This is a genomic window from Chitinophaga sp. YIM B06452 (genome assembly GCF_039655965.1).
GTDB lineage: Bacteria > Bacteroidota > Bacteroidia > Chitinophagales > Chitinophagaceae > Chitinophaga.
Genome location: NZ_JAWLKY010000006.1, coordinates 57,672 through 173,014, shown reverse-complemented (window position 1 = coordinate 173,014; position 115,343 = coordinate 57,672). Strand labels below are relative to the sequence as shown.

Genomic DNA, 115,343 nt, shown 5'->3' with positions numbered 1-115,343 from the left:
AGCTGCAAGGGCGGCGGGAAGAACAATGACAATCCGGGACCGGGAGAACCGAAACCCGTTAAATCCGACGTGGCGTTCTGGCTCACGAACGGCGACGGGTCGGTGCTGTTCAAACAGCAGCAAACACCGCTCGTGTTCTCCGGCGCGCTCAACCAATACCCGGTGATCACGGTAGACGACAGTAAAACCTACCAGGAAATAGACGGCTTCGGCTACACGCTCACCGGCGGCAGCGCCACGCTCATCAACGGTTTGGCGACGGACAAAAAAGAAGCATTGCTCAACGAGCTGTTCCGCTGGGACAGTACTTTCATCGGCGTGAGTTACCTCCGCATCAGCATCGGCGCATCGGACCTGAGCGCGGCGCCTTTCAGCTACAACGATCTGCCGGCGGGGCAAACGGACCCCACGCTCCAGCATTTCAGCATAGACATGGAAAAGACGGACCTGGTACCCATCCTCAAAAAGATCATCGCCATCAACCCGTCCATCAAGATACTGGGTTCTCCCTGGAGCCCGCCTACCTGGATGAAAACGAACAACAATTCCAAGGGCGGCAAGCTCAAGCCCGAGTATTACAGCGTATATGCGCAATACTTCGTGAAATACGTGCAGGCCATGAAGGCGGAAGGCATTACGATAGACGCCATCACGATCCAGAATGAGCCGCTGCACCCGGGCAACAATCCCAGCATGGAAATGCAGGCCGCCGAACAGGCAGACTTCATTAAAAACCACCTGGGGCCCGCTTTTAAAGCTGCCAACATTACGACCAGGATCATCATCTACGATCATAATGCAGACCGTCCTGATTATCCTGTAACGATCCTCAACGATCCCGAAGCCAGTAAATACGTGGATGGCACTGCGTTCCACCTGTACGGCGGCAGCATCACCGCTTTGACGCCCCTGCATAACGCTTACCCGGACAAGCACCTGTATTTTACAGAGCAATGGGTAGGCGGCCCCGGGAACTTCCCGGCCGATCTGTCGTGGCATGTAAGCCAGCTAATAATTGGCGCAACGCGCAACTGGTGCCGCAATGTACTGGAATGGAACCTTGCCGCCACGGCTGATTACAAGCCGCATACTATAGGCGGCTGCACCTCCTGCCTGGGCGCGGTCACTATCGGCAGCGACTATACGCGGAACGTGGCGTATTACATCATCGCGCATGCCTCGAAGTTTGTAAGGCCCGGCTCTGTGCGCATCGATTCCAACATTGAGGCGCCGTTGCAGAACGTGGCGTTCAAAACGCCGGACGGGAAAAAGGTGCTGATCGTACTGAATAGCGGTACTACCGCGCAATCCTTCAACATCAAATACAACGGCAAAACCGTTACTCCCCAGCTCGCGGCGGGCGCGGTGGGCACCTTTGTATGGTGATGCTGATCAAACATGCGTGTTTAGTAGGTTCAATAAATGGTAACGAAAGCCGGGCAGCAATTTGCTCCCGGTTTTTCCTCTGAACTTTCCTTCGATTTGATAAAAAGGCCATGGCCGGGTTGGCTGCTACCCCCGGTGCTGCCTGCATTCATCGTTTTACCATGGTTTTGTTACGGGGCCGGTTGCTTCTGCAGCCGGCATTTTTATGCGTCAAAGGTTCAGCCAGTATACCAGTTTCAGCACCAGCGCCCGGTTCTTGACGTAATAAGGTTCGGGCAGGTAATTATCCGTATACACGATAAAAAGATCGGAGGCGGGGCGGTAACGCCACTGGAAGCGGGTATTGAGATTGATGTTCTTCAGTTGTTCATTGTATTGCATGAAGCCGGTAAAAAACAGTGTATTCGTCATCGTTACATCCAGGCGCGGCCCTACCAGCCAGAAGTCCTCGTTGCCCCAGGGCTTCGGCAGCTGCAGGTTGTTGTAAGTGGAGCTGAGCGCAATGCTCACATAAGGCTGGAAGCGGTACCCGAATTCGCCGCCCAGCGTAAGCCGCTGCCCGTCTGCATAATAGCCGCCGTAGCGGGCGGAAAGCGCGTAGGTGAAAAGGCTCTGCGGCTTGGATACATAATCCGCGCCGATGGTATTCCAGCTGTGTTTGGTGCCCGCTTCCAGGTAATGCAAGTTGTAGTTCAGCGGGTCGAAGGGTTGAAGCAGCCGGATGTAAGTGGTGCTGGCCCACACATTCAGCGTGTTGCGCGCGCGGAATACGAGGCCGTAGTTGAGCATCAGCTCATTGTCCGTCCGGTCCATTTTTTCCGTGTAGAAGTTGGAAGACGTAAGCTGCGGGCCATGGCTGAGCAACGGGCCTTTTTTCGGGAAGAAGAGGCGGGTAACCTGCGGCGCCAGCCTGATGAAACCGGTGCGGGGTACGTAGCCTACTTCGGCTTTGTAATTGCTGCCAACGTATTCGTGCTGCCAGCCTATGTTCCAGGTACGGCTGGTGTATTGCAGGTTGGCGGCATGCACGTAATCTTTGCCGCTGGCGCCGGGACTGAAAGACCGCAGCACCAGTGCCTTCCCGGTCCAGAAATTATTCGCTGAAGCCAGGTTGTATTCCAGCCCGAAGTTGCGGTTGAAGCGGGAATGGACGGGCTTGCCCGCTTCCACGTTATCAGGATCGTAATTGATGGATTCTTTGTTGATGAAAATAAAACCGACGTTGGACCGTGCAAACACCTTCCGCTGTAAAGCCGCCACGGTAAAGTTCTGCGCGGGCAGCGCTGTTTCGCCCTGGCTGCCGGTTTGCATGTTCATCAGCCCCATCCGCCAGTTCTTGTTCAGCTTGCCGCTCAGCCGCGCGCCGAAATGAATAGGCACGCCCAGGCCAATGCGGCGGGAGAAAAAAGGCCGGATGGTGGAATAGCCGAAGTTGGTGAACTGGTCGCCGTTTTCCAGGAAAAACTGCCGCCGCTCGGGGAAGAATAGTTCGAAACGGTCCAGGTTGGTCACTTGTTTGTCCACGTCTACCTGCGAGAAGTCCGGGTTTACGGTAAGGTCCAGGTTGAGCGAGGAAGTAACGGCGATCTTGGCGTCCAGCCCGGCGTCGCGGCGCCATTTTTCCGGTTTCCCGTTCGTATAGTCTTTATTGATGCCGCCCAGCACGTAGGGGATGAGGGAGATATTGGTACCCGGGTCCGGCGGCGGCACGTCCCACACCAGTACGCCGGTGTAGGCCAGCGATGCGGAAGGGAATTGCCGGGGCACGGGCGCCCAGCTGCTTTTTTCGGTGGTCTTCAGGTCGTTGCGCCCAAAATTGATGCCCCAGCGCGTGATCCCCTTTTTGTAACGGATGGTCTTGAAAGGGATAACGGCTTCAAACACCCACCTGTCCGGGTAATTTTTCACGGCGGAGCGCCATTTGTTGTCCCAGCTGAGGTCTACTTTCCCGCCTTCGTACATCAGCCCGTCCCACTGCGCCCCGGCAGCATTGGCGCCGAAGGAGAAACCGTTGGTCTGGTCGTCGAAAGGGTCCATGAAGAGGAGGAAGTTGTCGTTCTTGAGAAAAGCGAAATCCCGGCGCAGCGATTCCACCATGTAGGGCCCCGGAGCACCGTTGTAGTTGATCACGAGAAGGTAAATGTTCTGCTGGTCGTAGGTCATTTTCACATCCGTGCGCACTTTGGCAAAACTGGTATCCATGGGGAGGATCATGTAGAAGTCGGAAGCGGAGTCCGCATCCTGCCAGGCCTGTTCGTCCGCGATGCCGTCGATTTTCACGGCAGACGTGGCTTTACGCATATGTAACTGGTAGGCTTCGTTCTTTTTCTGTGCCGTTACAGAAAAAGTGATCAGGCAGAGCAGCAGGAAAATTGGTATTCTCAATTCAGATAAATTTCCGGGTTAGGCCGGTTAAAATACAAAAAAATGGGGCGGGTTGTAATACTTTGGGGAAAACAAAAAACCGGGCAACTAACCCGGAAGTTCTCTGCACGATTGCATCTTCACCTTCCTTCGTTAATTGACCGGCTTTACCGTTACTTCACATGTCTTTTTCAGACTCCTTACTGATAACACTCACACAACCATTCTGCCTCGTCTCATTTCAATCTGTCAACACTACTTTCCTTACTAAAATTCCTTTTTCTGCTGTATACTATTGTTTGTTTGCCCAGGTTCTTCTTCGGATCTACGGTTATATCTTGTATATCCTTGTTCCGCTTTGATAACACAAAAATAATGCGGCGCGGAATCGTGATCTATGATAATTATCATCCTTCTGTTTTGCAATTTATCATCATATGAGATGAAAAATAAAGCGAACAGATAATGAGTGTCAATTCAACACTCCAATAATTTATTATAAAAATATTTATCATGACTACGGTCTGGTTTTACATTGAAAATCAATGGTACGGGATAATAAATGTTGCAACATCTATCATGTTAGAATAATTACGATATTAAAGGTGAAAGTTGTTTTAACATTTTATTAGCGGATTTGCCGCTTAATTCGTGGCGGGCGAATTATGCAATTCGTTGAAAAAAAGCATCCCATACAAAACAGCGTAACTATGAAAATGATCAGCATGTCCGCAGCTATGTTTCTCACCATAGCGGCCGCGGCGCAGCAGCCGGTGTATACCCGCGCGGGCCTTGAGTCTGTAACGGTGTACCGCATCGGCGCGGAATTGAACCACAAGGCCAGGGTCACATTGCCGAAAGGAAGCAGCCAGGTCGTGATCCAGCAGGTGGCCAACGCGATAGATGAGAACAGCATCCAGGTGAGTGCAGGCAATAAGGTGACGGTGATGTCCGCGGGTTTTGCGCGTAATTTCCTGAAAGAGGAAGACCTGAAAAGCCCGGCGTACCTGAAGCTGGAAGACAGCCTGCAATCCGCCCGCCGCGAACTGGTGCGCACCCGCAATGCCCGCGCCGCAGAAGAGGGCACCATCGCGCTGCTGGAGAAGAACCAGAGCCTGAGCGGCGGCACAGCCGGCGGGCCCAGCGTGGCAGAACTGATGAAGCTGGCGGATTATTATAAAAAGCAGCAGGTGGAGTTGCGGAACAACATCGCGCTGCTGCAGGAAAAAGAGACCCGGCAATATGCTGCCGTCCAAAAGCTGGAAAAGCAGCTCCGGGAAATGAGCGAAGATCCAAATGCCAGCGGTGGCCAGTTGGTATTGCAGGTGATGTCTGAAAATGGCGGCCCCACGGACCTCTCGCTGAGCTACATCACCCCGGCCGCGCATTGGGGCGTGTATTATGACCTGAAAGCCGTAAGCACCAGCAGCCCGCTGCAATTGCTGTATAAAGCCAACGTGATGCAAAACACCGGCATAGACTGGAAAAAAGTGAAGCTCACGCTGAGCACGGGCAACCCCAGCCAAAGCGGCACCGCGCCGGTGCTGGATGCCTGGTTCCTGGCTTATGCGGAGCCGCTCATGATCCGGGGCCTTATGAATGATAAAAGGGCTTACCAGAACAGGATGCAGTCTATGAAACAATATGAAGTGCAACCGGCCGCTCCGCCAGCTCCACCGGCAGCCCTCGAAGCAGACGCCTCCGGCGTGGATCAATACACCAGCCAGAACGAACACCAGTTGAGCGCCACTTTCGAAATCGATATACCTTATGATGTGGCCAGCAACGGCAAGCAGCACAGCGTTACGCTCAAGGAATTCTCCCTGCCCGCATCTTACAAATATTACGCCGTGCCCAAAGCCGACGCGGATGCTTTCCTGGTGGCTGAAGTAACGGATTATGAAAAGCTGAGCCTGCTGCCCGGCGAAGCCAATATCATTTTCGAAGACATGTATGTCGGCAAATCCTTCATCGACCCCAACGCCACCACAGACACGCTGAACCTCAGCGTGGGCCGCGATAAGAAGGTGATCATCAAACGGGAGAAAATAACGGAGATGTCCGGCGTGAAATTCCTGGGCAACCAGAAGCGGCAGACCTTCACCTACGAGCTCAGGGTGCGCAACGCGAAGAAGGAACCGGTGAACCTGCTGCTGAAAGATCAATATCCCGTGTCTACAGACAAAAGCATGGAAATAGAACTGGTGGAAAGCGATGGCGCTGCCGTGAACACTGAAACTGGTGTGCTCACCTGGAAGCTGAACCTGGCGCCCGGCGAAACAAAAAAAGTGCGGCTGAGCTATACCGTGAAGTACCCGAAAGATAAGGTGATCGCGAATTTATAGTATGAAAAGGCCGGATGTACCCGGCCTTTTTCTATAGCTACCTGCTTAAATCCGATTTCAACCTGGTCAGTTCCCCCAGCAGCGCGGTTTCCCGCACAAGGTGCTCCTTGTTCAGTGTTTTCGCGATGCGTGCTATTTCGAAGTTGAGTGTTTCGATCTCCGTTCTCCGTTTGTTCCGGATATCCTGCAGGGTGGAGATCAGCTGCCCGTCGGATGATCTGCTGATGAGCAAAAGATTTTCCCTCACTTCGCCGGCTTCCAGCGAAATGCCTTTTTCCTGCGCAATGGCAATGCATTCCGCGATAACTCTCTCCGCTATCGCCAGCGCGCCCGTATCGCGGTGGAAGATGCCGTTATCAGTTTCCAGCAGCGGGCAGATTGAATTGAAGACGCTGTTGATAATGGCTTTTTTCCAGATGATGGGCTGGATGTTGTTTTCCGCCCTGAAACGGAAGCCTGTGCTATCCAATTGTTTTACCACTGCATCGGTTGTAGTGGCGCTGTTGCTGATGGCGCCTATAGGGGAGACGGACACCGGCTTAAAGCTGACCATGTTATCTTTCGTGAGTTGGCTGGTCACAAACAGTACGCAGCGGTAGATCTCGGGAAAACCGTTGTCGGCAAAAACCTGTTCAATGCCGAGGCCGTTTTGCAGGATAACGATGGGAGAACGGCCGGTCTTGCCTTTCAGCGTGGCGGCGAGCTGCACGTTGCCGTACGACTTGTTGGTCAGCACAACGATACCGTCCAGCTCCGCGAAGTTGCTGATGGTGCTCACTTCCACGTCTGCTTCCTGCACGGCCCCTTCCCGTACAACCTGTATCTTTTCCACGGCTGCCGGCTGGTTATCTACGCTGCCCCGCAGCAAGACCGCTTTTTTGTGATCGCCTGCCAGGGCCACCGCCAGCGCTTTGCCGACGGCTCCTGCGCCAATGATGTAGATCGTATCTTTCATTGTATTCGCTTATATGGTTTTGCAGCGGCGTTTTCCGGCACACGAAGCCGCACAGCCGGAACCCGTTTTGCTGGTAATGTTGAATGATAATGTGAATGAAGTAGAGGAGGTATCAGCAGGAAGCCCGGTTGGAGTGAATGACCCGGAAGGCTGTGTTTCAAATATACGCATTTGCCATACAAAACACATCCGATTTCGCAAATCCGGGATAAACGCGCATATTTGAAGACTTATGAAAATCATGATCACACCGGAAACGCCGGAAGACAAGTCGTCTATTTATTCCCTGAACGCCGCCGCATTTGGCCAGGAAAACGAAAGCAAACTGATAGACCTCCTGCGGGACAGTGAGCATTTTATACCCGCGCTAAGCCTCGTGGCCCGCTCGGAGAGCGGCGCGGTGGGTCATATTCTTTTTACCAAACTGAAGATCAAGGGGCTGGAAGGCGTAATGTACGATACGCTGGCGCTTGCGCCTATGGCGGTTCTACCGGCGCTGCAACATTTAGGGATCGGTTCGCAGCTGGTGCGCGAAGGACTGAAACGCGCGGCTGAACTGGGTTACGGCTCGGTGATCGTCTTGGGTCACCCGGGATATTATCCAAAGTTCGGATTCCTGCCTGCTTCCAAATGGGGCATCCGCACCAGCTACGAGGTGCCCGGTGAAGCGTTTATGGCGATAGAACTGAAGCCCGGCGGGCTGGAAGGAAGAGCCGGGCTGGTTGTTTATTCCAAAGAATTTGATGAAGTGTGACCCGTCCGGTCATTCCGGCTTTATCCCGAAAGACGCGGCCCGTTCAAACTTCGCGCCCCGCTTGAGGCCGGTGATCTCGCCCAGCGCATTCAGTGAATCGATTTTATAGAAATATTTGTATTGTACCCACACGCAGCTCCTGCGCACATACAGCGAGTCGTCGTCCGAAAAAACAATGTTTCCCGCCTGGTAATAACGCGCGTCGAATTGTATGTCCGTCGGGAATTTGCGGTCCATGAAAATATGCACCAGCCCGACATCCGCCGGGATCTTCACCCTGAAGCGGTCCAGCGAATCCGTCCACCGCAGGATATAACGGTAACGGCCCAACGTATCGGCCAGCGAATAAGTAAGCAGCTTCATCTCCGCCAGCGAATCCAGCAAAGGCTCCACGGCGCGGCTGCCGGCGGTAAGCAGGGAATCGGGGACGCTGATGACGGTATAGGGCAGGGGGCTGTCGTACCCGCGGATGGCGGCTTTGGCTTCTTCGCCGAGTAGCTGGTATTCTTTGCAGTCAGGAAGGTTGCAGGCGTTCAGGGTTGCGCCTATCAGCAAGGCACAGCAAACGATTCTCATCATTTCAGGGTATGGTTTGGTATCAAAAAGATACAACTATTTTATTGCCCCTGCTCAATGCAAACGAGTTTGCCGTCCATGGATGAGGCCAATACAAGCTTTTTGCCAACGGGCTGAACGGTATTGACGAGGCAGTTGGAGAATTTATGTTTCCATACCAGCTGCCCGTCTTTGCTGCTGAGCGCGTATATCACGCCGGATTGCCCGGCTGCGTAAAGTATGTTCCCTCTTTCATTCACGGGGCTGGGGCATATTTCATAACCCATTTCCACCGGCGACTTCCACAACAATTCCCTTTGCCCGCTCCGCGCATTCAGCGCAATGATATTGCCCTGCATGGTCTTGGCGTAAATGCGCAGGCTGTCTGCCGAAATGCCCATGGATTCCCGCACGGAATTGAGCGAATCCCTGTACCGCCATATTTCCCTGCCGGTTTCAGTATCCAGCACGGTCATGTATTTATCGGGAGACACCAGCCAGGCTCTGCCCTCGTATGCTACGGGCCACACGGCGGCGGGGGAAAACATGCGGTTGCTGGCGCCGTTGCTCCAGGTCCAGGCTTCACGGCCGGTAGATGCATCCAGTGCGTAGAATTGATTGCCCCAGGAGCCGAAGAGCACTTTGCCCTGGTATATGAAGGGTTTGGTTTCCACAAATCCTTTTATGCCGTCGTAGTCCCATTGCTGCCTGCCGGAGGGAATGTCCCATGCGCGGCAATGCCCGTCGGAACCCGCTACGATGGCCAGCCGGCCGTGCAGCGCGGCGGAAGAAACAATGGCTTTGCCGGTTTGTTGTTTCCAGGCCAGCTTGCCGTTTTTCAGATGCAGGCAATATACGAAGCCGTCTGTGCAAGGCACTACCACGTATTGACCGTATACGAGCGGCGTGGCGTATATTTTCCCGCCTGCGGCAAATTTCCAGCGGGGCTTGCCGGTCTGCAGGTCTGCCGCTTTAATATCCCCATTGGTATTGGTATAGATCACCATGCCACCGGCTGCGGCGAGGGCGCTGCCCATGTCGCCGGCTTCCTGTATGGTCCATTTTACTTTTATGGAAGGAAAGGAATCGTTCATCGCATAAGAGGGGCGGGGAGGGTTGGGTATCCAGGAATGCCCTTCCAGTGCCACTGTATGCCAGGCGGGAAGCGTTTCCCGGCCGGGTGTGCGCTCGTTGAAGGTAATGGCGCCGCCGGATACGCTGACGATGTTGTACCCGCCGGTGGCTGCTTTCGCACGGAGGTTGGAGCGGCACATCACGCCGGGGATGCCTTCCCAGCTGAAGGCTTTATTGGCATGACCGTGGCCGCAGATCATGGCTTTCACGTTGCGGCCGCGCAGGCGGTCCAGCACGTCGTACCAGTTATTGAGTCCTTCATCCTGTGGGTAATGATTAATATAGATCAGCGGCTGCTGCGGGTTCTTATATTTTTTTAATTGCCCGTCCAGCCAGACGATGTTTTCCCTGGGCACCTGGCCCGGGCCCATGCGCATGTTGGGGCCGCAGTTGGTGCCAATGAAAAGATAACCTTTGTGCTCAAAGCTGAAAGTTTCGTTGCCAAACACGGTGCGGAAGGAATTGCAGCCGCTCTCTGACCATTTGGTGTCATGGTTGCCGGGAATGATATACCAGGGCTTATTGAGCCGGCTGATGATGCTTTTCGCCAGCTGCAGCTCTTCATCGGAGCCGAATTCGGTCACATCCCCGGAGAAAACGACGAATTCGATCTGCGGCTGGAGGTTGATGTCGTTGACGGTCCTTTCCAGGTCTTCCTGCGCAGTTTGAACGCCTATATGCGTGTCCGTTACCAATGCAAAACGGAAGAGCGTATCCTGCGCGTGGCCACTCAGGGCCGGAAGAATGGCTATGAGGAAGAAAAGCAGCTTTTTCATTTGCCCAAGATACCGGTTAGATCCGGGAAATAAAAAGGCGGAAAGGGTAACGGTTATAGGAGGGGCGATTGTCTACCTGTACTCCTTGGGAGCAGTAATGTTCAGGCAAATGGCCCATATAAAATAGAACGTGTAGAATAAGTTTGTACCATCCCGCCAGATTGAGGTGGTGATAATGGCGGCTATGAGTAATATGGCGGCCATGCCGGCGGCAATGACGGCCTGTATGTTATCCTTTATTTTGCTCTTATTCAGCTTCGTATAGCTGGCGAGCGGCAGCAACAATGAGATGGACGTTATATAAATTTTAAGCATTGCCGGAATCAAGATTACCAGGTAGCATAGCAGTCCGGCGAGGCCGAAGATCAGGCAGCCGCCTGTTATCAGGGCAATAATGTTTTCTTTTTTGGTAAGCAGGTGTTTGCCGTCAGAATGGAACCGCATGGAAAGGAGCGCGATCGGAGGGTAAAGGACATCCAAAGAGAGTACAACGAGGTGTGTGAATAACAGTAATGTCTCGTATGGTATTATTCTGTCATTTTTCAGGCGGAAGAATATAATAGAAACAAGCGGCAGCAGGAAAAAAAGCGTACGGAGATTCCTGTTAAGCGCGGTAGGGCTTTGCAGCCAGTTTACATAGGCGCGTATAGCGCGGTAAGGCTGGGTTTGTTCACTGATCGCAATCTTTATGCCTGCCAGTGCGTAGTTATATGAAGGATGTATGCGAAGTGCTTCCCTGAAATGTGCCAGCGCTTCCCGGGGCTTTTTCTGTTCAAGCAGGCTCCAGCCTTTATTGGCATGTGAAAGTTCGTTTTCAGGATCAATACTTAAAGCATGCAGGATGGTGTTTTCTGCTTCGTCCCGGTAGTTCAGCCGCTCGTAGGCCATGTGCCGGGCATTTATGGCGATGGTATTTAAGGGATCGAGCTGGAGGGCTTTGTCGGCTATCTCAAGCGCTGTCTTGTAATTCCCTCTATAAATTGATATCAGCGCAAACAGTGCGAAGTGCGCAGCAAGGCGTGGGTTCAATGCCAATGCCGCTTTGATGTCGCTAGCAGCGGCATTGAAGTCATTTTTTTTATAATAAATGCGCGAACGTTGGTGGAACAAGCGGTCGTTTTCAGGGCGGAGCCCGATAGCTGTAGTGATTATGTTGAGGGCGGCTTCAGTTTCGCCAGCTTGCAGTTTTACCTCGGAAAACAGCTCCAATGCTTCGGCATTCAGCGGTTCCTGCTCCAGCAGTGCCTGGAGGGCAAGCCCGGCTTCGTTATATTTTTTGAGCTCTACCAGAACTGCAGCGCGCCGGTATAGGTTCTGTTCCATTATGTCATTCATTTATAATCTTCCCTCACCGGGCAGAATGAATCGATCAGCCGGCAATCTGTTACGGCATAACCGCCATGAGGCACGTTGGAAGGGATCAGCAGCACATCGTGCGCATGGAGGGTGTGTTTCACCCCGTCCAGCTCCATTTCGAATGTGCCGGAGAGCACGTACGACATCTGCTCGTGCGCGTGCTGGTGCACAGGCAGGGAAGAGCCGGCCCTGGCTTCCCAATAACCAAGGGTGTGTTTTTCGCCGTGCAGGAAACGGCCTGTAAAGCCCGGCACCACTTCGCGGGCGGGCAGGTCCTGGAATGATTGCGGGTTCATCGGTTGTTTTGTTTTATCGACATATAATTCACCACCCACTGGAAAACAATGATGCCCACCACGTAGGCGCCGGCAAAAATGTTGTAGGTCTGGTTCATAAAAGCGGTCGCGATACCCAGCACGCCGGCTATACCCAGCCCGATGGTGTAAATATTCATCATGCGCGGGTTGCGCGAAGGCAGCAGGCGCACGCTCAGCGGTATCATCATGGTAATGCCCACCACGGCTACCAATACCCAGGGATCCAGCCCGGTGAGCAGATAAGCAACTACTCCTGCAACTCCAACTAACAAACTGATAGCCACATGATTGGAGGCGGTTATTTCATTTTCATCAAGCAGGTGTTTGCCGTATGGATTGAAACGGAGGAACAGGTTGCTGAGCGGGGTGATGATCCAGGTGGAGAAGGCAAATGCCACCAGCAGGATGACCACCGGCATTACGTAGGGTTGCAGCGTGGGGTTGTGGTTGGCCAGGTAGTTCAATCCCCTGGTGGCTGCGTACAATCCCAATATCACGCCCCATTGGTATTTGGCGGTAAGGTTGCCCATGAAAAAAGCGAAGCGGAGGAAAATGCGGTATATCCAGTACCGTGCTTTCAACGCTTCCATCATGCCGGCCTGTGCGAGTTGGAGGTTAGGGTCTATGCGGAGCGCTTCGCGGAAATGTTTGAGCGCATCTTTGGGCGAGCCTTTTTCGAGCAGGCCCCAGCCGTAATTGGCGTGGGTGTAGGCATTATCCGGGTCGTGGCGGAAGGCGCCTTCGATGCCGGCAAAGGATTCTTCCTTGCGGTTCAGCTTCAGCAACGCAGTGCTTCGGGCATTGAGTGCGTAGATGTTCTCCGGGTCTATTTCAAGTGCTTGTTCAGATAACTGCAGCGCCTGCTCAAAACGTTTGCGGCTGTTCTGCATCATGGCGTACAGCGCGAAATAATCGGCGTCGTAAGGTTCCAGTTCTATGGCATGCGACAGGTCCTGCTCGGCAAGGTCATATTCTTCCTGCTGCAGGTAGATGCGCGCGCGCTGGTAAAACAGCCGGTCGTCTGCCGGGGCAATGCCGATGGCATGGTTGGCCAGCTGCATGGCAGACTGGAAATCGTCCAGCTGTATCTTCACTTCGCAGAACATGCTCAGGATGTCCGGGTTCTGCGGGTCCTGCGCCAGCAGGCCGCTGAGAATGGCCTGCGCCTCGCGGTATTTCTTCTGCTGCATTAAAAGGATCGCGCGTTGGAGCAACTGGTCGTGCATGCTATTTCTTGATTTTCAGGTAATGAAGGATATCGTCGTACAGGCCCGCATCGTTGGCATATAATGCGAAGTTCTTGGCAATGGAGAACCATTCACGGGTGCTCGCTTTATGTTTTTTCGCAGCGTTTTGCAGGTCTTTGGTCTTAAGAGGCAAAGGCATGCCTTCCAGGAAAGATGCTTCGAGTTTTTCTTCAATTGCCATGTCTATCACAGCCGCAATATCGGCCCCGGAGAACTCGGGAATGTTTTTGCTAATTCCCTCGTAATCAATTTCCTCAGTCGGCTTATCTTTTAATTTAATGCGGAGCATGGCCGCCCGTGCTTCCTGGTCCGGCGGCGGCACGAATATCATCCGGTCGAAGCGGCCGGGCCGCCTGAACGCGGGGTCCAGGTGCCAGGGAATATTGGTGGCGCCGAGTATCAGGATGCCGGTGTTGTCGTTCTCCACACCGTCCAGTTCCTGCAGGAACTGGTTGATGAGGTTCCGGCCGGCCGACTGTTTCATATCGGCGCGGCTTGCGCCGAGGGCGTCTATCTCGTCAAAGAAAAGCACACAGGGCGTGTGCTTGCGGGCGTATTCAAAAATGCGGTGCAGGTTCTTCTCGCTGTTGCCCAGCCACATGTCCAGGATGTCGTTTAGTCCCACGTTGATGAACTTTGCGTTCACCTGCCCGGCAGTTGCCTTGGCGATCATGGTCTTGCCGCAGCCGGGAGGACCGTACAGCAGGATGCTGCCGCCGATCTTTTTGCCGTAGGCCTTGTACAGTTCCGGGTGGCGCAGCGGTTGGATGATCTTGATCTCGATCTCCTTCTTCACCTGCTCCATGCCGCTCACATCAGAAAAATTCACGTCGGGCTTTTGCATGAACAGTGAAATCTCGTCTTCGCCGGCATCTTCGGAATATTCGGAAGCCTGCCCGCGCACGCGCAGCTGTGCGTCCAGCTCTTCGTCGGTGAAGTGCGGGTAATGGTCCAGGATACGCTGGTAGGTTTCGCGGGCATTGTCCCAGGCGTTCTCTTTGAGCGAAGAGCGGGTGTAGAGCACGAGCACGTCCAGGTTGTCCGGCTGCGATTTCAGCAGGTCTTCCAGGATCACGTTGCAGGTGGCGTATGCTTCTTTTCGGTAATACACTTTGGCAAGGCCGATCAGCGCTTTGTCGTTCTGCTCTATGCCCAGGGCTTCCAGGTATTCTTTTTCCGCTTCCTCCAACCGGTTCAGGTTAAACAGGGTTTCCGCCAGGTGAAGCCTCAACGGGATATTTTCGGGAGAGAACTTGAGGGCTTCTCTTAAGCTGTCTATCGTATTTTGTGTCATAGCAAAACTAAGATATCAAATTTATGAAGGATTGGATGGCTTAGATCAGCAGCACGTCTATCCGGTGCGCCATTACGATCTGCGAGGGCTCGGACCAGGAGAAGACGGTGAAATACCCGTCCTGCGAGGCTACCAGCGCCTGGGCATCCCGCTGGTCGTGCACGAACTGTGCCGCTGAAAGATGCCGCGTGCCGCCGATGCGCGAAGGGTGCATCAGCAGTGGTGTGCCGCCCACGATGGGCTCGGTCATCAGCACTTCTTCCACGGATGTGGAACTGACGGCCCGGGTGATCTTCGCGCCGAAAGCCAGCAGTTCCTGCTGGTTGTTGATCACGGTGGCGCCGTCTACTGCGGTAAGGCCCGTGATGTTTTCCACTTCGCGGCGCAGGGCGTTTTGCCAGTAGATCTCGCTGGTCACGTTGCTGTCCAGCTTCAGCAGGTCTGCCACGCCGGAAAACGCCGGGCTTACCGGGTATTGCAGCGGGTGGATCACGGATTCCTTCCAGCGGTCGTTGCCCGCGGGCGTTACGAGCAATATGCCGCCGCGTTTATGGGCGCGCATACTCACGGCGATCTGTATCAGCACATTGGTAGGGTCGTTCCACAGCGGCGAAGAACTGAGGCCGAGCAGCGACAGCAGCATGCCCGGGCAGTCTGCGTTCACGCCGCAATGTTCGTCCACCACTTTCACATTATCGCCCTGCAGCACGGCCACGTTGATGAACTTGCCCAGCCCTGCCACGCGGCGGTGCTTCACCACCAGCAGGCCCGGCTCGCTGACGTCCAGCACAAAACAGTAATTGGGCAGGTTGATGGTGGTGCCCCAGATATATAATTCTTCCCCTTCCTGCCATACGCCCACATGCACGCCGGCACGCTCCACGCCGGGCGCGAGCTTCGCCAGCACTTTCGGCGTGAGGGGAAGGCGCTGTTCGAACAACAAAGGTTTATTGGCCTGCGAAGGATGCAGGTAGGCGAGGGATATGCGGGTGGAAATGCCTTCTTCGCGGCGCAGGCTGGCCCAGAATGCCACGTCTATCATTTTTTCTATCACCGCTTTGCAGGGCACTGCTGCCAGTTCGTCTTCACTGTTGGCTTTGGCGGCAATAAGATGTTTCCGGAAATGCGCTTCTATCGTTCCCGCCACGTTATTGGCGGCATTATATGTAGTGCCGTTCTTCAAGTCCATATACTTCTCATTTCGTTGCTAATTTAGACTTTTTCGAACGCAAGTACGGGATTTGTTATATCTTGTCGTACAGCTGTGCCAGCTTTCATGACGAGATCACTTATCCTGTATATAATCTTATTGCACGCGTTTACAGGGGCTTATGCTCAAACCCAGCAGCCATACATCCTGAACGGCTCTGCTACCCAGCGGAATTGCAATTGCTATGTGCTCACGCCTGACCAGCAGAACCTGAGCGGCACCATCTGGAATAAAAATCTCATCGACCTTACGCAGTCATTCAATTATGTATTCGAGATCAACCTCGGTTGCAAAGACGGGCCGGGGGCGGACGGTATCGGTTTTATCCTGCAGACCAAAGGCACCAACCTGGGCGCCACCGGCCAGGGACTTGGTTTTAAAGGCATTTCCCCTTCGCTGGGGATATTGGTGGATACGTACCAGAACTCCGCGGAAAATGATCCTCCCTGGGACCATCTTTCTATACAAATGAACGGCGAAAGCAACCACCAGTTGCCCGGCGGAGACCTCGTAGCGCCGGTGATGTTGCGGGAGGGGAATGAAAACATCGAAGACTGCGCCTGGCACCTTTTCCGCGTGGAATGGAACGCCGTGACGCATACCATGAAAGTGAGCGTGGACAATGAGTTGAGGATCACCATGAACAAAGACCTGGTGGCAGACATCTTCGGCGGCAACCCGAAAGTGTACTGGGGGTTTGCCGGCTCCACCGGCGGCTCGTCCAACGTGCAGCAGTTCTGCGCCGCGCTGCATCCTTCCTTCAGTTTCGATGGCGGGCAGATCTTTTGCGACGGTACGCCGGTCACATTCAAAGACAATTCCAGCTCATTCGGTAACATTACCCGCTGGCGCTGGGATCTCGGGGACGGTACCATTCTCACCACGCCAACACCGCAGCCGCATTTATATGCGGAGGCCGGGAAGTACGAAGTAAAGCTGGTGATCGAAGATAACAGCGGCTGTATTTCAGATACCCTCAAAAATATCGTGACCATCGGCTCGTACCCTGAAGTGAAATTCGGGCCGCAGCCGCTTTGCCTCGGCGATCCGCTGCAGATGAGGGATTCCACTAAAGTGAAAGTGGGCACTGCCGCCAAATGGACCTGGGACTTCGGCGGCGGCCAGATTGCGCATACACAGCATCCCGTTGCGCCGTATACCGCTCCCGGCAATTATCCTGTACATCTTAAAGTGGAAACCGCTGAAGGCTGCGCCAGCGCGGCCACACAAGTGATGTCCGTTTTTTCTTCGCCGGAAGTGAGCGGCACAGGCAGGAATGCCTGCATCGGTGAGGATAACCTGTTCACCGCCACCAACCTTACGCCCGCGGTCGATATTGCGAAATGGTATTGGGTGATCAACGGGCAGGATACCCTGCGGCAGAAAGATGTGGCTTACCGTTTTCCCGCGGGCGGCAAATATTCCGCGAAGGTGCATGCCGTTTCGAAAGACGGATGCGTTGCCAAACCGGTGAGCATACAGGCAGGCGTTACCGACATCAACCTGCGCGCGGGCCGCGATACGCTCATAGCCCGCGGCCAGCCGCTGCAGCTCAATGCCCTGGCAGACGGGGAGGGGCTGCATTATCAATGGACGCCTTCCACCGGCCTCAACGATCCTTACATCAGCGATCCCGTAGCGGTGTTGCAGAAAGACCAATTGTATAACCTCATTGTCACTTCCTCCGAAGGCTGCCGCGAAGAAGACCAGCTGCTCGTGAAAGTATACGCCGGTCCTGAGTTCTACGTGCCCACCGGTTTCACCCCCAACCACGATGGCGTGAATGATTACTTCAGGGTGATTGCGCCGGGCGTGCCTAAAATGGACTTCCTCAGGGTCTGGGACCGCTGGGGCCGCCTTGTGTTCGAAACCTCCACGCTCTCCGCCACCTGGGACGGTACGCTCAAAGGCGATCCCGCGCCGGCCGGCACTTACGTATGGATGGTACAGGGCACGGATTACAGCGGCCGGCTTTTCAACCGTAAAGGTACTGTGACGCTGATCCGGTAAAATTGGCGCAGCTGCCTTAATTTTGCTGCATGCTTGCACTCAACAAAATCCATCACATCGCCATTATCTGCTCAGATTATGGGCGGTCCAAACAGTTTTACACAGAAGTGCTGGGTTTTACTATCAAAGCTGAAACCTATCGCGCCGCCCGCGATTCCTGGAAGCTGGACCTTGCGCTGAACGGGAATTACATCATCGAGTTGTTCTCATTTCCTTCGCCGCCGCCGCGCGTATCTTCGCCGGAAGCCCGCGGGTTGCGGCACCTGGCGTTTGAGGTGGATGATATGGAAAAGGCGGTAGCCGCCTTGCTGGAAAGCGGGGTAGTGCCGGAACCCGTGCGGGTCGATGAATTCACGGGGAAGAAATTCACTTTTTTCACAGACCCTGATGGCTTGCCGCTGGAGCTTTATGAAAAGTGAAGTCCTTAAGTTTAGCCGGACAATACTGTAAAAAAATAATAAAAAGAATAACGGAGGGCAGCAGCAACGATTCCGGCAGGAAGCCGCGGATCGTTTGCAACGCAGCGCTCAGCGTGTTGCGTACATACCCGTCCGAAAGGCCAAGCCGGGCGGCTATTTCTTTCGTGCTCATGCCTTTTTCCCGGCTCATTTCATAAATGGTCCTGCGCTGGGGCGGCATTGCCTGCAACGCGCGTTTCACTGCGTTCTGTATCTCCCTGACGGAAATGGTATAAAGTGCATGGTTGAAGCTGGCGCCATCCTGTTCGATGTTTTCCAGTTTGCTGTTGTACAGGAAAGTTTTGCGGAGATATTGCAGGCATTCGTGAATGGTGATCTTCCGGAGCCAGGCGCCGGGGTGTTGCACGTCTTTCAGCCGGTCCCTGTTCAGCCACAGCTTGATAAAGACCTCCTGCATGGCTTCCTGTTTGGCCACTTCGTCTTGCAGTATGCGCAGTGCGATCAGGGATAATGGGGTGGAATAGATGTTGAACAAGGTTGCAAAGGCGGCTTCGTCACCTTCCGCAATGTGCGAAAACAGTTCTCTGTCGTTGTATGTTTGGTTGAATGACAATGATCGTTTGTTCCCCGGAAATTCTCTCGCAAAGTATACTATTTTGCTGCAACTTTATAGTGCCTAACCAAAAGTTGCCAGGTAAAAAATGAATTATCCCGGCTGCATGCCTTGCCTGCAGTGCAACCGGGAGGAAACATATTACTTCAATAACACCTTCAGCTTGTCCTGTAACGCTTTCCCGCGAAGGTTCTTCCCGAGGATCTTCCCATCCGGGCCGATCAGGAAATTCTGCGGAATAGCGCGTACCATGTAAAGCCTTGAGGCTGCATTGTTCCAGCCTTGCAGGTCAGACACCTGTGTCCATGGCAGGCCGTCCTTTTCGATGGCTTCCAGCCATGCCGCTTTTTTACCCGGCTGGTCCAGCGAAACGCCCAGTATCGTGAAGTTCTTGTCTGCAAATGCGTGATAGGCCTCGACCAGGTTAGGATTTTCTGCCCTGCAGGGGCCGCACCACGAAGCCCAGAAATCCAGCAGCACATATTTGCCCCTGAAGTCAGACAGCTTCACCGGTTTGCCGTTCACATCGTTCTGGGTAAAATCGGGCGCCGGCGCGCCGTAGGACAGCAGGCCCTGGCCATACAGTTCTTCTGCAAATTTTTTCCCGGCCGGCGTACTGCGAAGGGCGGGAGACAGCGTTTTGAAAACAGGTTCAATGACTGGTACGTCCACATCTTTACCCGCTACTTCTATCAGGGTGGCCAGGCTGATGTACGAAGCGGGGTTTTGCCGGATGAAGACGTACTTCAGGGAATCGGTCACCGCGGATGCCATTTGAAATTGTTGTATCAATGAGTCCATGCGCTTTGGGTCCGGCGCGGCTCGGTATGCGGAATCGATCGTCCTGACCGTCCGCTCCATATGTGCCAGTACGGTCTGTTTATACCGCCTGTAGTCGCTGTTCACAGGGCCTCCCTTGACCGTTGCATCTTTTATGGTATTGGCGCCGGTGACGGTAATATTGCCTTTCTCCAGGTAGAGGTCGATAGCGTCAGCGGTCTTTTCCCAGGTTGTGGAACCTTGCCTGCCGTGATCAATGAGCACGTGCACCAGCGAAGGCTCATCCAGCTGTCCGCTGAACCGGAAGCTGCCATTGTGGAAAACCGCGGAGTCGAGCACCCGCTGGTTGGTCCAGCCCCATGACTTGATTATATATGCTTTGGCAGGCGTTTTTGCTTTGTTGAGTTTGATCGTCAATGAATAACCGCCGGATTGGGAAAATACCAGTCCCGGCGTGAGCATGGCTGCTATCAGGAAAATTCTTTTCATAAAAAGGTTTAATAACAGGATGGCGGGTTTAAGCCATCCTGCTGGGTGTATTCGGTTATTGAAGGTATCCCGGGTTGGGTTCCAGGTTTGGATTTTGCAGCAGGTCATTAGGCGGGATCGGCCAATAAGCCATATAGCTTTTCCAGGTGGTGGGCTTGGTGGGTGCTACTGTAGCCATCACCGCATCGATGGCGCCGATCCGCTTCAGGTCAAAGAAACGGTGGCCGCCTTCTGTGAACAGTTCGGTCTGCCTTTCTTTCATGATGGCGGCGAGCAAACTGGCCTGGCTGCCTGCCGGCAATTCCCCCAGGCCTGCGCGCAGCCGCACGGCATTCACATCGTCTGCCGCGTTACTTTTATTTTGCATGGCCCTGGCTTCCGCGCGGATGAGATATTGTTCTGCAAGCCGCAGCATGACCTGGTATTCCGCGTTGTTGGCCGGTGATTTGAATTTAGCGGGGAAGCGGTATACGGTTTCCGGGCTGGTGGCCACGGTAGGGGTGCGGACCCATTCGCTGAAACGCGCGTCTCCCGGCTCAAAGGCGTTGATGAGATGGTTGCTCAGGGCAGCGTATACAAAGGATGAATTGGGACCCTGCGGCGGTGTGATGGTCGCAGGCATACCGTTATTGTAGAATGCATATTCATATGCAGGCTTCGGGCTGCCGGGAGCCAGCGCCCAGATGGTTTCTTTGCTGTTGGCAAGGAACACGCTGCTGAGCGGTACCATGTCATAGTTGGTGTTGTTGATCAGCTCAGTAGCCTGCGCTTCCGCGTTGGCCCATTCTTTCGCATACAGGTAAGCTCTTGCCAGCAGGGCGGTCGCCGCTGCTTTGTTCGGGCGAAGCCGGTTGTTCGTGCTGACGCCGTAACCATTCCTGTACTCATTGCTTAAAAGGGACTGCGCTATTTTGAGATCGGCGATGATCTGTTTGTACACGTCCGCTTCCGGGGCGCGGAACAGGCGGTTGTTGACCGCATAATCGTTCGTCAGCGCCAGTGGCACGGGGCCGTAAATATTTACGAGGTAGCAATAAAAATAAGCCCGCAGGAAATAACACTCGCCCAGCCATTGGTCTTTGTAAGCAAGCTTGCCTTTGCTGGTGTTGATGCCCTCGATGGCGGTATTGATGGTGAAAAGCTTTTTGTATATATCTGACCAGTGGCCGCTTTGCCCGCTCTGGATGGCATTTTTATAGAACACGTCCGCAAAATTGCCGCTGACCAGCGCTCTCAGTTCGTCTGTGTACAGGCTCATCGTATAACCGATGTTGGCATTGGCTGATCCAGCGAAAGCCCCGCTGTTGTTCATGGTCAGGTAAACCCCCGTTACCACGGTAGATACCATGTTGTCGCTGGAATAAACGTCCGTCGCCGCAATGGTATTGGCCGGCAGCTGGGTGCCGTCCAGGTATTTTTCGCAACTGCTTAGTAAAGCAATGGCGAGAAGCAGGTATGTTGAAGAAGATCTTATTTTCATTTTGATACATTAAAGTGTCACATTAATTCCCGCGGTAAATACGCGCAAAGGCGGGATCACAGCAGCATTCATGTTTTCCGGGTCAAGCCCGTCGAACTTTGAAATGGTCAGCAGGTTCTGGCCCTGCAGGTAAACCGACATATTTTTGAGACGCAGCATTTTGTTGAATTCCGGGCTGAAAGCATAGCGGAGGCTCACATTCTGCAGGCGTGCGTAGGTGGCGTTGCTGTAAGCGCCTGTGCTTTTCTGGAACAGCCAGTGCCGGAATATGTTGGTCAGGTCGGTGCTCACCCTGGGAATGTCGGTTACATCGCCCGGTTTTTGCCAGCGGTCCAGCCACATGGTAGAACCGTTCAGGCCGTACATCCCGAAGGGAAAGCCCACCTGGCCAAGAAGATTTTTGCCGGTACGGTTAGTGAAATTGAAGGTGAAGTCCAGCGTCAGCTGTTTGTACGTGAAGGAATTCTGCAGCCCGCCAAAGTACTTCGGCGCCAGGTCTATGAATTCCGTTTTATCCGCCTGCTCCAGTCCTGACATGAAATCGTCTGTTTTACCTTTCGCATCGGTGAAGCTGTAGTACCCCGTCTCGGGATTGATGCCGTTGTATTTGTAAAGCAATACACCGGTAACAGGTTTGTGCAGTACCAGGTCCGGATTCTTTCCGGTATGTGACGGCAATCTCAGCAGCTTGCTTTTCGGTATTGAAATGTTGAAGCTGCTTGACCATGTGAAATTTTTGCTTTTGATAATGGTCGATCTCAGGCTGATCTCCATACCGCTGGTCTGGATCAGCGCATCGGAATTAAGCGTATAGCCGCCGTAGCCGGTAACGCTCGATAAGGGCTGATCCAGCAGTTGGTTGCCCGCGCGATTCAGGTAATAGCTGAAATCGGTGGTGAGCCTGTCGTTGAAGAATCCCAATTCCAGGCCGGCTTCCGAGTTGAAGTTACGTTCCCAGTTCAGCTGGGGATTGGGAAGCGAGTTGGGTGTTAGCCCCGCGCTGCCGTCGTAAGTGCCGCCGATCACGCCATAGGTGCCGAGATACCGGAAATCGCCGATGGCGTCACCGCCCACCACGCCGCTGCTTACCCTCAACTTGCCGAAGCTGAGCCAGGACAGGTTGTCTTTGACCAGTTTTTCTTCGCTGAAGATCCAGGCCAGCGCTGCAGAGCCAAAGTTCCCGATACGGCGGCCCGGCCCGAATTTGGTAGAGCCGTCGCGCCGCGTATTGATGTCAAGGATATATTTATCGTCCCACACAAATTTCAGGATGCCATACATGCCGATCGAGCGGTATTCAGTGAGGTTGTAATCGGTCGTCACCGATGACCCGACGGACGGGTTGTTCAGCAAGGCGTCTGAAGGAAAGCCTTTGCCGGTGATGTCGTTGAAATACGAAACCTGGTTGTTGAGCTCGCCGCCCAGTTTGATGCTGAGATCGCCCTTTTTGCCTACCAGCGTATTGAATTCTCCATAGGGAGAAATGGTGTAGGAGCGGTTGTTGTACTGATGGAGGATACCTACCGTTTGTGTGGCGGCCTGTGTATTCGAAGGGTTGAATACGGAAGTGGGGTAGCCGATCAGTTCTTTCCCGGTGAGAGTATTATACCCGAAAATGGTGCGCAGTGTTACTTTTTTAATGGGTCGGTACACCAGGGTAGCATTGGCCAGGAGGTTGTTCGTTACATTTTCGTACAGCCTGTTGGCGTTACTTGCCGTGCCGCTGCTGTTCGGGTCGTTGCCGATAGCTGCCCAGTTGATGCTGCCGTCCTCGTTATAGGGCTTGGGCGCATTGGGCGGCGTGAGTGCGCTGACGGAGAAATCATAAGGCACCATATCGTTTTTCGACGAGAGGTAGGTGCTGGTGATGGAGATGTTGAACTTGCCGTCATTCGTGCCCGTGTTCAGCGCGAACCGGAGCGAGCCGTCCCTGTTGGTGCCCCTGTGCCGCTGTATATTGCCCATATCGCGGAGGCTTCCGCTGATGAGGTAAGTGGTGTTCTGCGCGCCTCCGCTGTAAGAGAGATTGAGGTTGGTTGTAGCGGCGGCCTTCCCCATGAATTCCTTGCGCCAGTCGGTGTGCCGGTCAGCCGGCCAGGTGCCGTTCAGATCATTATCGCCGGCTGGTATAGCGAGATTGTCGTTTTTCAGCGCTTCGCGGCGCAGCATCAGGTATTGTTCGGTATTGAGCAGGGGAGGCGTGCGGCCGTTGACGGATACGCCGGTGTAGATATTGGCGTTGAAAGATTGCTGGGCAGACCGGGATCTCTTGGTAGTGATCAATATTACGCCATAAGCGCCGGAGGAGCCGTAGATGGCTGTGGCGTCCACATCTTTGAGCACATCGATGCTTTCAATATCGTTTGGATTGAGGTAGTTTAGGCCGCTGCCGCCTTGCAGGAAATCCTTCGTGCCATAGGCTGTATTGCTGGAAAGCGGCAGGGTGCCGCCGGGGTAACGTACGCCGTCCACGATGATCAGCGGCTGCGTGGCGCCGGTGATAAGATTGGCGGAGCCGCGCATTCTCACTTCGAAAGCGCCGCCGGGCTGACCGGTGACCTGTTGGATGAACAACCCGGGCACCTTGCCCTGCAGTGCTTCCAGCACGTTGTTTACCGGGTTTTTGGCGATCTCCTTTGATGTAATGGTGGTGATGTTGCCGGCGTTGAATCTTTTTGTCGTGGTGCCGTAGGCCGTTATCTGCACTTCATCCAGCGGCGAAGTGCTGGGGGCCAGCATAATAACGAGCGCGGAGGGGCTCGCAGAGACCAGTTTCGAAAGGCCGTCCCCAGGCTTGCCACCAGGCAGTACCTGGAAATTATCTTTTGTGAGGCGCAGGGAAAGCGGCGCAAAGCCGACGGCAGAAATTTTCAGCACATCGCCTTCATTGGCGTCGATGGAAAAAGTTCCGTTGGCGGCCGAAACGGCCCCTTTATTCGTTCCCGTGATCACCACGTTCACGCCCGCCAGGGGCTTGCCGTCAGCAGAGCGGATAAGACCCGTGACCGGGATAAATGCTTCAGTAGAATGGGCGGAAGGAGAAGCTGGGCGCTCAGTGGATACGGGAAGGTGTTTTCGTGAAACAAGAATGGTTTTACCCTGGATGACATATTCTACCGGCTGGTCTTTAAAAGTAACACCCAGCAGGTCCCGCAGGGGCAGGTCATGAACGGAAAGGCTTACGGGCTTTGTGCCGTCGAGCGCTCCTTTCTGGTTGAACAGCACATAGCCGGTCTGCTTTTTTATAGCGGTGAACACCTGCTTTAAGGTCAGGTCTTTCCCGGAAATAGTGACGGTTTGCGCCCGGCCGCTGGCATGGGCATGAATAAGAGCGGTGGTCAATAAAATGGCGGTTAATCGCATAACCCTGATGATTTTAGCCCGGCATCCCCGAAAGGAACGCCCGCATTCACCCGGGCGCACAGGTGGCCAATAGCAGTTTTTTTGCATAAATTGCAGCAGATTTGGTTGTTAATAAAATTGGTTGACAGACCGTTTTGGACCAGCTAAGTCTCTCCACCGTCACAGGCCTAAACTGTGGCGGTTTTTTTTAAGCCGGTCCCTTCGTATTAATTCATGACGATAAGTTTTCTGCCTTCGATGCGGAAATGTATGTCGGTTCTCTTCAGCATGACCAGCAGGCCGTTCAAAGGCACATCCCTGGTCATTTCCCCTTCAAATGCAATGTTTGGAACACCGTTTTCATACACCACCTCAATATCGTACCAGCGCTCCAGCTGGCGCATGATCTCTGCGAGCGGAACGCCTTCGAAATGGAACACGCCGTTCTTCCAGGCAACAGCCTGGTCGGTATCCGCATTTTTAATGACTTCTATCCCGGATGTTGACCGCGCTATCTGCGCCTGCTGGCCAGGTTGGAGGGTCACATCCCGGGAAACCGCCCCGGGAGCGGAAACGCGCACCGATCCTTCGAGCAGCGTGGTGGCGATAGCCTGTTCGTTTTCGTAAGCATTCAGGTTGAAGTGAGTGCCCAGCACTTCTATTTGCGCCCTGTTGGCAACACTTACCCTGAAGGGCATTTTCGCGTTCTTTGCCACTTCAAAATAGGCCTCACCGGCAACTTCCACTTTTCTTTCACTTCCCGAGAAAAAGGTGGGATACCGGATGGAGCTGGCTGCATTCAGCCATACCTGCGTGCCGTCAGGCAAGCTCACACGGAATTGCCTGCCTTTGGGCGTGGATATCGTATTGAAGGTAACTGCGTCGCCTAAGCTTTCAGCGGGATCATAAGCCAGTTGCCCGTTCGTCAATACTACGCGGGCGCCGTTCTGCTGAGCTACCAGGCCATTGCCCAGGCTGTCCAGCACCATTTCGGAGCCATCGGCCAAGGTAAGGATCGCGCCCTGGCTGCCTGGTTTTATCTCCACAGGCTTCACGGCCACCGCATCCTGGTTATCTTTTTTCTGGGCCGTCAGGAAGTAAATGCCCGCAGCAAGCAGCAGGACAACGGAAGCTGCGGCCCAGCTCCAGCGGCGCAGGTAACGGACGCGGGGAGCCGGCTTGTCGCTTTCCAGGGCTACCTGCAGCAAGGGCAGCAGTTCTTTATCCTGCGCGGCGTTTATGTCCAGCTCGCCTGCCAGCGCTTCAAACGCTGCCTGCAGGTCTTCCTGTTGCGCAGGGTCCTGCAACAGGCGCTGGAACTCAGCCTGTTCTGCTTCAGTCAGGCTTTTCCCCAGGTATTGCCTGACGAGGTGATATATACGTGTATGATCCATGGTCTATATAATAAGATGCGCGTGAAAATGACTTGTCACTATCAGTTTGTAAAAAAATCATTGTTGCCGGGGAAAAAGAATTATTCTGTGGAGCAGGGAAGGGAATGGTATGGTTTGAGTTCCCGGAAGAGATCAAAAATAACATCGAAGGAAATGATGTATGTGGATAATGGGGGTATTTATTGCAAGAAGCGGAGAAAAGCCCGTCATCCCGAGGTGCCGCAAGGGATTCTGTGTTGCGGAAAGCGCGACGAAGCAATCTCCCGCCAATATTAGGGTTACCTCCGTTCAATGAATGAGATTGCTTCGTCGCCCCTCCCGCTTTGGCTCGGCTGCTTCTCGCAATGAAGGGGTTTTAGCGTTTCGCCATCCCACCCACTTTGGCGCAGCTCCTCGCAATAAACATGCAATTAACTTGTGCCAGCCCCTGATACTGCTTATTTCAAAAAGATCATACCAGCCCCGCTCCCGGATGCTTCCACGGCTGACGGTAGGGCCTTTGCAACAAGCCCGTCGCTTCCCGGTCATTTAAAATAATGCGCTGCTTCGGGTCGTACACTACCGGCCTGCCGGTTTTCATGGAAATGTTCGCCAGTATGCAGCTTGCCGTGGAAATATGTCCGTCTTCAATGTCCGCTACCGGCCTGCCTTTGCTGGCAATAGCCTCCAGGAAATTGACCATATGCAGGCGCGTGGCGGGCGCTGCGTTCAGCTCAATGGCTTTCTCTGTTACGTCTTCAGGATACTTTTCTTTTTCATACACCACGTCTTTATGCACCGGCGTGCCGTTTTTGTCCTGCGGGATGAAATCGTAGCTCATGGTGCTGGCTTTCAGCGTGCCTTTTTCGCCATACAGCGTAAACGCCCAGGGATATTTGGGATCGGCGGGCGTGCCCCAGGTGCGGTGCTGCCATACGCAGTTGAGGCCGTCGTATTCGAATATGGCGGTTTGTGTATCGGGGATGTTCGATTTGCCTTCTTTCTGCACGTAGATGCCGCCGGTGGAACTGATGCGTTTGGGCCAGCCCAGTTGCAGCATCCAGCGCACGGTGTCCAGCATATGGATGCACATATCGCCGATGATGCCGTTGCCGTATTCGGAAAAGGTGCGCCACCAGCGGGTATGCGGCATACCGTCAAAGGGGCGGAGGGGAGCTGGGCCGGTCCACATTTCATAATCGAAATAATCGGGAACGGCTTGCAGCGGCGGGTTGCCGTTGGCGCGCATGTGATAGTAGCAGCACATTTCAACATGCGAGATCTTTCCCAGCAGTCCCGCATCTACGATATTTTTTTTCGCGTCTATCAGGTGCGGCGTGCTTTTGCGCTGGGTGCCCACCTGCACTACTTTGCCGTACTTCCGCGCAGCGGCCACCATGGCTTCGCCTTCCAGCACGTCTACGCTGATGGGTTTTTGCACGTACACGTTCGCGCCGGCTTTCAGCGCGTCTATGCATTGAAGGGCATGCCAGTGGTCGGGCGTGCCGATCAGCACGATGTCCAGTTCGTTCTCAGAAAGCAGCTTGCGGTAATCCCTGTACAGCTTCGGCACGGCGCCGCTTTTCTGCCTTTGCGACACCAGCGTTCCTGCTTCTGTAAGCAACTGGTTGTCTGCATCGCAGAGCGCCACTACATTCACCGGGGCCACCTGTATAAGGCGGAACAGGTCGCTTTTGCCATACCAGCCGGTGCCGATGAGCGCCACGCGTAAAGGTTTTGAAGGATGCAATACGTCCAGCGCGCTGGCGCCCAGCGCGGATAATACCAGGGATGCGGTAGCGCCTTTCAGGAAGTGGCGGCGGTTGATGGAGAACTGTGTCATGACCGTGGAATTGTGCAAGTTTTCAGATCAGCTAAAAATACAAAAAAAAGGCCGTCCCACAAGAGACGGCCCGCTTTGCTAACGTATATGCTAATCAACAATTTCGTCTGATGCGGGTATGTTCTTCTCAAACCCGACGTAACCCTTGTTCTGGTTGATCACGCCGTTGGGATTGGCCTGCAGCGACCTGGACGGCACCGGCCAGAACACATGGTACGGGCTGATGGTGAATTTATCGCCGTGATTGGTCACCACGCCGTCGCGGTAGAATGTATTTTTTTCTTTGATCCTGTCATAGAAAAAGTTGTTGTCTGAAAAGTTATCCATCTGGTAAGTCTTGCCGTTATAGGCAGCCTTGCCGGTCCTGGCAAAGATCAGCGCGATGCGGGTAAGCTCCGTTTTGCGGGGCTCTTCAAAGAACAGCTCGCGTGCCCGTTCGTCGAGAATGGTGCTGATATTTACTTCTGCGGCGGTAATGGGCGCCGCCTGGGCGCGCGTTCTCACTTCGTTGATATCGTTTGCCGCGAGGCCCAGTTGGTCTTTCCAGTAATAAGCCTCCGCGCGCAGCAGGTAGGTTTCGGCAAGACGGAATACGTACCAATCGGTATGCCCTCCCTGCATGGGAGAATTTTCCGTATCAGGAATGAAGATCTTGTAATGCGGCCAGCCGAACCAGCAGCGGATGGTATCGGTGCACAGCAGGCCGCCGGTGGCGTTGCGCAGCTGGAGGTTCTTCATATACCAGGCGTCGCTGGAATTTTTAAGCCCCATATCGTTGTACACGAGGTCTTCCATGTTCATCCAGTTACCTTTTTTATGGCGCAGGTCGTTGGTGTCTGACCAGATGTCGTACTGGCTGTAGTTGGTGGGCCTGCACCGGCCGATGCCCCTGCCGTAGAAGTTGCTCTGTATATATTCCGGGTTGGTGTTGTCGTTGGTTCCTTTTTTCCCGGAAGGCGTTGTGATGTTGGAGCCCCAGAACGGCACGGCCTGCCGCATGATGCGCATGCCGCCGTCGTAGCCGCCGTCGCCGAAGCGGTCGATGATCATGAACAGGCCTTCTTTATTTTCGCCGAGCGATTTGTTCTCAGGGCGGTGAAGGTCCCAGATCACATTCTTTTTGGTGGAGCCGAAAGGCTGGCGCATCAGGCTGTATTGCCCGCCGTTGATCAACGCGGTTGCGGACGCAATGGCATCGTCGAACCTGCCCAGCGCGAGATTCACTTTGGTGAGCAGGTGCAGGATGGCGCCTTTGGTCACCTCACCGCGGTTCACGTTGTCGCCCACCCAACCCTTGGCGGAATCCAGGTCTTTTTTGATGTATTCGAGGATCACGTCGCGTTTGGTGCTGAAGAAGTCGTTCTTAGGTTCGGTATGTTCCTTCATCACGGCCGGCACGTCGCCAAACTGCATACAGAGGCGGTAGTAGCGCATCGCGCGGTGGAAGTAGGCGGAGCCGAGTATGGCGTTCCTTTCGGCAGGACTGGAATACTTTGCGTTGTCTATCCTGGAGATCACGGTATTGGCGTATTTGATGCCTTTATAGCCTTCGCTCCAGTAATGGAAAATGCGCGCGCGGTCTGCGTTGTTCTCGTTCGCGAGGTCGGGCGTGATGAGCAGGTTGAGGTCCTGCGGCGGGCCGGATTTGTCGGTTACGCCATCCACCGTTACTTCGGAGAAAAGCATTTCGGTGAGGATGGGCGGATTGTCTCCGTAATATTCTATCCTGGCATTGCGCGCGCAGGCCACCAGCGCGGAGCGCATGGCTGCGGCGTCCACATAGGTGAGGTCCGGTTCGTAGAACGACAGCGGTTCGGGCTTCAGCCAGTCTTTGCCGCAGCTGCTGGTAACCATTACCGCGGCGCTTAGTATCGTGAAGAAAGTGATATGTTTTGTTCGGAATAGCATAACTCGGTTTTTTAAAGATCAGTTAAAGCGTTACGTTCAGGCCGAATGACCAGTTGCGCGCAGGCGGGTTGTTGTTGCCGTACACGTATTCGGCATCCCAGAAGTTCCAGTGCGGCTGGTAAATCCCGGCATTGCTCACGTTGGCAAACAGCTTGAAACTTTCGATGCCGTACCTGTTGATCAGCTTAGGGGGAATGGTGTACGCCAGTGCAATGGTGCTCAGGCGGATGAACGACGATTTGCGGTACACGTCGAAGCTGAGGCTGCCGTTGTTGGAGAAAAGCCTTGCTGCGTCGTTGATCGGGTTCTCCGGCGTCCAGTAAGGCATAATGTAGGAGTTCTGCCGGTCAATGAACCCGCTGTTGTTCTTCGCCATGTTGTAAGACGCCTGCTGGCCCCAGTTGGAGTAGAACATGAAGGAAAGGTCGAAGTTCCTGTAGGAGAAATCATTCCTGAATGTCCACTGGAAGCGGGGTGAGCGGTAACCGAGGAATTGGCGGTCGTCGTCGGTGAACTTGCCGTCGCCGTTCTTGTCCTCGAGTTTGAAGTCGCCGGGCTTTACGCCGAATTTGGCGGCTTCGGCGGCTTCGTTCGTTTGCCATACGCCAAGGATGCGCATGTCCCAGATCTCGTCCAGCTCGTGGCCGATGAACCAGCGGTTGGCGCGGTCGTCCAGCTCGCGGCGTTCTATCACTTTGCCGCTGGCGTCTTTGATGTCTACAGGACCGTAAAGGCTTAATATTTTATTCCTGTTCAGCGAGAAGTTGACGCTGCTTCTCCACTTGAAATTTTTCCGGTCAATGTTCACGCTGTTCAGGCTGAACTCAAAGCCTTTGTTCTGCACTTCGCCGAGGTTGTCCATTACGTTGAAGTACCCGGTAACGTCGGAGATGGTCTTGAGCACGAGCAGGTCTTTGGTGCGTTTGTCGTACACGTCCACGGAGCCGGTGAGCCTGTTCTTGAACACGCCGAAATCGAGGCCGAGGTTATAGGAAGTGCTTTTTTCCCATTTGAGGTCGGGGTTGGCCATGCGGTTGCCGTAGAGCTGCGATACCAGCACCAGCTGGCCGCTGGGCGTAATGTATTGATATTTGCCGGTGGCCAGGTCGCCCAGCGCCTGGTAGCGGCCTATTTCGCGGTTGCCGTTCACACCCCAGGATACACGCAGTTTACCGAAGTCGAGCCAGGGAAGGTTCACGAATTCCTCTTTCGAGAACACCCAGCCGAAACCCAACGCAGGGAAGTTCGCGCGCGGGTTGGAGGAACCGAAGGCGGAATAACCGTCCCTGCGGATGGATGCGGTGAGCAGGTACTTCTGTTTGAAGCCGTAGTTGAGGCGGGCCATCATCGCATCGCCGGTAGATACGGAGTCGAAGCTGGAGATCACGGGTTTGATGCCCGCGCCGATGTTGTGCCAGGTAAGGTTGTCGTTCGGGGCAAAGCCTTCATTTTCCATCTGGTTGCGCCAGTTCTGGTATTTCTCGGCGTTAAACAGCAGGGTGACGTCAAAGTCGTGGTCGCCGTAAGATTTCACCCAGCTCAGGATATTGTCCAACTGCCAGTTGTAGATGTTTTCCTGCCTCCTTACTGCGTAGCCGCCTCGGGCGGTGTAACGGAAATCTTTCGCGAGGTTGGCGTTGAAGTAACGCGCAAACTCGAAGTTGGGCGTGAAGTTCACCTGGTAGGAGAAACCATAGCCCAGGTTGCCTTTTAAATAAAGAGAGCCGAACAGGGTGTTGAATTTCTGCAGGCGGTTCTGGTATACGTTGTCCAGGAAAGGATTGGTGTTGTTGCCTACGTCGTCGTTGGGACTGTCGCGCAGGGTCACGCCATCGTCCTTGTATTTTTCGCCCCAGGGCGATGCGTTCACCATCTGCCCCCAGTTCACAGGCACCTGGCTTTCGTCGCGGTCTGCGAACTGCATGTTCAGGCCTACGGTGGCCCAGTCTGCGGCTTTCGCTTCGAGGTTGATGCGGGTGCGGAAGGTGGAGAATTTATCGCCTACAATAAAACCTTCGTTGTTGGTGTAGCCGGCGGAAATGTAATACGTCACCCGGTCGCCGCGGCCGCCCACGCTGATGGTATGGTCGTTGCGCAGGCCGTCCTGGAACATCTGGTTGTACCAGTTGGTCTGTTTGCCGGCTTTGTAGTTGCGCACTTCCACGGGCAGTATCTTCAGGCGGTTCAGCCAGATGTCCAGCGGGTCGCCCTGTGAGTTATCGTACGCTTTCCATTGTTCGATGGTGATATCGGAAGGCAAAGTGCGCGGATCGTCGAAGCGGTAGGGCTGCGCGTTGGCATTCACGCTTTTCATCACGTCTGTTCTCCATTTCACGAAACCCGGCCCGTCGTACAGCGGCTGGTCCATGGCCAGCGTGGAAAGCCCGATGTTGGAATTCAGCGTTACGGTGGGTTTGGCTTTGCTGCCGCGTTTGGTGGTGATGAGCACTACGCCCTTGGCGGATTTGGCGCCGTATACCGCCGCGGCGCTGGCGTCTTTTAATACGTCTATGGTCTGTATGTCGTTGGGATTGATGTCGCTGAGCGCGCCCGGGTAAATAACGCCATCGAGCACGAGCAGCGGGGAATAGCCTGCGCTAACGGACGAACGGCCGCGCACCACGAGGTCGCCGCCGCCTTTGGCGGAGTTGGAAGAGGTAACGGTAAGACCGGGAACATTGCCGCGGAGCGCATCCTGCACGCTGGAAGGGTTTTCATTCTCCAGTTGCGTTACTTTCACCTGGGCTACGGCGCCGGTTACATCGGCTTTTTTACGCGTGCCGTAACCTACCACCACCAGCTGGTCCAGCTCGGTAGCATTGTCTTTCAGGATGATATTCCACGAAGCCGTGGATGCCACGGGCACTTTGAGGGTCTGGTAACCGATGAAGGAAAATACCAGTACGCCGTTGTCCGGCACGTCTTTCAGTTCAAAATTCCCGTTCTCATCTGAGGAAGTTCCTTTGGTGGTGCCTTCCACTACCACGGTTACGCCCGGCAAAGCGCGGCCCGTCTGGTCTTTCACGGTTCCTTTCACCGTTTTTACGAACCTGGTGTGGAGAAGGCGGCTGGCATCATGATACCTGGCAAAGGCGGGATCACCGGCCATCAGCAGCATAAAGGTAAGCGCACAACAGCCCGAGGATAGCAATACAAGCTTGCTCCTGATACTAATTGTCATTTTGGATCAGTTTGTGGATTTAGAAATTGGAATCGATATGTGAGTGTGTGGAATCTTTGGAAATTTGATTGAACGCGGGTCGGATGCCAGTTTTTAACGTGAAATAATTGTGTTAGCTGTTACGAGGATTGTCGATTAGATTTCTTCTCTTCAAAGTGGAATTTTCACCAATTTAGTAATTGCAATCGATTTAATCCCGGCGATCATGGAAAAAATAGAGTTACAACGTTTGAAATAGATTTCGTATCATGCTATGCATAATGCAGGTTGCATGAAAAGAGGGGTCACCATAAAAGATATTGCCAAAAAGCTGAATATGTCAGTTTCCACCGTTTCGAAGGCGTTGAATAATGATGCATCCATCAGTATTTACACCAGCGAACGGGTAAAGGCGCTGGCCAAACAGCTGAACTATATTCCCAATGAAGCCGCGCGGCATTTTAAGCTCGCGAAATCATTCACGCTGGGGCTGATCATTCCCGATATACTGGACCAATATTATGCAGTGGCGGCAAACGGCGTGGAAGAAACCGCCGGGAAGCATGGTTACAACGTGATCCTCACGCAATCGCACGAAGATGAGCAGAAGGAAGAGAAGATCGTGGATGTGATGATCCGCAACCGGGTAGACGGGGTGATCGTTTCCATCACGAAGAACCGGGCAGACATGGCGCCGTTCCAGAAATTGCTGTCTATCGGCATTCCCGTGGTATGCGTGGGGCGGGAGCCTAAATCGGGCCAGTTCGATTATGTTTCTTCCAACAACCACGACGGCGGGATGATGGCCACGGAATTCCTCATAGGCAAAGGTCACCGTCATATTGCACACCTTATGGGCCCGGCGGGCATGCGCACCAGCCAGGCGCGCTTTGAAGGATATAAGCAGGCGCTGGCCAACCACGGCATCCCCTTCAGGGAAGAGCTGGTGGAAAGCGTGGATCTCACGCGCGCCGGCACTTTCAGCGCCATGAAACGCCTCATGCAGCTGCCGGAACCGCCAACGGCTATTGTCACTTTCAAAAACTACATTACGCTCGACGCGATAGATTACCTGAAAAAAAATCATCCCGCACTGGTAGACAAAGTACAGTTCACCGGCTTCGGCAACCTGCCCATCCTCCATCACCTCGATCACAAGCCACTGGCTTCCATCGAAGAAAGTTCCTTTGAAATGGGAGAAGAAGCGGCGCGTATTTTATTTGAGCGCATCGCGGAGGAAGATGACGGCGGGGAAATGGTGTACCGCAGCAGCCAGCTGCCTTGCAGGTTGGTGGTGCATGATGATGTAGAAGAGGATGCGAAGTGAAGGGATTTTTTCAGCGGTAGATCCAAAGCAGCACAGGCTTGCCGGACCGGTCCAGGTAAGGCTGGATAGTGGCAAAATACCGCGGGTTCAGCGTGGGGCAGCCGTCGCTGCGGCAAATGCCTTCGCGGGTTTCCACCATCGGTACGCAGGGGTGCCCGTGCAGCACCACAAACCTCTCAAAGGCGCGGGAATTGCTGGCGTCCAGCCCATGCAGCTTATACGCCGTTCCGAAACGGCCGCCGTATTTCCCGCCAATGCGGTATTTGCCGGGAGAGGAACATAAGCTGCCGGGCTCGTTGGAGAAAGGCACGGTTTCCATCCGGTAATCGGGCCCCTGGCCATGGCAAACGAGCGCTTCGCTCAGGGGCTTGTTCTTTTCAAGATCAAAAAATACGAAACGTTTATTGCCGGAAAACACCCCGAAGTCTATAAAACAGGCGTACCGCGTGCTGTAGCCGTTGCGGCGGGCGTATTCGCGCAGCTCTTTCACTTTGCGGCTGAGTTTTTGCATGCTCATGGAGGGCGGCTTTACCTCGGCAGGAATAGAAGGGAGCACCCGCGCCGGTTTTTTTTCTTTACAGGCGAAGAGGAAAAGGAGCAATACAGGGATGAAGTAATTCCGGAATGGCATAGCTTGATGATGCAAAATACTTTTCTTTCCACAAAAAAATACAGGCATGTTATACGAAGCGCAGGCAAGGGCTGAGATGGAAGTCTGGCAGATGAAGATGCAAAAGGCGCCGTCTTTTACAGACCGGCTCTCCAAAAATGTGCAAACCCGCATCAACCGCCTGATCCCGGAGAAAGTGCACGCCGCCATCACCGTAACCATCAAACAAATGGTAAGGGGCGTATTATACGGTTCCGCCTATACGGCGCCGAAAACGCCGGGTTTTGCTTCGTTCTTTGAACTGGAAGACGCCGTGCGCAGGCGGGTGGACGTATATAAAAAAACAGCCGCGGCAGAAGGCGGCGTTACCGGCGCGGGCGGCCTGCTGCTGGGCCTGGCCGATTTTCCCATCCTGCTAAGTATGAAGCTCAAGCTGCTTTTCGACATCGCCGCCTTTTACGGTTTCGATGTGAATGACTACAGGGAAAGGGTATACATCCTCAACATCTTCCAGCTGGCATTTAGCAGCCAGCAGCACCGGCGGAAAGTGTTTGAGCAGATCCGGGACTGGGACCGCAAAAGCAAAGAAATGCCGGAAGACATCAACGCTTTCGACTGGCTCAGCTTCCAGCAGGAATACCGTGACCATATAGACCTGGCCAAGCTCGGCCAGCTGCTGCCCGTGGTGGGCGCCGCCGTGGGCGTGGTGGTGAATTACCGGCTGGTGGAAAAGCTGGGCGTAACGGCGATGAATGCCTACCGCATGCGGCTACTTAAATAAACCTCACCGTTTTATTAATTCCCTGATATGCCCGAACTTTGGCGCAGGTATGAAAGTTTGTATTGCGGAAAAGCCCAGCGTAGCCAGGGATATTGCAGAAGTGCTGGGCGCCAAACAAAGGAAAGACGGTTATTATGAAGGCAACGGCTTCCAGGTGACGTGGACGTTCGGGCATTTCTGTACCCTCAAGGAGCCGCACGACTATTATGAATACTGGAAATACTGGCGGCTGGAAGACCTGCCCATGATCCCGCCTCACTTTGGCATCAAGCTGATCGAGAATGCGGGCGTGCAGAAGCAGTTCAAAGTGATCGAAGAACTGGTGAACCAGTCGGAAGAAGTGATCAACTGCGGCGACGCCGGGCAGGAAGGCGAGCTGATCCAGCGCTGGGTGCTGCTCAAAGCCAAATGTGCAGCCCCCGTTAAAAGGCTTTGGATATCGTCGCTCACCGAAGAAGCGATCCGCACCGGGTTCAGCCAGCTGCGCGAAAGCAGTCAATACGACAATCTCTATGCCGCCGGCAGCGCCCGTGCCATCGGCGACTGGCTGCTCGGCATGAATGCCACCCGGCTGTTCACCAAAAAATTCGCGCAGGGGAAAGCCGTGCTGTCCATCGGCCGGGTGCAAACGCCCACGCTGGCCATGATCGTGGCGCGGCAGAAAGAGATCAACGCGTTTGTATCCGCCGAATACTGGGAGCTGAAAACCATTTACAAAAAAGTGGAGTTCACTGCTACGATCGACCGCATCGTGCAACCGGAGCGTGCGGAGAAAGGATTGGCTTACCTGAAGGAACATCCTTTCGAGATCACTTCTTTCGAACGGAAAGAAGGCAAGGAAGGCAATCCCCGCCTGTTCGACCTCACCGCCCTGCAGGTGGAAGCCAATAAAAAATACGGCTACTCGGCAGACGATACGCTGAAACATATCCAGAACCTCTACGAGAAAAAACTCGTTACCTACCCGCGCGTAGATACCACGTACCTCTCTGAAGACCTGCATCCCAGGATAGAAGGCATCCTCAAAGACATGACGCCTTACGCCGGCCTCATTGCACCTATCCTGCAAAAGCCCATCCCCAAGCTCAAGTCTGTGTTCGACGACAAGAAGGTAACGGATCACCACGCCATCATTCCCACCGGCATGTACCCGGAAAACCTGCACCTGGACGAAAAACGCATTTACGACCTGGTGGCGCGCCGCTTCATTGCCGCGTTCTACCCGGAATGTAAGATATCCAACACGACCGTGCTGGGCAAGGTAGGCCAGGTGGAGTTCAAGGCAACGGGCAAGCAGGTGCTGGAGCCCGGCTGGAAAGAAGTGTATGCCAACGACGCGCCCGTGCAAAAGGAAGGAGAGGAACCGGAAGAAGGCGAAAAGATTTTACCGGTATTTGAGGTGGGGGAAAGCGGCCCGCATGAACCGCGTATTCACAAAGGAAAGACCACCCCGCCCAAACCCTATACGGAAGCCACTTTGCTGCGCGCCATGGAAACCGCCGGCAAGCAGGTGGAAGACGAGGAAATGCGCGAGCTGCTGAAAGACAATGGCATTGGCCGCCCCTCTACCCGGGCAAACATTATTGAAACCTTGTTCCGCAGAAAATATATCGAGAAGAAAAAGAAGAACATTTTCGCCACGCAAACCGGCATCGACCTGATAGACACCATCCAGAACGAACTGCTGAAAAGCCCTGAACTGACGGGTAACTGGGAACGCAAGCTGCGCCTGATCGAAAAAGGGGAGTATGCCATGGAAACCTTCAAGCAGGAGCTTATACAGATGGTGGTAGACCTCACGCAGGAAGTGAAGAGCAACACCGGCAAAGCCATTACCATCGCGCCGGAAGCGCCGCCGGTAAAAGAAGAGGAGCCGAAACCCAGGGCGCCGAAGAAACCGGTGGAGCTGGACAGCCTGCAATGCCCCAAATGCAAGGCCCACCCGGTAAAGAAAGGGAACACAGCTTACGGCTGCAGCAATTTCTCTGCCTGCGGGTTTAAAATTCCTTTCGAAATATTCGGCAAAAAACTCAGCGACAAACAGCTGGCAGACCTGCTTGTCAAAGGGAAAACCGGTAAGATCAAAGGCCTTAAGCTGGAAAACGGGGAAGTGGAAGGGAAGCTGGTGCTGGACGGAACTTTTGCGGTGACGGTGGAGAAAGGCTGAGAGGTCTTCAGATCCTTTTGTAATACAACACCGTGCCGGTAAGCCCGCCGTGCGGCTTCAGCGCAAAATCAGGGATAACGCCTGCTTTCCGGTAATTCATTTTTTCATACAATCCTGCCGCGCCTTCGTCTTCCGCGGTGTCCAGCGTCAGCAGCGTTTTGCCGCGTTCCGCGGCGATACTTTCCGCCGCGGTGAGCAGCGCGCGGGCAATGCCCTGGCCGCGGTATTTCACGCGCGTCATCATCTTCGCTATTTCCGCGCGGTGCGGTTGATTATCGGGGCAATCCAGCAAGAGTGTAACCGTTCCGGTTAGTTCGCCATCCTCGTATGCGCCGAGCACCACCCGTTCCCCGCGGTCTGCCGCGGCAAGGGAGGCTTCCCAGAATGCAAGGGCCTTTTCCCGCGGGAGCGGGTGCATAAAACTAACCGAGCCGCCACATGCGACGGTTTCGATGATAAGGTCTGCCAGGGCTGATACTACGGCGGGCTCGTTGCGGAGGGCTGTGATATGCATAAAATAAAATTCCGTCATTGCGAGGAGCAGTAGAGCCGAAGCGGGAGGGGCGACGAAGCAATCTCCTGCATTGGATTGATACACCCGGTATCTTGAGATTGCTTCGTCGCGCCTCCTGCCGCACAGAATTTCCCGTTGCTCCTCGCAATAACGGGCTGGTCTATAAATCATTTTCAAAACAACGCCGTCTGCACCACCACCGGTTTTTTCTTCGGCGGTGCGGGTTTCGGCGGTTCTATCAATTGCCCGGGAAATATCTGGTATACTTTCGATTCCGCGTAGCGCGACGCTACGGCCACTTCCACGTTGCCTGCGTGCGGGGAGAATGTTTCCAGCGCCAGCGCAGGATCGTTGTTGTCGCGGGAAAGGTGGGAAAGCAGCAGCACCTGCATGCCTTCGGGCCTGTGCTGCCTGAACAGCTCCAGCGCCTGTTGGTTGGAAAGATGCCCGTGGCCGCCACGGATGCGGTTTTTCAGGAAAATGGGGTAACGCCCTTTCTCCAGCATATCCGTATCATAATTCGCTTCCAGGAAAGCCGCATGGCATTGCCGGAAATGATGCACCAGTTGGTCGCAGCACCGGCCGATGTCTGTGAACACCCCGATGGTGACGCCGTTGCCGCTTACGAGGAAACTGTGCGGGTCGCTGGCATCGTGGTATTTGACGAACGCGGTTACCTGCAATTGCCCGATGGTAACGGGTTCCTGCGGTTTAAATACGATGCCTTCAAGCTGCATGCGGCTGTGGTGAAGGGTTTGCTCGGTAATATAAACGGGAAGGCGGTATTTTTTGGCCAGCATGGGCACACCGCTGATGTGATCTGTATGTTCGTGGGAGATGAAAATAGCTTTTACAGTGTCCATCTTCAGGCCAAGGCGCTTCATGCGGCGTTCGGTTTCGCGGCAGGAAATGCCCGCGTCTACCAGGATCGCTTCTTCGGCGTTCCCGATATAATAACAGTTCCCGTTACTGCCTGAATTTAAAGATGTGATGAACAACGACATGTACCTGCAAAGAAACAGATTTTAATTCACATCGTAGGGGATGGATACCAGCATTTCTATCCGGCCTTCCGGCAGGGCGGTAAGCTCGAATTTTCCTTCATGCAGCTCGGCCACGTAGGCGATCAGGCTGCAGATGCGCTGGTCCAGGAAAGCCTGGAGGCTCTCGTTGCTGATGCTGGAGATGGAGCTGGAAAGGGTGCGGTCGTTTGGGTTGGCTAGGTACACGCCTTTGAGGGTCACGGCGTCCTGCCCGAAAGTAATGTCCAGCCGGGGAGTTTCCTTCATGTCCGCATTGCGGTGCATGCGGAAAAGCAGGTTGAGGAGCAGTTGTTTCACCAGGAATTCATCCACATACGCCACTTCACGGTCGCTTTCCGTGCGGAAGTGGACCCAGCCGGCAAACAGCGGGGCATACCGCTCGTCTTCCACCTGGTTCTTCAGCAGCTTCACGATCTGTGTCGGCGCTCTTTTCGAAGTGAGGGACTTGTTGAGTATGTGCTGGATGATGCGCACATTCTGCAACAGGAATTCCAGTTCAATCACCTGCAGTTTGATCGCAGCGGCCTGCCGGTTGATCTTTTCCCCGCTTTTTTCCAGGCTGAACTGCCCTGATCCATATAGCTCAATCAATTCAACGCTGGATAAAATACCGGAAAGAATGGACCTGATTTCATGGAATACATCTTCGATAAGACCCTTATTTTCAGGAAATTTACTTGCTCCCGTAGAAGAAATCATTATGCAACCCTTGTTTTATGTATTCAGTTTTAAAAAGCCGCTAATATACGAACGGTTAACGTGTTTTTTAAAATTACAAATTTTTTAATTATAAGAGTTCATTTTTTATGACGCCGCCGCTCAATTTTGTAAGAACGGAAGCATCAGGCAATGGACGGCTCAGCACGTCCAGGTGCCGCTGGTGGTGGGCATCGGTACCGGTGAATTGCACCAGCCCCGCGTTCACCAGCTGCAGCGCCATTTTCTGCACTCGTGTGCCGTAATAGCCGTGAAGGGAAAGGATATTTACCTGCAGCAGCACGCCCGCTTCCTGCAGGTCGTAATAAAAATCGATGTCGCCATGCTGGTACATATATCGCTCCGGATGCGCCAGGATGGGCTCGTAGCCGGCCATTTTCAGGTTGAAGAAAACGGAGCGGTAATTGACGGGCAGCGCCACGAACGGGAACTCCACCAGCACATATTTCCCGTTGATGGTGAGCAGCGGCGTTTTATCTTCCAGCAGCGATTCAAAATAATCGTCCATGAGATATTCCGCCGCCGCATCCAGCTCCACGCTGATGCCGGCTTTTTCCACTTCGGCGCGCAGGGCGTCCAGCGCGGGGAGAATGGTGTCTGCATCGTTGTGCCAGATGCCGCTCATGATGTGCGGGGTGGTGATCAGTTTCGTATATCCCAGCCCGTTTAGCTGCCGTATCAGGGAAAGCGAATCGTCCATGGTCTTGGCGCCATCGTCTAACCCGGGCAACAGGTGGGAGTGCATGTCCTGCCGGTTCAAATCAAAATGCATTTTTTTCTCCTTTTATGGTGTTGGCCACCGTTAAGAAAATGATGCGCAGGTCCAGGTAAACAGACCAGTGCTCCATGTACCAGATATCGTGCTCCACGCGTTTGCGCAGCTGACTTTCTTCGGTGATCTCACCCCTGAAGCCGTTTACCTGCGCCCAGCCGCTGATGCCGGGTTTCAGATAGTGGCGGATCATGTACTGCTGTATGATGCGGGAATATTCTTCGGTATGTTTCAGCATGTGTGGGCGGGGGCCGATGATAGACATGTCGCCGGCCAGCACATTGAGGAACTGCGGGATCTCGTCCAGGTTGGTTTTGCGCAGGATCCGCCCGACGCGCGTAAAACGGCGGTCGTTGCGGGTGGCCTGCCTGTCGTTTGCCTCTTTGTTCACATACATGCTGCGCAGCTTCAGGCAGCGGAAGGTCTTATTGTTGCGGCCGGTGCGGTGCTGCACGAAAAATACCGGCCCCTTGGATTCAAGCCTGATCAGGATGGCCAGCAATGGAATGAGCCAGCTGAGCAGGAAAATGGTGACCAGTCCGCTGAAAAGCAGGTCGAACAAGCGTTTGCGGATCTGGTTGGCCAGGTCGTCCAGCGGTTCGGAGCGCAGGGAGATCACGGGAATGTTATTGAAATAATCCACGTAGATCTGCCGGTTCACAAACATCCTGAAGTCAGGCACGAACCTGAAGTGGATGAAATGCTGTTCTGCCTCGTACGCCAGCGTATAGAGGTAGGGGTTCTCTTCAGGCGACAGCGTGGAGTAGATCTCCCGGATGTTGTTGTCTTTCGCATACGGCACGCATTCCTTCAGCCCGCCAATCACGGGGTAGTAGGAGAGCTCGTTCACCTTGTTGTATTCTTCAAAGTATCCTTCAAACTTCAGGTTGCTTTTTTCGGTCACCAGGTTGTCCGCCAGTTTTTTGGACATTTCGTTGTACCCCAGTATCACCATTTTCCTTTCCACGTCCTTGCTTTTGAGGAGGGAATTGGTGACCCAGAAAAAAAGCAGCCGGTTCAGCACCACCATCACGGAAAAGAGGATGCAATACATGATGACGAAGAAACGGGAATACAGTTCGCCGTACAGGAAAAGGAACAGCAGCAGCATGAGCAGGTAGAACACGATGGCCTGCACGGTCTTCCGCGCCATCCTTTCGTAGCTCAGTTGCTGCGTGAGCGCGTAAATGCCGGTGGTGTACAGGCCGATGGCCCAGGCTACGTTGGATACGAGCAGGAAAGCGTCTGCCCCGGTATGTATCTGCAGGTCGTACTGGCGCAGGCCGAAGCCGGCCACGAAAAATATAGCGTTGAGCCAGATGAAATCCAGCACGATGATCTGTATGAGACTGATTTTAAGATAACGGCTTAACATAGTTGCTGATTACGGTTAACGACAATTTCTTCGAACCGGCCCATCACGCCGGAAATGGCCAGGTGCTCCGCGGCATAGGCGCGCGCGTTGCCGGTAATGCCGGCGCTTTCGCCGCTCACGGCCAGCGCCACGCCTTCGTTCAGCGCCTGCTGGTCTTCTGCGTTCACGAGGATGCCCATCTGGTATTTGTCTACCAGCGCATGCAGCCCGGAGCCCGGGTTGGCGGTAACGAGCGCAAGCCCGCCCACGGCCAGTATGGTGCTGAGTTTGGAAGGCATTACGAGGTCCGACGCGCCGGCTTTCTGGATCACTAAATGCACATCGGCCATATTGAGGAAACGGTTGAATTTTTCGAACGGCTGGATGGGATAGAAGATCACATTGGACAGTTCCAGCTGCGCAGCCATGGCTTCCAGCTTGGATTTGTAGGGCCCTGAGCCGCATACCACGAACTTCAGGTCCGGCCGGTTGCGCATGGCCTTAGCTGTATGCAAAATAGCTTCCAGCCCCTGCTTTTCGCCGATGGCGCCGGAATAGAGGATCACTTTATCTGTGGGCTGAAAACCGTATTCCTGCTTCAGTGCGGCCTTATCGTCTACGGGGAAGAACAGCGAAGTATCTACCCAGTTGGGGAAAAATTGCACACGCCCGGGTATTTTCTGGCCAATACGCTGCATCATGCCGTCGGAAATGCTGCTCACCACGTCCGCCCGCTTGAGGATGTACCGTTCCACGCCAAAAAGCATGTTGATGAGCTTATCCGAACGGATCATCTGCAGGTCGCGCGCGGCTTCTATCTGCAGGTCCTGGATGTGGTAGAGGAACTGCGCGCCGCGGAGCTTTTTGTATAGCACGGCCAGCAGCCCCAGCTGGAATGACGGCGCTACGGTGATCACCAGGTCATGTTTTTTGCCGGGGATGAGCTGCAATAATTTGAAGAACGCAGACATGGAAAACGACAGGTCGAGCAGCATGCGTTTTTTGCCGGTAGGCTGCGCGGGCACGTATTGCGGGCAGCGGTACACTTTCAGGTTGCCGCCGTGGCTCACTTCTTTTGTATACCAGCGTTTGTGGCGGTCGTACGGCTTTTGCACTTCCCACTGCGGGTAGTAAGGGTAGGAGGTGATCACGGTGCATTGATAGCCGTTCTCCACCAGCCAGTTGATCATTTCCCCGTTATATTTTCCGATCCCGGTGGGCTCAGGGGAGAAGTTCCCACCGATCAGCAATACTCTTTTAGGCATTTGTTTTCATCGTTCTTTTTCGCACAAAAGCGGCAGGATTGCCGGCGTAGATATGCCAGGGCTCCAGGTTTTTGGTGGCGACTGATTTTACGGTTAAAATGGAATGCGACCCGCAGGAAACACCCGGGCATACGATGGATTCAGCGCCGATCCACACGCCGTCGTCCAGTTTGATCTTGCCGAGGCGGTAAGGGAAATCGGCCTGGGTGTAGTCGTGGTTGCCGGTAAGCAGCAGCGCGCCCTGCGATACGCACACGTGGTTGCCGATGTGCACGTCTTCCAGGTTGTCTATCCACACGGATTCGCCGATCCAGCAATGGTCGCCGATGGTGAGGCGCCAGGGATTCTTGATCCGTACTTTGGTCTTGATCACGAGCCCTTTTCCCACCTTTGCGCCGAAAAGGCGCAGCAGGCGCGATTTGAAGCCGTAGGGCCAGGGAAAGGCGCTGTTCATGATATAATAATTCACGAAATACCAGCTGAGCACTTTCCATTTCGGGCCGGCCTTGTAAGCGCCGGTGTTGAATGCGGACAGATCGGTCGTCATTTCCATCAGATGGCAATGTTATAATCGGTTCTTAACAGTTCTATGAGCTTTTCCTTCCGGGTGTCGCCCTGGAGTTTCTCTTCAAATTCCTTCATGTTCACGTCTACCAGCAGGCGGTACCAGTAACCCTGCATGAAATGGAAGATGAAGCCTTTGTAACCGTCCAGGAAGCCGAAGCGGAGGAAGTAGCGGAAGAAGAAATACAGGCTGGCCCTGGCGCCGGGCGACAGGGAAGCGTATACTTTTTCTTTCAGGTAACGTTTGCGTTTGGCCTGCGAGCTTTCGTTCTGCAGCAGCCTGCCGTCGTTTTCCAGGAAGTGGTATTTGATGTTCAGCAGGTCCACCATTTCGCGGATGGCATAGTTGTTATGTTTGTTCACCCACCAGTGGATGGAGTTCAGGTTGTGGTCCACAATGTGCTCTTTCAGCATCATGGTGCCGTCGCCGGAGAGCACGATGTGCTCGTCCATCCAGCGCTGCTCTATGCTGCCCGCGCCGTTGCGCCAGATGCGCAGCAGGGTGTGCGGGTAGAAGCCGCCGTAGCGGATCCATTTGTCTTTGAACAGCACTTTCCGGCGGATGTAGATGCCGGTGATGTTACCCGGGATGTTGGCTTCGTTGATCTCCTTTACCAATGCGGGTTCCAGGTATTCGTCCGCATCCATGCGCATCACCCAGGGGTTCTGGATGCCGCAGTTGTCCAGCGCCCACTGGAACTGCACGGCGTAGTTCACCCATTTGTTGCGGAAGATGCGGGCGCCGAAAGATTCGGCGATGGCCACGGTATCGTCGGTAGATCCTGCGTCGATGATGCAGATGTCGTCGCTCACCTGCCGCATGCTTTCCAGGCAGCGGCCGATATGTTTTTGTTCGTTGAAGGTTAATATGATCACCGTGATCTTCATGACGCTTTCTTTTTGCCGGAGTGTTTGTACATGCTCACATAATCGGATGCCAGCCTGGATTCGTTGAAATCTTCCTGCACTTTCAGGATGGCCGCCGCGTTGATGCGCGCGCGGTCTTCATGGCTGTTGTAGGCGGTGATGAGCTTGTTCCGCACTTCTTCCACATCGCTGATGCCGGTTACCCAGCCCAGGTCGTTCCTTTTCACATAAGGCGCCAGGCCCACATGTTCACTCACCAGCACGGGCGTGCCCACTGCAAGACTTTCCAGCACCACCATCGCAAAATTTTCGTTGTGCGAGGTGAGCGCAAAAAGGTCGGAACCGGCCAGGAAGGCGAATTTCTCTTCTTTGTCCTTCCAGCCTGCCCATTCTACTTTATCCTCCAGGCCCAGTTGGGTAACGCGGGCGCGCAGTTCTTCAAGGTAAGCGGCATCGCCATCGCCGGCTATCTTCAGTACAAAGGGGAAATCTACCTTGGAAAGCGCCAGCAGCAATATGTCCAGCCCTTTTTTGGGATGGATGCGGGAGAAGAAGCTGATGGTGAAAACTTCGTTGGCTTTCCGCTCGTAGCTTCCCTCGGGCAGGCTCACGAGGTTGTAGATGATCTCGTTGTCCCATTTGCTGTTGATGCGCAGGCAGTCGTCGCGCTCCATGTCGGAGGTGGTATGCAGGTAAGTGCGGCGCAGCAGGTGCTTGCCGAGCATGTTGTGCAGTATTTTTTTGGAAAGTTTGTTTTTGTGGTTGAACACGAAGTCGCACAGCACGCCGCGCGGGCTCAGCACCGGGCGTATGCCCCTGATGGAGCAGATGAGCGAAGCGCCCATCACCAGGAAGTTCCACCAGCTGTGGATGTGCACGACGTCGTAATCGTTGGCGGTGGCCCAGGTGGTACTCCACAGGCTGGGTGATACATGCGTATGATCTTTGGTGATGCGGGGGAAATATTTTACTTCCACGCCGTTCACCACTTGTGTTTCTTTAACGGGTACATCCAGTTCTTGTTCGCCGTTGGCGGTGGTGGTGTACACCATCACGCGGTGCCCCAGGTTGGCCAGCCCTTCCGCCAGCTTCGATACGCTGATGATAGGGCCGCCGTAGATATAGGCTGGTTTGTATGAAGGGACGATAAACAGAATTTTCATGTCAGAATTTATTTCCTTTATAGGTTAACTTTTGATAGATGCCTTTGACGTTACGGGCTTTGGCGTATAGCTCGTAAATGTACCTGCGGAAGTTGGCGGCGGGCAGGTTCAGGTCCTGCAGCATCTGGTGATGTTCCGCCTGCATTTTGCCCGTAACGGATACGGAAAACGAACCGCCGTGCAAGCGGTATTCTCCCAGCGGCATGGGCACGTAACCTTTACGCACGGAAGGGTCCAGGCAAACGGTCAGCAGGAATTTGGAATCCGCCGAGTACTTGAGATTTTTATCGAACCCGCGGTGTTTGTCGTAAATGCGCCGCGTCCAGAAGGAGCTTTGCTGGGCGAACGGCACCCGGCGCAGCTGGCGGATGGCCTGGAAGCCAAGCGGCACGGCCTTGTAGGAAAAGATCACGGCGCCGTGTTCGTTGATGTAGTTCACATCGCCGTATACAAGGTCGCATTGCTGCTTTTCGAATTTGTCCACCACTTTTTCCAGGGTGTAAGGCAGCAGGCGGTCGTCCGCATTGATGTAACAGAGGTATTTGCCGGTAGCTTTGTCGAAACCCTTGCGCAGCGCGTCGTACATGCCTTCGTCCTTTTCGGAGATGACCACGTCTATCAGCCCGCGGTTGGCGGAAACGATCTCCATGGTCTTGTCTGTACTCGCCCCGTCTACCACGATGATCTCGAAATTGCGGTAGGTCTGGTTAAAGATGCTGTCCAGTGTTTCTTTGATGAATTCCTGCCCGTTGTATACCGGTATAACTATTGAGACCAGTGCTGACATATATTTTCTTTAATGGGTAATTGTCCTGAATTTTTTGATCGTCGCCGGGTTGCCCGCCACGATGGCGTACTCCGGCACGTCCTTCGTTACCACGGCGCCCGCCGCGATAATGGAATGCGAGCCGATGCGGACGCCGGGGAGGATGATCACCCGGGTGCCGATCCACACGTCGTTGCCGATCACCACCGGCCTGCGCGGCGTATTGCCCTGTTCGCGCATGGGAATGTCCGTCCGTTCAAAGTTGTGCCCCCCGGAAAGGATGGTCACTTCCGGGCCGAACATCACATCGTCGCCGATGATGGTATCGTTCCCGATCCAGCAATCTACGTTCAGCCCGCTGTAATTGCCGATCACCACGTTCTGCCCGCTGCCGAAGCGCACGTTGCGGCTCACTTTGATGTGTTTGCCGGCGCTGAGGAATATCCTGGAAGCCAGCCAGGTGCGGAAAGGCAGGGCCAGGCTGCCCAGCGGCCTCGGCGGGTCTGGCAGCCAGCTGGCGATGCTGTAGTAGAGGTACAGCAAAAAGCTTTTGTACAGCGATATGTTAGACCGTTTGAGGAAATACAGGGGATTGTCCCTGTACATTTTGACCTTTCCTGTTTTGGCGTCTATCTTCTCCTGGAATAACTGTTCTGTTGTCATGGATCAAAGGATTTAAGCATGGATAGGTATATTGTCGTAAGCCGGGTCTTCTTCTTCGACCTCGTTTACCAGCGCGTAATAATTATTCATAATGATCGCGGTCAGCCCCGGGATGTACAGGCGCAGGTGCTGGAAGGGGGAGAAGAGGAAGGTCCAGATCAGCCCGATGAATATCAGCACCAGCACGGGGTACAGCGCGAGGTTCTGCCCGTTGCGGATAATGTACAGACCCATTTTCACCACCTGCCAGAAGAGGTACAGCACCGCCAGGAAACCGCCAAGCCCCCAGTTCACCCAGGCGCCCATCAGCACGGAGTGGCTGGGCACCAGGATGGTACGGCTTTTCACACGCTCGGTATTCAGCTCCGCGTCGTGGTACATCAGCAGGATCATGTAGTATTTTAAGGATTTGTCTTCCGCCCAGCTGCCATGCCCGAACAAAGGCTTGTCTGCAATGGCGGCGCCCGCGGCAAAGGTTTCCGCGCGGCCGGTCATCAGCAGCTCCAGCGGGTTGTAGGGATTGGCCAGCCGTTCTATCTGCGTGCGCGAGTGGTCGCCGCCTATTTCGCCGCTCAATACGGAGCGCACGTAAAAAGTATAAGCTACCTGGAACAGTACGGCAAATAATACAAAGAAGAAAATGATCTTCTGCCGGGAGATCTGCACGTTGTTGTTCATAAAATAGGTGATCACCGCGCCGATGAAGAAGATCACGCCGGTAGACCGGCTGTCGAATGCGAAGCAGAGCAGGCTGCAGCCGATGAGCACGGTGAGCGCCATTTTTATCTCGCCGCGTTTGTACAGCTGGTATAGCACCAGGTACATGGCCATGGTGAGGATGGGGGCGATCTTGAACTTGAAATAGCTCATGTCCGAGTCCACGATATCGTCTGTATAGATGATGTTCTTGATCATGGTCATGAACAGGAAGAACAGGATGGTGGAAGTATCGTTCAGTGTTTTGAAAAGCACGATGAACGACAGCAGGGCGATGATGGTGGCGGCCCATCCGCGCAGGTAGTTCTGCGGGGTGTTGCCCACCACGAGCAGGTCTGTCACCATTTGGAAGAACAGCAGCACGAGCAGGGCCACCAGTATCTTTTTGAGATAAGGATAGGTCTTCAGATCGTCCGGCCGGTAGGTGAAAGGCGCGGCCAGCAATATCAGCAGTTCGCTGAGCCAGAGCTGCCCCACGAGGTTCACCTTGATGGTGCTGAGCATGGTATACAGGAACACGCCTGCTTTTTTTATCGTCATTCTGCTGCCATTTGGTGAGTAACTACCGGCGCTTTCTGCGCGGCAAACCGGAGGATGTGCTCCAGCCGTTCGCGGTTCACACCAGCGCTGTATTCTTTCATGAAATCTTCCCGCAGCAAGCCTCCCAGCGGACCTTTCCCTGAAAAGGAATGTACCGCGTGGCGGAAGGAAGCGGGTGTGTTGGCCACAATGAAATTGTCGCTCAGCACGCCTTCTACGCCTTTGGAAGTGCCTATCACCGGGGTGCTGAGCGCCATGGCCTCCAGGCATTTGAGGCGGGTGCCGCTGCCATGCAGCAGGGGAATGAGCACCCCGGCTGATTGCGCGATGTATGGTTTGATGTCGGGCACTTTGCCGATGGCCTTGATGTTCTTCCATTCGGTGGCGCCCTTCAGCTGCTGCAATGCTTCTTTGGAATGGCGGCCTACGAGCCATAATTCGAATTTGTTCGCCAGCTCGTCGTTCCACACCTGGTCCACCAGCCACTTCAGCCCTTCGAAGTTCATGAACATGGAAAAGTTGGCGGTCATGGCCAGCCGGCGCGGGTTCCTTTCTTCCCGGAGGGCGTAATCGTTTTCATCCAGGAAGTTGGGAACCACGAATATTTTTTTCGGATCGATGAAGGCGGCGTGGTATTGCCTGTCGGGCTCGCTGACGGTCATGACCGCCGCGGCCTGCGGGAAATAGCGTTGTTCGTGCGTTCTTTCCAGGTTCACCAGCTGGCTGCGGCGTAGCTTCTGTACAAGGCCATGGGCGGGCTTTTGCTGTGTGTGCGCGGCCTGCGCGTTGTGGGTGCCCAGTATCACGGGTATCCGTGCGGCGCTGAACCAGGAAATATATTGCCCCACGAAACCATAGTCCAGGATCGCCACATCGATATTTGTAATACTGCTGATGTGGGCGAAAAGCTTTATCAGGGCGGGGTCCTGGCGGAAATAGAATTTTCCCGTCAGCCGTTCTGCCAGCGTCAGCGCCGGTTGCGTATACGTGTGGAATGTTACGCCGGGAATCGTGTATTCATCAAAGTTAACCTGCTCTTTATTGCCTATAATGGCATGAACGCTGTGCCCGAGGGAGGCCAGCGCTTTGAGCAGGTAACAGCTCCGGATCTTTTCCCCGCCGTTTTGCGGAAAGGGTGATATGGTGGTGAAGAATAGTATGTTCATGGTCAGTTTGCGTTTAATACCGGGCTTTTACGGGTGATCTTCGCCAGGGCCTTGCCGACCATGTCTGTCAGTTTCTGCAATTCATAGGGCGAAAGGCCGAAGAAGCGGATCAGCACTGCCAGCGACGCCACTGCGAGGCAGCCGGTGGCCAGCAGCCTCATAAATCCTTCTTCCATGGTGTAAGTAGGAATAAGGGCGATGCCGGCCGCGATGGAAACGGGCAGCAGCGAATGCCATACCACGTTCACCATAAAGCTGCGCATGGGTATGCCGGTCAGGCGTTTGGCCGCCAGCATACGGTATGCCGCGATCGCGCATTCTATCAGCAGGCTGAGCGTGAGCACGGCAGCGGGAGGGAAGCCTGCCCGCAACAGCAGGTATGCGCCGGGAATGTTGAGCAGCAGGAGGCTGAACAGCACGAGCTGGAAGGTCTTGATCCTCCCCACGGCCTGTACGGCCATCTGCAGGCCGCCGGAAAGCTGGTATACGAGCGATCCCGCAATGATCAGGCGGCAGAAGGCCACCGTATGGTCCGGGTAATTTTTTAACCAGATATGAAGGATATAAGGCATTTCGATAATGGCCGGTATGGCAAAGAAGCTCAGCAGGTAGAACGCGAATTTGCAGGCCATGAGGCTCAGCATCACCATGCGTTCGCGGTTGCCGCTGCCTTCGCTTTTCACGAGCTGCGGGTTCAGCGCCTGGAGCATGGTAACAGCGAAATAACTGAGCTGTGCATTCACCTGGTTGGCAATGGCGAATGCTGCATTGATCACGGTGCCGAAGAAAACGTTCAGCACCATGGCAATACCCTGGGTTTTGGCGATCACGCCGGAAGCGCCTACCATGGCCCAGCCGGAGTAGGAGAACATTTCCCGGAGCAAACCGCGGTCAAAATACTTCGCGCTGATGCGGCTTTCGGGGTAACGCGCGGTGCAATAGCTCCATTTAAAAAGCAGCAAAGCCACCAGCAGCAAGGCCAGCCCGGCGGAATAGATCACGAGCTTGTCTCCGCCCAGGTAAGCCAGGCTCACCGCGAGCCCTAACTTGATCACGGATTCCACGATGCCCATCACCGCCAGCAGCAGCATGTTCTCGTGGGTATTGATCATCGCGTCGTAAGGCACGGATACGATAGTGAAAAAGGCGCTGGCCGTCATGAAATGAAAAATGACGCGCGCGGCTCCCAGCCTTTCCGCCGGGATGTTCAACACATGGTTGAATAGATAAATGCCTGATAACTCCAGCAATCCGACCACGATTACGCTTATGAAGAGGTGCAGCCAGATGCCGGAGTTAAATGCTTTTTTGAGTTGAAGCAGGTTGCCGGAGCCGAGGAAAAACGACATATACCGCTGGGTGCTGAGCGTCATGGAGCTGTTCAAAAAGCTCAGCATGGCCACAATTCCCGCCACCAGGTTGAATATCCCGTAATCCACGGCTCCGAGGCCGTTCAATACAAGGCGCGTGGCATACAACGCGATCAGCATGGTGACCAGCATCTTGCCGTATAAGAACCCTGTATTTAAAACTACTCTGTTTGCTGCCTGCATTATTAACCCATCAGATGTTCAAATTGTGCAATGTCTTTTTTGCGGAACAGCTCCACGTCGGAGGCGACCATTTCGCGCACCAGCTCCTGCAGGTCGTATTTCGGTTCCCAGCCCAGCTTGGTCTTGGACTTAGTCGGGTCGCCAATGAGCAGGTCCACTTCAGTGGGGCGGAAATATTTGGGGTCCACCGCTACCACTTCCTTGCCGATGGGCAGGATGTATTCTTTATTGCGGCAGGCGGTCACCACTGCGGTCTCGTTCACGCCTTCACCGGTAAATTCGAGTTCAATGCCCAGCTCGTCGAAGGTCATGCGCACGAAGTCGCGCACGGGCGTGGTGATGCCGGTGGCGATCACGTAATCATCCGGCTGGTCCTGCTGGAGGATGCGCCACATGGCTTCCACGTAATCTTTTGCATGGCCCCAGTCGCGGCGTGCGTCCAGGTTGCCGAGATATAATTTATCCTGCAGGCCCAGCACGATGGCGGCGGCGGCGCGGGTGATCTTGCGGGTAACGAAGGTTTCGCCGCGCAGCGGGCTTTCGTGGTTGAAGAGAATGCCGTTGCAGGCGTACATGCCGTAGGCTTCACGGTAGTTCACGGTGATCCAGTAGGCGTAAAGTTTTGCCACGGCGTAAGGGCTGCGGGGATAGAAAGGCGTGCTTTCTTTCTGGGGCACTTCCTGTACAAGGCCGTATAGCTCTGAGGTGCTGGCCTGGTACACGCGGCATTTCTGTTCCATTTTCAGGATGCGCAGGGCTTCCAGGATGCGCAGCGTACCGATGCCGTCTGCATTGGCGGTGTATTCCGGCGTATCGAAGCTCACGCGCACATGGCTCATGGCGGCGAGGTTGTAAATTTCGTCGGGCTGTGTTTCCTGGATGATGCGGATGAGGTTGGTGCTGTCTGTCATATCGCCGTAGTGAAGGCGGAAGCGCACGTCCTGGCTGTGAGGGTCCTGGTAAAGATGGTCGATCCTTTCAGTATTGATAAGGGATGCGCGGCGTTTGATGCCATGTACCATGTATCCTTTCTCAAGGAGGAGTTCCGCGAGGTAAGCCCCGTCCTGTCCGTTCACGCCGGTTATTAAAGCTACTTTCATGTGATGCTGTTTTAATTATTTATATCGCGTTGATGAGGGAAAATTGTTTTTTGACGAAATCGCTGTAAGCCAGGTGGAGCCCGGTTTGCAGGTCTACGCTGTGTTTCCAGCCGAGGTTGTGCAGGCGGCTCACGTCCAGCAGTTTGCGGGGCGTGCCGTCCGGCTTGCTGCTGTCGAAAAGGATGTCTCCTTCATAATTGGTCACGGCCTTCACGGTTTCCGCCAGCTCACGGATGCTGAGGTCTTCGCCGGTGCCTACATTGATGGTCTCGGCGCCGTCGTAATGATGCATGAGATACACGCAGGCGTCTGCCAGGTCGTCGGCAAACAGGAATTCGCGTTTAGGCGTCCCCGTTCCCCAAACGGTCACGGAAGGCTTGCCCGCAGTGCGCGCTTCATGGAAGCGGCGGATGAGCGCCGGCAGCACGTGCGAATTTTCGGGATGGTAATTGTCGCCGATGCCGTACAGGTTGGTGGGCATTACGCTGATGAAGTTGCAGCCGTATTGCTGGCGGTAAGCCTCGCAAAGTTTGATGCCGGTTATTTTCGCAATGGCGTAGGGCTCATTGGTGGCTTCCAGCGGGCCGGTCAGCAGGCTGTCTTCCGTGATAGGCTGCGCCGCCATGCGGGGATAAATGCAGGAACTGCCGAGGAACATCAGCTTGTTCACTTTATTTTCGTACGCGGCATGTATAATGTTGGCAGCGATCATGAGGTTGTCGTACAGGAATTCCGCGCGGTAGGTATTGTTCGCATGAATACCGCCTACTTTCGCGGCGGCCAGGAACACGTAGTCCGGTTTTTCGGTGCGGAAAAATTCGTTGACGGCCTGCTGGTTGCGCAGGTCCAGTTCGCCTGATGTGCGCAGCAGGAGGTTCTGGTACCCAAGGGATATGAGTTTCTTTTTGATGGCGCCGCCTACCATGCCACGGTGCCCTGCGATATAGATCTTATCTGTTAACTTCATCCGTTAATATTTGTCTTTTTAAAGGTCGGATGGAATCTCGCATGAAGATGCTCGGTTTCATCCGTTAATATTTGTCTTTTTAAAGGTCGGATGGAATCTCGCATGAAGATGCTCGGTTTCATCCATTTGTTTTTTTGCTTTACAATAGTTCGGGACGGTTTTCTTTCACCCATTGGTGCAGCTGTTTCACATCCTGGCCTTTCCCTTTCTGCATCACGAGTATAGCCTCCGGGGTATCTACCACTACCATATTGTCAACTCCCACCAGGGCTACCAGCTTATTTTTTCCGATCACCATGCTGGTTTCGGGGTTGCTGTTGATGTATACGGCCTGGTCGTTGCTGTACCGGTAATGCTGTGCGAGCGCCTGGGTGAGGGCTTCGTAGCTGCCTACGTCGCTCCAGTCCATGTTGCTGGGCACTACTTTCACGCGGCTGCTTTTTTCCATCACGGCATAGTCGATGCTGTCTGCCGGGATGGCCTGCATTTTTTCCAGGGAAAGTTTGCCGGTATCCAGCCATTCTTTCGCGGCCACGGCTGCGGCGGCGTAGATCGCGGGGGCGTATTGTTCCAGCTCTTCGAGCATCACGGCAGCCCGTGCACAGAAGATGCCGCTGTTCCAGAGGTAGTCACCGCTTTGCAGCATTTTTTCTGCGTTGGCGGCATCCGGTTTTTCAACAAAACGTACCACGTCGTTGCCTTTGTACTGGATGTAACCGTAGCCGGTTTCAGGATAGGCGGGCTGCAGGCCGATGGTCACGAGGTTATCCTGCGCGGCGAGCTTGTATGCTGCCCTGATGGTTTCTTCGTAACGTTCCGGCGTGCCGATGAGATGGTCTGCGGGAGTGATCAGCAGTATTTCATTGGGGTCTGCCACAAAAGCCGCGAGGGCAATGGCTGCGGCGGTGTTACGGCCAACAGGTTCCGCGAGTATGGCAGGGCCTTTTGCCCCGGCGTCGGTTAGTTGTGTTATAATGTCGGCGGACTGTTCTTCATTTACGATAGCCGTAACTTCCGTGCAGGCAAACGTGTTGCGGAGAAAAGTGATCTGCAGCAGGCTCCGGCCGTCGAAGAGCGGCAGCAGCTGCTTGGGCGTACGGCGGTTGGAAAGGGGCCACAGGCGCGTACCGGCGCCGCCGCATAACAGGATATGATGCATGCTGTTTTAAATTGGTTCGGGTTAATGTCAGATTGCGGGTACCATCATTACTTCGTCTGCGGCAATGCTGGCCACCATATTGTAGCCCAGGCTGTTCAGTACCGCTTTCACGCGGTTCTTGCCCAGTTCCACGATACGGCCGCGGTGGTGCATCAGCGGGCCGGCGGTCACTTCCACCAGGTCGTTGTGCCGCAGCGGGAATTTCTCAAGGGAAACGTCTTTGTAATGACGAAGGAAACGTTGAATAAGCTCAATTTCATGGTCAGGGATCATGGCCGGCTTGCCCAGCCAGTACACGAAATTGATAATACCTTCCGTTTCACGCACCAGCTGCTTTTTGCTGTCTGGCACGCGCACAAAAACATAAGAGGAAAAAAGCGGCTCTTCCACTACTTTACGCCGGTCGCTCCACTGGCGGGCCACCTGGTTCAAGGGACAATAGCTTTCGATCTGTCTTCTTTCGAGAGCGGCTGCTACTTTCTTTTCCCATCGCGGCCTGGTGTACACGGCATACCAGGAGTTTGTTTCGTGTTGCATACGGTTAATTTTTACTGGTTAACGAATCACAATCGGGTTTTCATAACGGGGAACGTTAAAGGCAGGCGGTGTAGTAGGTTTGCATGGCTTCGCCACCTCAGTCACATGGACTACCAGTATTCGGTTTTTCAATAATTTCTTTTATCATCTAATATGTTAAGGCACTCTTGTGCTAAATATCGTTCTCGTCAGGTTTTTAAGAACCGGGAAATGAGCGAATCATTCCCCGGTACAGATCATATGTTACACCTTAAATATGCTCCTGATGAATTTCTTCTTCTTCTGCTGTTTGTTCAGCTCTTCCACGTAACCATAACCGTAGCTCTGCGTGCTTACGCCGCGCGGTTTCACGCCGTTGAACACGATGTTCAGCTTGCCTGCTTCGCGGCTGCGGTACAGTTCGTCTATCATCTTCAGGTGGATCCTCGGCGTTACCTGCTGCCTGATCACGTACAGCGTGGCGTCCGTGAAAGGTGCCAGCAGCCTGGCATCCGTTACTATGCCCACAGGGGCGGTATCTATTATTACATAATCGAACATTGTTTTCAGCGTGGTCAGCATTTCCTGCAAACGGCCGTTCAGTATCAACTCCGTCGGGTTGGGCGGAATTACGCCCGCGGGGAGGATGAACAGGTGGTCGTTGCCGGGCACGGCTTTCAGCATTTCAGGCAGCGGCGTTTTACCCACCAGGAAGTTGGTAATGCCCGGCTCCCTGGGAATGCCCAGCATCTTGCTGATCATGGGCTTGCGGAGGTCAAATTCCAGCAGCACCACTTTTTTGCGGATCAGCGAAAGACTGATGGCCAGGTTGATGGATATGAAGCTCTTGCCCTCGCCGGAAATGGAGGAGGTAACGAGCAGCGTTTTGTTGTCGCCGTTCACGCCGAGGTAGGAAAGGGAGGTCCTGAGCGAGCGGAACTGCTCTGCTACCAGGCTTCGCTTGCCGTCGGCTATTACCACAGATTCCTTGTTGTCGTCGTGCATGATCTCCGCCACGATCGGCGCATCGGTAGCTTTTTCTATGTCTGCGCGCTGTTCGATCTCGCGGTTCATCAGGTCCCTGAGGGTGATCACACCCGCTACGAAAGCGATGCCGATGCCGATGGCCAGGGCCAGTACGGTCATTCTTTTCGGGCTGAAGGGGAGGCCGGCTGATTGCGCGGCGTCCACGATGCGGCTGTCTGATATCGCCGCGGCGTACGCCAGGGCTGTTTCTTCCCGCTTCTGCAGCAGGAAGGTGTAAATGTTATTCTTGATGATCTGCTGGCGGCTTACTTCGAGCAAAGCTCTTTCTTTGCCGGGCACGCTGTGCAGCATGCCCATGAAGCGGCCGTTAGCGCTTTCGAGCTTTTCTTTACCGGCTTCCAGGTTGGAACGAAGGCTGTGTATGTTTTCCAGTATGCCGGGCTTCAGCTTGGCGATCTGGCGGTCCAGCGCGGTGATCACGGGACTGTTCTCGGCAGTGGTCTTCCGGAGCTTTTCACGCTCCATCTGGGCCTCGTTCAGCCGTGCGATCAGTTCCAGCAGCACCGGGTCTGTAAGACCAAGGGTAGCAGGCACTACGTTCTCTCCATCGTTTGTGCTGCTCACATATTTTTCAATAGACTCCAGCACGGAGAGCTGCATGTTGGCTTCGTTCAGCTTGGCGTCGTTTTCCTGCACGCTGGCAAGGAAGAGCTTGCTCTGCTCGCCGATATCCACGATGCCGGCGGAGGATTTGAATTGCTCTACCTGCCTTTCCACCTGGTTCAGCTCCCTGGTCACGATGCGGAGGCGTTCCTCTACAAAGCTCATGGTGCTGGCGGCCACGCGGTTCTTGTCTTCAATGGCGGCATGGTTGTACACGCGCACCAGCTCGTTCACAATGGCTTCGCCGCGGGTGGGACTTACGTCGTTATAGTCGAGTTTGATAACGGTGGCCATTTTGGAGACCGGTGTTACCTGGAGGTTTTTTAATAAGTTCTCTGCCGTTTTCTTTTCGCTGCTGATCTGCAGGTAAGCCTTGTGCTTCGGCATATGCGTGCCGGGCCTGGGCTTTATCACCATCCATCCCCAGCGGGTGCTTACGGTGTCGAAAATGGGGTAGGCCACATGGTCCAGCATCACGGTGCGGCGGGCTGAATCGTAGGATACGTCTACTTTTTCAACGACGCCGTCTTTTATTTTCCCGGGTTCCAGGAACACAAATTCAAGCGGCGCATATTTATAGCTAAGCACATCGCGCAGCTGGCCTTCTTCATACATTTCCCCGTACAGCTGCAGGTTGCGGGCCACCTGGGAGGCCAGGGTGCGGGAGCTGAGTATCTGCATCTCGTTCTCGATGTTCTTGTCTGAACCGAAAAGGTCGAGGCTGCTCAGCAGGTCCTGCTCGCCGAGTTGTTTGGATTCTTCCTTCACCAGCAAAGTGGCGGAAACTTTGTAAACAGGCGTAGCGTAACGCAGGTATGCAAATGCAGCAACGACGGCGGCGATCACTGCAAGTACAAAGAGGGGCCAGTGCGACAGATAACGGTACCTGATCAGCGCCAGCAGGTCTACCTGTTCCTGTGGCTGCATGCGTTTCTGCATGCCCGGTTGCTGGCCGTTCGGCCGTGTGATGTGCACGTTGTTGTTCATGTCTCTCGCGTTAATTGTTCACTATCAGCCTGTCCACCAGGATCACGACGAGGCTCAGCGCGCTGAGCACGATCGGAACTACAGTGTTTGCTTTGCTGGTGGTGGCTACTTTTGCTCTGGAAGGTTCCACATATACGATGTCATTAGGTTTCAGGTAAAAATAGGGGGAGCCCAGCATGCCTGCGTCGTTGAGGTTCAGCCTGCGCGTGGTTCTTACGCCGTCCTGTTCGCGGATCAGCAATACATTCTCTTTTTTGCCGTAGATGGTGATGTCGCCGGCCATGCCCAGCGCTTCAAGAATGGAGATCTTCTCGCTGGAAACATTCACAACAGTAGGGCGGGCCACTTCGCCGAGCACGGTTACGCGGTAATTGAGGAAGCGGATGCTTACCACCGGGTCTACCAGCAGCTTGCGGTCTACCAGCTGCCGGCGGATCGTGTCCGTCAGCGCGGTTTTGGTCAGGCCGTCGGCTTTAATGGCGCCCAGTACGGGCAGCTCGATGGTGCCTTGCTGGTTCACCAGGTAACCCGCGGCAGGATTGCCTCCGGCCGGCGCCACGCTTACGTTTCCGGTGGCTGTTGTAGTTGCGCCGGGAGAGTAAGTGTTGGGCAGGTTATACATCATCGCTTCCTGCGGGTTCGCAGCGCTGATGTTGATCTGGAGGATGTCATTCTTCTGGATGACGGGCTCGAAATCAACCTTCACGGCAGCGAGCGTGGTATCGTTCAGGTTATTGAAGTAGGCGGCTTGTTTGGTGTTTACGCAGGAGGCAAATAAAGCCGCGAGCGCAACGAATACTACGGTTTTTCTAAAGTATGGTTTAGGTCTCTCTCTCATCTGATCGGGTTTCGTTAAGATGTGATATATGATCACATTACAAAACTACCACAGATGCATTTTTTCAGAACTACTCACTATAGTATTAATACAGCAACAGGCATAAAACCCGTTACTCATTAAAGTAGTGATTCAATACAGGCTGTTGCTCCAGATCTTCGAGATAAGCTCGCTCTTGGATGCTACGTTCAGTTTCTGGTAGATCTTTTTCAGGTGCTGATTCACGGTAAACACAGTAACGAAGAGCTTTTCAGCCATCTCTTTGTAGGTATAACCTTCTTTGAGAAGATGCAGCAATTCGTATTCGCGTTTGGTGAGTTTGTCTTTCACGTATTCCAGCGGGTCTTTGCTTACGTGATCGATCAGCAGGTGCGCTGCTTTGGGAGAGAGGGTGCCGCCCTGGTTAATGGCGTCAAGGATGGAATGATATATTTCCATCAGCCGGCTGGTCTTAATGATATAACCCGCCGCGCCTTTCATGATGGATTCTATAACGTACTGTTTGCCATCATGCCCGGAAAGCACGATGATCTTGGCTTCCGGGTAAATGCGCTTCAGTTCGTCCATCCCTGAAATGCCCGATTCGCCGGGAAGGGAAATATCGAGTAATATGGCTTTAACATCCGGATCCTTGTACGGAAGAGCTTTGAACTCTTCCATGGAACGGCATGCAAAAACGACTTTGCACTCCTGGAAGTCCTCGAGGAACTCCTTGTAGTTATTAAGCTGAAAATGGTTGTCTTCAATAATTCCGATCGATATCATATTACGGGTAACATTATGCGATATGGTCTATAAAGGGTCTCTATATCAAATATAATTCCAATTTTCTTGCAATCAATTCAAAAACAGCATTAAATTATTAACAAGCATTCAATAACGCATTACTTACTTAAGTAAGTAATAAATAAAATTCATATTAGTTGTAGATTTATATAACCGAAATTTTCCACAATCGTAATAAAAAATGGAACGATCGTGTTAATTGCGGAATGCATTGACTATCTTGCTTATTCATACACCTGTGTGCAGTTACCATATCTGACCAACCCGGGAGACGGCTCCCGGACGTCCATGAAAACCTATATAGAAGACAATGAAGCCACAGCATTATATAAAAGTAACCCATTTGCTCAACGGGATAAAGGAACCCGTATTGATCATCGAGCCAACTGAAGGAATAGTCGAAAAGGCGAACAAGGCTGCGATAGATAAACTGGGGCTCTCCGTGACCGGCAAAACCCTGAACGTTCCGTTCAAAGAAGAATTTATGCTCGTCTCCAACAACGGTAGCGCCGAAGAGACCCATATTGGCTTCTCCGCCAATCGTATCAATATTGCACAAAAAGAATATATACTGGCCATCGGCAAAGCCTGCGACAGCGAACAGCAGCTTCGCGTACAGCTGCGCAACCTGGAACAGGAAAGGGCTTTGCAGGAAATGAAAACCAATTTCATTTCCATGACCTCGCACGAGTTCAGGACCCCGCTCACGGCCATCGCCGCGGCGGTAGACCTGCTGGAGACACGCATCAAGATGGACAGCATGATGAATGCCTTCTACCAGCAGAACATCCTGAAGATCTCCACCGAGGTATTTAACCTGAACACCATGCTGGACGAGATACTCACGCTCAGCAAGATCGTATCCAACAATTACGAAGTAAATAAAACACCGGTAAATGCGGTAAAGGTGATCGATTACCTGAACTACCAGTACTTTTCCGAAAGGAAAGATGAACGGAGGCTGGAAGTGAAGGTGGTGGGAGAGCCGCGCAAGATTCCGGTAGACAAGGACCAGTTTTCGAAAATACTGACTAACCTGATCAGTAATGCCTTTAAGTATTCCACTCATGAAAACCCGCAGATCAAACTGCATTATCACGCCCACAAGCTGGTGATCTCTATTTCCGACCATGGTATCGGCATCCCGCAGAAAGACATCCCGCACCTGTTCAATTCTTTTTACCGCGGCAGCAATGTTGACGGTATAGATGGCACGGGACTTGGACTGGCTATCGTGAAAACCTTCACGGAGATGAACGACGGAGAGATCAAGGTTACCAGCGAAAAGGGCAAAGGCACGAAATTCTCACTTACATTCAGGTATGCATGAACAGGACTATTTTATTGATTGAAGACAAACCCGCATTGACCGACACGCTGAAAACCTTGCTGGAACTGCATGAATTTAATGTGCTCACCGCCAGCAACGGCGAAGAAGGTGTGGCCCATGCCAGGCAGCACCATCCTGACCTCGTGATCAGCGACATTTTCATGCCGGTGATCAATGGTTACGAATTGCTGGAGATCTTTAAGAAAGACAGCCAGCTGCGGAACATCCCCGTATTGATGCTCACGGCCAAAACGGCTATCGAGGAGATCAACCTCGCCATGAAGAAGGGCGCGGCGGGTTATGTAACCAAACCCTTTTTATTCCGGAACCTGCACGCAACGATCACCAAGCTGATCCTATAACCCCAGGTTCCATTGTATGCCCAGCATACCGCCGGTATTGCCGCCGAAGTCCCCCCAATCGAAGGCAAGCCCGGCATTCACTGTTATTCCCTTTACCGGCGTGGGCCAGATGATCTCCTGCAACGTGTACCATTGCGTCATGGTGGAGGAAATGGGCTCCGGGTGGTAGTTGCCGAAGTTGCGGGTGAAAGTGAGCAGCGTGCGCGCTTTCAGTATCTGCGCAATATTGTATTTGGCGCCTACGTGCAGCCCCGTCACGCGGTTGTTGATGATGTTCCAGCCTTTTTTGATCACGGAATCCCTCGGGAGGTTCCAGTCGATGGGCTCTACGTCTTCAAAGTATTTGCTGCCGCGCGTGCGGTTGATGAACAGTGGTGTGCCGATGATGTTGCCGCGGTATTCCCAGCCGGTGAGATATACGCCGTTGTTGTAATAACTTTCGCGCACCCGCAGCGGCAGCCAGTCGTTCATTTTTTTGCTGTTGATGAACTCGATGGTGGCCTTTTCGAGGATAGGATCTTCTTTTTTGTTCACATAACTGAGGCCCAGCAGGCGGTCCGTATTCTTGATATCGATGTTCTGGCCGGTTTCGAACATGCTCTGGTTATACAGCAACAGTTTGATATCATCCGTTTCCCACTGGATGCCGCCTTCCAATACGCCGCGGTGGTCGCCGGGGCGGTTGGGCTGTATCTGGGTATTGATCACGGTGCCATCGTCTGCCACCTTGCCGGTCAGGATGTCCCAGTAATTGGAGAACGTATTCTTGATCGGCGGCAGGTCGAAGCGGTTGCCACCCCACACCGCGAAATGCTGGATGCCGCCGTACACTTTCAGGCGCTCCTTGCCGATGCGCAGGTACAGCATCTTTTCATGCAGGAACGCGCCTTTGATGTATTGCTGGTCGCCCATCCAGCCGTGGCTGAACTGGCCTTTCACCTGCACCCAGCCGTTGGTGAAGGGTATGTTCACGTAATCTTTCAGCGCAATGCTCACTTTCGGGATGGGCAAAGCGTTGCCGCTGATGCCCCAGGAACCCGAACTAAGCTCCGGATCGGCTTCGCCGCTCACTTCCTCGTACCTGCCCGCACGCAGCTCCAGGTTGCGGTAGCTGGCCTTTACATACCCTTCTTCGAAGAATGTTTCGGAGAAATGGTTGTTGTTGTAAAGGTTGAAACCGTATTTGATATAAAAGTCGCCGTTGACGTCCAGTGCATGGCTGTTGCGCAGCATGATGTGCGAGGAAAGGTCGGATTTTCGGTCGCTGATGGTACCGAAGCGTTTGGCGGTGAGCCAAAGCGGCTGGTACTCTTTCGATGCAACGGTGCCTGTAACGCCTGCCTGTACCTGCAATGAGTCGGTAAAGCGCGGAGTGCCGCCGAAGGGAACCTCAGGGCTCTTTTGGGCGAATACGGGCATGGAAAGGCCTATAAAGAATATGGTTATCGTAAGTCGCATAAGTTAACCTGCAAATTAGCGGTAACCCGGCGGCCCCAGGATACTTAAACTAGTACTTATGGCGGCAGGCGGCCTGAAAATGCTACTGAAAAGGGGAGGAAAGGGTGAAAACAGGCCCTGCTGTGGTTGTTTGCGGCTCTTATGCACTGCAGCCATACGGCTTTACCTGCCCGTTTGTTACAAGGCGTATCCGACCGTTACGCCGGCGCCTATGCCCTGCGACCATTTCGAGCGCTTGGAATCGTTGTCTTCGCCAGGGAATACCCCGTCCTGTTTCCACAGGTCAAAAACAGGGATGATAAGCTGCGGGCCCACACTGAATTTCCCGAAGTCTTTCTGGAGGCCGGCCTGCAGGGATGCGGAAAATCCGAAATACCGGCCGTTACGGACCGTATAATCGGTTTCAATCCCATACTGCTCTGCATTTTGCGCCCAATCGATGTGGTAATGCTGTGAGTAGGTGTAGTAATTGTTGAGATTAACCCCGGCATTGAATTGAAGGCCTTTGCCCAGCGGGAAGGTCCTTTCTGCGCCAACCGTGAGCAGCAGCGTGTTGTACCAGTATTTGTCTGTGTAGAAAAGTATCTTCAGGTCGCTGGGATAATTGATGTTCCTGGTATCTCCTTCACCGAAATTATTCTTATTCCGGAGTTTGTCGAAACCGTACCTGTAATACCCGGCGCCCACTTTCAGGAAGGTGTGCCTGAGCACCGGGAATTTATACGTGCCGTTAATACCCAAGCTGGTGCCGTTGATGGCTAATTCGTCAGGCTTCCTGTTATTGATCTCCGGGTATTTGTCAAACCGGACATACGGGGTGATCTCGATCTTCGGGCTTTCCTTTTGTGCGTAAGCGGGGCCGGATAAGGCGATGAGCAGGGTTGCGAAAAAGAGTTTTGTTTTCATGTAGCTGATTTTGGTACAGGTTAAAAAATGGCCGCAGGGAATGTATTTCCCGTGAGGTCAGCGCGCCTGTTGATTCGCCTGCATCAAAATCTGAGGAAGTAAAAAATCGAATGGTGATGTGAAGATATGACAATAAATCCAAATAACCAACTCAGCGCCGGTACAGCACTACGTCTTCCCCGCCGGCTTCGGCTTCCAGCACCTGGTCCTGCCAGTCAGCCGGCAGCGTAAAGATATTGGGAAGGCCGCCCAGCAATTCCAGCCAGCCGCTCATCTCGTCGGAAGCCTCAATGGTTTCACCGCTCACGGTGTCGAACACGAGGAAGGTGACCTCGCCGGGATAGGTGTATACCTTGTAGGCTGCAACGCGCGTCACATCGTCCCATTGCAGGGTATTGTCAATGTCCTCGTCGTATTTGACAGACAGCTGTTCTTCATCAAAATAAATATCCATCGGACGAAGTTATTCAATTGCGGCGGCAATTACGGCTGTTGAATTTTAACATTTTGTTTCCGGCGTTTCGGGGTAATTTTATCCTTCATCAAATAAAAAGGAGGTATTCATGCAATCTACAGGATATTCGTGGAAACCTTCGGTTGGTATCGCCTAACCGGGTTACTCCATACAAGAAAACTGTTTTAGACGCGGACGCGTCACAGGGTGTGCTTTCGGGCACACCCTTTTTTATGTCAGTATTGTCCCGCATCACTTCTGTACCCCCCCTGTATCAAATGTGATACAGACACGTACTAAAGTACCGTTATCCACGGGTTTGATACGGGGATAACTCAGGGTTGATATGTCTTTGCCAGGGGAAAGTAGTTATCTTACCTGCCCGTCCCCATACACCACCCATTTCTCCGTCACCAGCTTTTCCAGCGCAAAAGGCCCGCGGGCATGCAGTTTCTGGGTAGAGATGCCGATCTCGGCGCCCAGTCCGAACACGCCGCCGTCGGTGAACCGGGTGGATGCGTTCACATACACCGCCGCAGCGTCCACTTCCCGCAGGAACTGTTCGCTGAGCGCTTCATCGCGGCTTACGATGGCTTCGGAGTGGCGGGAAGAGAAGGTGCGGATATGCTCCAGCGCTTCTTCCGCGTTGTTCACCACTTTCACGGAACATTTAAAATCGAGGAACTCACGGCCGAAATCCTCCGGCTGCGCATGTTGCAATTGGGGATAGCCCGCAGCTTCGAGGATAGGGAATGCCTGCTCATCCGCGAATACTTCCACGTTGTAGGCGGAAAGGGCGGGGGAGAGCTGCGTGAGGAATGGCACTGCCACGGATTTGTCTACGATCACGGTATCCAGGGCGTTGCAGACGCTGGGGCGCGATACCTTGGCGTTGGTCACGATGCGCACGGCTTTACCGAGGTCTGCTGTACTTTCCACGTATGTATGGCAAACGCCGGCGCCGGTCTCGATCACCGGCACGCGGGAATGTTCGCGCACATGGTCTATCAGCTGCTGTGAACCGCGGGGAATGATGATGTCGATATATTTTACGGCGGTGAGCATTTCGGTGATCAGTGCACGGTCTGCAGGCAGCAGCACCACCGCGTCTTCCGCCACGCCGAATTCTTTCAGCGTTTCGCGGATGAGCGATACGAGGATGGTATTGGTATCAAATGCATCGGTGCCGCCGCGCAGCACGCAGGCGTTGCCGGAGCGGATGCAGAGCGCGGCAACATCCACCGTCACATTGGGCCGTGATTCGTAAATAACGCCCACCACGCCCAGCGGTACGGAGAGCTTGCGCACCAGCAGGCCGTTGTCCAGCTTTTTTTCTGACAGCACCTGGTTGGCCGGGTCCGGCAGGCGGGCAATGTCTTCGAGGCTCTCCGCCAGCGCAGCAATGCGCGCGGCATTGAGCAGGAGGCGGTCCTTTTTCGGATCGCTGTCTGCCATGCGGTCCAGGTCTTTTTTATTCTCGCGGATGATCGCTTCCGTATTATCTTTCAGGCGTATGGCGAGCTGGCGCAGCAGCGCCTGCTTGCGGGAATCTTCCGGCGATTTCACGGAGCGGGTGGCCAGTTGTGCTTTTTCAAGCAGTGGTATGATGGATTGCATGATGTTCTTTTTTACAATAAAACGATATCGTCTGCATGCGCCACTTCCAGGTTCTGGGTGCGGCCGCCGCCCAGCGAGTCAGACGATACCTTGGCCCTTGCCACGGCGATCACCTGCTCCTGCTCATTTACAATTTCGAATACTTCACCGCATTCAAATTTCTCCAGCACCTGTTTCACGCCTACGGCCAGCAGGCTGTGACGTTTTTCGAGGGCTTTGTGCGCGCCTTCGTCTACCTGCAGCCTGCCGGTTACGAGGCTGCCGCTGGCCAGCCATTTTTTGCGGGCGGGCATGCTGCAGGGCTGCGGAAGGCAGCGGGTGCCGGTTTTGCCGGCAGTGGCCAGCGCAATGCCATTGGGCGTGCTGATGCCGAAGATCACCACTTCGATGCCCATGCGGGTGGCCAGGCGCGTAAAGGTGAGCTTGGATACCATGCCGCCGAGGCCGAGGGAGGATTTTTTTGTGTCCGCCAGGCCCAGTGCACTTTCGTCTATCACCGGTATTTCCGGGACGATCTTTCCTTCTTTATCGAGCACGCCGCCCACAGAAGTGCTGAACAGCAGCTGCGACGCGCCGAAGCCCACGGCAATGAGCGTGGCCAGTTCGTCGTTGTCGGAGAATTTCAGCTCCAGGTCGCTCACCACGTCATTTTCATTCGCGATGGGGATGATGCCGCTGGCCCAAAGCTCTTCGTAGGTCTTTTTGAGCTGCAGGAACTGGTTGCGGCTGGAAAAATGCCTCCGCTCGCAAAGGCTTTGCGCAATGGGAATGCCGTATGCCGAAAAATAATGGGTGTACCGGTTGAGGAGTATCGGGTTGCCGATGGCGGCCGCAGCCTTGCGCTCACTGATGGAGCCGCTGTAGCCTTTCAGGTAACGTTTGCCGGCGGCCACTGCGCCAGACGATACGAGCACAATATTGTACTGGTTATGCACTGCGGATACCTGCTGCGCTATTTCCGCTATCACATTTTCGTTCAGCTCGCCGTTCTCACGTGTAATGGATGCCGTTCCGAACTTTATGACAAGGATGGGTTTGGTTGATGTTTTCATGCCGGCATAAAAATATTCAAACCAAGCCGCTTCTGCAAGCAGGAAGAAAGAACTAGGTCAATTGAGGGGAACGCTGGTCGAATGTGTCGAGGAACACGGCGATGCTTTTCGGGTCAAACCTGGGAAGCACCAGTTCATCGATCTTTACCAGCCCGTTCCTGATCTTCTCAAACAGGCGGAATTCGTAAAGCTTCGGCAGGCGGGAGCTGCGGACGGTTTTCCTGATCTGTTCCAACGCGGCTTTTCCTTCTCTCACGGTCAGGTAGTCAATGAAGCAAAGCGGGCCTTTCGGCGTGAAATACACTAGTCTCGATGCCATAATGTTTCTGTTTATCGTCGTTGAAGGAGAGTGAAAAGGTAACACTTTTGTGTGAGAAGCAACAATACCTTAACATTAATTTAAACTTTTAACCCCGATGGGTTAATACCCAGCAATTATGCTAATGCAGGTAGTTAGATTTGCTAAAAATATTAGTAAAAATGAAAGCTGTTAACCATCGGAATGGCCTCACGTTCTTTGCCGTTCAGCCCGCTGAAGAGACGCCTGTAGCTTATGTTTCAACCCCCGTAAAAGCCGGTTTTCCCTCGCCCGCGCAGGATTATGCCGAAGAAGATATCGACCTGGTGCACCTCCTGGGGATGGATAAGCCCTCCGTGTTCGTTGTGCGGGTAGACGGGCATTCGATGACGGACGCGCATGTGCCGGATAAGAGTTACCTCGTGGTAGACCGTTCCCTTAAACCCATGCCAAACGATATAGTGGTTGCCATCCTCAACGGCGAGTTTACCGTAAAAACCCTGGTAAAATCCACCTCCGGCTGGATGTTGTACCCTGAGAACGCGATGTATGACCCGATCGTGGTGAAGGACGGGGATAATTTCCAGGTTTGGGGAGTGGTGGCGCAGGTGGTGATAGACCGGCGCGAGATGCGGAAACGTTATTGAGCGCACATCATACAAAAGAGGCTGAACACCGCGTTCAGCCTCTTTTTTGTTTATCCGTTCCGTTTATTTCCTGATATGAGCAGCACTACGCCTACCACCGCAATAAGACCTCCGGCATATAGCGGCCAGCCTATCCATTTGTTTTCTTTCTTATTCACTTCCACCGGCCCAACGTCCAGCACTTCCTTTTCGGTGGTAACAGTAAAGCCGCGGATCAACACCATGATGATGCCGATAACGATCAGGATAATGCCCAGTGTTTTCATAAGCTGCATTTACCCGGAAGAGCGGCAATTAACATGCCACCGCGTTTTGGCGGAAAATTGGGGAAAAGGGAGTACAATATCAGCCTGAAATGCCCCTGATGGCGCGGTGATGGTCGGAGCTGATGACCTGGTAGGTGCGCGGCGTAATACCCTCTGTTTTTTTGAATACCCTGATGAAGTAGTTCACGTCGGAGAACCCGCACATATCGCTCACGCGGCTCACGCTGTGGCTGGTTTGGCTCAGCAGCTGCTTGGCCATGTTCACCCTTTCGCGGTTGATGTATTCCAGCGGGGTGATGCCGAATTGTTCGCGGAACCATTTGAAAAATATGTTGCGGCTCAGGTAGGCCTGTTTGCAGAGCGTATCTACGGCAATCTTTTCCGTGAGGTGTTCGCGGATATAATTCAGCACAAAATGCTGGCGGCTGTGATTGTTGCTGGTGCGGACTTCGGAGATCACCTGCTGCATGTGCTGGCTTTGCATGAGGCGGATGAGCAGTTCCTTCAGGTTCAGGTCCGCAAAGATGTTCTTCGTGGTTTCGCCGCTGCTGCAAATGCGGATGAGCTTGTTGATAAGGCCGGATATCTCGTCGTCGTTCTCGAAATGGTAGGTGTTGAACCGGAGCTTCCAACTGCTTTGTTCATCCGGGCTTTGGTAGTAATTATTGAGATAGTTGACCGTTTCGCGCACATATTGCCCGTCTACCGCCAGCGCGATGCACTGGGTGGGCGTTTCCATATCCGCATCGGGGAAGTCTATTTCCATGGGCTGGTTGGCGGGAAAGATCACCGTTTCGCCGGGCAGGTAGTCGAATGCCGGGCTGCCGGGGAGGTGCATTACCTTCCTGCCGCGCACCATGCTGGAAATGAGGAAATCGTTGAAGGAAAGCGGCACCCGGAAAGACCGTTCGTAGCATTCGTACACATTCAGCTCGCAGTTGTTGAGGTTAAACACACGGCGGTTCTCCACCAGCGTTCTGAGCTGCTTGGGAGGCGTAAGTTCAATCGGTTCCAGGAGACTTTTACGGGCCATAAGCGATCAACATATTACAAATTAAGAAATTTTCATTGTGTAGGCATAAAATCAGGTACGATTGTGCTACTAAAAAGTACAAATATTGATCGCCGGTACTATAAATCTGGTGAATTTAGCAGGAGAATGACGTTTGGAGAGCGGCCATAACCTATGAGAAACTGTCGCTCGGATTATCAATATAATAAGTGTTAATGTTCCGGGCAGTGGGGTGATAGCTGCTGCCCGGTAAGTTTTGCCCGGCAATGCTTGCCCGGCGGCTGAGGATTTTGGCGTAACTTGCGCCCTTCAGCAAAGTTTTTCAAAAATGGACGGACAATACCGCAAAGATATTTACCCTGGCCTGGAAGTGGGCATTATCCTGAAAAAGGATCAACGCAGCGGCAAAAAGACTTATGGGATCGTAAAGGATCTGCTCACCTCCGCGGCTTATCATTCCCGCGGCATCAAAGTGAGGCTGGAAGACGGGCAGATAGGCAGGGTCGCAGAAATTATCGGTTAAACGGAAGCTTATTATCTATTTATCTTTCATTGTTCTGTAACCGTGAAGCCGTCGGCAACTGCCGGCGGCTTTTCATTTGGATATATGCATACAGGCACAACAATTGCAGGTACACCAATATGAACACATTCCACATCACACACAACAACCATAACATTCCCGTGTACAGGGAAGAGGAAGACCTTTACGTTGTTACGCTGCCGGGGAAAACGCTCTACCTTTTGCGGAAAGAGGATAATGAGGGCGCCACCCACTGGTTCGAGGAAGGAGCGGATAATGAAACGCCTGAAATAAAAGAGATCGGCCTTGCGATCGAGCAGGCATTGATGAGCTCCGTTGAGAACGGAAAATAATCCGTTCCGCACAACCGGTCTTTCCCGGATGAAGGCATCTTTGCGGGATAATCCACTCACATATGCCTTTAGAATTTATTACCATTGAGGGCGCCCGGGAAAACAACCTCAAAAATGTTTCCCTGCGCATCCCGAAACGGGCTATCACTATTTTCACCGGCGTATCCGGCTCCGGGAAATCTTCTATCGTATTCGAAACCATTGCCACAGAAGCCAAACGGCAATTGCACGAAACCTTCACCGCCTTTATCCGGAATTTCCTGCCTCATTACGGCCAGCCCGATGCAGACGCCATCAGGGGACTTTCCACGGCCATCGTGGTAGACCAGAAGCGTATCGGCGGCAATTCCCGCTCCACGCTCGGCACCATTACAGACATCAGCCCGCTGCTGCGCCTGCTTTTTTCGCGTTACGGCGAACCCAGGGTGGGCACTGCTTCCAACGTTTTTTCCTTCAACGATCCCGCCGGTATGTGCCCTGAATGCCAGGGCGTGGGCCGCAAGCTGGGGCTTGACCTGGATAAGTTCCTGGACAGGTCCAGGAGCCTGAACGAAGGCGCTATTGTATTCCCCGTGTTTGCCGTGGGCACCTGGTATTGGAAGAATTATGCCTTCTCCGGTTTTTTTGATGTGGATAAAAAATTGGAAGATTACACCCCGGAAGAATGGGAGAAATTGGTATATGCCCCCACGGAAAAGTTTGAGCTGGAAACCGCATCAGGCCCGCTTAATATCACGTACGAAGGGCTGGCCGTGAAATTCGACCGGCTGTACATCAAAAAAGAAGGCAGCATGGCGGAGGTAACGGCCAAACGGGTGCAGCCTTTTATCACAGACGTGATCTGCCCGGCCTGCAAAGGCGCGCGGCTGAACGAAACTTCACTGTCCTCGAAAATACTGGGGCACAATATCGCGGAAATGGCTGCCATGCAGGTAGATGAGCTGGCGGAACTGCTGCGCACGATAGATGACCCTGTGGCCGTGCCCGTGGCAGCGGGGCTGCTGGAGCGTTTGCAGCACCTGGTGGATATCGGGCTGGATTATGTGAGCCTCGACCGCGAGACTGCCACGCTTTCCGGCGGCGAAAGCCAGCGTGTGAAAATGGTGCGGCATCTCAGCAGCAGCCTGGTGGATATGATGTACATCTTCGACGAGCCCAGCATCGGCCTGCATCCGCGGGATGTGCACCGGCTGAATAACCTGCTGCGGCTGTTGCGCGATAAGGGCAATACAGTGATCGTGGTGGAGCACGACCCCGCGGTGATCCGCATTGCAGATCACATTGTGGATGTGGGCCCTAAAGCGGGCGCCCATGGCGGCACCATCATGTACGAAGGAAATTTTGAAGGATTGCTGCAGGCGCCCACGCTCACCGGCCGGTTCATGCAGCAGCAGCTGCCCGTGAAAACCGCATTCCGCCAGCCTTCCGGGCATATCACCATCGGGCCGGCCTCGCTGCATAATGTGAAAGATATCAAAGTAGATATTCCCACCGGCGTGCTCACGGCCGTTACCGGCGTGGCGGGCTCCGGCAAAAGCACACTCATCAACCGCCTGCTGCCGCGCCAGTACCCGGATGTGGTGATGATAGACCAGGGCGCTGTAGGCGCTAATTCCCGCTCCAACCCGGCCACGTATTCCGGCATTATGGATATTATCCGCAAGCTGTTCAGCACAGAGAACAATGTGAGCGCATCGCTGTTCAGCTTCAATTCCGAAGGAGCCTGCGAGAACTGCAACGGGCAAGGCGTGATCTACACCGATCTCGCTTTTATGGAAGGCATCAAAACCACCTGTGAAAAATGCGAAGGCCGGCGCTTTCACGACGATGTGCTGCAATACCGCTACCAGGGCAAAAACATCAGCGAAGTGCTCACCATGACCATCGCCGAGGCGCTGGGTTTCTTCACCAGAAAAGAGCTGCGCAAAACCCTGCAGGCGCTGCACGACGTAGGGCTGGATTACCTCACGCTGGGCCAGCCGCTCAGCACCCTGTCTGGCGGCGAATGCCAGCGCCTGAAACTCGCGGGGGAGCTGCATAAGAAAGGCAGCATCTACATCATGGACGAACCTACAACAGGTCTGCATATGTCAGACATTGCGCACCTGCTGAAGATGATCAACCGCCTGGTAGACGCGGGCAACACCGTGATCGTGATAGAGCACAACCTGGACGTGGTGCGGAATGCGGATTGGGTGATAGATATGGGGCCGGAAGCGGGGCACAAGGGCGGGCAGGTCATTTTCCAGGGAACGCCGGCGGAATTGCTGGAAGCGGAACATTCGCTGACGGGGAAATTCCTGGCCCTGGAAGAGCATTGAAAATATATTTGCGTAACCAAAAGGTTTCTCTATATTTGTAACCGAAAGGTTACTTAATTGACCTGCACATCATCATGAGAAGGGACGTATTCCAGGCCATAGCGGATCCCACCCGCCGGGAGATCATCCAGCTGCTGGCGGCGAAGCCGCTGAACCTGAACGCAGTAGCGGAGAATTTCGACATCAGCCGCCCCGCGGTATCCAAGCACATCCGCATCCTTACGGAATGCGGGCTGGTAGCGATCCGGCAGCAGGGCAGGGAACGTTATTGTTATGCTGAACTGCAGGCGCTGAAACAGGTGAATGAATGGACGGACCAGTACCGCGCTTTCTGGAACAAAAAGCTGGACGCGCTGGGCGCTTTCCTGGAGAAGGAAGAACAGGCCGCGCGCAAAAAGAAAAAATAGCCCCGCTTAACTAAAATCTTGCTCATATGAAACATGAACCGCTTGTGATGGAGCGCACGTACAATGCGCCGCCAGCCAGGGTATGGGAAGCCATTACGGACCATGCAAAAATGAAGGAATGGTATTTTGAAATGTCCGGCTTCAAACCCGAAGCGGGCTTCGAATTCACTTTTCCCGGCCAGGGCCACGATGGCAAAGATTTCCTGCATCTCTGCACTGTTACGGAAGTAATACCGGGTAAAAAACTGGCGCATACCTGGAAGTACAAAGACCTTCCCGGCGAATCGCTGCTCACCTGGGAACTGTTCCCCGAAGGCAACGGCACCCGCGTGAAACTGACGCATGCAGGCCTGGAGACCTTCCCGCAGGCCGACCGCAATTTCTCCCGCGAAAGCTTCACTGGCGGCTGGACCGAAATATTGGGCAAGAACCTCAAAGAGTTCGTGGAAAAATAAACCGTCATTACCAAAAAACTCGTCATTGCGAGGAGCCGCAGAGCCAAAGCGGGAGGGCGACGAAGCAATCTCTTTCATTGGATTGATACACCCGGTATCTGGAGATTGCTTCGTCGCATCTCCAGTCGCAAAGAATTTCCCTGTGCTCCTCGCAATGACGGGCCTTTTCCGAACCGGTTATAATCATTTTAATGAACTACAGCCATATCATCTGCGTAAACGCCCCATTCGCCGCAACATCCCACACTTCCACCCGCACCCATTTCCTGCCGGCAAGGTTCACCGGCCAGCGGAATGCCTGCTTCCCGAAAGCCTGTGTGTGAGCCAGTTTCACCCGGTGGCGATATACTTTTTCACCGTCTCCCGAAACGATCTCTGCAAAACTGAGCGGGAAGGTCCAGTCCAGCTGCATGTTTACGGTGGCTTTCCCGGATGCGGGCACTTTCAATGTTTCGCCGGCCCCTTTGCCGTTGATGTTGAATGAAGGGATGAGGACCTCGCCCGTGGAAACAAAGAACCTTCCATGCCGGATGGCGTCTAAAACAGGCTGCCAGCCGTCGTCGTAGGCGGGCAGTTTGTCCAGCTGCAGGTAGTTCACATTCAGGTGGGCATACATTTCATTTTGATGGGTGATCGTAAAGATGTCCGCTTCGGCGATCACATGTTTTTTTAATCCCCAGTTGGCCATATCGTCCATCAGGTGAAGCACCCTTTTACTTAAGGTCTGCCATGAAAGGTCTGCTGGTATTGCTTTCCAGGCAGCGCCCATGTAGGTGTCTGATTTAAAGAATTCTTCATGCCGGTATTTGTCCGGGTAACCGGTGGAGGCCTTGGTCCTGGCATGCGCTACCCAGGCAAGACCATTTTCAAGTTCCAGCAGCTTCAGCATTTCCTGTTTATCGCCCACGTGATATACTTTGCCATACCCGGGCATTTCTGAAACAAACGGCACATCCGCTTTCCTGGACATGACCCAGTAAACAGGTTTCGGGAAAAAAGCCAGCTAGTGCCCGCCGTAAAAGTTATTGGCTTCTTCGCCCGGGAGCAAAAGAAAACTGCTGTCTGAAAGGCGGCGGGTTTGTTCGAATAAGGCATGCAGCTCCTTCAGCCTGGCCGTATCAGGACCTTTGGGATGCCCCGGGCCATGGAATTCCGCCAGTTTCACGATGTCCAGGCCGGCTTTTTTGAGCACATCCACAAACTCAGGTTTCTCCGGAACCGGTTTGCCGCTGAGCACTATCGAAGAAATAAATTCATTGTGAAAATGGCTGGCCATGGTCTTGTATCCCGGCAGGGGAGCGAAAGAATCGTCGTGCGTAAATTTCTTTACTGCTTCAAGCGCGCCGGCGGCGTTATCTGCGCTGATCAGGCAGAAAAAATTCAGCCGCTGCACGGTGCCGGGTGGAGCGTTGAACCAGGGTACATATCGTTTGTCGCCAATGGGGTCCTGCCTGATGCCGATGCCGGGATCGGGCACAAGGTCCAGGTAATTATTGCCGTACCAGGTAAACTTCAGGTTGAATGCTTCATCGAGCGGGTAAAAATATTGATGCGGGGCGGGGAATACAGCCAGGCTGCCTTTTTCATTTTCCCCGATGATCGTCCTGTACTTTACTTCAAGATCGCTGGCGGAAGTTTGCTGCGTGAGCTTCGCATATTGCATTTCATTTTTTACATCAGCCCAGCCGATGTTTTTCCAGTTGTCTTTTTTGCAGACGAGGCCTGCATCGTACAAAATGGCGGTAGAATCTTTCGTGGTTGAAACAACCGCGGCGATATTGAATAACGGGCTTCCGTTGTACAACGTGATCTCCAGGTGGCCATTGAATGATGCCGTTTTCATTTCACCGATCCGGATGATGGTGCGGGTACCTTCGCTGGATATTGCGGCGCTTCGTTTATTGAATTGCACCAGCTCCGTTGAATACGGCCGTGTGGGCACCTTGTCGAAAAACACGTCCCATCCGCCGCTGGAAGGGCTTAAGGTTCTTTTGCCGGTTCTCAGGATAAATACGGGATCGAGGTTGGAGGCAACTTCCGTGGATGTGTTGGCGCGGGTTAATTGTATGCTGCTGAACAATGGCCGGGCGCCGTCCAGGTCGAGGACCAACCTGCCTGTGCCGGAAGCGCCGGCGGGCCAGTTTACTGTAATGAGCTGTTTGTTCACGGCAACGGCTGCACCGTTTTTTTTGAAGCCGCTGAGATCTACCGGGTTTTGCGCTTTCAGGATTTGGCCGCAGGCCAGCAAAAGCAGGAAGGCGAGTTTTTTCATACAGGATAATATTGCCTGATAAGATAAAAGAATATCCTGGTTTTTCTGCTTTTAATTGATGAAAACATTATCGCGGGTGAGGTCGTAGAACAGGTTCTGCAGCTGGTGAAGGTGCAGCAGCGGGCGGCCGTAGGGCATGGGGCTGTTTTTGGAAAGCACGACAGGCTGGAATACGCCGGCTGTTTCGCGGATATAAACGCTGTCTTTATGCGTGTATTTGTACATGTATGTATCAGGGTCCTCTCCATATTCCTTTTCTCCGGGCAGGAAGCCGAATTGCAGCAGGTGATCGGCTTCCAGGGCAACGGGATGCACTTTTTCCAGCGGCAGCCTGCTTTTGGGCAGGCCTGAATTGTAGATATATCCTTCAAGCACGCCCTCCACGCGAAACCGCGTCTCGATCATATTGTAATCGTAATACCAGACAATGTTGCCAATGCGGATGTCGGTTTCGTCCATCATGACTGAAAAAATTATACTGTTTACCGGGCCTGCTGCATAATATGCCGCAGCTTCTCCGTGATCTCCGGGATAGTACCCAGCCCGTCTACCTGTGCCAGGGGTACAAGCGTTTCCAGGTAGCGGATGGCGGGCCTGGTCTCTTTTTCGAAGATACCGATCCTTTTGAGGTGCGTTTGCTCGTTGCGGTCATCGAGCCGGTCCGATGTTGCTGCTCTTTTTTTAGCGCGTTCCAGCAGCTCTTCCGCAGGCACGTTGATATTGACCGCGTGAGAAATGGAAAGCCCGTTCCGCTGCAGGATGCGCAGCAATGTATCTACCTGCGGGATGGTGCGCGGGTAGCCGTCGAGAATGATGCCTTTGTCTTGTTTATGTGCCAGCAGGATGTTTTCCAGCAGTTCTTCCATCACTTCGTCCGGTACCAGTTCGCCTTTTTCTTCGTATTGCTGCATGAGCCTGCCGATGGGCGTTTGCCGTGCCTTTTCTTCCCTGATAACATCGCCGGTGGAGATGTGCGTATAGCCAAGCTCAGCTTCCAGTATTTCGCATTGCGTGCCCTTGCCGGAATAGGGAGGGCCGGTGATCAAAAGAATGTCCATGCGATAAATTTACCCTTTATTTTCAAACGGAAAATGTGCAATATTGCAAACCGCAGTTTCTCTGCGTATACTCAGCATTCAAACACACAATATCATGCAGGCAATCATCGATGCAACGGAATCGTTCGTAAAACAGGCGCTCACAGGCGCGGAAGGCGGCCACGACTGGTGGCACATCTACAGGGTATGGCAACAGGCACGGCATATCGCAGCCAAAGAGCAGGTGGATATGCTCGTTGTGGAACTGGCCGCGCTCCTGCACGATATTGCGGATTCCAAATTCCATAACGGCGACGAACTCGTCGGGCCCGCCAAAGCAGCGGCTTTCCTGCAAACGCAACCCGTGCCCCAACACGTTACGGATCATGTGGTGAACATCGTCAAACATATTTCCTTCAAAGGCGGCAACAACGCCCGCGAATTCTATTCCCCGGAACTGGGCGTAGTGCAGGATGCAGACCGGCTGGACGCGCTGGGCGCCGTGGGCATTGCGCGCGCTTTCAACTACGGCGGCTTTAAGAACCGCGCTTTGTACGACCCTGCGATAGCGCCGCAGCTGAACATGACGAAAGAAGAATACAAACATTCCGCCGCACCCACTATCAATCATTTCTATGAGAAGCTGCTGCTGCTGAAAGACCGCATGAACACCGCCACCGGCAAGGCCCTGGCGGAAGAAAGGCATGCATTCATGGAAGCATACCTGCAGCAGTTTTACAGGGAATGGAACGGGGAGAGTTAGCGAAAACAACGCCTGCACATCCGCGAACGGCGTGCAGGCGTTTGAAAAATAAGCCAGGCGCTAAGCCTGCGCCATCTGCCGGCAATACTTTTTACGGTATTCCTGCGGCGTGAGCCCGGTCACTTTTTTGAATACGCTCCTGAAAGTTTTCAGATCGTTGTAACCCACGTCGTACATCAGCGTGCTGATGTTCTGCGCGTTTTGCTCCAGCGCTTTTTTGGCGGATTCGATCTTCACGCGCTGGAGGTATTCCAGCGGCGTGTTGTGGGTGGCGTTCTTGAACCGGCGGATGAAGTTCCGCTTGCTCATGCTGGTTTGTCCAGCAATCTGTTCAATGGATATGGGAAGATGGTAATTCTCTTCAATATATGACTGCGCGCGGAGTATCTCATCGTCCTCGTGGCGGCGCTGCCCCTGGAACACCAGGAAGTGGCTCTGGTTCATCCGGTCGATGTCTATGGAGAACATTTTACTGATCTGTATGCCAATGTCGCGGCTCACGAATTTCTCCACCAGGTACAGCACAAGGTTGAGCGAGGAAAAGGCGCCGCCGCTGGAATAAACGCCGTCGTCGTCCGTGATCACCCGGTCGCTGAGCACGCTGGCCTTGGGGTAACGTTGCTGCATGTCCTGGATGGCCATCCAGTGCGAGGTGCAGGTTTTACCGTTGAACATCCCGGCTTCCGCCAGGAAGTAGCTGCCCAGGCAAAGACTGGCCACTTCAGTGCCTATCTTTTGCATGTCGCTGATCCATTCAATAATGCCGCGGTTCTTTTGCAGCACAACGTCCGGCTGGCCGTGAAAGGCGGGCACGATGATCAGGTCCGTCTGCTTTACTTCTTCCATGGACTTGTAACAAAAGAAAAGGGCGGGAACATTCAGCTGGATGTGTTTGACCTTTTCACTGACCAGCTCCACTTTAAATGCCGGCTCCTTTCCTGCCATTCTGAGCAGCTGGTTGGCGCCTTCGAATACATCCAATACGCCCGCTACAGCTGAAAGAATGGCTTCTTCATAAATTACCAGAGATACTACTTTCATGGTGGTTTGTGCATTGATTACTGTAAATATAGACCAAAGAACTGGCACAAAAAGCCCCCCGGTATGGCATGAACTCCCAGTAGTTAAAGCCTCCCGGAAGCTAGGATTATACCCGTTCCCAAAGCCGTTTTTTTGAACTTTTCCCGCTATGGGAGCGCATCCGGGGTGGTGTGAAGGCATGTAGGGAAGGGGGTGATTGCGCCAAAGAAGTTTGTGTGCCGGCGCATTTGCCGCAACCGGACGGCCGGTGTATTAAAACCGGACATTCCCGCTTTCGGCGGCGATTCGCTGAATTGCATGCTGAATGAAACCGCGGTGAGGAAGATGGGGCTCAAAGAACCGGTCATTGGCACGAAGCTCGGCGATCATACCCTGGTGGGCGTGGTGAAAGATTTTGTGTATAACGATCCTTACGGGCTTCCAGGCCCTATGATCATTTATTACAATGGCGGCAGCACTGCTAATATTTTCGTGCGCATGACGGACGATGAAGGCTGGAAGCAACGCCTGGCACAAATTGAAGCTGCCGTCAAAAAACGTCACCCGGCGTATCCTTTCGAGTTCAGGTTTGTACAGGAAGAATACCAGCGCAAGTTTGAAGGTTTCAGAATGATGGGGCGGCTGGCCAGCGTTTTCGGCGGCATGGCCATTTTTATCGCCTGCATGGGCCTCTTTGCGCTGAGCGCTTTCGTAATAGAGTGGCGCACCCGCGAGATCGGTATACGGAAGGTGATGGGCGCCAGCGAATCAGGCATATGGATGATGCTTTCCGCAGACTTTATGAAACCGGTACTGCTGGCATTCCTGCTCGCGGCGCTGCTGGCTGCCTGGGTATTGCAGCTGGTGCTGGCGAAAATGGAATATCACATAACGCTCCGCTGGTGGATGTTTGCCCTGGCGGGTGGCCTGGCATTCGCAGTGTCGCTGGCTACCATCAGTTGGCAGGGCCTGAAGGCGGCTTTCAGGAACCCGGTGGATTCGCTGAAGGTGGAATGACGGAATAATTTTTCAATATTCCGGCAGCTGCTGACATAGGGCTGTCAAACCCCGGTGTTTACTTTGTATCAACAAACAAAAACAAATCACATGGCAAACACCACCGCAATTTCCGCGATCTCCGTTATTGATGCAGATATGCTGCTGGAACACTGGCAGGGCCACCGCAGGCTCACCCGTAAAGTGATCGAAGCTTTCCCCGAAAAAGAATTATACACCCATTCCATTGGCGGCATGCGTCCTTTCGCGGAGCTGGCCATGGAAATGCTAAAACTGGCGGCTGGTATCCACGGCGTTACCGGCGGGGCCTGGGATGAATGCAAACACTACAGCTGGTACGGGGAAGACTATACGCCCCCGGCTACCAAAGAGGAGCTGCTGGCGGCATGGGACGATGTAACGGCAGAACTGAACGACAACTGGAACAAGATCACGGCAGAACGTTTCCGGGAACGGGTAAACCCTTTCGGCAATGAAAGCTGGGGCGGGCCTGCATATTCGATCATCCAGTATTTTATTGACAATGAAATTCACCACCGCGGACAGGGATACGTATACCTGCGTTCGCTGGGCATTACGCCTCCCGGGTTCTGGGAAAGATGGTAAATAAAGGATATTTAAAAACCCCGGCATTGACCGGGGTTTTTTATGATGCCTGATGAGTCAATTTAGTTAAAGGCCTTCTTCGTAGAGGAAAAATGTCTCCGCTACATCCACTTCATAAGCCGGCGCGCTGCCGTCAGCCCGGAAATTAATATAAAAATAACCGTTCCTGTCTGTAGTGGCCTCGGTAGGTTCAGCAGGAAAAGAACTAAAAGGGATAAGGGAAATAATTTCATAGCGCAAAGTTTCCAGACCTTTCTAAAGTGATCCGGCAGCGGAAAAGTTACAGGCTTGTGCCGCGTCGTTTAAAATTGTACTTTAACTCCCCGTTGACCAATAAAACAGTTTATCATGCGTCTGTTACTGTCCATATTCCTGCTTTTTAGCCTGCACCTCAAGGCGCAGCCCGTGAAAGTGGCTGTTGCCGGCATTTCCCATGGCCATTCCGGCTGGATACTGGGCCGGGGAGATAAAGGGGATATTCAACTGGCGGGTATCTACGAGCCCGATACTGCGATGATACGGCAGACCATCCGCCGTTACAAGCTCCCGGAAAAGTTATTCTACACCAACCTCAACGCCATGCTCGACGCCGTAAAACCGGAAGCGGTACTGGCGTTCGGTTCCGTATACAGTCACCTCGAAGTAACCGAAGCCTGCGCCCCGCGCGGTATTCATGTGATGGTGGAAAAACCGATGGCTACCACACTGGCCCAGGCGTTGCGCATGGATTCGCTGGCTGCCAGGCATAACATCAAGCTGCTCACCAATTACGAGACCAGCTGGTATCCCTCCGTGGCAAAAGCTTTCCAGCTGGTGAACGACAGCGGTTATGCCGGCACCATCCGCAAAGTGGTGATCCACGACGGCCACCAGGGCCCGAAAGAGATCGGCTGCAGCCCTGAGTTCCTTGCCTGGCTTACCGACCCGGTGCTGAACGGCGGCGGCGCGCTGATAGATTTCGGGTGTTATGGCGCCAATATTATGACCACGCTTATGAAAGGCCAGAAACCCCTGGCAGTGACGGCCGTTACGCGGCAATACAAACCCGCCGTATATCCCAAAGTGGACGACGACGCTACCATCATCGTGGATTACCCGGACGCGCAATGCATTATACAGGCTTCGTGGAACTGGCCTTTTAACCGGAAAGACATGGAGGTGTACGGCGATAAAGGTTATATCTTTGCGCCCGACGCCAAAACCCTGGAGCTGAGAAATTCTCAGAAGAACGGGGCGGAAGAGCGCCGGGTTACGGCCAGCGATGTGAAAGTGTATGAAGATCCTTTCGTATACCTGGCAGCGGTAGTGCGGGGCAAAGAAACCGTGCCGCCCTTCGGTGTATATTCGCAGGAAAACAACCTGATGGTGGTACGTATCCTGGAAGCAGCCAGGGAATCGGCCCGCACGGGGAAAACGGTGGAACTGAAATAAAATACTGAAACCAGCTTACGGACGACAAGATGCCGCCTGTGCCCTGTGGGCACGGGATTTGGGGGTAATGTCCGGGTATTAACAATTCACCGCCTGAAATTGTAATAGTTAAGGTAAAATGCAGCCAATGGAATCCAACGATCAACCGGAGAAACCAGTCATTTCGAAGGGATTAGATACCTTCTTCATCAGCGTTCACGATATATTTCGGTTCATCAGCCGTTTTTTAAGGGAAGTGCTGCGCCCGCCGCTGGAAGTAAAGGAATTCATCCGCCAGTGTTTTATGGTGGGTTACAAATCGCTGGCCCTCATCAGCCTGACGGGATTTATCACCGGCCTGGTGTTCACCAAACAAAGCCGGCCGTCCCTTGCGGAATTCGGCGCTACTTCCTGGCTGCCTTCCCTCATTTCCATCGCGGTGATAAGAGCATTGGCGCCTTTGGTGACCGCGCTGATCTGCGCCGGTAAAGTAGGCTCGGGCATAGGAGCGGAGCTGGCTTCCATGAAAGTGACGGAACAGATAGACGCCATGGAAGTGTCTGCCATCAATCCTTTCAAATACCTGGTCGTAACCCGCATCATGGCCTGCACGGTATGCCTTCCGCTGCTGATGGCCTATACGGCGCTGGTGGGCATGATGGGATCTTTCCTGGACATTCACCTGAATGAGCAGACCAGCCTTACCGCGTTCTTCGCCAAAGCAATGGACGATATTTCTTTCCTTGACCTGTTTGCCTCGCTGTTCAAATCTATCGTTTTCGGTTTCACCATTGGCCTGGTGAGCTGCTACCAGGGCTACAATGCCACGCAGGGCACTACAGGCGTGGGAAAGGCGGCGAATACATCCGTTGTGGTGAGCATGTTCCTGATATTTATCGAAGAGGTTATTATCGTGCAGGTCGTCAATTCGATCCGCTAAACAGATATGAAATCATTTACGCCAGAAATAGACTACGACAATACGGTGATCTCCATCGGCGATCTCTACAAATCCTTCGGCGCCAACCACGTGCTGCGGGGTGTGGACCTGAAGCTACATAAAGGGGAAAATATCGTAGTGCTCGGCCGTTCCGGCACCGGCAAAAGCGTGCTGATCAAGATCATCGCCGGCCTGCTGAAGCCAGACGCCGGCACTGTGAACGTGCTGGGCCAGGAAGTGCCGGAACTGGGGCCTGTGGCCCTGCGCGAGCTGCGCATGAAAGTAGGCTTCTGCTTCCAGCACGGCGCGTTGTACGACAGCATGACGGTGGGCGAAAACCTCGCTTTCCCGCTCAAACGCAACGAGCCCGCGATGAAAGCCGAACAGCGCGATAAGCTGGTAGACATTGTGCTGGATGCCGTAGGACTTTCGCATACCATAGACCAGATGCCGGCGGAGCTTTCCGGCGGGCAGCGCAAGCGCATCGGCATTGGCCGCACGCTCATCCTGCGCCCGGAGATCATGTTGTACGACGAACCCACCGCCGGCCTCGATCCCATTACCTGCACCGAGATCAATAACCTGATCAACGAAGTGCAGCGCAGGTTCAAGACCAGCTCCATCATCATCACGCACGACCTCACCTGCGCCCGCGCCACCGGCGACGAAATAGCGGTGATGAAGGACGGGAAGTTCATCAGGAAAGGAGATTTCAACGAGGTTTTTTCCGACAACGACGAGCTGATCCGGGAATTTTATGATTATAACTTTACGCAATAAACCATGAAAGATCAAAGCAACAAAAGATCCGTAATAGTGGGCATTTTCGTGTTCGCAGGCCTGCTCATATTCGCAGCGGGCATACTGGTGCTGGGCGGCCAGAAAAAAACCTTCATGAGCTCATTGCAGGTGGTGGCCGTATTCCAGGACGTAGGCGGGCTTGCCAAGGGAAACAACGTGTGGTATTCCGGCGTAAAGGTCGGCACCATCAAAAGCATTACCTTTTCCGGCCCGCATGCCATTGCGGTAAGGATCAATATTGAAAAGAAAAGCCGCGATTTCATCCGCAAGGACGTGCGCGCGAAGATCAGTTCAGACGGGCTTGTCGGCAATAAGATCATCGCGCTCAACGGCGGAAGCCCGGAAGTGCCGGCCGTGGAAGACGGCGATACGATCATCGTGGAAACGAGCATCAGCACAGACGAGATCATGAACACCCTGCAGGTGAACAATAAAAGCCTGGTGGAGATCACCGGAAACCTGAAAGAGATCACGAAAAACATCCGCAACGGCCAGGGCACGCTGGGCAAGCTGATCGCAGACGATGCCGTGTACAGCAACCTGGAAGGCACGCTGGCCACGTTACAAAAAACGGCGGCCAACACCCAGCGCCTCACAGAAGGACTTGCCGCATACACCGCGCAGCTGAGGAATGAAGGTACACTGGCAAACGACCTGGTGACCGATACCGTCGTGTTTGCAAAACTCCGCTCCACCATGACGCAGCTGGAAGCTGTATCGCAGGGAATGGACAGCGTGGTGCTGAACCTGAAAGGCGCCAGCCAGGGCATCAATGAAAACCTGCGCAGCAACAATACGCCCGCCGGCGTGATCCTAAACGACGAACAAACCGGCGCATCCCTCAAACACACCATCGGCAATCTCGAAACCAGCTCCCAAAAGCTGGATGAGAACCTGGAGGCGTTGAAACATAACTTCCTCTTCCGCGGCTACTTCCGCAGGAAAGCAAAAGCCGAAGCCAAAGAGAAGGCAAGGCTGGAGAAGGAAGCGAAGAAGCAGCAATTGCCGTGATCGGCGGTACAAGCAAATAATTGAAGGCCGTCTCAGCTTGAGACGGCCTTCGTTTTTTCAGGAAGACCTTTTCCCGATCTTCAACCATGCAATAGCCAGCAATATCAACACTACGCCGCACCATTGCACCGCATCCAGCTGCTCGCCCAGCAATATGCCCGCAGCGATAACGGCCACGGGCAGCTCGGCCGTCATCACCACTGCGCTGACGCCCGCGCCAATGCGCGGAATGCCTTTGGCAAACAATACCGGCGGGATGATCGTGCCGAAAAGCGCCAGCAATACCGTCCATTTCCAAAGGCCATAGCCTGTAAACGGTTGCGTGGCAAGCGTGTGAAGATTCACCAGGCCAATGCCCAGCGTGGAGCCGGTCATGATCACCGCACTCTTGCGCAAAGGATGCAGCTCATTGCCGTAACGGCTGTTGGCCACCACGAAAACCGCATAGAGGAAAGCGGAGCCCAGCGCCAGCAGCACGCCGGTAAGCCAGCCTGCGGGATCGGCCGCCCCGGGCGTTTCTTTCAGCACGCCGCCTGCCAATACAGAGCCCGCCAGCACCAGCAAGGTAGATACAATTTGCAGCCAGCCGGGGCGCTGTTTGAACAGCAGCCAGTCCAGCAAAATGCCCATCCATACAAACTGCATCAGCAGTACAATGGCCAGCGATGCGGCAATGTAGCGCACTGAGAGGTAATACACGAAGGAAGTAAGGCCAATGGCCGCGCCAGTCCACAACAGGGGCCAGTTTACGCGGAAGCGTATCTTTTCGCGCAGCAGCACCAGCAGCCAGAGCACGGCCATGCCCAGCAGGGCTTGAGTGAAAGAGATCTCCGCGGCATGATAGCCTTCGCGGTACGCGAGTTTAACAATAGTAGAAAGTGCGCCGTAGCTGCAAGCTCCGGCAAACACCATGAGAATATATCGGGTCATTGAAAATCCGGTTGTTTGAACGCTTGAAAATATAGATCGCCAAAGTGAAGCGCAGGCGCAAACAACCAGGGCCAAACAGGCCCGGGGAGAGAGTTTCATCCTGTAGGGGGAAGAATGATCCGCTGGTTATCTGGCTTGCAGGATAACCGCAGGAGGAGGCGTGCTGGTAAGCATAGTATACATGGCAAAAAGATTATTCCACGCAATTTAGGAAATTGCAGCTACAAATAAAAGCTATGGAACCGATAACAATCAGGGAAGCGACGCTCAGCGACCTGGATATGCTGCTCACGTTCGAACAGGGCGTTATCGCCGCCGAGCGCCCGTTCGACCCCACCATCAAAGAAGGGAAAGTGCATTATTACGACATCGAAGCCATGATCCATGAGCCGCATATTTTGATCGTGGTGGCCGAGGCGGGTGGGAAGCTCATCGGCTCCGGTTACGCCCGCATTGAGGATGCAAAGCCTTTCCTGAAGCATGCGCAGCATGCCTATCTTGGTTTTATGTACGTGGTGCCTGAGTTCAGGGGGAAAGGGGTGAACAGCCTGATCGTCGGCAACCTGGTGGAATGGGCGCGCAAAAGAGGCATCAGGGAAGTGATCCTGGATGTTTACGATAATAACGGGCCCGCCGTCAGGGCGTATGAAAAAGCAGGTTTTATCCCGCACCTGCTGCAGATGCGGATGCCCATCTGACGTTTACTCCATCATGATCGCGGTTTTGTTGTATTTGTTGCGATATTCGACAGGGGAGAGGCCGGTCGTTTTTTTGAACACGGTGCGGAACGCCTTGTTGTCTGAATACCCCACATCATACATGATCTCGGTAATATTCTTGCGGCTGGTCTCGAAGCCTTTTTTGGCGGCTTCCACCTTTACCCGCTGGATATATTCGGATACGGTGTTGCAGGTCGCTTTTTTGAAGCGGCGCTCCAGGCTGCGGCGGCTGATGGCGAACTGCGCGGTCAGTTGGTCTACCGTGATCTTTTCCTGGTAATTTTCTTCGATAAAGGTCTGTATGGCCCGGATGGGATCGTCGTCGTGCTCTTTCTGCCCTTTGAACATCAGGAAAGCAGACTGGCTGTTGCGGTCTATCTCGATCGCGAAATATTTCGCGCACATGATCGCCATTTCGCGGTCCGTATACTTTTCCACGATATGCAGCAGCAGGTTCCAGAAAGAATTGGCGCCACCGCTGGAATAAATGCCCTGTTCGTCGGTAATGATCTGGTCGCTCACCAGGTTCACCTCGGGAAACATCCTGCGGAAGTCGTTCACGGAAAGCCAGTGCGTGGCGATCCGCCGGCCCTTTAACAAACCGGTGGACGCAAGCAGGAAGGCCCCTACGCACAAACTGGCCACCTCTGCGCCTTTCCCGTGCTGCCCGCGGATCCAGGGCAGGAAATCTTTGTTAATATCGATCACCTCTTCCATCACGCCGTTAACAGCGGGGATAATGATCAGGTCCGTTTTGGGCACTTCAGACACCACGGTATCGGGGCGCACGGTAAAGGCCTTGTCGTATACCTGGCCTTCTTCTGAAATACCCACCATCTGCACGTTGAAAAGCGCCGGCTTGTCGCGGCGCACCAGGAAATCGTTGCATTGTGTGAACATCCTGTAGGCGCCTTCAATACAGCCTAAAGCGGCAGCGCCCCGGGGTATGAGAATTGAGATGTGTTTCATTCCTTAACAGTTTATCTTTTAAAGGTCGAATGGAGCCTCGCTTAAAGCTCGGGTTCATGCTAACAGTTGTGTTTTACCTGTTCCAAAAATAATAATAAAAAGTTGTCGCATCATCCCCTGCAATTTGCCGTTTTTGCACCCCGTGCATTAACCCGGGCAGGATTACATTTGTACAGCAATCCGAAATAAAGCAAAATCCGCAACAATGGTTGAAGTATTTAAAACAAATGTGACCAGGCCTTTACTTGCAAAGCTGCTGGTAGGCATGATCAATGGCGAAATACCCGGCCACCGGGCCAATTTCGACCTGGAAGATTGCGACCGCATCCTCCGCGTGGTTTGCACGGAAGGGGATGTGCAATCTGCCCGCATCATCGAACTTTTGGCCGGTTTCGGTTGTTCTGCAAAGATACTGGACGACGAAGCCCCGCCCGCCCCACGGTTCTATTGCCTGGCGTCCGCCGGCCGCAGACAAGCTCGTTTTTAACTTCATCATAAAAACTTAACAAATGGCACAAGTAAGTCCTTATCTGAATTTCAAAGGCACCTGCGAAGAAGCGTTCAATTTTTACAAGTCCGTTTTCGGCGGTGAATTCATGAACGGCATCATGCGCTTCAGCAGTATACCTGAGCATGCACAGCATTGCAAGCCGGGAGAAGAAAACCTGGTAATGCACGTAGCACTCACCGTTCCCGGGGGCAGCGTCATCATGGGCAGCGACTTCCCCGATTCTTTCGGTGAGTTCAAGAGAGGAAACGACTTTTCGCTGGCTATCGCCGCCGAATCAGAGGCCGAAGCCAAAAAGCTGTTTGAATCACTGGGCGCCGGCGGTAAGGTAGATATGCCGCTGGACAAAGCTCCCTGGGGCGCATTGTTCGGTCAGCTGAAAGACCGCTTCGGCATTACCTGGGCAGTGAATTACCAGTATGAGCCCGTTCCCCAGAACTAAGAAAATCAAGCCCCGATCTGTCTGCAAAGGCTTCCGGCAACCGCCCGGAAGCCTTTGTTATTTTTATGCTTAATATTGTGTTGTAACAGCTAAAGAAACTATGGAATTAGGTATCAGCACGTTCGGCGAAGTAAGGCCCGAAGGCGTGGCAGGCGGGGCAACAGAATCGCACCTGAGAATGCAGGAACTGCTGGCGGAAGCAAAACTGGCGGACGAAACCGGCCTGGACGTATTCGCGCTCGGGGAACATCACCGCCCCGATTTTATCATATCCGCGCCGGAAGTGGCGCTGGCAGGCATTGCCACCATCACCAGGAATATCAGGCTCAGCAGCAGCGTTACCGTACTCAGCTCGGCCGATCCTGTGCGCACTTTCCAGAACTTCGCCACGCTCGACCTTTTGAGCAATGGCCGCGCGGAGATCATGGCCGGCAGGGGAAGCTTTACGGAATCGTTCCCGCTTTTCGGCTACAGTCTTGGTGATTACGACGCGCTGTTCATCGAAAAGCTGACCATGCTGCTGGAGATCAACCGGCAGGAAGTGATGAGCTGGAAAGGGAAGTACCGCGCGCCTTTCAGCAACCGCGGTATTTATCCAAGACCGCTGCAGCCTTCGCTGCCTATCTGGCTGGCCGCAGGGGGCACGCCCGCATCGGCCAAACGTGCAGGCAGGCTGAACCTCCCGCTTGTGCTGGCCATACTCGGCGGCAAACCCGCGCAGTTCGTGCCTTTCATCAACCTCTACCGCGAAGCCGCCGCCGAAGCGGGGCACGACCCGGCGACGCTGCAACTCGGCATCAATTCACAGTTTTACGTGGCGGATAGTTCAGACCAGGCGACGGATGAATTTTACCCTTCCTACGAAATACTCATGAACCGCGTAGGCCGCGAACGCGGCTGGCAGCCCATGACGCGCGAGCAGTTCGAATACCTCCGCCTGCCCGACGGGCCGCTGTTTGTAGGCAGCGTGCAGGAGATCACAGACAAGATCCTTTACCAGCATACATTGTTCAACCACACCCGCTTCCTGGCGCAGATCGTGAAGGGGTATATCCATCACGACAAAGTGCTGCACGCCATCAAACTGTTCGGCACACAGGTGGCACCCGCCGTAAGAGAGGCCCTGGGGCGCTGACAGCTTTTCCAGTTAAGGTTGTTTTTATTTTAACCCGGCTGTTTCCGTGCATATACTATCATTTTAATGATGCAATGGTATGATTTAACTTATTATGATTATAGTAAGGCCGGGGGTACTTTTGCAGATCATAAATCAACAATCGGATCATGCAACAAGTACAAACGGAAGTGGCTGCTGTTGCCCTTCCTTCTAAAACCCCCGCGGGTAAAGGAATACCGCCTGCGCTATGGGCGCTCACCATCAGCGCCTTCGCCATCGGCACTACTGAATTTGTGGCCGTAGGCATTCTACCGACCATTGCAGAAAGCCTGAACGTAAGCGTATCCGCCTCCGGCCTCCTGGTCAGCATTTATGCACTGGGCGTGGCCGTGGGTGGTCCTATATTGACCGTGCTCACCAGCAAAGTGCCGCGCAAGCCGCTGCTGGTGTCGCTCATGCTGTTGTTCGTAGCGGGGCACATCGCATCGGCCCTGGCGCCTGATTTCCTTTCACTGCTCACTGCCCGCTTTATTTCCGGCTTCGCGCATGCTGTGTTTTTCGGCGTAGGAGCAACAATCGCACCCACGTTGGTAGCGCCGGATAAAAAGGCTTCCGCCATCGCGATCATGTTCGCCGGGCTTACCATCGCCATTATCGTAGGCGTGCCGCTGGGCACATTTATCGGCCAGCATTTTGGCTGGCGCGCCACCTTCGGCGGTGTTGCCATACTGGGGCTCATTGGTCTTGCAGCCACCTGGGCACTGGTGCCGGACAAGATCAGCGCCGGCCCCGTGCTGCCGCTGAAAGAACAGCTGAAAGTGCTGCGCAATGCGGACGTGATGATCGTGCTGGCCATTACGGCCTTCGGTTATGGCGGCACCTTCGTAGTGTTTACCTACCTGGCCAGCTTGCTGGAGCATATTACCGGCTTTTCCGCGTCCTCCGTGGGTTTGCTGCTGCTGGTATATGGCGTGGCGATCGCTTTGGGTAATATGTGGGGCGGAAAGGTGAGCAATCACAACCCCGCTAAAGTATTGACCAGGATGTTCGTCGCACAGGCTGCGGCGCTCGTGCTGTTCACTTTCACGGCGCCGTTCCAGGTTCCCGCGGTGGTTACCTTATTCCTGATAGGCGGCCTTTCCTTCGCTACCGTACCGGGTTTGCAGCTATACGTGGTACAGCTGGCGCAGAAATACCTGCCGGGTACGGAAGGCATTGCATCGTCGTTGAATATTTCGGCTTTTAACCTGGGGATTGCGATCGGCGCATATGTGGGCGGCATAGTGGTGGATAGTCCGCTGGGGCTGGTATCCACGCCCTGGGTGGGCGCTTTGTTCGTATTGCTGGGCGCGGGGCTCACGGTATGGAGTTACCGGCGTAACCGGTAACATTTGCAGGACCGGGGATTTTTTATAACTTGCCCTCTCAAACAGGAAATGGTGTCTTCCTGACCCAACCGCTCTAAACAAGCTGATGGCGCCTGCAAATTCTACCGGCCTTGCCGGTGAAAAGTTATTTGTAGGTATGAAAAATCTCCTCCGCAACTTCGAACAAATCTTTGTAGCAAAACATCTGCTCTTCTGGACGCTGATAGCTGTTCCTGTAGCCCTGGCCGCGGGTTCCGCCGTTGCTTTATTCCTTTGGCTGCTGGACCTTGTGACCGTATTCCGCTGGCAGCATGAATGGCTACTTTACCTGCTGCCGCTGGCCGGTGTGGTCATTCATTTCCTGTACAAGCTTGCAGGGAAAAATGCCGAGGCCGGCAATAACCTCATCATGGACGAGATCCACCAGCCGGGAGGCGGCGTACCGGCGCGGATGGCGCCGCTAGTGCTGGCTACCACGCTTATCACACACCTGTTTGGCGGCTCGGCAGGAAGGGAGGGCACAGCGGTGCAGATGGGCGGCAGCCTTGCGCAATTGCTCGGCAGGTGGTTCAGGCTGAAACCGGGGGATATCCGCATCATCCTCATGATGGGCATTGCAGCGGGTTTTGGCGCAGTGTTCGGCACACCGCTCACCGGCGCTGTGTTTGCGCTGGAAGTGCTCGCCATCGGCCGTATTAAATACAATGCCTTGCTGCCCTGCCTTATGGCCAGCCTGTTTGCTGATATTGTCTGCAATGCCTGGGGCATTCATCATACGCATTACGATATTCAATTCCCCGCATCGCTGGATTACCTGCTGCTCCTGAAGGTGATCGTGGCCGGTGTGGCTTTTGGCCTGGCAGGCAACCTGTTTGCTGTTGCCACCCACCGGATAAAAAAGCTGGGGAACAGCGTTTTTAAGACACAGCAATGGCTGATGCCGGTAACAGGCGGTTGCGTGGTTATCCTGCTTTTTTTCCTTGCAGGAACGGGCGATTACCTGGGCCTGGGCGTTACGTCCAAAGACCCCGGCGGTATTTCCATCGTCAACGCTTTCCGTCCGGAAGGTGTAGCGGATTGGAGCTGGTTGTGGAAACTGGTGTTTACCGCTGTTACCCTCGGCATGGGCTTCAAAGGGGGAGAAGTGACGCCGCTGTTCTTCATCGGCGCTGCCCTTGGCCACACCATCGCGGTGTATACCGGCGCGCCGGTAGACTTGTTTGCCGGCCTTGGGTTTATTGCTGTGTTCGCGGGCGCCACCAATACGCCGATCGCCTGCACGTTGATGGGAGTTGAATTATTCGGCGCCGATCACGTGCTGTACTTCTCGGTGGCCTGTTTCACGGCTTATTATTTCAGCGGCCATGCAGGTATTTACGCGGCTCAGCGTACGGCTGTTTCCAAGCTGGGAGAGGAGTAGTAATACATTGAATGCCAGCCTTTAAGAATGCTTATGGCCAAGGTTGGCATAGTTTTGGCAATACCCCGTCCGGAAATAGTCCAATCTAAAAATTTTCGATCATGAAACAGTTATTAGCGGCAGCAGCGATCAGTGTATCACTCTTCGCCTGCCAGAGCAGGGCGGATAATGCAGCCGCCGTACAGGCGGCACGAAAAGCGGCGATCGATTCAATGAATACCGTGAACCAGGTGAATATGGCCAGGCAGCAGGCGATCGATTCCATGAAAGCAGTGAATGCAAAAGCCAGCCGTACGCGCAGCCATGCTTCTTCCGCAGGGAACGAGGTGGCAGCGGCGCCGGTAAGCAATACAACCACCGCACCCGCAGCACCGGCTAAAAAAGGCTGGAGCCATACCGCCAAAGGCGCAGTAGTGGGCGCAGGCGCGGGAGCCATCACCGGCGCTATCGTGAATAAGGACCGACTGAAAGGCGCGGCCATCGGTACGATCATCGGCGCAGGCATTGGTGCGGGCACCGGCGCTATCGTGGATCACCAGAAGAAAAAACAATCCGCCCAGTAACTACTGCGGTTTTAGTATAAATTAGTATAAAAAAGCGGGCGCTTCGCGAAGAGGCGCCCGCTTTTTGTTTTGCTGTTTGGCACGTTATTTTCGGCAGTGCCCGTATGAAAGCACCCTTATTTCGTATAGCCCTGGCCTTGTGCGCATTCGCCGCCTGCGCGCAGCCCGCATCGCAAAAAGCAGCGCGGGAAGATTCCGTTCAGCAACAGGCAGCCACACCCGCCGCGCCCGAAGCTTTGCTGGCGCCTGGTGAGCGTGCGGGCAAATTCCGGCTGGGCCAGGATATGGATTCCGTATTCTCGCTGCTGGGCAAGCCGGATGATGGCGACGCCGCCATGGGCAAAGCCTGGGGTATCTGGTACGGCACGGATACCATCGCGGTATATTCCACTTATGCAGACAGCAATATGAACCGCCGCGTAGCCCGCCAGATCGTGGTTTCAGGGGAAGGTTACAGAACAGTGAACGGCATCGGCCGCAATACGCCACTGGAAACCATCCGCGAAAACTTCCCCGCGCTGCAACCCGCCGCCACCTACGTAAGCGATACCCATGATACGCTTTGGGTATACGACGCCCAGGCCGCCGGCATCGCCTTCGATCTCCGGAAAAAGGACGGGCAACTGCTTTGCCATGCCGTCACGATCCACGACAAACAGGAGCCGGTGACGGCCACGTACCTCACTATTCATGCGGGTTGGAAGAAGTTGCCTTGACGCAAAGGAAAATGTATCAATGTTTCAGCGGCACCACCATGTTCCAGGTCTTATCCACCTCGTAAGGTCTCGGTCCGGAGCCGGTTGCGGCAAAGAGGTGTGTGGGTTTCCCGTTTTCGAACAGGAGGAAAGGTCTTTCGAAATTGGCCTGTTTCGTAGTAGTGCCGTCGTTCCAGCGGATGATGCGGGAATAGGCTTTCACGGGGTCGGAAAGTTTCCAGTCCACTCCATTTTTGGACGTGGCATGAATGCCTCCGCCTTCTTCGCCGCAAATATGCCCGAAGCGGTCTTTCATGATCAGCTCATAGTGATCGCCGGCATACCATACAAATGGATCTTCCACATCATTGTCCATTTTGTTTTTGCTATGGAATGAAAACACGGGATTGTCTGAAAGCCGCTCGTACGGCCCTTTGTAACTATGCCTGCTCATGGCTGCTCCCAGCAGCAACGGTGGGTCGTAATTCTTTGAAGAGGATTTATACATCAGGTAAATGCTGCCATCCGGCAATGCTACGGGAGAGGGATTGGAGGTGATGGAGGCATCCCATTTGCCGGGCCGCGGTTCGATCACGGGGCGGTCCAATCTTTTCCACGGACCGTAAACAGAGTCTGCAACGGCAACGCCTGCACGTTTATTCATCCAGGCGCGCTGGCCGCGGCCATCCGCCCACACATCGTCGCGGTTATTGGGAACGGGGAAGTCGTACACCGTGCCCATGTAATACAGCAGGTATTGTTTGCCGTATTGCAATATTCTCGGGTTATGCGTAGTATACCCGTCAAAGAAACCTTTGCCGCGCGCGGGAAGCACTACTTCTTCAAAAGTGTAAGGCCCCTCCGGTGTATCGGAAACAGCCCGCACGATCTGCGAATTGGTGACCCAGTTGCCGAAGCCCAGTTCCTTGGACCAACGGGAAGCGAACATATGATAACGCCCGTCTTCCCCCTTCACCACGCTGGGGTCCCACACCCAGTATCCCTCCATCATAAACCCGCCGTTTACCGGCGCTGGCAATATCTTGTCAGCAAACGCACCTTCCTGCCGGAGTGCAGCGGCGGTGGAGATCGCAGGTAATAACAATCCTGCGGATAATGTGCGGAGAAAATCCCTTCTTTCCATATTATCCAATATAGTCACGGGATTGTTAATTACAAACATCCGCATGAAGACTATTCGTAATCCTCATCATCTTTCGTAAACGACAGCCCCTGCTGCTGCAAAGCGGCTTTTAAGATATTGACCGCTTTAGGGCCTACGCCGTGCAGTTCCAGTAATTCCGCTTCGCTCACGCGGCTCACATCGTGCAGGGTGAGAAAGCCTTCAGCCTGTAAGGCCCTGTATGCGGGCTTCCCGATGCTTTCGGGAATTTTTACGCCCGGCGCTGTTTTGTGAGACGGTTTCATGAAGATCAGTTTTCAGAGAGCTGTTTCACCGCATCCAGGGCTTTGGGCCACATGCTGCTGAACATTTCACTGTATTCGTCCGTGATATCAGTGTAGATATGCAGTTCTGTTTTGCCGCCTGCATCTTTGAGCGTATAGGTTTCTTTTGCGCCGGCCCAGCCTCCTGCTTCGGCGGCTGAATAATCTTCTTTGCCGTTCATGATAGTGCCTTCGTGGGTGATCTCCATGTATTCATTGGGGATCGCATCACTGATGCCGGAGATCATGCCGTCGCCGTTGCTGTCCACGAAGCGTACTTTGCTGCCTTTTTTCCAGTCTGTTTCGGCGCGCGAGCCTTCGCTGAAAGCGCGGGTCCATTCAGGGTAAGTTTCATCGCCCCATAAAACATTCCATACTTTTTCCCGGGGCGCATTGATGGTGATGTTGAAAGTGAGTTGTTTCATAACAATGTGATTTGGATGAGCTACAAAGTTGACATACTTTTTTGAAACAAAAGGGGTTCGATCGCGACAAAATCGTAGGGCAATTTTGCCATGGCTGTTACAGGGTTTATTTATCGTAAATTGCTGTTGAACACCAAAACGAACCCGCACATGCAGTTTAAGAACCGTACCGTATTTATTACCGGCGCCAGCAGGGGCATCGGGGAGGCTATTGCCGTTAAGCTCGCCGCTGAAGGGGCGAATATCGCCATTGCAGCCAAGAGCGTCGTGGAAGACCCGCGGCTGGGCGGCACGATCTATTCTGCTGCCAAAGCGGTGGAAGCAGCGGGAGGGAAGGCCCTGGCGCTGCAGGCAGACATCCGGGATGAGGCCCAGGTGCAGGCAGCGGTTCAGCAGACCGCGGATCATTTCGGCGGCATCGATATCCTGATCAATAATGCTTCCGCCATCCAGCTCACCGGCACGGAGCAAACGCCCGCCAAACGTTTTGACCTGATGTATGATATCAATGTGCGTGGAACTTTCCTGGTTACCCAGCACTGCATTCCTTTCCTGAAAAAAGGCATCAACCCCCACATCCTCACGCTGTCGCCACCGGTGAACCTTGCGCCGCAGTGGATGGGCGCGCATGCGGCCTATACGGTGAGCAAATACAGCATGAGCATGTTCACGCTGGGATGGGCCGAAGAGCTGAAAGCCGCCGGCGTTGCCGCCAATTCGCTCTGGCCTGCCACCACGATCGCCACTGCGGCGGTGCGCAACCTGCTGGGCGGTGAAGCCTTAGTAAATATGAGCCGCAAGCCTGATATAGTAGCGGATGCCGTGTTCCATATCCTGAAACGTCCCGCGGCATCCTGCACGGGCAATAATTTCATCGATGAGGAAGTGTTGCGGTCCGAAGGGATCACGGACTTCAGCAGCTACGCGGTAGTGGCCGGCGGCAGGTTGCAGCCGGATTTGTTCCTGTAGGAATACGTGTGAAAAAATTATGAGCATCGGCGGCGCCGCACGGATTAATACGGTTTTAGCCTACCTTACAGCCTTAAATTATCTCCTATGCAGACCATCCTCGGGGCAGGCGGCGCTATCGGCGAACCGCTGGCGAAAGAGCTTAAGCAGTATACAGACCAGGTACGGCTCGTCAGCCGCAAACCGCAGAAAGTGAATGAAACAGACATCCTCCATCCCGCAGACCTCACCAGCCGCGGCGAAGTGTTCAAAGCAGTGGAAGGCTCGGACGTGGTCTACCTCGTCATTGGTTTCCCTTACGACATCAAGGTCTGGCAGAAAGAATGGCCCGCGCTGATGCGCAACACGATAGACGCCTGCAAACAATACAACGCCAAACTCGTTTTCTTCGACAACGTGTACATGTACGACGGCAGCGCCATCCCGCATATGACGGAAGAATCGCCCATTAACCCTTCCAGCAGAAAAGGAAAGGTAAGGGCTGCAATAGCGCAGATACTCATGGATGAAGTGAAACAGGGCGGCCTCACCGCACTGATAGCCCGCGCGGCGGATTTTTATGGTCCTGTGAAAGGTAACACCTCCGTGCTGAACGAAATGGTATACAAAAACCTCCTCAAAGGTAAACGGGCCAACTGGTTCGGCAGCGCCGATAAAAAACACAGCTACACTTACGTGCCCGATGCCGCCAAAGGCACGGCCATCCTGGGTAATACGCCCGACGCATACAACCAGGTATGGCACTTGCCCACCCATCCCAACGCGCTGACCGGCAGGGAATTCGTGGCGCTGTTCGGCAAACACATGAACAAACCCGCGAAAATATCCGTAGTGCCGCAATGGATGGCGGCGGCAATGGGCCTGTTCGTTCCCATCATGAAAGAGCTGGCGGAAATGATCTACCAATACGACCGCGATTATATTTTCGACAGCAGCAAGTTCAACACGCGGTTCGATTTCAAGCCGGTAGAATATGAAGCGGGGGTGCTGGATACGATCAGGAATGGATAAGGGCGCAAATCGAATTTGAGAAGGTCCGGGCGTTATAACCCCGGACCTTTTTATTTTCAACCGTAAGGAGTCCCGAAACGGATAATTTTAATGTGTATTGAAAATCAATTAAATAGAAGATATATCAAAAAGCCTCATACATATTTTTTTACCCATTATTAGAAGAAGTCCACATAAAATGCATAAAATCTGGATAAAATTTAAGAATTTCGGGGTTACGTTTTAAAATATACAAAATGAGCCAAGTACCCGCTACCTTATTTGACAAAGTATGGGATTCGCACGTAGTCAGGAAAATTGAAGACGGACCTGATGTATTCTTTATCGACCGGCATTTTATTCACGAGGTGACCAGCCCGGTTGCCTTCCTGGGATTGGAAAACCGCGGCGTGAAGGTGATGTTCCCTGAAAAGACATTTGCCACGGCAGATCACAATACGCCTACCATCAACCAGCATTTACCCGTACAGGACCCGCTTTCGGCCAACCAGCTGAAAGCCCTGGAAACCAATACCGCCAAATACGGCATTTCCCACTGGGGCCTCGGCAACCCGAAAAACGGCATCGTGCACGTAGTTGGGCCTGAGAACGGCATCACCCTGCCGGGCATGACCATCGTATGCGGCGACTCTCACACCTCCACCCATGGCGCTTTTGGCGCGATCGCATTTGGCATCGGCACCTCCGAGGTGGAAATGGTGCTTTCTTCCCAATGCATCATGCAGCCCAAGCCGAAGAAAATGCGCATTAACGTAAACGGCAAACTGGGCAAAGGTATTACGCCTAAAGACGTGACCCTTTACATCATTTCACAGCTCACCGCAGCCGGCGCCACCGGCTATTTCGTGGAGTATGCCGGTGAAGTGTTCGAAAATATGACCATGGAAGGTCGCATGACCGTGTGCAATATGAGCATCGAAATGGGCGCGCGCGGCGGTATCATCGCGCCGGATGAAACTACTTTCGCTTACATCAAAGGCCGCGAAAAAGCGCCGCAGGGAGCCGCCTGGGACAAAGCCCTCGCGTACTGGAAAACACTGAAAACAGAAGAAGGCGCCGCTTTCGATAAAGAATATACTTTCAATGCGGCAGACATTGAGCCGATGATCACTTACGGCACCAACCCGGGCATGGGCATGGGCATCACGCAGCACATCCCTACCGCGGAAGAAGGCGGCGGCAGCAAGGCCAGCTACGAAAAATCGCTCGAATACATGGGCTTCGCCGAAGAAGAAAGCATGATCGGCAAAAAAGTGGATTACGTATTCATCGGCAGCTGTACCAACGGCCGCATCGAAGACTTCCGCGCGTTTGCAGCCATCGTGAAAGGCCGTAAAAAAGCCGAGCACGTGACCGCATGGATCGTTCCCGGTTCCCATATCGTGGAGCAGCAGATCAAAGACGAGGGCATCCTGGACATCCTGACCGAAGCCGGCTTCCAGCTGCGCCAGCCCGGTTGCTCCGCCTGCCTGGCGATGAACGACGATAAAGTGCCCGCCGGCAAATACGCCGTCAGCACCAGCAACCGCAACTTCGAAGGAAGGCAGGGCCCCGGCTCACGCACCATGCTGGCCAGTCCGCTCGTAGCCGCAGCAGCAGCGGTAACCGGCGTAGTGACCGACCCACGCACCCTTATGGCTTAATTCTGAACAATTAAAAAAGACGCGAACAGCATACACAATGGCTTACGATAAATTCACGGTATTAAAGAGCACTGCAGTGCCTATGCCAATCGAAAATGTGGACACAGACCAGATCATTCCCGCCCGCTTCCTGAAAGCAACAGAGCGCAAGGGTTTCGGCGATAACCTCTTCCGCGACTGGCGTTATAACGGGGACGACTCACCGAAGAAAGACTTCGTGCTGAACAATCCCATCTATTCCGGCAAGATCCTCGTTGCAGGCAAGAACTTCGGCAGCGGCAGCAGCCGCGAGCACGCTGCATGGGCCATCTACGACTACGGTTTCCGTTGCGTGGTGTCCAGCTTTTTTGCAGACATCTTCAAGAACAACTCGCTGAACATCGGCATCCTGCCGGTGACCGTGAGCCCCGCTTTCCTGGACAAGATATTTACCGCGATAGAGGCAGACCCGAAAGCAGAGCTGGTCGTAGACCTGGAGAAACAGTCCATCACGATTGCAGCAACTGGCGAAAGCGAGCCGTTCGATATCAACAGCTACAAAAAACATAACCTCATGAACGGCTTCGATGATATCGATTATCTCCAGGCCATGAAGGGTGAGATACAGGCGTTTGCCGAAAAAAGCCTTTACTGATCATGTCAAATTCCCCGCGTTATATCGAGGTGATGGATACCACGCTCCGCGACGGCGAGCAAACCAGCGGGGTATCTTTCTCCCCGTCTGAAAAGCTGACCATCGCGCAGCTGCTGCTTACCGAAGTGAAGGTGGACCGGATAGAGATCGCCTCCGCCCGTGTATCAGACGGCGAATTTGCAGCCGTAAAAGCCATTACCAAATGGGCCAAACAACAGGGCCTGCTGCATAAAGTGGAAGTGCTCACCTTCGTGGACGGCGATGTGTCCGTACAATGGATGCAAAAGGCCGGCGCGAAAGTAATGAACCTGCTCACCAAAGGTTCGCTCAACCACCTTACACACCAGCTCAAAAAGAAGCCTGAGCAGCACTTCGCGGAGATCGCGGCAGTGATAACGCTGGCGAAGAAAAAGGGGCTGGAATGCAATGTGTACCTGGAAGACTGGAGCAACGGTATGCGCCATTCCCGCGAATACGTATGGCAATTCCTGGACTTCCTGCAAACACAGCCGGTGAAGCGCATCATGCTGCCGGATACCCTGGGCGTGCTCATACCCTCCGAAGTATATGCATACATTTCCGAAACAGTGCAGCGCTACCCGCAGCTGCATTTCGATTTCCATGCCCATAACGACTACGACCTCGGCACCGCCAACGTGCTGGAAGGCCTGAAAGCCGGCGCGCACGGTATTCACCTCACCATCAACGGCATGGGCGAACGGGCGGGCAACGCGCCGCTGGCGAGCGCCATTGCGGTGATGAACGACTTCCTGCCAACCGTTAAGACCGGCGTGGCGGAAAGCTCGCTCTACAGCGTGAGCAAGCTCGTGGAAACATTCTCCGGCTTCCGCATCCCGGCCAACAAGCCGGTGGTAGGAGAGAACGTGTTCACCCAAACGGCCGGCATACATGCGGACGGCGATAAAAAGAACAAGCTCTACTTCAGCGACCTGATGCCGGAACGCTTCGGCCGCCAGCGCAAATACGCGCTTGGCAAAACCAGCGGCAAGGCCAATATCGAGAACAACCTCGCACAGCTTGGTATCCAGCTGTCTGAGCCCGATCTTAAAAAGGTGACCCAGCGCATCATTGAGCTGGGCGACAAAAAAGAAGTGGTGACGCAGGCAGACCTTCCCTATATTATCTCCGATATTCTCGACAGCAATACCATCGAGGAGAAAGTGAAAATAGAGAACTATGTGCTGACCCATTCCAAAGCCTTCAAACCTTCTGCAACGCTGCGCATTTCCATCAAAGGCGAGCTGTTTGAAGAACATTCACAGGGCGACGGGCAATACGACGCTTTTATGAATGCGCTCAAAAAGATCTACAAGGCCCGCAAGCAGGAACTGCCGGCGCTGACGGATTATGCCGTGCGCATCCCGCCAGGTGGGAAGACCGACGCCCTCTGCGAAACCATCATCACCTGGCGCTACAACAACCGCGAGTTCAAGACCCGCGGGCTTGACAGCGATCAGACCGTGTCCGCCATCAAAGCGACGCAAAAAATGCTCAATCTCATCTAAGAACTTATTACCATCCACATCATCATGGCAACAAAACATATCCTTATTGTTCCGGGAGACGGAATCGGGCAGGAAGTAACGGCAGTCGGCAAAAAAGTGCTGGACAAGATCGCCGCGAAGTTCGGGCATACATTTACCTACGACGAAGCGCTGATCGGCCACGTGGCCATTGAAGCCACCGGCAACCCGCTGCCGGACGAGTCGCTGGAGAAAATGCGGAAAAGCGACGCCGTATTATTCGGCGCGGTTGGTCATCCGAAATACGACAACGATCCCTCCGCGAAAGTGCGCCCGGAACAGGGCCTGCTGAAAATGCGCAAAGAGCTGGGCCTCTATGCCAACCTTCGCCCCATCAAGCTGTTCGACGAGCTGCTGGGCGCTTCCAGCATCAAACCGGAGATACTGAAAGGCGCGGACATCCTGTTTTTCCGCGAGCTGACCGGCGACATTTATTTCGGTGAAAAAGGCCGCAAAAACAACGGGGATACGGCTTACGACATCGCGGAATACAGCCGCTATGAAGTGGAACGCATTGCCCGCAAAGCCTTTGAAGCAGCGCGTACCCGCCGCAAAAAACTTTGCTCCGTAGATAAAGCGAACGTGATCGAAACCTCGCGCCTCTGGCGGGAAGTGATCCAGAAGATCGCGCCCGAATATCCCGATGTGGAGGTAGAACATCAGTTCGTGGATGCAACCGCCATGCTGCTGATCAAAGACCCGCGCCGTTTTGACGTGGTGGTGACCGCGAACCTGTTTGGCGACATCCTGACGGACGAAGCTTCCCAGATCGCAGGCTCCATGGGCATGCTGGCTTCCGCATCCGTGGGAGACGGCACCGGCGTGTACGAGCCTATCCACGGTTCCGCGCACGACATCACCGGCAAAGGTGTGGCCAACCCGCTGGCGTCCATTCTTTCTGCTGCGTTGCTGCTGGATATCTCTTTCAGCATGAAGGCGGAATCAGAAGCGGTGATTGCCGCGGTGGACAAAGTATTGAAAGAAGGCTGGCGTACGCGGGATATTGCAGACAGCAATACCCCGGCGGATAAGATCCTGGGCACAGAAAGGATTGGCGGGGAAGTGCTGAAGTTCATTTAAGCATAACACGAATATTGGGTAAGGTACAGGCTGCGAGGCTTGTACCTTTTTTGTTTGATGTGGATTAGGGAAGTCCGTTATTGCAAGGAGCAGCGGGGCCAAAGCCGGAGGGGTCAACGAAGCACGGAAAGTCGTCATTGCGAGGAGCCGTAGAGCCAAAGCGGGAGGGGCGACGAAGCAATCTCCTGCGTTGAGATTGATATTTGCAATATTAGGAGATTGTTTCGTCGCACTTCCTGTTGCACAGAATTTCCTGCTGCTCCTCGCAATGACGGTTTTTTGAACTATATGACCTACATATTATTCCTCTTTTCGTTGGAGCGCTGATCATTTCAATCTTCAATACACCGAAACATCTACATTTTGAAATAGAAATTTGGCTTTTCAAATAAAGCAGTTTACATTTAATATGTAGAACATAACTACTTTACCCGAAAACCACGTTGTTATGAAGAATTCCATCTATCTGCTATCCTTCCTTTTCCTGCACGCAGCCTGTGCTAAAAAGACGACGAACCCGCAGGACAGCCTGCAATCATCCGCCGCCATCACATCCAAAGCTGAAGCAGCTGCTCTTGCCGCAACGCCTTATCACAACAGCCAGGTGCTGTTTAACGGCGGCAACGAAAGCATTTACCATTCTTTCAGAATCCCTTCCATCGTAAAGACCAAAAACGGGACCCTCATTGCCTTTGCCGAGGGCAGGCGCTGGAGCCCCAGCGATTGGGGGGATATCAATCTTGTGTTCAAACGTTCCTTCGACAATGGCAATACCTGGACCGCGCTGGGTGAAGTAGTGGGCAGCGGCAATGGTACCTGGGGCAATCCCACCGCCGTGTACGACTGGAACAAAGGCACGAATGGCCGCGTATGGCTTTTTATGAGCTGGAACGATGGTGACAAAACTTCCTGGAGCGACATCAAGGCCTGGGGCGACCGCCGCGTGTTTGCCTCCTACAGCGACGATCACGGCGCTACCTGGAGCACTCCGCAGGACATGAGCGCTGCATTGCTGCCATCCGGTTACACCTGGGATGCGATGGGCCCGGGCATCGGCATACAGACCACGCGGGGAAGCACCGCAGGCCGGTTGATCATCCCCGCCTACGGCCGCAACATTTACAGCGACAACAACGGCACCACCTGGCAATACCAACCGATACCGGGCGGAACAGACGAAGGCACCATCGTAGAGCGCATGGACGGTACTTTGCTGCGCAATGACAGGCCCGGCACCACCGAATGGAACGCCGCGAAGAGAAGGCGCAAATCCACCGGCAGCATTCCCGGCACCTTTTCCGCCTGGAGCGTGGATAATACATTGAACGATCCCAAATGCGAAGGCTCCATCATCCGCTACAACACAGACGCGCCGCACCGCATCATATTCCTCAATCCCAACCATACCTCGCAGCGCTGCAATATGACGGTGCGCATCAGCTACGACGATGGCGCCACCTGGCCCATCAGCCGCGCTATCTTCAACTGGAACACCTGCGACTATGCGCCCATCACCGTGGCCAAAGGCGGTTACAGCAGCATGATCAAAACCTCAGATTACGCGGTGGCGGCGCTGATAGAGATCAACGAAGATGTGCATGCAAGCTCCACCAGCAACAAGTCCATCGAATTCCACAAATTCAATCTTCCCTGGATCCTGAACGGCGCCACGGAGCCCTGATAAATTTTTTTCGATTCTACCTAGTAAGGCCGGCGGGCGCTTTTGCGCTTTGCCGGCTTTTTTCATGCTTGTCCAATTCCGGACGGCCCACTTTTCCTTCTCCAGTCATCAAACGCCATTTCCTTCCTTCGCCGCCGTTTTTACCTTTCATGTAAATAGGTAAGCATTTACATATATTTTCAATCGCTCCCCTTAATTTTGCCCTATCAACCGCCAAATAAGTATATTATGAAAAATATTCCCCGCCTTTTGTGTATTATTTTTATTTATGTAATTGCTTACGGAAATACAGCGCGCTCCCAATCCGTTCCGTCTCCTTCCGCCATAAAAGGAAGACTTATCACCAGCGAAGCACTCAAGGCCAGCGATGTGATCATCCAATTGCTGCATGCCCAGGGCGGGAAGCTCGTAAAGATCGAATACCCCAATGCAAAAGGCGAGTTTATGTTCGACAACATTCCCGCGGGCAGGTATATGATCATTACCCAAAGCATGGCATTTGCCAAATATGAATCCGCGCCCTTTGAGCACAGCAACGGCACAGACCTTGGCGCGATTGCGCTCAGCCCGGCCAGCACTACTTTGAAAGAAGCATCCGTTACCGCGGTGAAGCCTTTTGTACAGCAGCAGTACGATAAGACCGTGCTGAACGTGGCCGGTTCCATATCCGCCGCGGGAAGCACAGCGCTGGAAGTGCTGGAGAAAGCGCCCGGCATCACCATCGACCAGAATGATAACATTGCCATGCGCGGGCGGCAGGGCGTGCTGTTCATGATAGACGGCAAGCTGGTGCCCATGACCGGGCAGGACCTGGCCAATCTCCTGCGCGGCATGGCGGCCAACCAGATCGAGCGCATTGAGCTGATCACCAATCCATCCGCGAAATACGATGCATCCGGCAATTCGGGGATCATAGACATACGACTGAAAAAGGGGAGGAACAACGGCACCAACGGCAATGCCTCTCTCAGCCTCAGCCAGGGCGTGTATCCGAAGCTCAATCCCTCGCTCAGCATCAATCATAAAACGGGAAAACTGAACCTGTTCGGTTCCTACAATTACCTGTTCAGGCAGGATATGAACGACCTTACCATTTACCGCGATTTTTACAACGCGCAGGATGAAGTGACAGGCGGCAATAACTACGACAACTATTTCCGCTACAGTTTCAACAACCACAACGTGCGCATGGGAGCGGATTACAACCTCAACTCCCGTGTAACGCTGGGGCTGGTGGCCAGCGGTATTTTCACGCGCGGCAACATCGTATCCAGCAGCGAGGCGGAATCTTTCAACGGCCAGCAGCAACGGACCGGTTATTTCACCACGCTGGGCGACAACAGCCCCAAACGCAACAACAGCAGCATCAACTTCAATTATAAACATACCCTCGATACCAGCGGCGCAGAACTGACGGCAGACCTGGACTATGCCCGTTTCAAGGGCAACGAATTCCAGCATTACACCACATCCTATTACGATGTGGATCACGCGCCGAATCGCCCGCCCTACAAGCTTTTTGGCGACCTCAGCGGCAACCTCAGCATCAAATCCTTCAAAGCCGATTACACGCAGCTGATCAGGCCCATTGGAGTGAAAATGGAAGCCGGCATTAAAGGCAGCTGGGTAGAGTCTGACAACGACGTGCAGTTCTTCGACCGCAGTAACGGCAGCGATGTGCTGGACGTGAGCAAAAGCAACCGGTTCATTTACAAAGAGAACATCAATGCGGCCTATCTCAACGGCAGCCGTAAATGGCAGAAGCTCAGCCTGCAGCTGGGTTTGCGGCTGGAAAACACTAATGCCAAGGGCAACCAGGTAACCACCAAGGAGAACTTCGACCGGAACTACACGCAACTGTTCCCCAGCGGCTATGTGGGTTATGCTTTCTCGGACAAGCACGACCTGGGCCTGAGCCTCAGCAGGCGTATCAACCGGCCCAGCTACCGCCAGCTGAACCCCTTCAAGGTTTTCCTGGACCCGCTGACCTCTTCCGCCGGCAACCCTTTCCTGAACCCGGAGATCACGCATTCCTTCGAGCTTACTTACACACTGCTGCAGCGTTACACCGCCAAAGCGGGATACAGCCGAACGAAAGACAACATCCTCCAGGTGCTGAGCCCTGACACGGAGCCCAATACCGTACTGCAAACCGGCCGCAACCTCGCCAAATTCGACTACTACAGCCTGAACCTTGGCATTCCCGTTACCGCGGGCAAATGGCTCAGCAGCAGCAACAACCTGCTGGTGTATTACGGCGAATACAAAGGCAACCTGGTGAATACCGACCTGAGTGTAAGCCGTGTTACCTTCAACCTGAACTCCAGCAACACCATCACCCTGAACCCTAATACCAGCCTGGAACTCACGGGCAGCTACCAAAGCAAGGCCTACTACGGTTTTCTCGACATAGAGGATTACTGGAGCCTGACCGCCGGCGCGCAGCGGCAGCTGTGGAACAAAAAGGCTTCCATCAAGCTCAGCATCAGTGATATTTTCTTTACGAACTGGACGGACGCCGTGACCCGGCTTACCGGTTATGGCGAACATTTCATCCAGTACCGCGATTCGCGGGTGGCAACGCTGACCTTCAGCTATAAGTTTGGCAAAGCCCAGGGCGCCGCGCCAAGGAGAAGGACCGGCGGGGCGGAAGATGAAAAGCGCAGGGCAGGTTAAAAATTGAGTATTTTTAAACCATGAGCATAGTGAATCAACTTGAAGAACTGGCGCTGGCCACCCGGCTGAAAAGGCTGGCAGACCGGCTTTCCGCTGATGTGAGCAGGATATACAAAGAGTCTGACCTGGACTTTGAGGCCAAATGGTTCCTGATACTGGAGCTGCTGAGCCGCGAAAAAGTGCTGGGCATCACGGAGATCTCCGAATCGCTGGGGATCAGTCACCCCGCTGTAGTGCAGCTGGCAGACCAGATGCTGGGCCAGGGTCTCATTAAAGCCTCCGTGGATGAGCGGGACGCCCGCCGCCGTCTTATTTCCCTGACGCCCGCGGGCAGGCAGATGCATAAAAAGATCGGCCCGATGCTGGCCGTAATCCGCGAGGAGAACCGCAAATGGCTGGCCTCGGCCCGGCACAACCTGCTGGAAACGCTTACTGAGCTGGAAGCTTCGCTGGATGAAAAGAGCATGTACAAGCGCATTAAGATCAACCTGCTGGAACGCTCCGGGCGGTGATTTCCGTTTTTGCACGATGTTTATTATTTTCAGGGCCTCAACATAAACAGACATGCAAAGACAAAACAGAAGGAAATTCCTGGGCACCGCCGCCGCACTTGCAGCAGGCACCGCCGTTTCAGCTATGCCGGCTCCCGCAGCCAAAGGCAAATACCCACTGGTTCACCACGTATTTTTCTGGCTGAAGAACCCCAATTCCAAAGAAGACCGCGACAAACTGGTGGCAGGCGTTAAGTCCCTTTCCAAAATACCGACGGTGAAAGAACTGCGTGTAGGCGTGGTAGCGAGCACCGAACAACGCGATGTGGTAGACGTAAGCTGGGGCGTATCCGAGCTCATGTTCTTCGAAGACGTTGCGGGCCAGGAAGCCTACCAGACCCATCCCATCCACGTTGAATTCATTAAGAACTGCAGCCCGCTGTGGGATAAAGTGATCGTTTACGACGCGATCGACGTATAAGTTCTTCAAATCAAAATCTCCCTCCATGATGCGCATGCGACCTGCGATAATCATTCTCCTGACCATATTTTCTTCCGCAATCCGGGCCCAGGTGCCCGGCGCGGACCAGACCGAAGCCTACCTTCCTTTGCTGAAAGGCAAAAAAGTAGGCATGGTCGTAAACCAGACCTCCGTGATCGGCAACCGCCTGAGCGTAGACAGCCTCCACGCCCTGGGCGTTAACATCAAAGCTGTTTTCGGGCCCGAGCACGGCTTCCGCGGGAATGCCAGTAACGGGGCGCCTGTAGGCGACGAAAAGGATCCCGCGACAGGTATCCCTATCATTTCGTTATACGGCAATAAAAGGCAGCCTACACCGCAGGAAATGGCCGGGCTCGATGTGCTCATCTTCGACATCCAGGATGTCGGCTGCCGTTTTTATACGAACATCAACACGCTTGCCGAAGTAATGGACGCCTGCGCCAAGGCTGACAAGGAACTCATCATTTTCGACCGGCCCAATCCCAATGCCTTTGTGGACGGGCCGGTGTTGAACATGGAACTGAAATCCGGCATCGGCAAATTTCCCATTCCCATTACGCATGGCATGACCATCGGCGAATTTGCGCAGATGGTGAACGGCCAGGGATGGCTGCCCAACAAAGCCAAATGCAGGATCAGGGTGATCAAGGTGAAAGATTACCGGCACGACATGTATTACACGCTGCCTGTAGGCCCTTCTCCCAACCTGAATACCCAGGAGTCGGTAATGCTGTACCCTTCGCTCTGCCTGTTTGAAGGCACCATTGTGAGCCAGGGCAGGGGCACCTATATGCCTTTTACCGTGCTGGGCGCGCCCGCATTGAAAGGTAATTTCGATTTCAGCTTTACGCCCAAAAGCATTCCCGGCAAATCAGAAACGCCGTTGCACCAGGACCAAACCTGCTACGGGCTTGATCTACGGACATACGACATCAAAGCGCTGCATGCCCGGGGCAAAGTGAACATCCGCTGGATCATGGACATGTACAAGGCCTATCCCTACAAGGATAAGTTCTTTGACCGCAGCCAGAGCAGGCAGATAGGCGACATCGACAAGCTGTCCGGCACAAAGCAGTTCAAAGAGCAGATCATTGCCGGCGCCAGCGAAGAAGAGATCCGCAAAAGCTGGGAACCCGGCCTGGGCGCGTATAAGCAGATGCGGAAGAAATACCTGCTCTATCCCTGAAATATTCCCTTTCCATGAAAATAATATTCACATTGATCCTGCTGGCAGCCGCTCCCACGGCCTTTGCGCAGACAGGTACGCAACCGGACATACCGCCGGCCTTTCCCGGCGGTATGAAAGCTATTCACCGCATCATCGAAAAGAATATGCAGTATCCCAGGCAGGCCCGGATAGACAGGGTGGGAGGCAAGGTAGTGGCTAAGTTTGTAGTGGACACGCTGGGCAACGTTACGAATATCGTGATAGAAGAGGGCATCCGCGACGATATCGACAATGAAGCGATCCGCCTCGTGAAACTGCTGAACGGCTGGAGCCCCGGCATCCAGAAAGGAAAGAAAAAGAAGGTGGCCTTCAGGTTGCCGCTGTACTTCTGGCCTGATAACAGGTTTAAGCGGGAGTACGAAGAATTGCACGGGAAATCTTAATAGCAGCCCGTTTTCTCCCGTTACTATACGATCTTCTACAGTTTGTTCCCGGTGTTTTTGTGCCCCGTAATCCCGCTATGTTGTCGCAAACCACCCTCAGAAAAGTCGGGGATGCACCTCACCGGAATGGAATACCCGGCCTACATTTGTATCAACAAGCAAGGAAATAAAACTTAAAAAACTTTCATCATGGAAAAGAGAATAAGCACCCAAAAAATTACACCCAACCTCTGGTTTACCCTGAATGCGGAAGAAGCGATCAACTACTATCTTTCTATTTTCAAGAACAGCAAAAAAGGCCGTTCCACTTACTACGGCGAGGAAGGTTTTGAAATACATAAGATACCTGCCGGTACGCTCATGACACAGGAATTTTACCTGGAAGGGCAGGAGTTCCTTGCGCTGAACGGCGGGCCTTATTTCCAGTTCAACGAAGCTATTTCTTTCGTTGTCAACTGTGACAGCCAGGAAGAAGTGGATTATTACTGGGATAAACTCACACAGGGCGGGCCTGCTGAATCGCAGATATGCGGCTGGCTGAAAGATAAGTTCGGCGTTTCCTGGCAGATAGTGCCGGTGGAACTGAGCGCAATGCTCACGTCTGACGACAAAGAAGCGGTAGCCCGTGTAACAAAAGAAGTGCTCAGTTCGAAAAAGCTCGACCTGAATAAGCTGCGCGCTGCTTTCGGTAAATAGAACAACATATGTTGTCAAGTATAAATAATCCCCGGTCCATACCGGGGATTTTGTTTTTTATGAAGGTGTAAATCCGTCACCTGGCTGTTGGAATAAAGTATATTTGCCGTCATGGATCCATTGACGGATAAAGAATATCTCCTCGAACGTTTCCCCGGCAAAGGCGGCTGGACCTATGCCCGTATGCCCGGAATCAAGCCCGCTGCGAACATCCCCTTCGGCCAGCTGAAAGTGAAAGGCAGCATCGATGGTTTTCCCATCGCCAAAGCGCACCTGATGCCGCTGGGCAACGGCGAACTTTTCCTTCCCATAAAAGCCGAAATAAGAAAGAAGATCTGGAAAAAAGCGGGAGACCGCGTGCGCATCATCCTTTACATAGACAATGACCCGCTCATCATTCCCGCTGAAATGGAGGAATGCCTGGAATATGATCCGGAAGCGAATGCGTTTTTCCGTTCACTTTCCGAAACGGAGCAGCGGTATTACATCAGCTGGGTATATGGCGCCAAACGGGAGGAAACCCGTGTCAGCCGTCTGGCCAAGGCGATGCAAAGGCTGGCCCGCGGGGAAAAGTTTTACCCGCCGTGGCAACGGTAGTGATACATTTCATTTATTAAAGGTCATCATTGGCAGGGCGCTGCAATCCTAATTATTTATATTAATTTCGCGGCCGAAAATGATCATATGATACAGGAAACAGAACTGAAGAACAGGAGTGGCAACCAGTGTGAGCTTTGCGGCTCCGCCAGCGGGCTGAAAGTATATGTGCTGCCGCAAACGCCGGCCGCCGTGAAAGACGATGCCGTGTACCTCTGCGGCAAATGCCTGGCGCAGGCGGAGAAGCAGGAAGACCTGGACGCGGCCCACTGGCAGCAATGCATTGGCACCGCGATGTGGAGCGAAGTGCCTGCTGTGCAGGTAATGGCTTGGCGCATGCTCAGCCGCCTCAGGAACGAAAGCTGGGCGCAGGAAAACCTGGATATGATGTACCTGGACGATGAAACCCTTGCCTGGGCAAAAGCCGCCGGCGACCAGGATAGCGACGGCACGGTAGACCTGCACCGCGACTGCAACGGCGCCGTGCTGCGCAATGAAGACACTGTGGTGCTCACGAAGTCGCTGGACGTGAAAGGCACTTCCCTCAACGCCAAAATGGGCACCGTGGTGAAGAACATCCGCGTGGTGCCGGACAATACAGAGCAGATCGAAGGAAAGATAGAAGGGCAGCTTATCGTGATACTTACCAAATATGTAAGAAAGCAGGGTTGATGAATTTATTTTAGTAAATTCAATACCATGAAAAAGCCCCTGCTCCTTGCCCTTATCCTGTTCACCCTCATACAGGCCCGCGCGCAGCAAACGCCCGGGAAATTCTCTATTGATATTCATTACCTGCTGGCCCTGCCGGAAGGATATGAGTCGGACACCTCGCGGAAATGGCCGCTGGTAATGTTCCTGCACGGTTCCGGCGAAAGCGGCGCCGACCTGGAAAAGGTAAAGGTGCACGGGCTGCCCAAGCTGGTGGAAGCCGGGAAAAAGTTCCCCTTCATCGTTGTAAGCCCGCAATCCAGCGGGTTCGGCTGGGATCCTGAGCAGCTGTTCCGCCTGCTGCTCGACCTCAAACAGAAATACCGCGTGGACGACGACCGGGTATACCTCACCGGCCTGAGCATGGGCGGCTTCGGCACCTGGGCGCTGGCTGAAAAACACCCCGAGGCCTTTGCCGCCATTGCGCCCATTTGCGGCGGCGGCGACGTTTCAGAAGCCTGGAAGCTGCGCTACATGCCCATTTGGTGCTTTCACGGCGCTAAAGACAACGTGGTGTCCCTTTCCGCCAGCCAGAATATGATCAGCGCATTAAAGCCGCTGAATAAGCAGGTGAAATTCACCATATACCCCGACGCCGGCCACGACAGCTGGACGGAGACCTATAACAACGACAGCCTGTATACCTGGCTGCTTGCCCAGCGCCGTCATAAACACAAGGTCATTGAACTGGGAGAAAAACAACTGGCGCTGCATGCCGGCAGGTACGTGAATGCGAGGAAGGATACAGTGGTAATAAGCGTTGTGAACGGCGGTTTGCAGGTAAAAGCAAGCCGGCATACCATTCCGTTGAAGCCCGCCACTCCCGCGGTCTTTTTCTGGGACGAGAATGCGCCGGCGGACTTGGAGTTTGGAAAGGACGGGTTCGTGCTCCGCACCGGGCAGGAAGATCGTTTCAAAAAGATCAAATAATACAGCAGCAGCATTTAACCTGCTCTCCGCACATTCTTCTGTTTCGCCGCCAGCATCCGCCTGAGCGCGAACAACATCATTAAGATCAGCATCAGCAAAATATTTCCGGCAAAGATGGCGGAAGGGAAACAGCCTGCCCGGGAAAATCCGGCGGATTGTGGAATGAAGGGCATGAGCTGTAGTGCAGATTAAAAAAAAAAGCAACACGCCGTCCCGGCTCAGCCAGGGGGGGCGTGTTGTATGATCAGGACCTGCAGGCGGTCAGAACTTGTAAGCGATACCTGCCAGGAAATTCACCGGCGGCTGCGGTCTTGAGTAAAACCCGTCGCTGATCCAGTAATGTTCGTTGGTGATATTATTGGCTTTCACGCTCAGGCGGAACCGTGGCTGGTTGTAATACAGCGTGGCGTCTACCACGGTATAGGCAGGCATAGAGAAAGTGTTGGTAGCGTTATAATATGCGTCTGACACATACATCACGCCGGCGCCAATGCCCAGGCCTTTCAGGCTGCCGCTCAGCAGGCTGTAGCTCAGCCACACATTGCCTACATGTTCGGGTGTGCCGATCACCCTTTTCCCAAGTACGTCCTTATTAGATTTGGTGTATTTATTTTTATTGTAACCATATCCCGCAACGAAGTTGAATCCCGGGAAGGGATTGCCGATCACTTCCGCTTCAATGCCTTTGCTTTCCTGCGTGCCGTCCTGCACAATGAAGTTCTGTCCATTGATCTCCTGTGTGCGCCTGATACGGGAAACGGAGATGTCGTAGTAACTGATAGTAGCGCTCAGCTTGTTGTTCAGCAGGTCCAGCTTTACGCCGCCTTCTATTTGCTCCGCCTGCTGGGGCTTCAGCGAGATCGTTGTGCCATCGGGTTGCAATACGTCGCCTTCATTTTTGAAGCCGTTCATATAGTTGGCAAACAGCGCAACCTTCTCTTTCACGGGCTGGTACACGATCCCGAATTTCGGGGAGAGCGCCAGCTGGTCGAACGCGCCGGTGGTGGTCCTGGAAAGATTGTTGGTGGTGCCTTTGTTCTCAAAATAATCCAAACGCAGGCTGGCCATCACGAGCAGGTTATCGGTGATGTTGATCACATCGGAGAAATACGCGCCGTAAGCATTCTGCCTGGTCATGATGGGCGGGGTGCTGAGCTTCGCAAGCATCTCTTCGGCCTTCTGCACTTTCACGTCTTTGATCGTTGCGGAGAAAACATTCACTGTGTCCATGATCAGGCCGGCATATTTGTAGTTGCGGTACTGGCTCATGAAATCCGCGCCGATCAGCAGCCGGTGGCGGAGGGAGCCGGTGTTGAACTCGCCGGTGAAGTTCTGCTGGATGTGCTTGCGGCCGACTTTGTCCGGGGAGAACACGCCTAAAGCGCGCTGGATGGAATCGTTCCTGATCCAGGACTGGTTGAAGTACAGGAGGTCTGTATATTCACCGTTGCCCCATGCGTAATTGGTCTGCGAGGTCCATTTTGAAGAGAGCTTATATTCAGCCTGGGCGAATATGTTGCGGGAATATTGATGGCCAATAAAGGAGTTGTCGATCAGCGAGCGTTTGTAGTCCAGCGGCAGCTGGTCGAAGGACTTGAGCGTTACGCCGCTGGTCACCGCCCAGCCTGTGTTGGAAGTGCCTTTGTAGTTCTGCATATCGGCGTCGAGGCGCAGGGTGAGGCGATCGCTTGCTTTGTAGGTCAGGGAAGGCGCTATCACCAGCGTGCTGCCATGGCCCTGGTCCTGCCAGTCATTTTTATTTTGCGCCGCCAGGTTGATCCTGAAGAGCACTGTTTTTTGCGCATTCACCGGCGCGTTGATGTCAGCCGTCAGGCGGTTCAGCTCATAGCTCCCGGTCATGAAGTTCACTTCGCCCCCGAATTTCTCGTAAGGTTTTTTCGTGACGTAGTTCACCAACCCGCCGTAGCTTACCAATGTGCCGCCAAACAGGGTGGAAGAGGGGCCTTTGATGGTTTCCACCCGCTCTACAGACACGAGGTCGATGCCCGTGCGGAGATAGGTGGCCATGCCATTGCGGAGGTTATCGGTGGTGAGGAAGCCGCGGGAGAAAAACGCGGGCATGCCTGCGCCGGTTTTGGCCGGGGCCGCGCCGGGTATATTGCGGAAGGATTCTTCCAGCGTCAGCGCCATCTGCTCCGCGATCAGTTCCTTATCCACCACGTTGTATACCTGCGGGTTTTCCAGGTATTCCAGCGGCAGCCTGGAAGCGGTATTGCTTCTTTTTTTGGCGGTCACGGTATACTTGTCGCCCACGATCACCACTTCATTCAGCGCTTTGGCGCTGATCTGCAGGTTAAAATCCGCGGTAACAGTTTCCCCGTCCTGCAGCACGACGGTCCTGGCCTGCGTTTGCTGGCCCGCAAAACGCACGGTGATGGTATATGTGCCGGCCGGCAGCTGGTCGATCCGGAATGCGCCGTTCTTATCCACCGGCACCACCGTTTTCCCGTTCAGCAGCACTGTCGCAAATTCCGCGGGCTGCCCATCGCTGGTTACGATCTTTCCTGTAATTACACCATTCTGCGTATAGGCGCTGGCGGGAGCAGTCCCGGTGGCTTCCGCCATAGCCGGCATGCCCATCAGCATCAGCACCGGTAATATTATGTATAATCTTTTCATGTAATCTTTTATTTGGACGCCGCAAAATTACAGCACCGGGTTCCTGCGGGTTTACGCAATCGGGAAAAAATATCTGCGTTATTGCAGGAAGGCCTTTCCCTGCTGACATAAGGCTGTCAACCCCCGGTTCTACCTTTGAACTGAGCAAAACAAAAACTATATGTCTAAAACAACACCATCATCCTTACGCGGCCTGGCAAACATCAGCTTTTATGCGGCAGACCTTGCTGCGGCCAAACAATGGTATACAGGCCTGCTGGGCGTTAAGCCTTATTTTGAAGTGCCCGGCTACATCGAATTCCGCATCGGCGACTTCCAGCACGAACTCGGCATCATAGACGCCGCCTATGCGCCTAAAGCCATGGCTGCAGGACCTGGCGGCTCCATCACTTACTGGCATGTAGATGATGTGCAGGCTGCGTTCGACAAACTGCTGGCCCACGGTGCCAAAGAATATGAGCCTATCACCAAGCGGGGAGAAGGCTTTGTAACCGCTTCCGTGATTGATCCTTTCGGGAATGTGCTGGGCGTGATGTACAATGTCCACTACCTGGCTGTGCTGGCGGCGAAGATCGGCTAAAGGGGGACTGTCGTAAACGGCCCGCCAGAAAGTCGTTTTTACCATCCCTGCGGGCGGAGAATGCGGCATAACTTTATAATATACTAAAACGGTATTTTATGGCACAAACTGCAAAAGCTATCCGCCTGCCGAAACAATTCTCCGCCCGCCTGCTCAAAAGCCCGAACAAAGGCGGCTGGACGTACCTCATCTGGCCCGGATCGGCGGAGTTCTTCGGCACCCGCGGGCTGGTGAAAGTGCGGGGCACGATAGACGGGCATCCTTTCCGCAGCTCCTTTATGGCCCTCGGCGACGGCACTCACAAGCTGCCCGTAAAGGCGGACCTGCGTGAACTGATCGGCAAATCGGAGGGGGATGAAGTGACTGTAGTGCTGGAAGAGCGCATCTTTGAATAAAATAAAGTGTGGTTTTGACAGTTTTTCTTGCAATTGGACATATTTCTTTATATTTTAACCCATTGTAACTTCCTTATGTAAAAACAGTAAACTACAATGGTTAAAAGCTCCACGTTGCACAGAAAGCTGCATGCTCTCTTTCTTGTTTCATTGCCGGTGGCCGCCGCCTGCCTGCCGGGTTGCAAACAGCCTACCGCTGAAGAAAGACGCATCAAGCTAATGGATTCCTCTTTCACCGCGCGTTTCGCAGATTCTATCACCGCATCCGTAAAACCTGAACTGGCCGAAGGTCTTACCCTCAAGCTCTGGGGTATTGATTCCCTGGTGATCTCGCCGATCGCCATCGATATA

General features: G+C 53.8%; 108 protein-coding genes and 1 riboswitch (2 of these 109 cut by a window edge). Of the genes, 50 read left to right on the top strand and 58 right to left on the bottom strand.

Going from position 1 to position 115,343, the window contains the following annotated elements; translation table 11 throughout:
* On the top strand, positions 1-1,386 hold the 3' portion of the coding sequence (locus R3I13_RS23735; RefSeq protein WP_346320474.1) for a glycoside hydrolase family 30 beta sandwich domain-containing protein. 51 nt of this gene lie to the left of the window's left edge; the window shows 1,386 of its 1,437 coding nt (coding positions 52-1,437); its start codon lies beyond the left edge, outside the window; it ends in the stop codon at positions 1,384-1,386.
* A gap of 210 nt (positions 1,387-1,596) precedes the next feature.
* Here R3I13_RS23735 and R3I13_RS23730 read toward each other — a convergent pair whose 3' ends face one another.
* A complete protein-coding gene (locus tag R3I13_RS23730; protein WP_346320473.1) occupies positions 1,597-3,771 on the bottom strand; it encodes a DUF5916 domain-containing protein in 2,175 nt (724 codons plus the stop codon).
* A 689-nt stretch (positions 3,772-4,460) separates the two neighbouring features.
* On the opposite strand from R3I13_RS23730, the gene R3I13_RS23725 reads away from it, so the two are divergent.
* Entirely contained in the window at positions 4,461-6,095 is a 1,635-nt protein-coding gene (locus R3I13_RS23725) for a DUF4139 domain-containing protein (protein ID WP_346320472.1), read from the top strand.
* A gap of 37 nt (positions 6,096-6,132) precedes the next feature.
* Here R3I13_RS23725 and R3I13_RS23720 read toward each other — a convergent pair whose 3' ends face one another.
* On the bottom strand, positions 6,133-7,050 hold the full coding sequence (locus tag R3I13_RS23720; RefSeq protein ID WP_346320471.1) for a 2-dehydropantoate 2-reductase: 918 nt from the start codon (positions 7,048-7,050) through the stop codon (positions 6,133-6,135).
* A 232-nt stretch (positions 7,051-7,282) separates the two neighbouring features.
* On the opposite strand from R3I13_RS23720, the gene R3I13_RS23715 reads away from it, so the two are divergent.
* On the top strand, positions 7,283-7,804 hold the full coding sequence (locus tag R3I13_RS23715) for an N-acetyltransferase (RefSeq protein ID WP_346320470.1): 522 nt from the start codon (positions 7,283-7,285) through the stop codon (positions 7,802-7,804).
* Between the two features lie 9 nt (positions 7,805-7,813).
* Here the strand turns inward: R3I13_RS23715 and R3I13_RS23710 are convergent, their stop codons facing one another.
* The 7 genes from R3I13_RS23710 to R3I13_RS23680 all read right to left on the bottom strand — a co-directional run bounded on the left by R3I13_RS23710 (position 7,814) and on the right by R3I13_RS23680 (position 15,672).
* Positions 7,814-8,383 carry a hypothetical protein gene (locus R3I13_RS23710; RefSeq protein WP_346320469.1) on the bottom strand — a complete coding sequence of 190 codons (570 nt, stop codon included), beginning with the start codon at positions 8,381-8,383 and terminating at the stop codon, positions 7,814-7,816.
* Between the two features lie 38 nt (positions 8,384-8,421).
* Positions 8,422-10,269 (bottom strand): PQQ-binding-like beta-propeller repeat protein, encoded by a 1,848-nt coding sequence (locus tag R3I13_RS23705; RefSeq protein ID WP_346320468.1) that lies wholly within the window; start codon positions 10,267-10,269, stop codon positions 8,422-8,424.
* Between the two features lie 72 nt (positions 10,270-10,341).
* Positions 10,342-11,592, bottom strand: a complete 1,251-nt coding sequence (locus tag R3I13_RS23700) for a tetratricopeptide repeat protein (RefSeq protein ID WP_346320467.1) — start codon at positions 11,590-11,592, stop codon at positions 10,342-10,344.
* Positions 11,593-11,600: 8 nt separating this feature from the next.
* Positions 11,601-11,921 carry a cupin domain-containing protein gene (locus R3I13_RS23695; protein ID WP_346320466.1) on the bottom strand — a complete coding sequence of 107 codons (321 nt, stop codon included), beginning with the start codon at positions 11,919-11,921 and terminating at the stop codon, positions 11,601-11,603.
* Entirely contained in the window at positions 11,918-13,168 is a 1,251-nt protein-coding gene (locus R3I13_RS23690; protein ID WP_346320465.1) for a tetratricopeptide repeat protein, read from the bottom strand. Before R3I13_RS23690 ends, R3I13_RS23695 begins: the two co-directional genes overlap by 4 nt.
* Before the next feature lies 1 nt (position 13,169).
* The gene (locus R3I13_RS23685; RefSeq protein ID WP_346320464.1) at positions 13,170-14,483 is read right to left on the bottom strand and encodes an ATP-binding protein; all 1,314 of its coding nucleotides are present in this window, start codon (positions 14,481-14,483) and stop codon (positions 13,170-13,172) included.
* Between the two features lie 40 nt (positions 14,484-14,523).
* Positions 14,524-15,672 (bottom strand): putative sensor domain DACNV-containing protein, encoded by a 1,149-nt coding sequence (locus R3I13_RS23680; protein ID WP_346320463.1) that lies wholly within the window; start codon positions 15,670-15,672, stop codon positions 14,524-14,526.
* 120 nt (positions 15,673-15,792) lie between these two features.
* Here R3I13_RS23680 and R3I13_RS23675 point away from each other — a divergent pair, with 120 nt between their 5' ends.
* Complete coding sequence (locus tag R3I13_RS23675; protein ID WP_346320462.1) at positions 15,793-17,703, top strand: PKD domain-containing protein; 1,911 nt, start codon at positions 15,793-15,795, stop codon at positions 17,701-17,703.
* 29 nt (positions 17,704-17,732) lie between these two features.
* Positions 17,733-18,122: a VOC family protein gene (locus tag R3I13_RS23670; protein WP_346320461.1), complete on the top strand. Its 390-nt coding sequence runs from the start codon at positions 17,733-17,735 to the stop codon at positions 18,120-18,122.
* Here the strand turns inward: R3I13_RS23670 and R3I13_RS23665 are convergent.
* From R3I13_RS23665 to R3I13_RS23630, 8 genes are all read right to left on the bottom strand, one after another.
* Positions 18,079-18,735, bottom strand: a complete 657-nt coding sequence (locus R3I13_RS23665) for a sigma-70 family RNA polymerase sigma factor (protein WP_346320460.1) — start codon at positions 18,733-18,735, stop codon at positions 18,079-18,081. The two genes, R3I13_RS23670 and R3I13_RS23665, sit on opposite strands and share 44 nt — an antisense overlap.
* A gap of 141 nt (positions 18,736-18,876) precedes the next feature.
* Positions 18,877-20,004 (bottom strand): TlpA disulfide reductase family protein, encoded by a 1,128-nt coding sequence (locus R3I13_RS23660; RefSeq protein WP_346320459.1) that lies wholly within the window; start codon positions 20,002-20,004, stop codon positions 18,877-18,879.
* A gap of 55 nt (positions 20,005-20,059) precedes the next feature.
* Positions 20,060-21,484 carry a RagB/SusD family nutrient uptake outer membrane protein gene (locus R3I13_RS23655; protein ID WP_346320458.1) on the bottom strand — a complete coding sequence of 475 codons (1,425 nt, stop codon included), beginning with the start codon at positions 21,482-21,484 and terminating at the stop codon, positions 20,060-20,062.
* A gap of 9 nt (positions 21,485-21,493) precedes the next feature.
* On the bottom strand, positions 21,494-24,847 hold the full coding sequence (locus tag R3I13_RS23650) for a SusC/RagA family TonB-linked outer membrane protein (RefSeq protein WP_346320457.1): 3,354 nt from the start codon (positions 24,845-24,847) through the stop codon (positions 21,494-21,496).
* A gap of 206 nt (positions 24,848-25,053) precedes the next feature.
* A complete protein-coding gene (locus R3I13_RS23645; protein ID WP_346320456.1) occupies positions 25,054-26,220 on the bottom strand; it encodes a FecR domain-containing protein in 1,167 nt (388 codons plus the stop codon).
* Positions 26,221-26,671: 451 nt separating this feature from the next.
* Positions 26,672-28,042 carry a Gfo/Idh/MocA family oxidoreductase gene (locus R3I13_RS23640; RefSeq protein ID WP_346320455.1) on the bottom strand — a complete coding sequence of 457 codons (1,371 nt, stop codon included), beginning with the start codon at positions 28,040-28,042 and terminating at the stop codon, positions 26,672-26,674.
* Positions 28,043-28,132: 90 nt separating this feature from the next.
* Positions 28,133-29,950, bottom strand: coding sequence for a RagB/SusD family nutrient uptake outer membrane protein (locus R3I13_RS23635; protein WP_346320454.1), 1,818 nt, complete (start codon positions 29,948-29,950; stop codon positions 28,133-28,135).
* Between the two features lie 22 nt (positions 29,951-29,972).
* The gene (locus R3I13_RS23630; protein ID WP_346320453.1) at positions 29,973-33,131 is read right to left on the bottom strand and encodes a TonB-dependent receptor; all 3,159 of its coding nucleotides are present in this window, start codon (positions 33,129-33,131) and stop codon (positions 29,973-29,975) included.
* A gap of 253 nt (positions 33,132-33,384) precedes the next feature.
* Here R3I13_RS23630 and R3I13_RS23625 point away from each other — a divergent pair, with 253 nt between their 5' ends.
* Positions 33,385-34,437, top strand: a complete 1,053-nt coding sequence (locus tag R3I13_RS23625) for a LacI family DNA-binding transcriptional regulator (protein WP_346320452.1) — start codon at positions 33,385-33,387, stop codon at positions 34,435-34,437.
* A 10-nt stretch (positions 34,438-34,447) separates the two neighbouring features.
* Here the strand turns inward: R3I13_RS23625 and R3I13_RS23620 are convergent, their stop codons facing one another.
* Positions 34,448-34,954 (bottom strand): murein L,D-transpeptidase catalytic domain-containing protein, encoded by a 507-nt coding sequence (locus tag R3I13_RS23620; RefSeq protein ID WP_346320451.1) that lies wholly within the window; start codon positions 34,952-34,954, stop codon positions 34,448-34,450.
* Between the two features lie 160 nt (positions 34,955-35,114).
* Between R3I13_RS23620 and R3I13_RS23615 the strand changes: the two genes are divergently transcribed.
* Positions 35,115-35,828: an EcsC family protein gene (locus R3I13_RS23615; protein ID WP_346320450.1), complete on the top strand. Its 714-nt coding sequence runs from the start codon at positions 35,115-35,117 to the stop codon at positions 35,826-35,828.
* A 49-nt stretch (positions 35,829-35,877) separates the two neighbouring features.
* Positions 35,878-37,995 (top strand): DNA topoisomerase 3, encoded by a 2,118-nt coding sequence (locus R3I13_RS23610; RefSeq protein WP_346320449.1) that lies wholly within the window; start codon positions 35,878-35,880, stop codon positions 37,993-37,995.
* 7 nt (positions 37,996-38,002) lie between these two features.
* Here R3I13_RS23610 and R3I13_RS23605 read toward each other — a convergent pair whose 3' ends face one another.
* The 21 genes from R3I13_RS23605 to R3I13_RS23505 all read right to left on the bottom strand — a co-directional run bounded on the left by R3I13_RS23605 (position 38,003) and on the right by R3I13_RS23505 (position 59,641).
* Entirely contained in the window at positions 38,003-38,509 is a 507-nt protein-coding gene (locus R3I13_RS23605) for a GNAT family N-acetyltransferase (RefSeq protein ID WP_346320448.1), read from the bottom strand.
* A 173-nt stretch (positions 38,510-38,682) separates the two neighbouring features.
* Positions 38,683-39,513 (bottom strand): MBL fold metallo-hydrolase, encoded by an 831-nt coding sequence (locus R3I13_RS23600; protein ID WP_346320447.1) that lies wholly within the window; start codon positions 39,511-39,513, stop codon positions 38,683-38,685.
* Between the two features lie 21 nt (positions 39,514-39,534).
* Positions 39,535-40,143: a hypothetical protein gene (locus R3I13_RS23595; RefSeq protein WP_346320446.1), complete on the bottom strand. Its 609-nt coding sequence runs from the start codon at positions 40,141-40,143 to the stop codon at positions 39,535-39,537.
* 196 nt (positions 40,144-40,339) lie between these two features.
* Entirely contained in the window at positions 40,340-41,041 is a 702-nt protein-coding gene (locus R3I13_RS23590; protein ID WP_346320445.1) for a CpsB/CapC family capsule biosynthesis tyrosine phosphatase, read from the bottom strand.
* The gene (locus tag R3I13_RS23585; protein ID WP_346320444.1) at positions 41,031-42,416 is read right to left on the bottom strand and encodes an undecaprenyl-phosphate glucose phosphotransferase; all 1,386 of its coding nucleotides are present in this window, start codon (positions 42,414-42,416) and stop codon (positions 41,031-41,033) included. The genes R3I13_RS23590 and R3I13_RS23585 overlap by 11 nt, the downstream gene beginning before the upstream one ends.
* Positions 42,410-43,660, bottom strand: a complete 1,251-nt coding sequence (locus tag R3I13_RS23580) for a WcaI family glycosyltransferase (protein WP_346320443.1) — start codon at positions 43,658-43,660, stop codon at positions 42,410-42,412. The genes R3I13_RS23585 and R3I13_RS23580 overlap by 7 nt, the downstream gene beginning before the upstream one ends.
* The gene (locus tag R3I13_RS23575) at positions 43,653-44,213 is read right to left on the bottom strand and encodes a WcaF family extracellular polysaccharide biosynthesis acetyltransferase (RefSeq protein WP_346320442.1); all 561 of its coding nucleotides are present in this window, start codon (positions 44,211-44,213) and stop codon (positions 43,653-43,655) included. The genes R3I13_RS23580 and R3I13_RS23575 overlap by 8 nt, the downstream gene beginning before the upstream one ends.
* On the bottom strand, positions 44,213-45,112 hold the full coding sequence (locus R3I13_RS23570) for a glycosyltransferase family 2 protein (protein ID WP_346320441.1): 900 nt from the start codon (positions 45,110-45,112) through the stop codon (positions 44,213-44,215). Before R3I13_RS23570 ends, R3I13_RS23575 begins: the two co-directional genes overlap by 1 nt.
* Positions 45,109-46,254 (bottom strand): glycosyltransferase, encoded by a 1,146-nt coding sequence (locus R3I13_RS23565; RefSeq protein WP_346320440.1) that lies wholly within the window; start codon positions 46,252-46,254, stop codon positions 45,109-45,111. Before R3I13_RS23565 ends, R3I13_RS23570 begins: the two co-directional genes overlap by 4 nt.
* A 1-nt stretch (position 46,255) precedes the next feature.
* On the bottom strand, positions 46,256-47,041 hold the full coding sequence (locus R3I13_RS23560) for a glycosyltransferase family 2 protein (RefSeq protein WP_346320439.1): 786 nt from the start codon (positions 47,039-47,041) through the stop codon (positions 46,256-46,258).
* A gap of 9 nt (positions 47,042-47,050) precedes the next feature.
* Complete coding sequence (locus tag R3I13_RS23555) at positions 47,051-47,683, bottom strand: acyltransferase (protein ID WP_346320438.1); 633 nt, start codon at positions 47,681-47,683, stop codon at positions 47,051-47,053.
* 12 nt (positions 47,684-47,695) lie between these two features.
* Positions 47,696-48,940 (bottom strand): hypothetical protein, encoded by a 1,245-nt coding sequence (locus R3I13_RS23550; RefSeq protein ID WP_346320437.1) that lies wholly within the window; start codon positions 48,938-48,940, stop codon positions 47,696-47,698.
* On the bottom strand, positions 48,937-50,106 hold the full coding sequence (locus tag R3I13_RS23545) for a glycosyltransferase (RefSeq protein ID WP_346320436.1): 1,170 nt from the start codon (positions 50,104-50,106) through the stop codon (positions 48,937-48,939). The genes R3I13_RS23550 and R3I13_RS23545 overlap by 4 nt, the downstream gene beginning before the upstream one ends.
* Before the next feature lie 2 nt (positions 50,107-50,108).
* Positions 50,109-51,608, bottom strand: coding sequence for a hypothetical protein (locus R3I13_RS23540; RefSeq protein WP_346320435.1), 1,500 nt, complete (start codon positions 51,606-51,608; stop codon positions 50,109-50,111).
* 53 nt (positions 51,609-51,661) lie between these two features.
* The gene (gmd, locus tag R3I13_RS23535) at positions 51,662-52,759 is read right to left on the bottom strand and encodes a GDP-mannose 4,6-dehydratase (RefSeq protein ID WP_346320434.1); all 1,098 of its coding nucleotides are present in this window, start codon (positions 52,757-52,759) and stop codon (positions 51,662-51,664) included.
* A gap of 19 nt (positions 52,760-52,778) precedes the next feature.
* A complete protein-coding gene (locus R3I13_RS23530) occupies positions 52,779-53,726 on the bottom strand; it encodes a GDP-L-fucose synthase (RefSeq protein ID WP_346320433.1) in 948 nt (315 codons plus the stop codon).
* Between the two features lie 139 nt (positions 53,727-53,865).
* The gene (locus R3I13_RS23525; protein WP_346320432.1) at positions 53,866-54,885 is read right to left on the bottom strand and encodes a sugar phosphate nucleotidyltransferase; all 1,020 of its coding nucleotides are present in this window, start codon (positions 54,883-54,885) and stop codon (positions 53,866-53,868) included.
* 27 nt (positions 54,886-54,912) lie between these two features.
* Positions 54,913-55,422, bottom strand: coding sequence for a UpxY family transcription antiterminator (locus R3I13_RS23520; protein WP_346320431.1), 510 nt, complete (start codon positions 55,420-55,422; stop codon positions 54,913-54,915).
* Positions 55,423-55,665: 243 nt separating this feature from the next.
* Positions 55,666-58,038 carry a polysaccharide biosynthesis tyrosine autokinase gene (locus tag R3I13_RS23515; protein ID WP_346320430.1) on the bottom strand — a complete coding sequence of 791 codons (2,373 nt, stop codon included), beginning with the start codon at positions 58,036-58,038 and terminating at the stop codon, positions 55,666-55,668.
* A gap of 10 nt (positions 58,039-58,048) precedes the next feature.
* A complete protein-coding gene (locus R3I13_RS23510) occupies positions 58,049-58,876 on the bottom strand; it encodes a polysaccharide biosynthesis/export family protein (RefSeq protein ID WP_346320429.1) in 828 nt (275 codons plus the stop codon).
* A 132-nt stretch (positions 58,877-59,008) separates the two neighbouring features.
* Positions 59,009-59,641 (bottom strand): response regulator transcription factor, encoded by a 633-nt coding sequence (locus R3I13_RS23505; RefSeq protein WP_346320428.1) that lies wholly within the window; start codon positions 59,639-59,641, stop codon positions 59,009-59,011.
* Positions 59,642-59,972: 331 nt separating this feature from the next.
* On the opposite strand from R3I13_RS23505, the gene R3I13_RS23500 reads away from it, so the two are divergent.
* Both R3I13_RS23500 and R3I13_RS23495 read left to right on the top strand, forming a co-directional pair.
* Positions 59,973-60,992, top strand: coding sequence for a HAMP domain-containing sensor histidine kinase (locus tag R3I13_RS23500; RefSeq protein ID WP_346320427.1), 1,020 nt, complete (start codon positions 59,973-59,975; stop codon positions 60,990-60,992).
* Entirely contained in the window at positions 60,989-61,354 is a 366-nt protein-coding gene (locus tag R3I13_RS23495) for a response regulator (protein WP_346320426.1), read from the top strand. The genes R3I13_RS23500 and R3I13_RS23495 overlap by 4 nt, the downstream gene beginning before the upstream one ends.
* Here the strand turns inward: R3I13_RS23495 and R3I13_RS23490 are convergent.
* The 6 genes from R3I13_RS23490 to R3I13_RS23465 form a co-directional block, all read right to left on the bottom strand.
* Positions 61,349-62,812, bottom strand: a complete 1,464-nt coding sequence (locus R3I13_RS23490; protein WP_346320425.1) for a capsule assembly Wzi family protein — start codon at positions 62,810-62,812, stop codon at positions 61,349-61,351. The genes R3I13_RS23495 and R3I13_RS23490 overlap by 6 nt on opposite strands.
* Before the next feature lie 177 nt (positions 62,813-62,989).
* A complete protein-coding gene (locus tag R3I13_RS23485; protein ID WP_346320424.1) occupies positions 62,990-63,718 on the bottom strand; it encodes a hypothetical protein in 729 nt (242 codons plus the stop codon).
* A gap of 151 nt (positions 63,719-63,869) precedes the next feature.
* Positions 63,870-64,172, bottom strand: coding sequence for a hypothetical protein (locus R3I13_RS23480; protein ID WP_346320423.1), 303 nt, complete (start codon positions 64,170-64,172; stop codon positions 63,870-63,872).
* Positions 64,173-64,541: 369 nt separating this feature from the next.
* Positions 64,542-65,789, bottom strand: coding sequence for a glutamate-5-semialdehyde dehydrogenase (locus tag R3I13_RS23475; RefSeq protein ID WP_346320422.1), 1,248 nt, complete (start codon positions 65,787-65,789; stop codon positions 64,542-64,544).
* 11 nt (positions 65,790-65,800) lie between these two features.
* Positions 65,801-66,841 (bottom strand): glutamate 5-kinase, encoded by a 1,041-nt coding sequence (gene proB, locus R3I13_RS23470; RefSeq protein WP_346320421.1) that lies wholly within the window; start codon positions 66,839-66,841, stop codon positions 65,801-65,803.
* A gap of 52 nt (positions 66,842-66,893) precedes the next feature.
* On the bottom strand, positions 66,894-67,160 hold the full coding sequence (locus R3I13_RS23465) for a hypothetical protein (RefSeq protein ID WP_346320420.1): 267 nt from the start codon (positions 67,158-67,160) through the stop codon (positions 66,894-66,896).
* Between the two features lie 161 nt (positions 67,161-67,321).
* Here R3I13_RS23465 and umuD point away from each other — a divergent pair, with 161 nt between their 5' ends.
* The gene (gene umuD / locus R3I13_RS23460) at positions 67,322-67,786 is read left to right on the top strand and encodes a translesion error-prone DNA polymerase V autoproteolytic subunit (protein WP_346320419.1); all 465 of its coding nucleotides are present in this window, start codon (positions 67,322-67,324) and stop codon (positions 67,784-67,786) included.
* A gap of 50 nt (positions 67,787-67,836) precedes the next feature.
* Here umuD and R3I13_RS23455 read toward each other — a convergent pair whose 3' ends face one another.
* Both R3I13_RS23455 and R3I13_RS23450 read right to left on the bottom strand, forming a co-directional pair.
* Positions 67,837-68,052 carry a hypothetical protein gene (locus tag R3I13_RS23455; RefSeq protein WP_346320418.1) on the bottom strand — a complete coding sequence of 72 codons (216 nt, stop codon included), beginning with the start codon at positions 68,050-68,052 and terminating at the stop codon, positions 67,837-67,839.
* Between the two features lie 79 nt (positions 68,053-68,131).
* The gene (locus R3I13_RS23450; protein ID WP_346320417.1) at positions 68,132-69,085 is read right to left on the bottom strand and encodes an AraC family transcriptional regulator; all 954 of its coding nucleotides are present in this window, start codon (positions 69,083-69,085) and stop codon (positions 68,132-68,134) included.
* 307 nt (positions 69,086-69,392) lie between these two features.
* On the opposite strand from R3I13_RS23450, the gene R3I13_RS23445 reads away from it, so the two are divergent.
* The 5 genes from R3I13_RS23445 (at position 69,393) to R3I13_RS23425 (ending at position 73,123) form a co-directional block, all read left to right on the top strand.
* Positions 69,393-69,587: a YwbE family protein gene (locus R3I13_RS23445; RefSeq protein ID WP_073086560.1), complete on the top strand. Its 195-nt coding sequence runs from the start codon at positions 69,393-69,395 to the stop codon at positions 69,585-69,587.
* A 119-nt stretch (positions 69,588-69,706) separates the two neighbouring features.
* Positions 69,707-69,940, top strand: coding sequence for a hypothetical protein (locus R3I13_RS23440; RefSeq protein ID WP_346320416.1), 234 nt, complete (start codon positions 69,707-69,709; stop codon positions 69,938-69,940).
* A gap of 62 nt (positions 69,941-70,002) precedes the next feature.
* A complete protein-coding gene (locus tag R3I13_RS23435) occupies positions 70,003-72,261 on the top strand; it encodes an excinuclease ABC subunit UvrA (RefSeq protein ID WP_346320415.1) in 2,259 nt (752 codons plus the stop codon).
* A 74-nt stretch (positions 72,262-72,335) separates the two neighbouring features.
* Positions 72,336-72,668: a metalloregulator ArsR/SmtB family transcription factor gene (locus R3I13_RS23430; protein WP_346320414.1), complete on the top strand. Its 333-nt coding sequence runs from the start codon at positions 72,336-72,338 to the stop codon at positions 72,666-72,668.
* 26 nt (positions 72,669-72,694) lie between these two features.
* On the top strand, positions 72,695-73,123 hold the full coding sequence (locus tag R3I13_RS23425) for an SRPBCC domain-containing protein (protein WP_346320413.1): 429 nt from the start codon (positions 72,695-72,697) through the stop codon (positions 73,121-73,123).
* A gap of 196 nt (positions 73,124-73,319) precedes the next feature.
* On the opposite strand, the gene R3I13_RS23420 is transcribed toward R3I13_RS23425, so the two are convergent.
* Genes R3I13_RS23420 through R3I13_RS23405 form a run of 4 tightly spaced genes read right to left on the bottom strand, consistent with a single transcriptional unit; the run spans position 73,320 to position 76,453 of the window.
* The gene (locus R3I13_RS23420; RefSeq protein ID WP_346320412.1) at positions 73,320-74,093 is read right to left on the bottom strand and encodes a hypothetical protein; all 774 of its coding nucleotides are present in this window, start codon (positions 74,091-74,093) and stop codon (positions 73,320-73,322) included.
* A gap of 33 nt (positions 74,094-74,126) precedes the next feature.
* A complete protein-coding gene (locus R3I13_RS23415) occupies positions 74,127-75,395 on the bottom strand; it encodes a hypothetical protein (RefSeq protein ID WP_346320411.1) in 1,269 nt (422 codons plus the stop codon).
* A gap of 51 nt (positions 75,396-75,446) precedes the next feature.
* Positions 75,447-75,857, bottom strand: coding sequence for a hypothetical protein (locus R3I13_RS23410; RefSeq protein WP_346320410.1), 411 nt, complete (start codon positions 75,855-75,857; stop codon positions 75,447-75,449).
* A 20-nt stretch (positions 75,858-75,877) separates the two neighbouring features.
* Positions 75,878-76,453: a nucleoside monophosphate kinase gene (locus R3I13_RS23405; RefSeq protein WP_346320409.1), complete on the bottom strand. Its 576-nt coding sequence runs from the start codon at positions 76,451-76,453 to the stop codon at positions 75,878-75,880.
* A 94-nt stretch (positions 76,454-76,547) separates the two neighbouring features.
* On the opposite strand from R3I13_RS23405, the gene R3I13_RS23400 reads away from it, so the two are divergent.
* Positions 76,548-77,195: an HD domain-containing protein gene (locus tag R3I13_RS23400; protein ID WP_346320408.1), complete on the top strand. Its 648-nt coding sequence runs from the start codon at positions 76,548-76,550 to the stop codon at positions 77,193-77,195.
* A gap of 60 nt (positions 77,196-77,255) precedes the next feature.
* Here the strand turns inward: R3I13_RS23400 and R3I13_RS23395 are convergent, their stop codons facing one another.
* Positions 77,256-78,236, bottom strand: coding sequence for a helix-turn-helix domain-containing protein (locus R3I13_RS23395; RefSeq protein ID WP_346320407.1), 981 nt, complete (start codon positions 78,234-78,236; stop codon positions 77,256-77,258).
* Between the two features lie 213 nt (positions 78,237-78,449).
* Between R3I13_RS23395 and R3I13_RS23390 the strand changes: the two genes are divergently transcribed.
* The 6 genes from R3I13_RS23390 to R3I13_RS23365 all read left to right on the top strand — a co-directional run bounded on the left by R3I13_RS23390 (position 78,450) and on the right by R3I13_RS23365 (position 84,000).
* Positions 78,450-79,232 (top strand): FtsX-like permease family protein, encoded by a 783-nt coding sequence (locus tag R3I13_RS23390; protein ID WP_346320406.1) that lies wholly within the window; start codon positions 78,450-78,452, stop codon positions 79,230-79,232.
* Positions 79,233-79,322: 90 nt separating this feature from the next.
* Positions 79,323-79,838, top strand: a complete 516-nt coding sequence (locus R3I13_RS23385) for a DinB family protein (protein ID WP_346320405.1) — start codon at positions 79,323-79,325, stop codon at positions 79,836-79,838.
* Between the two features lie 348 nt (positions 79,839-80,186).
* On the top strand, positions 80,187-81,269 hold the full coding sequence (locus R3I13_RS23380; protein WP_346320404.1) for a Gfo/Idh/MocA family oxidoreductase: 1,083 nt from the start codon (positions 80,187-80,189) through the stop codon (positions 81,267-81,269).
* Between the two features lie 127 nt (positions 81,270-81,396).
* Positions 81,397-82,188, top strand: a complete 792-nt coding sequence (locus R3I13_RS23375; protein ID WP_346320403.1) for an ABC transporter permease — start codon at positions 81,397-81,399, stop codon at positions 82,186-82,188.
* 6 nt (positions 82,189-82,194) lie between these two features.
* Entirely contained in the window at positions 82,195-82,968 is a 774-nt protein-coding gene (locus R3I13_RS23370; RefSeq protein ID WP_346320402.1) for an ATP-binding cassette domain-containing protein, read from the top strand.
* Positions 82,969-82,971: 3 nt separating this feature from the next.
* Positions 82,972-84,000, top strand: a complete 1,029-nt coding sequence (locus R3I13_RS23365; protein WP_346320401.1) for an MlaD family protein — start codon at positions 82,972-82,974, stop codon at positions 83,998-84,000.
* Between the two features lie 57 nt (positions 84,001-84,057).
* Here the strand turns inward: R3I13_RS23365 and R3I13_RS23360 are convergent, their stop codons facing one another.
* Positions 84,058-84,930, bottom strand: a complete 873-nt coding sequence (locus R3I13_RS23360) for a DMT family transporter (RefSeq protein ID WP_346320400.1) — start codon at positions 84,928-84,930, stop codon at positions 84,058-84,060.
* 236 nt (positions 84,931-85,166) lie between these two features.
* Here R3I13_RS23360 and R3I13_RS23355 point away from each other — a divergent pair, with 236 nt between their 5' ends.
* Positions 85,167-85,628, top strand: coding sequence for a GNAT family N-acetyltransferase (locus R3I13_RS23355; RefSeq protein WP_346320399.1), 462 nt, complete (start codon positions 85,167-85,169; stop codon positions 85,626-85,628).
* Between the two features lie 3 nt (positions 85,629-85,631).
* Here the strand turns inward: R3I13_RS23355 and R3I13_RS23350 are convergent, their stop codons facing one another.
* The gene (locus R3I13_RS23350) at positions 85,632-86,618 is read right to left on the bottom strand and encodes a helix-turn-helix domain-containing protein (RefSeq protein ID WP_346320398.1); all 987 of its coding nucleotides are present in this window, start codon (positions 86,616-86,618) and stop codon (positions 85,632-85,634) included.
* Positions 86,619-86,823: 205 nt separating this feature from the next.
* Here R3I13_RS23350 and R3I13_RS23345 point away from each other — a divergent pair, with 205 nt between their 5' ends.
* The 7 genes from R3I13_RS23345 (at position 86,824) to R3I13_RS23315 (ending at position 92,751) form a co-directional block, all read left to right on the top strand.
* On the top strand, positions 86,824-87,105 hold the full coding sequence (locus R3I13_RS23345; RefSeq protein WP_346320397.1) for a hypothetical protein: 282 nt from the start codon (positions 86,824-86,826) through the stop codon (positions 87,103-87,105).
* Between the two features lie 22 nt (positions 87,106-87,127).
* Positions 87,128-87,568 (top strand): VOC family protein, encoded by a 441-nt coding sequence (locus R3I13_RS23340; RefSeq protein ID WP_346320396.1) that lies wholly within the window; start codon positions 87,128-87,130, stop codon positions 87,566-87,568.
* 100 nt (positions 87,569-87,668) lie between these two features.
* Complete coding sequence (locus R3I13_RS23335; RefSeq protein WP_346320395.1) at positions 87,669-88,703, top strand: LLM class flavin-dependent oxidoreductase; 1,035 nt, start codon at positions 87,669-87,671, stop codon at positions 88,701-88,703.
* A gap of 149 nt (positions 88,704-88,852) precedes the next feature.
* Entirely contained in the window at positions 88,853-90,073 is a 1,221-nt protein-coding gene (locus R3I13_RS23330; RefSeq protein ID WP_346320394.1) for an MFS transporter, read from the top strand.
* 35 nt (positions 90,074-90,108) lie between these two features.
* Positions 90,109-90,175, top strand: a riboswitch (Fluoride riboswitch).
* A 34-nt stretch (positions 90,176-90,209) separates the two neighbouring features.
* A complete protein-coding gene (locus R3I13_RS23325; RefSeq protein WP_346320393.1) occupies positions 90,210-91,472 on the top strand; it encodes a voltage-gated chloride channel family protein in 1,263 nt (420 codons plus the stop codon).
* A gap of 101 nt (positions 91,473-91,573) precedes the next feature.
* Positions 91,574-92,035 (top strand): glycine zipper domain-containing protein, encoded by a 462-nt coding sequence (locus R3I13_RS23320; protein WP_346320392.1) that lies wholly within the window; start codon positions 91,574-91,576, stop codon positions 92,033-92,035.
* Positions 92,036-92,139: 104 nt separating this feature from the next.
* Positions 92,140-92,751, top strand: a complete 612-nt coding sequence (locus R3I13_RS23315; protein ID WP_346320391.1) for a hypothetical protein — start codon at positions 92,140-92,142, stop codon at positions 92,749-92,751.
* Positions 92,752-92,767: 16 nt separating this feature from the next.
* On the opposite strand, the gene R3I13_RS23310 is transcribed toward R3I13_RS23315, so the two are convergent.
* From R3I13_RS23310 to R3I13_RS23300, 3 genes are read right to left on the bottom strand one after another with little or no spacing between them, the layout of a single operon-like run.
* The gene (locus tag R3I13_RS23310; RefSeq protein WP_346320390.1) at positions 92,768-93,874 is read right to left on the bottom strand and encodes a glycoside hydrolase family protein; all 1,107 of its coding nucleotides are present in this window, start codon (positions 93,872-93,874) and stop codon (positions 92,768-92,770) included.
* Between the two features lie 50 nt (positions 93,875-93,924).
* Complete coding sequence (locus R3I13_RS23305) at positions 93,925-94,158, bottom strand: hypothetical protein (protein ID WP_346320389.1); 234 nt, start codon at positions 94,156-94,158, stop codon at positions 93,925-93,927.
* Between the two features lie 5 nt (positions 94,159-94,163).
* Positions 94,164-94,601, bottom strand: coding sequence for an SRPBCC domain-containing protein (locus R3I13_RS23300; RefSeq protein ID WP_346320388.1), 438 nt, complete (start codon positions 94,599-94,601; stop codon positions 94,164-94,166).
* A 150-nt stretch (positions 94,602-94,751) separates the two neighbouring features.
* On the opposite strand from R3I13_RS23300, the gene R3I13_RS23295 reads away from it, so the two are divergent.
* From R3I13_RS23295 to R3I13_RS23220, 16 genes are all read left to right on the top strand, one after another.
* Positions 94,752-95,570 carry an NAD(P)-dependent oxidoreductase gene (locus tag R3I13_RS23295; protein WP_346320387.1) on the top strand — a complete coding sequence of 273 codons (819 nt, stop codon included), beginning with the start codon at positions 94,752-94,754 and terminating at the stop codon, positions 95,568-95,570.
* A gap of 87 nt (positions 95,571-95,657) precedes the next feature.
* Positions 95,658-96,581, top strand: coding sequence for an NAD-dependent epimerase/dehydratase family protein (locus R3I13_RS23290; RefSeq protein ID WP_346320386.1), 924 nt, complete (start codon positions 95,658-95,660; stop codon positions 96,579-96,581).
* A gap of 236 nt (positions 96,582-96,817) precedes the next feature.
* The gene (leuC, locus tag R3I13_RS23285) at positions 96,818-98,224 is read left to right on the top strand and encodes a 3-isopropylmalate dehydratase large subunit (RefSeq protein WP_346320385.1); all 1,407 of its coding nucleotides are present in this window, start codon (positions 96,818-96,820) and stop codon (positions 98,222-98,224) included.
* A 37-nt stretch (positions 98,225-98,261) separates the two neighbouring features.
* Positions 98,262-98,858, top strand: coding sequence for a 3-isopropylmalate dehydratase small subunit (leuD, locus tag R3I13_RS23280; RefSeq protein WP_346320384.1), 597 nt, complete (start codon positions 98,262-98,264; stop codon positions 98,856-98,858).
* Between the two features lie 2 nt (positions 98,859-98,860).
* Entirely contained in the window at positions 98,861-100,384 is a 1,524-nt protein-coding gene (locus R3I13_RS23275; RefSeq protein WP_346320383.1) for an alpha-isopropylmalate synthase regulatory domain-containing protein, read from the top strand.
* Between the two features lie 24 nt (positions 100,385-100,408).
* On the top strand, positions 100,409-101,482 hold the full coding sequence (gene leuB / locus R3I13_RS23270; RefSeq protein ID WP_346320382.1) for a 3-isopropylmalate dehydrogenase: 1,074 nt from the start codon (positions 100,409-100,411) through the stop codon (positions 101,480-101,482).
* Positions 101,483-101,930: 448 nt separating this feature from the next.
* Positions 101,931-103,163, top strand: a complete 1,233-nt coding sequence (locus R3I13_RS23265) for a sialidase family protein (RefSeq protein ID WP_346320381.1) — start codon at positions 101,931-101,933, stop codon at positions 103,161-103,163.
* Between the two features lie 228 nt (positions 103,164-103,391).
* Complete coding sequence (locus R3I13_RS23260; protein ID WP_346320380.1) at positions 103,392-105,839, top strand: outer membrane beta-barrel family protein; 2,448 nt, start codon at positions 103,392-103,394, stop codon at positions 105,837-105,839.
* Between the two features lie 20 nt (positions 105,840-105,859).
* Positions 105,860-106,351 carry a MarR family transcriptional regulator gene (locus tag R3I13_RS23255; protein ID WP_346320379.1) on the top strand — a complete coding sequence of 164 codons (492 nt, stop codon included), beginning with the start codon at positions 105,860-105,862 and terminating at the stop codon, positions 106,349-106,351.
* Positions 106,352-106,403: 52 nt separating this feature from the next.
* Complete coding sequence (locus tag R3I13_RS23250; protein ID WP_346320378.1) at positions 106,404-106,811, top strand: Dabb family protein; 408 nt, start codon at positions 106,404-106,406, stop codon at positions 106,809-106,811.
* A 25-nt stretch (positions 106,812-106,836) separates the two neighbouring features.
* Positions 106,837-108,018, top strand: coding sequence for a DUF1343 domain-containing protein (locus R3I13_RS23245; RefSeq protein ID WP_346320377.1), 1,182 nt, complete (start codon positions 106,837-106,839; stop codon positions 108,016-108,018).
* A gap of 14 nt (positions 108,019-108,032) precedes the next feature.
* A complete protein-coding gene (locus R3I13_RS23240) occupies positions 108,033-108,443 on the top strand; it encodes a TonB family protein (protein WP_346320376.1) in 411 nt (136 codons plus the stop codon).
* A 189-nt stretch (positions 108,444-108,632) separates the two neighbouring features.
* On the top strand, positions 108,633-109,139 hold the full coding sequence (locus R3I13_RS23235) for a VOC family protein (protein WP_346320375.1): 507 nt from the start codon (positions 108,633-108,635) through the stop codon (positions 109,137-109,139).
* A 111-nt stretch (positions 109,140-109,250) separates the two neighbouring features.
* Positions 109,251-109,736 carry a YdeI/OmpD-associated family protein gene (locus tag R3I13_RS23230; RefSeq protein WP_346320374.1) on the top strand — a complete coding sequence of 162 codons (486 nt, stop codon included), beginning with the start codon at positions 109,251-109,253 and terminating at the stop codon, positions 109,734-109,736.
* An 87-nt stretch (positions 109,737-109,823) separates the two neighbouring features.
* A complete protein-coding gene (locus R3I13_RS23225; RefSeq protein ID WP_346320373.1) occupies positions 109,824-110,408 on the top strand; it encodes a PhnA domain-containing protein in 585 nt (194 codons plus the stop codon).
* A 27-nt stretch (positions 110,409-110,435) separates the two neighbouring features.
* Positions 110,436-111,377, top strand: a complete 942-nt coding sequence (locus R3I13_RS23220; protein WP_346320372.1) for a prolyl oligopeptidase family serine peptidase — start codon at positions 110,436-110,438, stop codon at positions 111,375-111,377.
* Positions 111,378-111,638: 261 nt separating this feature from the next.
* On the opposite strand, the gene R3I13_RS23215 is transcribed toward R3I13_RS23220, so the two are convergent.
* On the bottom strand, positions 111,639-114,017 hold the full coding sequence (locus R3I13_RS23215; RefSeq protein WP_346320371.1) for a TonB-dependent receptor: 2,379 nt from the start codon (positions 114,015-114,017) through the stop codon (positions 111,639-111,641).
* A gap of 160 nt (positions 114,018-114,177) precedes the next feature.
* Here R3I13_RS23215 and R3I13_RS23210 point away from each other — a divergent pair, with 160 nt between their 5' ends.
* The 3 genes from R3I13_RS23210 to R3I13_RS23200 form a co-directional block, all read left to right on the top strand.
* Complete coding sequence (locus R3I13_RS23210; protein ID WP_346320370.1) at positions 114,178-114,597, top strand: VOC family protein; 420 nt, start codon at positions 114,178-114,180, stop codon at positions 114,595-114,597.
* A 98-nt stretch (positions 114,598-114,695) separates the two neighbouring features.
* Entirely contained in the window at positions 114,696-114,992 is a 297-nt protein-coding gene (locus R3I13_RS23205) for a DUF1905 domain-containing protein (RefSeq protein WP_346320369.1), read from the top strand.
* A gap of 114 nt (positions 114,993-115,106) precedes the next feature.
* Positions 115,107-115,343, top strand: partial view of a HEAT repeat domain-containing protein gene (locus R3I13_RS23200; protein WP_346320368.1) — the 5' portion only. Its footprint extends 3,168 nt past the window's final position; 237 of the gene's 3,405 nt are visible here — the first part of the coding sequence; it begins with the start codon at positions 115,107-115,109; the stop codon falls past the right edge of the window.

Coding starts and splice junctions, on each gene's coding strand:
- R3I13_RS23210 (WP_346320370.1), top strand. CDS start 114,178: ATGTCTAAAACAACACCATCATCCTTACGCGGCCTGGCAAACATCAGC.
- R3I13_RS23345 (WP_346320397.1), top strand. CDS start 86,824: ATGGTTGAAGTATTTAAAACAAATGTGACCAGGCCTTTACTTGCAAAG.
- R3I13_RS23580 (WP_346320443.1), bottom strand. CDS start 43,660: ATGCCTAAAAGAGTATTGCTGATCGGTGGGAACTTCTCCCCTGAGCCC.
- R3I13_RS23630 (WP_346320453.1), bottom strand. CDS start 33,131: ATGACAATTAGTATCAGGAGCAAGCTTGTATTGCTATCCTCGGGCTGT.
- R3I13_RS23215 (WP_346320371.1), bottom strand. CDS start 114,017: ATGAAAAGATTATACATAATATTACCGGTGCTGATGCTGATGGGCATG.
- R3I13_RS23465 (WP_346320420.1), bottom strand. CDS start 67,160: ATGGCATCGAGACTAGTGTATTTCACGCCGAAAGGCCCGCTTTGCTTC.
- R3I13_RS23680 (WP_346320463.1), bottom strand. CDS start 15,672: ATGGACTTGAAGAACGGCACTACATATAATGCCGCCAATAACGTGGCG.
- R3I13_RS23290 (WP_346320386.1), top strand. CDS start 95,658: ATGCAGACCATCCTCGGGGCAGGCGGCGCTATCGGCGAACCGCTGGCG.
- proB (WP_346320421.1), bottom strand. CDS start 66,841: ATGAAAACATCAACCAAACCCATCCTTGTCATAAAGTTCGGAACGGCA.
- R3I13_RS23695 (WP_346320466.1), bottom strand. CDS start 11,921: ATGAACCCGCAATCATTCCAGGACCTGCCCGCCCGCGAAGTGGTGCCG.
- R3I13_RS23475 (WP_346320422.1), bottom strand. CDS start 65,789: ATGCAATCCATCATACCACTGCTTGAAAAAGCACAACTGGCCACCCGC.
- R3I13_RS23655 (WP_346320458.1), bottom strand. CDS start 21,484: ATGAAAATAAGATCTTCTTCAACATACCTGCTTCTCGCCATTGCTTTA.
- R3I13_RS23685 (WP_346320464.1), bottom strand. CDS start 14,483: ATGACACAAAATACGATAGACAGCTTAAGAGAAGCCCTCAAGTTCTCT.
- R3I13_RS23415 (WP_346320411.1), bottom strand. CDS start 75,395: ATGAAAAAACTCGCCTTCCTGCTTTTGCTGGCCTGCGGCCAAATCCTG.
- R3I13_RS23245 (WP_346320377.1), top strand. CDS start 106,837: ATGATGCGCATGCGACCTGCGATAATCATTCTCCTGACCATATTTTCT.
- R3I13_RS23350 (WP_346320398.1), bottom strand. CDS start 86,618: ATGAAACACATCTCAATTCTCATACCCCGGGGCGCTGCCGCTTTAGGC.
- R3I13_RS23445 (WP_073086560.1), top strand. CDS start 69,393: ATGGACGGACAATACCGCAAAGATATTTACCCTGGCCTGGAAGTGGGC.
- R3I13_RS23725 (WP_346320472.1), top strand. CDS start 4,461: ATGAAAATGATCAGCATGTCCGCAGCTATGTTTCTCACCATAGCGGCC.
- R3I13_RS23405 (WP_346320409.1), bottom strand. CDS start 76,453: ATGGACATTCTTTTGATCACCGGCCCTCCCTATTCCGGCAAGGGCACG.
- R3I13_RS23300 (WP_346320388.1), bottom strand. CDS start 94,601: ATGAAACAACTCACTTTCAACATCACCATCAATGCGCCCCGGGAAAAA.
- R3I13_RS23600 (WP_346320447.1), bottom strand. CDS start 39,513: ATGTCGTTGTTCATCACATCTTTAAATTCAGGCAGTAACGGGAACTGT.
- R3I13_RS23335 (WP_346320395.1), top strand. CDS start 87,669: ATGGAATTAGGTATCAGCACGTTCGGCGAAGTAAGGCCCGAAGGCGTG.
- R3I13_RS23650 (WP_346320457.1), bottom strand. CDS start 24,847: ATGCGATTAACCGCCATTTTATTGACCACCGCTCTTATTCATGCCCAT.
- R3I13_RS23325 (WP_346320393.1), top strand. CDS start 90,210: ATGAAAAATCTCCTCCGCAACTTCGAACAAATCTTTGTAGCAAAACAT.
- R3I13_RS23395 (WP_346320407.1), bottom strand. CDS start 78,236: ATGAAAGTAGTATCTCTGGTAATTTATGAAGAAGCCATTCTTTCAGCT.
- R3I13_RS23520 (WP_346320431.1), bottom strand. CDS start 55,422: ATGCAACACGAAACAAACTCCTGGTATGCCGTGTACACCAGGCCGCGA.
- R3I13_RS23620 (WP_346320451.1), bottom strand. CDS start 34,954: ATGAGCATGCAAAAACTCAGCCGCAAAGTGAAAGAGCTGCGCGAATAC.
- R3I13_RS23440 (WP_346320416.1), top strand. CDS start 69,707: ATGAACACATTCCACATCACACACAACAACCATAACATTCCCGTGTAC.
- R3I13_RS23720 (WP_346320471.1), bottom strand. CDS start 7,050: ATGAAAGATACGATCTACATCATTGGCGCAGGAGCCGTCGGCAAAGCG.
- R3I13_RS23560 (WP_346320439.1), bottom strand. CDS start 47,041: ATGTCAGCACTGGTCTCAATAGTTATACCGGTATACAACGGGCAGGAA.
- R3I13_RS23225 (WP_346320373.1), top strand. CDS start 109,824: ATGATACAGGAAACAGAACTGAAGAACAGGAGTGGCAACCAGTGTGAG.
- leuB (WP_346320382.1), top strand. CDS start 100,409: ATGGCAACAAAACATATCCTTATTGTTCCGGGAGACGGAATCGGGCAG.
- R3I13_RS23340 (WP_346320396.1), top strand. CDS start 87,128: ATGGCACAAGTAAGTCCTTATCTGAATTTCAAAGGCACCTGCGAAGAA.
- R3I13_RS23505 (WP_346320428.1), bottom strand. CDS start 59,641: ATGATATCGATCGGAATTATTGAAGACAACCATTTTCAGCTTAATAAC.
- R3I13_RS23315 (WP_346320391.1), top strand. CDS start 92,140: ATGAAAGCACCCTTATTTCGTATAGCCCTGGCCTTGTGCGCATTCGCC.
- R3I13_RS23385 (WP_346320405.1), top strand. CDS start 79,323: ATGGCAAACACCACCGCAATTTCCGCGATCTCCGTTATTGATGCAGAT.
- R3I13_RS23360 (WP_346320400.1), bottom strand. CDS start 84,930: ATGACCCGATATATTCTCATGGTGTTTGCCGGAGCTTGCAGCTACGGC.
- R3I13_RS23425 (WP_346320413.1), top strand. CDS start 72,695: ATGAAACATGAACCGCTTGTGATGGAGCGCACGTACAATGCGCCGCCA.
- R3I13_RS23375 (WP_346320403.1), top strand. CDS start 81,397: ATGGAATCCAACGATCAACCGGAGAAACCAGTCATTTCGAAGGGATTA.
- R3I13_RS23250 (WP_346320378.1), top strand. CDS start 106,404: ATGCAAAGACAAAACAGAAGGAAATTCCTGGGCACCGCCGCCGCACTT.
- R3I13_RS23590 (WP_346320445.1), bottom strand. CDS start 41,041: ATGCATTTTGATTTGAACCGGCAGGACATGCACTCCCACCTGTTGCCC.
- leuD (WP_346320384.1), top strand. CDS start 98,262: ATGGCTTACGATAAATTCACGGTATTAAAGAGCACTGCAGTGCCTATG.
- R3I13_RS23555 (WP_346320438.1), bottom strand. CDS start 47,683: ATGACAACAGAACAGTTATTCCAGGAGAAGATAGACGCCAAAACAGGA.
- R3I13_RS23450 (WP_346320417.1), bottom strand. CDS start 69,085: ATGGCCCGTAAAAGTCTCCTGGAACCGATTGAACTTACGCCTCCCAAG.
- R3I13_RS23305 (WP_346320389.1), bottom strand. CDS start 94,158: ATGAAACCGTCTCACAAAACAGCGCCGGGCGTAAAAATTCCCGAAAGC.
- umuD (WP_346320419.1), top strand. CDS start 67,322: ATGAAAGCTGTTAACCATCGGAATGGCCTCACGTTCTTTGCCGTTCAG.
- R3I13_RS23570 (WP_346320441.1), bottom strand. CDS start 45,112: ATGAAGATCACGGTGATCATATTAACCTTCAACGAACAAAAACATATC.
- R3I13_RS23635 (WP_346320454.1), bottom strand. CDS start 29,950: ATGCTATTCCGAACAAAACATATCACTTTCTTCACGATACTAAGCGCC.
- R3I13_RS23700 (WP_346320467.1), bottom strand. CDS start 11,592: ATGGAACAGAACCTATACCGGCGCGCTGCAGTTCTGGTAGAGCTCAAA.
- R3I13_RS23690 (WP_346320465.1), bottom strand. CDS start 13,168: ATGCACGACCAGTTGCTCCAACGCGCGATCCTTTTAATGCAGCAGAAG.
- R3I13_RS23220 (WP_346320372.1), top strand. CDS start 110,436: ATGAAAAAGCCCCTGCTCCTTGCCCTTATCCTGTTCACCCTCATACAG.
- R3I13_RS23310 (WP_346320390.1), bottom strand. CDS start 93,874: ATGGAAAGAAGGGATTTTCTCCGCACATTATCCGCAGGATTGTTATTA.
- R3I13_RS23355 (WP_346320399.1), top strand. CDS start 85,167: ATGGAACCGATAACAATCAGGGAAGCGACGCTCAGCGACCTGGATATG.
- R3I13_RS23515 (WP_346320430.1), bottom strand. CDS start 58,038: ATGAACAACAACGTGCACATCACACGGCCGAACGGCCAGCAACCGGGC.
- R3I13_RS23645 (WP_346320456.1), bottom strand. CDS start 26,220: ATGGATCATACACGTATATATCACCTCGTCAGGCAATACCTGGGGAAA.
- R3I13_RS23575 (WP_346320442.1), bottom strand. CDS start 44,213: ATGGAAATGACGACCGATCTGTCCGCATTCAACACCGGCGCTTACAAG.
- R3I13_RS23660 (WP_346320459.1), bottom strand. CDS start 20,004: ATGAAAAGAATTTTCCTGATAGCAGCCATGCTCACGCCGGGACTGGTA.
- R3I13_RS23605 (WP_346320448.1), bottom strand. CDS start 38,509: ATGCATATCACAGCCCTCCGCAACGAGCCCGCCGTAGTATCAGCCCTG.
- R3I13_RS23480 (WP_346320423.1), bottom strand. CDS start 64,172: ATGGATATTTATTTTGATGAAGAACAGCTGTCTGTCAAATACGACGAG.
- R3I13_RS23400 (WP_346320408.1), top strand. CDS start 76,548: ATGCAGGCAATCATCGATGCAACGGAATCGTTCGTAAAACAGGCGCTC.
- R3I13_RS23320 (WP_346320392.1), top strand. CDS start 91,574: ATGAAACAGTTATTAGCGGCAGCAGCGATCAGTGTATCACTCTTCGCC.
- R3I13_RS23640 (WP_346320455.1), bottom strand. CDS start 28,042: ATGACACAGTTCTCCATCAACCGCCGCCACTTCCTGAAAGGCGCTACC.
- R3I13_RS23265 (WP_346320381.1), top strand. CDS start 101,931: ATGAAGAATTCCATCTATCTGCTATCCTTCCTTTTCCTGCACGCAGCC.
- R3I13_RS23625 (WP_346320452.1), top strand. CDS start 33,385: ATGCATAATGCAGGTTGCATGAAAAGAGGGGTCACCATAAAAGATATT.
- R3I13_RS23510 (WP_346320429.1), bottom strand. CDS start 58,876: ATGAGAGAGAGACCTAAACCATACTTTAGAAAAACCGTAGTATTCGTT.
- R3I13_RS23610 (WP_346320449.1), top strand. CDS start 35,878: ATGAAAGTTTGTATTGCGGAAAAGCCCAGCGTAGCCAGGGATATTGCA.
- R3I13_RS23530 (WP_346320433.1), bottom strand. CDS start 53,726: ATGAAGTTAACAGATAAGATCTATATCGCAGGGCACCGTGGCATGGTA.
- leuC (WP_346320385.1), top strand. CDS start 96,818: ATGAGCCAAGTACCCGCTACCTTATTTGACAAAGTATGGGATTCGCAC.
- R3I13_RS23235 (WP_346320375.1), top strand. CDS start 108,633: ATGGAAAAGAGAATAAGCACCCAAAAAATTACACCCAACCTCTGGTTT.
- R3I13_RS23230 (WP_346320374.1), top strand. CDS start 109,251: ATGGATCCATTGACGGATAAAGAATATCTCCTCGAACGTTTCCCCGGC.
- R3I13_RS23495 (WP_346320426.1), top strand. CDS start 60,989: ATGAACAGGACTATTTTATTGATTGAAGACAAACCCGCATTGACCGAC.
- R3I13_RS23275 (WP_346320383.1), top strand. CDS start 98,861: ATGTCAAATTCCCCGCGTTATATCGAGGTGATGGATACCACGCTCCGC.
- R3I13_RS23525 (WP_346320432.1), bottom strand. CDS start 54,885: ATGCATCATATCCTGTTATGCGGCGGCGCCGGTACGCGCCTGTGGCCC.
- R3I13_RS23705 (WP_346320468.1), bottom strand. CDS start 10,269: ATGAAAAAGCTGCTTTTCTTCCTCATAGCCATTCTTCCGGCCCTGAGT.
- R3I13_RS23545 (WP_346320436.1), bottom strand. CDS start 50,106: ATGAACATACTATTCTTCACCACCATATCACCCTTTCCGCAAAACGGC.
- R3I13_RS23455 (WP_346320418.1), bottom strand. CDS start 68,052: ATGAAAACACTGGGCATTATCCTGATCGTTATCGGCATCATCATGGTG.
- R3I13_RS23255 (WP_346320379.1), top strand. CDS start 105,860: ATGAGCATAGTGAATCAACTTGAAGAACTGGCGCTGGCCACCCGGCTG.
- R3I13_RS23715 (WP_346320470.1), top strand. CDS start 7,283: ATGAAAATCATGATCACACCGGAAACGCCGGAAGACAAGTCGTCTATT.
- R3I13_RS23500 (WP_346320427.1), top strand. CDS start 59,973: ATGAAGCCACAGCATTATATAAAAGTAACCCATTTGCTCAACGGGATA.
- R3I13_RS23550 (WP_346320437.1), bottom strand. CDS start 48,940: ATGACGATAAAAAAAGCAGGCGTGTTCCTGTATACCATGCTCAGCACC.
- gmd (WP_346320434.1), bottom strand. CDS start 52,759: ATGAAAGTAGCTTTAATAACCGGCGTGAACGGACAGGACGGGGCTTAC.
- R3I13_RS23615 (WP_346320450.1), top strand. CDS start 35,115: ATGTTATACGAAGCGCAGGCAAGGGCTGAGATGGAAGTCTGGCAGATG.
- R3I13_RS23410 (WP_346320410.1), bottom strand. CDS start 75,857: ATGATGGACGAAACCGACATCCGCATTGGCAACATTGTCTGGTATTAC.
- R3I13_RS23365 (WP_346320401.1), top strand. CDS start 82,972: ATGAAAGATCAAAGCAACAAAAGATCCGTAATAGTGGGCATTTTCGTG.
- R3I13_RS23435 (WP_346320415.1), top strand. CDS start 70,003: ATGCCTTTAGAATTTATTACCATTGAGGGCGCCCGGGAAAACAACCTC.
- R3I13_RS23240 (WP_346320376.1), top strand. CDS start 108,033: ATGAAAATAATATTCACATTGATCCTGCTGGCAGCCGCTCCCACGGCC.
- R3I13_RS23260 (WP_346320380.1), top strand. CDS start 103,392: ATGAAAAATATTCCCCGCCTTTTGTGTATTATTTTTATTTATGTAATT.
- R3I13_RS23330 (WP_346320394.1), top strand. CDS start 88,853: ATGCAACAAGTACAAACGGAAGTGGCTGCTGTTGCCCTTCCTTCTAAA.
- R3I13_RS23485 (WP_346320424.1), bottom strand. CDS start 63,718: ATGAAAACAAAACTCTTTTTCGCAACCCTGCTCATCGCCTTATCCGGC.
- R3I13_RS23370 (WP_346320402.1), top strand. CDS start 82,195: ATGAAATCATTTACGCCAGAAATAGACTACGACAATACGGTGATCTCC.
- R3I13_RS23540 (WP_346320435.1), bottom strand. CDS start 51,608: ATGCTGGTCACCATGCTGATCGCGTTGTATGCCACGCGCCTTGTATTG.
- R3I13_RS23585 (WP_346320444.1), bottom strand. CDS start 42,416: ATGTTAAGCCGTTATCTTAAAATCAGTCTCATACAGATCATCGTGCTG.
- R3I13_RS23380 (WP_346320404.1), top strand. CDS start 80,187: ATGCGTCTGTTACTGTCCATATTCCTGCTTTTTAGCCTGCACCTCAAG.
- R3I13_RS23205 (WP_346320369.1), top strand. CDS start 114,696: ATGGCACAAACTGCAAAAGCTATCCGCCTGCCGAAACAATTCTCCGCC.
- R3I13_RS23565 (WP_346320440.1), bottom strand. CDS start 46,254: ATGAAAATTCTGTTTATCGTCCCTTCATACAAACCAGCCTATATCTAC.
- R3I13_RS23710 (WP_346320469.1), bottom strand. CDS start 8,383: ATGATGAGAATCGTTTGCTGTGCCTTGCTGATAGGCGCAACCCTGAAC.
- R3I13_RS23430 (WP_346320414.1), top strand. CDS start 72,336: ATGAGAAGGGACGTATTCCAGGCCATAGCGGATCCCACCCGCCGGGAG.
- R3I13_RS23490 (WP_346320425.1), bottom strand. CDS start 62,812: ATGCGACTTACGATAACCATATTCTTTATAGGCCTTTCCATGCCCGTA.
- R3I13_RS23295 (WP_346320387.1), top strand. CDS start 94,752: ATGCAGTTTAAGAACCGTACCGTATTTATTACCGGCGCCAGCAGGGGC.
- R3I13_RS23670 (WP_346320461.1), top strand. CDS start 17,733: ATGCTTGCACTCAACAAAATCCATCACATCGCCATTATCTGCTCAGAT.
- R3I13_RS23420 (WP_346320412.1), bottom strand. CDS start 74,093: ATGTCCAGGAAAGCGGATGTGCCGTTTGTTTCAGAAATGCCCGGGTAT.